This is a genomic window from Mesorhizobium sp. L-2-11 (genome assembly GCF_016756595.1).
Lineage (GTDB): Bacteria > Pseudomonadota > Alphaproteobacteria > Rhizobiales > Rhizobiaceae > Mesorhizobium.
Genome location: NZ_AP023257.1, coordinates 2,489,798 through 2,605,140, shown reverse-complemented (window position 1 = coordinate 2,605,140; position 115,343 = coordinate 2,489,798). Strand labels below are relative to the sequence as shown.

The 115,343-nt window shown below is 62.5% G+C and carries 98 protein-coding genes and 5 pseudogenes (2 of these 103 running past the window's edge); 49 read left to right on the top strand and 54 right to left on the bottom strand.

The annotated features are described in order from the left end of the window. From JG739_RS12440 to JG739_RS12430, 3 genes are all read left to right on the top strand, one after another. A protein-coding gene (locus JG739_RS12440) for a sensor histidine kinase (protein WP_244749846.1) crosses the window boundary here: on the top strand, window positions 1–1,630 show its 3' portion. Its footprint begins 245 nt before the window's first position; only the last 1,630 of its 1,875 coding nucleotides appear in the window; the start codon falls outside the window, past its left edge; it ends in the stop codon at window positions 1,628–1,630. A gap of 13 nt (window positions 1,631–1,643) precedes the next feature. Beyond that, window positions 1,644–2,999, top strand: a complete 1,356-nt coding sequence (locus JG739_RS12435; RefSeq protein WP_202366708.1) for a sigma-54-dependent transcriptional regulator — start codon at window positions 1,644–1,646, stop codon at window positions 2,997–2,999. A gap of 440 nt (window positions 3,000–3,439) precedes the next feature. Then, window positions 3,440–4,165, top strand: coding sequence for a 3-keto-5-aminohexanoate cleavage protein (locus JG739_RS12430; RefSeq protein ID WP_202366707.1), 726 nt, complete (start codon window positions 3,440–3,442; stop codon window positions 4,163–4,165). 50 nt (window positions 4,166–4,215) lie between these two features. Here the strand turns inward: JG739_RS12430 and JG739_RS12425 are convergent, their stop codons facing one another. After that, complete coding sequence (locus tag JG739_RS12425) at window positions 4,216–5,046, bottom strand: NAD(P)H-dependent oxidoreductase (protein ID WP_202366706.1); 831 nt, start codon at window positions 5,044–5,046, stop codon at window positions 4,216–4,218. 93 nt (window positions 5,047–5,139) lie between these two features. Between JG739_RS12425 and JG739_RS12420 the strand changes: the two are divergent. The 9 genes and pseudogenes from JG739_RS12420 to JG739_RS12385 all read left to right on the top strand — a co-directional run bounded on the left by JG739_RS12420 (window position 5,140) and on the right by JG739_RS12385 (window position 13,296). Continuing rightward, window positions 5,140–6,064: pseudogene (locus tag JG739_RS12420) on the top strand (LysR family transcriptional regulator). A gap of 159 nt (window positions 6,065–6,223) precedes the next feature. Further along, a pseudogene (locus JG739_RS12415) lies at window positions 6,224–6,421 on the top strand (ATP-binding cassette domain-containing protein); the annotation flags it as partial. 410 nt (window positions 6,422–6,831) lie between these two features. Further along, entirely contained in the window at window positions 6,832–8,277 is a 1,446-nt protein-coding gene (locus JG739_RS12410; protein ID WP_244749844.1) for an adenylate/guanylate cyclase domain-containing protein, read from the top strand. 62 nt (window positions 8,278–8,339) lie between these two features. After that, complete coding sequence (locus tag JG739_RS35310) at window positions 8,340–8,564, top strand: hypothetical protein (RefSeq protein WP_244749842.1); 225 nt, start codon at window positions 8,340–8,342, stop codon at window positions 8,562–8,564. A gap of 470 nt (window positions 8,565–9,034) precedes the next feature. Beyond that, on the top strand, window positions 9,035–9,493 hold the full coding sequence (locus tag JG739_RS12405) for an NUDIX hydrolase (RefSeq protein ID WP_342216453.1): 459 nt from the start codon (window positions 9,035–9,037) through the stop codon (window positions 9,491–9,493). Between the two features lie 17 nt (window positions 9,494–9,510). Then, a complete protein-coding gene (locus tag JG739_RS12400) occupies window positions 9,511–10,155 on the top strand; it encodes a DUF47 domain-containing protein (RefSeq protein WP_202367439.1) in 645 nt (214 codons plus the stop codon). A gap of 4 nt (window positions 10,156–10,159) precedes the next feature. Further along, window positions 10,160–11,164, top strand: coding sequence for an inorganic phosphate transporter (locus JG739_RS12395; protein ID WP_202366704.1), 1,005 nt, complete (start codon window positions 10,160–10,162; stop codon window positions 11,162–11,164). 314 nt (window positions 11,165–11,478) lie between these two features. Then, complete coding sequence (locus JG739_RS12390) at window positions 11,479–12,039, top strand: nucleotidyltransferase domain-containing protein (RefSeq protein ID WP_244749840.1); 561 nt, start codon at window positions 11,479–11,481, stop codon at window positions 12,037–12,039. Between the two features lie 474 nt (window positions 12,040–12,513). Beyond that, entirely contained in the window at window positions 12,514–13,296 is a 783-nt protein-coding gene (locus JG739_RS12385) for an SDR family oxidoreductase (protein ID WP_202366703.1), read from the top strand. Window positions 13,297–13,534: 238 nt separating this feature from the next. Here the strand turns inward: JG739_RS12385 and JG739_RS12380 are convergent, their stop codons facing one another. The 7 genes from JG739_RS12380 to JG739_RS12350 form a co-directional block, all read right to left on the bottom strand. After that, window positions 13,535–14,581, bottom strand: a complete 1,047-nt coding sequence (locus tag JG739_RS12380) for a glutathione synthetase (protein ID WP_202366702.1) — start codon at window positions 14,579–14,581, stop codon at window positions 13,535–13,537. Window positions 14,582–14,595: 14 nt separating this feature from the next. Then, entirely contained in the window at window positions 14,596–16,464 is a 1,869-nt protein-coding gene (locus JG739_RS12375; RefSeq protein ID WP_202366701.1) for a flavohemoglobin expression-modulating QEGLA motif protein, read from the bottom strand. Continuing rightward, window positions 16,461–17,273, bottom strand: coding sequence for an N-formylglutamate amidohydrolase (locus JG739_RS12370; protein ID WP_202366700.1), 813 nt, complete (start codon window positions 17,271–17,273; stop codon window positions 16,461–16,463). Before JG739_RS12370 ends, JG739_RS12375 begins: the two co-directional genes overlap by 4 nt. Before the next feature lie 230 nt (window positions 17,274–17,503). After that, the gene (locus tag JG739_RS12365; protein WP_202366699.1) at window positions 17,504–18,562 is read right to left on the bottom strand and encodes a Gfo/Idh/MocA family protein; all 1,059 of its coding nucleotides are present in this window, start codon (window positions 18,560–18,562) and stop codon (window positions 17,504–17,506) included. 78 nt (window positions 18,563–18,640) lie between these two features. Further along, window positions 18,641–19,426: a ThuA domain-containing protein gene (locus tag JG739_RS12360; RefSeq protein WP_202366698.1), complete on the bottom strand. Its 786-nt coding sequence runs from the start codon at window positions 19,424–19,426 to the stop codon at window positions 18,641–18,643. Window positions 19,427–19,672: 246 nt separating this feature from the next. Next, a complete protein-coding gene (locus JG739_RS12355) occupies window positions 19,673–21,139 on the bottom strand; it encodes a tlde1 domain-containing protein (protein ID WP_202366697.1) in 1,467 nt (488 codons plus the stop codon). 447 nt (window positions 21,140–21,586) lie between these two features. Then, window positions 21,587–23,026, bottom strand: a complete 1,440-nt coding sequence (locus JG739_RS12350) for an FAD-binding oxidoreductase (protein ID WP_202366696.1) — start codon at window positions 23,024–23,026, stop codon at window positions 21,587–21,589. Window positions 23,027–23,292: 266 nt separating this feature from the next. Here JG739_RS12350 and JG739_RS12345 point away from each other — a divergent pair, with 266 nt between their 5' ends. The 3 genes from JG739_RS12345 to JG739_RS12335 all read left to right on the top strand — a co-directional run bounded on the left by JG739_RS12345 (window position 23,293) and on the right by JG739_RS12335 (window position 25,819). Further along, entirely contained in the window at window positions 23,293–23,556 is a 264-nt protein-coding gene (locus JG739_RS12345; protein WP_202366695.1) for a hypothetical protein, read from the top strand. Between the two features lie 162 nt (window positions 23,557–23,718). Then, entirely contained in the window at window positions 23,719–24,879 is a 1,161-nt protein-coding gene (locus tag JG739_RS12340) for an IS4 family transposase (RefSeq protein ID WP_202366694.1), read from the top strand. A 631-nt stretch (window positions 24,880–25,510) separates the two neighbouring features. Continuing rightward, complete coding sequence (locus JG739_RS12335) at window positions 25,511–25,819, top strand: hypothetical protein (RefSeq protein WP_202366693.1); 309 nt, start codon at window positions 25,511–25,513, stop codon at window positions 25,817–25,819. Window positions 25,820–25,877: 58 nt separating this feature from the next. Here the strand turns inward: JG739_RS12335 and JG739_RS12330 are convergent, their stop codons facing one another. Genes JG739_RS12330 through JG739_RS12320 form a run of 3 tightly spaced genes read right to left on the bottom strand, consistent with a single transcriptional unit; the run spans window position 25,878 to window position 28,887 of the window. Beyond that, window positions 25,878–27,113: an NAD(P)/FAD-dependent oxidoreductase gene (locus JG739_RS12330; RefSeq protein ID WP_202366692.1), complete on the bottom strand. Its 1,236-nt coding sequence runs from the start codon at window positions 27,111–27,113 to the stop codon at window positions 25,878–25,880. Beyond that, window positions 27,110–27,823, bottom strand: coding sequence for a methyltransferase domain-containing protein (locus JG739_RS12325; RefSeq protein ID WP_202366691.1), 714 nt, complete (start codon window positions 27,821–27,823; stop codon window positions 27,110–27,112). Before JG739_RS12325 ends, JG739_RS12330 begins: the two co-directional genes overlap by 4 nt. Continuing rightward, window positions 27,820–28,887: a type III polyketide synthase gene (locus tag JG739_RS12320; protein WP_202366690.1), complete on the bottom strand. Its 1,068-nt coding sequence runs from the start codon at window positions 28,885–28,887 to the stop codon at window positions 27,820–27,822. The genes JG739_RS12325 and JG739_RS12320 overlap by 4 nt, the downstream gene beginning before the upstream one ends. A gap of 452 nt (window positions 28,888–29,339) precedes the next feature. Here JG739_RS12320 and JG739_RS12315 point away from each other — a divergent pair, with 452 nt between their 5' ends. Next, window positions 29,340–29,564, top strand: coding sequence for a hypothetical protein (locus JG739_RS12315; protein WP_202366689.1), 225 nt, complete (start codon window positions 29,340–29,342; stop codon window positions 29,562–29,564). 159 nt (window positions 29,565–29,723) lie between these two features. Here JG739_RS12315 and doeB read toward each other — a convergent pair whose 3' ends face one another. The 11 genes from doeB to ehuR form a co-directional block, all read right to left on the bottom strand. Continuing rightward, on the bottom strand, window positions 29,724–30,725 hold the full coding sequence (gene doeB, locus JG739_RS12310) for a N(2)-acetyl-L-2,4-diaminobutanoate deacetylase DoeB (RefSeq protein ID WP_202366688.1): 1,002 nt from the start codon (window positions 30,723–30,725) through the stop codon (window positions 29,724–29,726). 5 nt (window positions 30,726–30,730) lie between these two features. Further along, window positions 30,731–31,921 (bottom strand): ectoine hydrolase DoeA, encoded by a 1,191-nt coding sequence (doeA, locus tag JG739_RS12305; RefSeq protein WP_202366687.1) that lies wholly within the window; start codon window positions 31,919–31,921, stop codon window positions 30,731–30,733. 38 nt (window positions 31,922–31,959) lie between these two features. After that, window positions 31,960–32,952 carry an ectoine utilization protein EutC gene (gene eutC / locus JG739_RS12300; RefSeq protein ID WP_202366686.1) on the bottom strand — a complete coding sequence of 331 codons (993 nt, stop codon included), beginning with the start codon at window positions 32,950–32,952 and terminating at the stop codon, window positions 31,960–31,962. Continuing rightward, on the bottom strand, window positions 32,949–33,941 hold the full coding sequence (gene eutB / locus JG739_RS12295; RefSeq protein WP_202366685.1) for a hydroxyectoine utilization dehydratase EutB: 993 nt from the start codon (window positions 33,939–33,941) through the stop codon (window positions 32,949–32,951). The genes eutC and eutB overlap by 4 nt, the downstream gene beginning before the upstream one ends. Window positions 33,942–33,945: 4 nt before the next feature. Next, on the bottom strand, window positions 33,946–34,716 hold the full coding sequence (gene eutA, locus JG739_RS12290) for an ectoine utilization protein EutA (RefSeq protein WP_202366684.1): 771 nt from the start codon (window positions 34,714–34,716) through the stop codon (window positions 33,946–33,948). 235 nt (window positions 34,717–34,951) lie between these two features. After that, complete coding sequence (gene ehuD, locus JG739_RS12285) at window positions 34,952–35,611, bottom strand: ectoine/hydroxyectoine ABC transporter permease subunit EhuD (RefSeq protein ID WP_091600368.1); 660 nt, start codon at window positions 35,609–35,611, stop codon at window positions 34,952–34,954. 16 nt (window positions 35,612–35,627) lie between these two features. Beyond that, window positions 35,628–36,287 carry an ectoine/hydroxyectoine ABC transporter permease subunit EhuC gene (gene ehuC, locus JG739_RS12280; RefSeq protein WP_202366683.1) on the bottom strand — a complete coding sequence of 220 codons (660 nt, stop codon included), beginning with the start codon at window positions 36,285–36,287 and terminating at the stop codon, window positions 35,628–35,630. A gap of 89 nt (window positions 36,288–36,376) precedes the next feature. Continuing rightward, window positions 36,377–37,540, bottom strand: coding sequence for an IS4 family transposase (locus JG739_RS12275; RefSeq protein ID WP_202365813.1), 1,164 nt, complete (start codon window positions 37,538–37,540; stop codon window positions 36,377–36,379). Between the two features lie 242 nt (window positions 37,541–37,782). Continuing rightward, window positions 37,783–38,634 (bottom strand): ectoine/hydroxyectoine ABC transporter substrate-binding protein EhuB, encoded by an 852-nt coding sequence (gene ehuB / locus JG739_RS12270; RefSeq protein ID WP_202366682.1) that lies wholly within the window; start codon window positions 38,632–38,634, stop codon window positions 37,783–37,785. 93 nt (window positions 38,635–38,727) lie between these two features. Then, the gene (gene ehuA / locus JG739_RS12265) at window positions 38,728–39,513 is read right to left on the bottom strand and encodes an ectoine/hydroxyectoine ABC transporter ATP-binding protein EhuA (protein ID WP_202366681.1); all 786 of its coding nucleotides are present in this window, start codon (window positions 39,511–39,513) and stop codon (window positions 38,728–38,730) included. A 121-nt stretch (window positions 39,514–39,634) separates the two neighbouring features. Beyond that, a complete protein-coding gene (gene ehuR, locus JG739_RS12260) occupies window positions 39,635–41,020 on the bottom strand; it encodes a MocR-like ectoine utilization transcription factor EhuR (protein ID WP_202366680.1) in 1,386 nt (461 codons plus the stop codon). A gap of 83 nt (window positions 41,021–41,103) precedes the next feature. On the opposite strand from ehuR, the gene JG739_RS12255 reads away from it, so the two are divergent. The 4 genes from JG739_RS12255 to JG739_RS12240 all read left to right on the top strand — a co-directional run bounded on the left by JG739_RS12255 (window position 41,104) and on the right by JG739_RS12240 (window position 46,209). Next, complete coding sequence (locus tag JG739_RS12255) at window positions 41,104–41,595, top strand: Lrp/AsnC family transcriptional regulator (protein ID WP_202366679.1); 492 nt, start codon at window positions 41,104–41,106, stop codon at window positions 41,593–41,595. Window positions 41,596–41,921: 326 nt separating this feature from the next. Then, window positions 41,922–43,415 carry an NAD-dependent succinate-semialdehyde dehydrogenase gene (locus JG739_RS12250; protein ID WP_202366678.1) on the top strand — a complete coding sequence of 498 codons (1,494 nt, stop codon included), beginning with the start codon at window positions 41,922–41,924 and terminating at the stop codon, window positions 43,413–43,415. Window positions 43,416–43,591: 176 nt separating this feature from the next. Further along, entirely contained in the window at window positions 43,592–44,971 is a 1,380-nt protein-coding gene (locus tag JG739_RS12245; RefSeq protein ID WP_202366677.1) for an aspartate aminotransferase family protein, read from the top strand. Window positions 44,972–45,111: 140 nt separating this feature from the next. Continuing rightward, window positions 45,112–46,209, top strand: a complete 1,098-nt coding sequence (locus JG739_RS12240) for an alcohol dehydrogenase family protein (protein WP_244749837.1) — start codon at window positions 45,112–45,114, stop codon at window positions 46,207–46,209. A 166-nt stretch (window positions 46,210–46,375) separates the two neighbouring features. Here the strand turns inward: JG739_RS12240 and JG739_RS12235 are convergent. Continuing rightward, window positions 46,376–47,319, bottom strand: a protein-coding gene (locus JG739_RS12235; RefSeq protein WP_446720497.1) for an IS630 family transposase whose coding sequence is annotated in 2 segments (ribosomal slippage) — window positions 46,376–46,983 and window positions 46,983–47,319 — 945 coding nt in all. Because the reading frame shifts where the segments join, the coding sequence is not laid out codon by codon here. Between the two features lie 488 nt (window positions 47,320–47,807). Here JG739_RS12235 and JG739_RS12230 point away from each other — a divergent pair. After that, entirely contained in the window at window positions 47,808–48,917 is a 1,110-nt protein-coding gene (locus JG739_RS12230; RefSeq protein ID WP_202366676.1) for a nucleotidyltransferase family protein, read from the top strand. Here JG739_RS12230 and JG739_RS12225 read toward each other — a convergent pair. Then, entirely contained in the window at window positions 48,883–50,268 is a 1,386-nt protein-coding gene (locus JG739_RS12225) for an aspartate aminotransferase family protein (RefSeq protein WP_202366675.1), read from the bottom strand. The genes JG739_RS12230 and JG739_RS12225 overlap by 35 nt on opposite strands. 141 nt (window positions 50,269–50,409) lie before the next feature. Between JG739_RS12225 and JG739_RS36025 the strand changes: the two genes are divergently transcribed. The 5 genes from JG739_RS36025 (at window position 50,410) to JG739_RS12205 (ending at window position 53,950) form a co-directional block, all read left to right on the top strand. After that, window positions 50,410–50,535: a hypothetical protein gene (locus tag JG739_RS36025; protein ID WP_274609453.1), complete on the top strand. Its 126-nt coding sequence runs from the start codon at window positions 50,410–50,412 to the stop codon at window positions 50,533–50,535. A gap of 2 nt (window positions 50,536–50,537) precedes the next feature. Then, on the top strand, window positions 50,538–51,674 hold the full coding sequence (locus JG739_RS12220) for an NAD(P)/FAD-dependent oxidoreductase (RefSeq protein WP_202366674.1): 1,137 nt from the start codon (window positions 50,538–50,540) through the stop codon (window positions 51,672–51,674). A gap of 116 nt (window positions 51,675–51,790) precedes the next feature. After that, entirely contained in the window at window positions 51,791–52,015 is a 225-nt protein-coding gene (locus tag JG739_RS12215; protein WP_202366673.1) for a hypothetical protein, read from the top strand. Between the two features lie 161 nt (window positions 52,016–52,176). Beyond that, the gene (locus JG739_RS12210; RefSeq protein ID WP_202366672.1) at window positions 52,177–52,617 is read left to right on the top strand and encodes a hypothetical protein; all 441 of its coding nucleotides are present in this window, start codon (window positions 52,177–52,179) and stop codon (window positions 52,615–52,617) included. Window positions 52,618–52,759: 142 nt separating this feature from the next. Further along, window positions 52,760–53,950, top strand: coding sequence for an NADH-quinone oxidoreductase subunit D (locus tag JG739_RS12205; RefSeq protein WP_202366671.1), 1,191 nt, complete (start codon window positions 52,760–52,762; stop codon window positions 53,948–53,950). Window positions 53,951–53,966: 16 nt separating this feature from the next. On the opposite strand, the gene JG739_RS12200 is transcribed toward JG739_RS12205, so the two are convergent. Together JG739_RS12200 and JG739_RS12195 are read right to left on the bottom strand one after the other, a co-directional pair. Beyond that, window positions 53,967–54,719 (bottom strand): metallophosphoesterase family protein, encoded by a 753-nt coding sequence (locus JG739_RS12200; RefSeq protein ID WP_244749835.1) that lies wholly within the window; start codon window positions 54,717–54,719, stop codon window positions 53,967–53,969. Next, window positions 54,712–55,524, bottom strand: coding sequence for a hypothetical protein (locus JG739_RS12195; protein ID WP_202366670.1), 813 nt, complete (start codon window positions 55,522–55,524; stop codon window positions 54,712–54,714). The genes JG739_RS12200 and JG739_RS12195 overlap by 8 nt, the downstream gene beginning before the upstream one ends. 164 nt (window positions 55,525–55,688) lie before the next feature. Here JG739_RS12195 and JG739_RS12190 point away from each other — a divergent pair, with 164 nt between their 5' ends. Continuing rightward, a complete protein-coding gene (locus tag JG739_RS12190) occupies window positions 55,689–55,973 on the top strand; it encodes an acylphosphatase (protein WP_202366669.1) in 285 nt (94 codons plus the stop codon). Window positions 55,974–56,336: 363 nt separating this feature from the next. On the opposite strand, the gene JG739_RS12185 is transcribed toward JG739_RS12190, so the two are convergent. Then, entirely contained in the window at window positions 56,337–56,771 is a 435-nt protein-coding gene (locus tag JG739_RS12185) for a hypothetical protein (RefSeq protein WP_202366668.1), read from the bottom strand. Between the two features lie 296 nt (window positions 56,772–57,067). Here JG739_RS12185 and JG739_RS12180 point away from each other — a divergent pair, with 296 nt between their 5' ends. Then, window positions 57,068–57,247, top strand: a complete 180-nt coding sequence (locus JG739_RS12180) for a hypothetical protein (protein ID WP_202366667.1) — start codon at window positions 57,068–57,070, stop codon at window positions 57,245–57,247. Between the two features lie 205 nt (window positions 57,248–57,452). Here JG739_RS12180 and JG739_RS12175 read toward each other — a convergent pair whose 3' ends face one another. After that, the gene (locus JG739_RS12175) at window positions 57,453–58,385 is read right to left on the bottom strand and encodes a GntR family transcriptional regulator (RefSeq protein ID WP_202366666.1); all 933 of its coding nucleotides are present in this window, start codon (window positions 58,383–58,385) and stop codon (window positions 57,453–57,455) included. Between the two features lie 139 nt (window positions 58,386–58,524). On the opposite strand from JG739_RS12175, the gene JG739_RS12170 reads away from it, so the two are divergent. The 5 genes from JG739_RS12170 to JG739_RS12150 are packed head-to-tail and all read left to right on the top strand — an operon-like array spanning window position 58,525 to window position 63,901. Further along, a complete protein-coding gene (locus JG739_RS12170; RefSeq protein WP_202366665.1) occupies window positions 58,525–59,721 on the top strand; it encodes a C45 family autoproteolytic acyltransferase/hydolase in 1,197 nt (398 codons plus the stop codon). After that, window positions 59,703–60,644 carry an ABC transporter permease gene (locus JG739_RS12165; RefSeq protein ID WP_202366664.1) on the top strand — a complete coding sequence of 314 codons (942 nt, stop codon included), beginning with the start codon at window positions 59,703–59,705 and terminating at the stop codon, window positions 60,642–60,644. Before JG739_RS12170 ends, JG739_RS12165 begins: the two co-directional genes overlap by 19 nt. Then, on the top strand, window positions 60,641–61,468 hold the full coding sequence (locus tag JG739_RS12160) for an ABC transporter permease (protein WP_202366663.1): 828 nt from the start codon (window positions 60,641–60,643) through the stop codon (window positions 61,466–61,468). Before JG739_RS12165 ends, JG739_RS12160 begins: the two co-directional genes overlap by 4 nt. Before the next feature lie 41 nt (window positions 61,469–61,509). Next, complete coding sequence (locus JG739_RS12155) at window positions 61,510–63,141, top strand: ABC transporter ATP-binding protein (RefSeq protein ID WP_446720562.1); 1,632 nt, start codon at window positions 61,510–61,512, stop codon at window positions 63,139–63,141. A 7-nt stretch (window positions 63,142–63,148) separates the two neighbouring features. Next, window positions 63,149–63,901 (top strand): MOSC domain-containing protein, encoded by a 753-nt coding sequence (locus JG739_RS12150; RefSeq protein ID WP_202366661.1) that lies wholly within the window; start codon window positions 63,149–63,151, stop codon window positions 63,899–63,901. Between the two features lie 1,053 nt (window positions 63,902–64,954). On the opposite strand, the gene JG739_RS12145 is transcribed toward JG739_RS12150, so the two are convergent. The 3 genes from JG739_RS12145 to JG739_RS12135 all read right to left on the bottom strand — a co-directional run bounded on the left by JG739_RS12145 (window position 64,955) and on the right by JG739_RS12135 (window position 69,126). Next, a complete protein-coding gene (locus JG739_RS12145) occupies window positions 64,955–66,121 on the bottom strand; it encodes a hypothetical protein (protein WP_244749834.1) in 1,167 nt (388 codons plus the stop codon). A 1,269-nt stretch (window positions 66,122–67,390) separates the two neighbouring features. Then, the gene (locus tag JG739_RS12140) at window positions 67,391–68,413 is read right to left on the bottom strand and encodes a hypothetical protein (RefSeq protein WP_202366660.1); all 1,023 of its coding nucleotides are present in this window, start codon (window positions 68,411–68,413) and stop codon (window positions 67,391–67,393) included. Further along, on the bottom strand, window positions 68,410–69,126 hold the full coding sequence (locus JG739_RS12135; protein WP_202366659.1) for a hypothetical protein: 717 nt from the start codon (window positions 69,124–69,126) through the stop codon (window positions 68,410–68,412). Before JG739_RS12135 ends, JG739_RS12140 begins: the two co-directional genes overlap by 4 nt. Before the next feature lie 94 nt (window positions 69,127–69,220). On the opposite strand from JG739_RS12135, the gene JG739_RS12130 reads away from it, so the two are divergent. Next, window positions 69,221–70,315, top strand: a complete 1,095-nt coding sequence (locus JG739_RS12130; RefSeq protein ID WP_202366658.1) for a hypothetical protein — start codon at window positions 69,221–69,223, stop codon at window positions 70,313–70,315. Between the two features lie 4 nt (window positions 70,316–70,319). Here the strand turns inward: JG739_RS12130 and JG739_RS12125 are convergent, their stop codons facing one another. From JG739_RS12125 to JG739_RS12115, 3 genes are all read right to left on the bottom strand, one after another. After that, window positions 70,320–70,946, bottom strand: coding sequence for a hypothetical protein (locus JG739_RS12125; protein ID WP_202366657.1), 627 nt, complete (start codon window positions 70,944–70,946; stop codon window positions 70,320–70,322). A 138-nt stretch (window positions 70,947–71,084) separates the two neighbouring features. Continuing rightward, entirely contained in the window at window positions 71,085–71,864 is a 780-nt protein-coding gene (locus JG739_RS12120; protein ID WP_202366656.1) for a hypothetical protein, read from the bottom strand. A 166-nt stretch (window positions 71,865–72,030) separates the two neighbouring features. Next, window positions 72,031–76,128, bottom strand: a complete 4,098-nt coding sequence (locus JG739_RS12115; protein WP_202366655.1) for a peptidoglycan-binding protein — start codon at window positions 76,126–76,128, stop codon at window positions 72,031–72,033. A gap of 412 nt (window positions 76,129–76,540) precedes the next feature. On the opposite strand from JG739_RS12115, the gene JG739_RS12110 reads away from it, so the two are divergent. Continuing rightward, window positions 76,541–77,215: a LuxR C-terminal-related transcriptional regulator gene (locus tag JG739_RS12110; RefSeq protein WP_202366654.1), complete on the top strand. Its 675-nt coding sequence runs from the start codon at window positions 76,541–76,543 to the stop codon at window positions 77,213–77,215. Window positions 77,216–77,268: 53 nt separating this feature from the next. Then, window positions 77,269–77,771 (top strand): annotated as a pseudogene (locus tag JG739_RS35305) (IS5/IS1182 family transposase); the annotation flags it as partial. Window positions 77,772–77,825: 54 nt separating this feature from the next. On the opposite strand, the gene JG739_RS36020 reads toward JG739_RS35305, so the two are convergent. From JG739_RS36020 to JG739_RS12100, 3 genes are read right to left on the bottom strand one after another with little or no spacing between them, the layout of a single operon-like run. Beyond that, window positions 77,826–78,677, bottom strand: a complete 852-nt coding sequence (locus JG739_RS36020; protein WP_274609450.1) for an ABC transporter substrate-binding protein — start codon at window positions 78,675–78,677, stop codon at window positions 77,826–77,828. Beyond that, on the bottom strand, window positions 78,566–79,411 hold the full coding sequence (locus JG739_RS36015) for an ABC transporter substrate-binding protein (RefSeq protein WP_274609449.1): 846 nt from the start codon (window positions 79,409–79,411) through the stop codon (window positions 78,566–78,568). The genes JG739_RS36020 and JG739_RS36015 overlap by 112 nt, the downstream gene beginning before the upstream one ends. Window positions 79,412–79,440: 29 nt before the next feature. Beyond that, window positions 79,441–80,286: an alpha/beta hydrolase gene (locus JG739_RS12100; protein ID WP_202366653.1), complete on the bottom strand. Its 846-nt coding sequence runs from the start codon at window positions 80,284–80,286 to the stop codon at window positions 79,441–79,443. Window positions 80,287–80,523: 237 nt separating this feature from the next. Here JG739_RS12100 and JG739_RS12095 point away from each other — a divergent pair, with 237 nt between their 5' ends. Beyond that, window positions 80,524–81,024: a hypothetical protein gene (locus JG739_RS12095; protein WP_202366652.1), complete on the top strand. Its 501-nt coding sequence runs from the start codon at window positions 80,524–80,526 to the stop codon at window positions 81,022–81,024. Between the two features lie 23 nt (window positions 81,025–81,047). Here JG739_RS12095 and JG739_RS35300 read toward each other — a convergent pair whose 3' ends face one another. Beyond that, window positions 81,048–81,395: a hypothetical protein gene (locus tag JG739_RS35300; RefSeq protein WP_244750008.1), complete on the bottom strand. Its 348-nt coding sequence runs from the start codon at window positions 81,393–81,395 to the stop codon at window positions 81,048–81,050. Between JG739_RS35300 and JG739_RS12090 the strand changes: the two genes are divergently transcribed. Together JG739_RS12090 and JG739_RS12085 are read left to right on the top strand one after the other, a co-directional pair. Beyond that, window positions 81,328–82,146, top strand: a complete 819-nt coding sequence (locus JG739_RS12090; RefSeq protein ID WP_244749942.1) for an aldo/keto reductase — start codon at window positions 81,328–81,330, stop codon at window positions 82,144–82,146. The genes JG739_RS35300 and JG739_RS12090 overlap by 68 nt on opposite strands. Before the next feature lie 117 nt (window positions 82,147–82,263). After that, window positions 82,264–82,926, top strand: coding sequence for a DUF6064 family protein (locus JG739_RS12085; protein ID WP_202366650.1), 663 nt, complete (start codon window positions 82,264–82,266; stop codon window positions 82,924–82,926). 36 nt (window positions 82,927–82,962) lie between these two features. Here JG739_RS12085 and JG739_RS12080 read toward each other — a convergent pair whose 3' ends face one another. The 4 genes from JG739_RS12080 to JG739_RS12065 are packed head-to-tail and all read right to left on the bottom strand — an operon-like array spanning window position 82,963 to window position 85,877. Continuing rightward, complete coding sequence (locus tag JG739_RS12080) at window positions 82,963–83,604, bottom strand: ThuA domain-containing protein (protein WP_202366649.1); 642 nt, start codon at window positions 83,602–83,604, stop codon at window positions 82,963–82,965. 40 nt (window positions 83,605–83,644) lie between these two features. Then, the gene (locus JG739_RS12075) at window positions 83,645–84,286 is read right to left on the bottom strand and encodes a LysE family translocator (RefSeq protein ID WP_202366648.1); all 642 of its coding nucleotides are present in this window, start codon (window positions 84,284–84,286) and stop codon (window positions 83,645–83,647) included. 23 nt (window positions 84,287–84,309) lie between these two features. Next, entirely contained in the window at window positions 84,310–85,230 is a 921-nt protein-coding gene (locus JG739_RS12070; RefSeq protein ID WP_202366647.1) for a dihydrodipicolinate synthase family protein, read from the bottom strand. Window positions 85,231–85,241: 11 nt separating this feature from the next. Further along, complete coding sequence (locus tag JG739_RS12065) at window positions 85,242–85,877, bottom strand: LysE family translocator (protein WP_202366646.1); 636 nt, start codon at window positions 85,875–85,877, stop codon at window positions 85,242–85,244. Window positions 85,878–86,046: 169 nt separating this feature from the next. On the opposite strand from JG739_RS12065, the gene pdxR reads away from it, so the two are divergent. After that, a complete protein-coding gene (gene pdxR, locus JG739_RS12060; RefSeq protein ID WP_202366645.1) occupies window positions 86,047–87,558 on the top strand; it encodes a MocR-like pyridoxine biosynthesis transcription factor PdxR in 1,512 nt (503 codons plus the stop codon). An 88-nt stretch (window positions 87,559–87,646) separates the two neighbouring features. Here pdxR and JG739_RS12055 read toward each other — a convergent pair. The 4 genes from JG739_RS12055 to JG739_RS12040 form a co-directional block, all read right to left on the bottom strand. Then, window positions 87,647–88,590 (bottom strand): IS630 family transposase gene (locus JG739_RS12055; protein WP_446720497.1). Its coding sequence is split into 2 segments (ribosomal slippage): window positions 87,647–88,254 and window positions 88,254–88,590, totalling 945 coding nucleotides; the frame shifts between segments, so codons are not numbered across the junction. Window positions 88,591–88,727: 137 nt separating this feature from the next. Next, the gene (locus tag JG739_RS12050; RefSeq protein WP_202366644.1) at window positions 88,728–89,063 is read right to left on the bottom strand and encodes a hypothetical protein; all 336 of its coding nucleotides are present in this window, start codon (window positions 89,061–89,063) and stop codon (window positions 88,728–88,730) included. Between the two features lie 102 nt (window positions 89,064–89,165). Beyond that, entirely contained in the window at window positions 89,166–90,338 is a 1,173-nt protein-coding gene (locus JG739_RS12045; RefSeq protein WP_202366643.1) for an acetate/propionate family kinase, read from the bottom strand. Beyond that, complete coding sequence (locus JG739_RS12040) at window positions 90,338–92,764, bottom strand: phosphoketolase family protein (protein ID WP_202366642.1); 2,427 nt, start codon at window positions 92,762–92,764, stop codon at window positions 90,338–90,340. Before JG739_RS12040 ends, JG739_RS12045 begins: the two co-directional genes overlap by 1 nt. A gap of 270 nt (window positions 92,765–93,034) precedes the next feature. Here JG739_RS12040 and JG739_RS12035 point away from each other — a divergent pair. Further along, window positions 93,035–95,029, top strand: a pseudogene (locus JG739_RS12035) (protein-L-isoaspartate(D-aspartate) O-methyltransferase). Window positions 95,030–95,127: 98 nt separating this feature from the next. Beyond that, the gene (locus tag JG739_RS12030; RefSeq protein WP_202366641.1) at window positions 95,128–95,334 is read left to right on the top strand and encodes a hypothetical protein; all 207 of its coding nucleotides are present in this window, start codon (window positions 95,128–95,130) and stop codon (window positions 95,332–95,334) included. Between the two features lie 25 nt (window positions 95,335–95,359). On the opposite strand, the gene JG739_RS12025 is transcribed toward JG739_RS12030, so the two are convergent. From JG739_RS12025 to JG739_RS12005, 5 genes are all read right to left on the bottom strand, one after another. Then, the gene (locus JG739_RS12025; protein ID WP_202366640.1) at window positions 95,360–95,854 is read right to left on the bottom strand and encodes a DUF1772 domain-containing protein; all 495 of its coding nucleotides are present in this window, start codon (window positions 95,852–95,854) and stop codon (window positions 95,360–95,362) included. Window positions 95,855–96,395: 541 nt separating this feature from the next. Further along, window positions 96,396–98,072 (bottom strand): SpoVR family protein, encoded by a 1,677-nt coding sequence (locus JG739_RS12020; protein WP_244749832.1) that lies wholly within the window; start codon window positions 98,070–98,072, stop codon window positions 96,396–96,398. A gap of 9 nt (window positions 98,073–98,081) precedes the next feature. Beyond that, complete coding sequence (locus tag JG739_RS12015) at window positions 98,082–99,392, bottom strand: YeaH/YhbH family protein (RefSeq protein WP_202366639.1); 1,311 nt, start codon at window positions 99,390–99,392, stop codon at window positions 98,082–98,084. Window positions 99,393–99,411: 19 nt separating this feature from the next. Beyond that, window positions 99,412–101,361, bottom strand: coding sequence for a PrkA family serine protein kinase (locus JG739_RS12010; protein ID WP_202366638.1), 1,950 nt, complete (start codon window positions 101,359–101,361; stop codon window positions 99,412–99,414). 615 nt (window positions 101,362–101,976) lie between these two features. Beyond that, window positions 101,977–102,414: a DUF2267 domain-containing protein gene (locus JG739_RS12005; RefSeq protein ID WP_202366637.1), complete on the bottom strand. Its 438-nt coding sequence runs from the start codon at window positions 102,412–102,414 to the stop codon at window positions 101,977–101,979. Between the two features lie 336 nt (window positions 102,415–102,750). Between JG739_RS12005 and coxB the strand changes: the two genes are divergently transcribed. The 6 genes and pseudogenes from coxB to JG739_RS11975 all read left to right on the top strand — a co-directional run bounded on the left by coxB (window position 102,751) and on the right by JG739_RS11975 (window position 109,728). Further along, the gene (gene coxB, locus JG739_RS12000; RefSeq protein ID WP_202366636.1) at window positions 102,751–103,740 is read left to right on the top strand and encodes a cytochrome c oxidase subunit II; all 990 of its coding nucleotides are present in this window, start codon (window positions 102,751–102,753) and stop codon (window positions 103,738–103,740) included. Beyond that, complete coding sequence (gene ctaD / locus JG739_RS11995) at window positions 103,737–106,253, top strand: cytochrome c oxidase subunit I (protein WP_202366635.1); 2,517 nt, start codon at window positions 103,737–103,739, stop codon at window positions 106,251–106,253. Before coxB ends, ctaD begins: the two co-directional genes overlap by 4 nt. Window positions 106,254–106,260: 7 nt before the next feature. Beyond that, window positions 106,261–106,641, top strand: coding sequence for a hypothetical protein (locus tag JG739_RS11990; RefSeq protein ID WP_202366634.1), 381 nt, complete (start codon window positions 106,261–106,263; stop codon window positions 106,639–106,641). Then, window positions 106,638–107,261, top strand: a complete 624-nt coding sequence (locus JG739_RS11985) for a cytochrome c oxidase assembly protein (protein WP_202366633.1) — start codon at window positions 106,638–106,640, stop codon at window positions 107,259–107,261. The genes JG739_RS11990 and JG739_RS11985 overlap by 4 nt, the downstream gene beginning before the upstream one ends. After that, entirely contained in the window at window positions 107,261–108,346 is a 1,086-nt protein-coding gene (locus JG739_RS11980) for a c-type cytochrome (protein WP_202366632.1), read from the top strand. The genes JG739_RS11985 and JG739_RS11980 overlap by 1 nt, the downstream gene beginning before the upstream one ends. A 108-nt stretch (window positions 108,347–108,454) precedes the next feature. After that, window positions 108,455–109,728: pseudogene (locus tag JG739_RS11975) on the top strand (PQQ-dependent sugar dehydrogenase). Between the two features lie 91 nt (window positions 109,729–109,819). Here JG739_RS11975 and JG739_RS11970 read toward each other — a convergent pair. The 3 genes from JG739_RS11970 to JG739_RS11960 form a co-directional block, all read right to left on the bottom strand. Further along, a complete protein-coding gene (locus JG739_RS11970; RefSeq protein WP_202366631.1) occupies window positions 109,820–110,950 on the bottom strand; it encodes a GNAT family N-acetyltransferase in 1,131 nt (376 codons plus the stop codon). After that, complete coding sequence (locus JG739_RS11965) at window positions 110,947–111,936, bottom strand: sterol desaturase family protein (RefSeq protein WP_202366630.1); 990 nt, start codon at window positions 111,934–111,936, stop codon at window positions 110,947–110,949. The genes JG739_RS11970 and JG739_RS11965 overlap by 4 nt, the downstream gene beginning before the upstream one ends. Before the next feature lie 239 nt (window positions 111,937–112,175). After that, complete coding sequence (locus JG739_RS11960; RefSeq protein ID WP_202366629.1) at window positions 112,176–114,098, bottom strand: heparinase II/III family protein; 1,923 nt, start codon at window positions 114,096–114,098, stop codon at window positions 112,176–112,178. Between the two features lie 117 nt (window positions 114,099–114,215). On the opposite strand from JG739_RS11960, the gene JG739_RS11955 reads away from it, so the two are divergent. Further along, window positions 114,216–115,343, top strand: the 5' portion of a protein-coding gene (locus tag JG739_RS11955) for a glycoside hydrolase family 5 protein (protein ID WP_244749830.1). It continues 117 nt past the right edge of the window; 1,128 of the gene's 1,245 nt are visible here — the first part of the coding sequence; it begins with the start codon at window positions 114,216–114,218; its stop codon lies beyond the right edge, outside the window.

Sequence of the window (115,343 nt, the reverse complement as noted above, 5' to 3'; positions counted from 1 at the left end):
CGCCCTGCCCCTGCTTTTGTCGGAAGACCAGCAGGTGCGCGACGCGCTGGCGCAGAAAAGCGCTGCTGCAATCGATGTGCTGAATCGTAAGCTTGAAGGGCTGGTCTCCGGCACCAAGGCCTCGGTGCTCTATGTCATCGGCACCGACGGGCTGGCGATCGCCTCCAGCAACTGGCGCGACCCGATCAGCTTTGTCGGCAACGACTACCGGTTCCGCGACTATTTCTCCGCGGCGATGCAATCCGGAACCGCCGAATATTTCGCGCTCGGCAATGTCAGCAAACGCCCAGGCCTCTACATCTCGCGACGCGTCGGCGATGCTGCCGCACCGCTCGGCGTCGTCGTCGTCAAGGCGGAGTTCGATCAGCTCGAGGCCGACTGGCACGAGGTGAACCGCCCGGCCTATGTCAGCGACGAGCGTGGTATCGTCCTGATCACCAGCGTGCGGTCCTGGCGCTTCATGACGACGGCGCCGCTTGCCGCGTCTGATCTTGCCGCCATCCAGAACAGCCAGCAGTTCGGCGATGCACCGCTGATGCCGTTGCCGATCACGCGCCCGCAGGCGCTCAGCCCGGACACATCCATCGTCCATGCGGTGACGCCCGGCGGCAGCGACGCGGAATATCTTCGGCTTTCAGCCCCGGTTCCTTCGACCCCCTGGCGGCTCGACTATCTCGTTCCGGCCGAGGCGCCGATCGCCGCCGCGGCCCGTGAAATGCGGCTCCTTGCGCTCGGCGTCTTGGCCCCGTTGCTCGGCCTTGCCGCGTATCTGTTGTGGCGCCGGCAATCGGGACAAATGCGGATCGCCGCCGAACAGGCGGCGCGCATCGAACTCGAGCGCCGCGTCATCGAGCGGACCGAGGATCTGAGTCGTGCCCGCGATCGGCTGCAGGCGGAGATATCAGACCATCGCAGCACGGAAGCCAAGCTGCAGGTGGTGCAGCAGGATCTGGTCCAGGCCAACCGCCTCGCCATCCTCGGCCAGATCGCCGCCGGCGTCGCCCATGAGATCAACCAGCCGGTTGCCACCATACGCGCCTATGCCGACAACGCCCGCGTCTTCCTCGACAGGAAGCAGACCGCGCCCGCCGAGGAAAACCTCGGCGCCATTGCAGCCCTGACCGAGCGCATCGGCACCATCACCGAAGAATTGAAAGCCTTTGCCCGCAAGGGCCGCACCGCCGCCGAGCCTGTCGAATTGCGCGGTGTCGTCGAGGGCGCCGTCGTGCTGTTGAGAAGCCGCTTTGCCGGCCGGCTCGACGCACTGGCGATCGACCTGCCATCGCCGAGCCTCAAGGTCATGGGCAACCGGGTCCGGCTCGAACAGGTGCTGATCAACCTCTTCCAGAACGCTCTCGAAGCGCTGGAAGGCCGCAACGACGCTCATGTTCGGGTTTCGGTCGAGGAGACCTCGGACGGCGTGACGGTCGGGGTGTCCGATAACGGACCTGGCATTCCGCCAGGGATTCTCAAATCGCTGTTCACGCCGTTCAACACGTCCAAGGAAAAAGGCCTCGGTCTTGGCCTTGTCATCTCGAAGGATATCGTCGCCGACTACGGCGGACGCATCGAGGTTTCGAGCGGCGGCAGCGGCACCCGCTTCGTCATCCATCTCTTGAAAGCAGCATAGTGGCCAAGGCAGCATGACGAACGACGACGCAGCGCCGGTGATCCTGGTCGATGACGACAGCGATCTCCTCAGGGCTACCGCGCAGACGCTGGAGCTTGCCGGATTTTCGGTCTCGCCTTTTTCGGTGGCGGCCGAGGCGCTGGCCAGGCTCGACACCGGTTTTGCCGGCGTGGTTGTTTCGGATATCCGCATGCCTGAGATTGACGGCCTGCAGCTTTTCGACCGCATCCTGCGGCTGGACGCGGACATTCCGGTCATCCTCGTCACCGGGCATGGCGACATCGCGGTTGCCGTCAAGGCGATCAAGGACGGCGCCTACGACTTCATCACAAAACCCTTCGCCGCCGACCGGCTGGTGCAGAGCGTGCGCCGCGCCGCGGAAAAGCGCCGTCTGGTGATGGAGAACCGCGCCTTGCGCGAGGCGGCCGGAGAGGCGCAGGACGGCCTGCCGCTGATCGGCCAGACGCCGGCGATGGAAAGGCTGCGCCGCACGCTGCGCCAGATCGCCGACACCGATGTCGACGTGCTGGTGACGGGCGAAACCGGCTCCGGCAAGGAAGTGGTGGCCAGCCTTTTGCATCGCTGGAGTCGCCGCGCCAAGGGCAATTTCGTTGCGCTGAACTGCGGCACGCTGCCCGAAACGGTCATCGAGAGCGAATTGTTCGGCCACGAGGCCGGCGCCTTCACCGGGGCGCAGAAGAAGCGGATCGGCCGTATCGAGCACGCCAGCGGCGGCACGCTGTTCCTCGACGAGATCGAAAGCATGCCGGTCTCGACACAGGTGCAGATGCTGCGCGTACTGGAAATGCGCGAGGTCACCCCGCTCGGCACCAACGAAATGCGGCCGGTCGACCTGCGCGTCGTTGCCGCCGCCAAGGTCGATCTCGGCGATCCGCGCCAGCGCGGCGCTTTCCGCGAGGATCTTTATTACCGGCTCAACGTGGTGACGATCTCCATTCCGCCGCTGCGCGAGCGCCGCGACGACGTCGCCCTGCTGTTCTTCTACTTCGCCGAGCGCGCCGCCGCCCGCTTCCGGCGTCCGCTGCCGGCGGTGCCGGCCGCGGTGCACCGCCATCTGAGCGACCATGACTGGCCGGGCAATGTACGCGAGCTCGCGCATTTCGCCGAACGCTTTGTGCTTGGACTGGAGGAAGACGCTGGAGCGCCATCCCCTGCCCCAGCCCAACCGGACGCCGCCATGAAGCTGCCGGAGCGGCTGGAGCGCTACGAGGCCGACATCATCCGCGAGACGCTTAACCGCAACCAGGGCGACGTCAGGCGCACCATCGAAGCGCTGGGGATTCCGCGCAAGACCTTTTACGACAAGCTGCAGCGCCACGGCATCGTGCGCAGCGAGTTTTCGAGGTAACGGCCGGCAGGCTAGGGCTGCCCTCATCAGCCCTGGCTTCCAGCGCTGGTGGTTGGCGAAAGCCGAAGCGGCATCCAATCTCCCCCCTTGCGGGGGAGATGTCCGGCAGGACAGAGGGGGGTGGGAAGGATCGCCAACTTCGACTTCAGCCATTCTCAACCGGAAACAGCCTAAGGGCGTGGCTGTAATTTGGTTGACAGGTCGGAGGGACAGCACCCCCCTCTGCCTTGCCAGGCATCTCCCCCGCAAGGGGGGAGATCGGCAGCTTCGCCGATGGCACTACGCTGAAAGCTTTAAAGTAAGGCTGCAGCAGGGCAATGAGGGGCAGCATCAGCGTCTGCGAACATCCTTCCACCGCAGCAGCTCTCCTGACAATCACCCGATTCCGGTATCCGCCATCCTGCGCTACACTTGGTCCACTTCAACCAGGCGCCACCTCCATGATCGTCCAGACCTGCATCAATGGCGCGCGCAGCGCCGATTTCCATCCGCAGCTACCGCTTGATCCCGAAGCCATGGCGCGAGACGGCGCCGTCTGCGTGGCCGCCGGTGCGGCCGAGCTGCATGTCCATGCACGCGGGCTCGACGGCCGCGAAAGCCTCGCTGCGGCGACGATGGACCGGACCGTGCTGGCGCTGCGCCGCGCCTGCCCGGGAACGCTGATCGGCGTATCGACCGGCGCCTGGATCGAGAATGATGACGAGCGCACACTTGCCGCGATCACCGGCTGGAGCGAATTACCTGATTACGCGTCGGTCAATCTGAGCGAAAAAGCCGCGCCCGAGATCATGCAAAGCCTGCGGCAGCGCGGCATCGGCATCGAGGCCGGGCTTGCCTCCATCGCTGACGCAGAGCGCCTGGTGAGCCTCGACCGTGGCAGCCAGGTGCTGCGCATCCTGATCGAGATTTCCGAGCAAGAGTTGGACGCTGCATGGGAAGTCTGCGACGGCATCGAAGCCGTGCTCGACCGGGCCGGGATGCATCGCGCCATCCTGCTGCACGGCGCCGACGCCACGGTCTGGCCGTTCGTCAAGCGGGCGGCGGAGCGCCACTGGTCGACGCGCGTCGGCCTGGAAGACGGCAGGCAGCTTCCGGACGGCACCACTGCATCAGGCAATGCAGCGCTGACGGCTGCTGCGGCAGCGATCTTTCGGGCCGGTCGCTGATTCATCCCACAGGTTTCGGGCGACTTGCCCGATCTTTTCGGGATGCTGCGTCAGGCCACGTCCCGCAAAGTCGAACGCGGCGTCGCCGATTTCGCGGTTGCGCGGTCCTCGTGAAGCGCGAAGCCCGTCGCGCCCGGGTCGCCCAGTTCGGGACGGAGCTGCATGCTCGGGATGTGGTAGTCGCCGCCATTCTGCTGCCGATAGGGAATCGGCCGGGTTGTCTCGAGCGTCCGCATCCTTTCGCGCAGGCGCTCCGCGACGGGTTCGAAATCGGCCTCGCCAAAACGATCCACTCTGTAGACGACGAACGGCGGCAGCACGTCGTAGCCCGGATAGTAAAGGATCCCGTGATTGATCGGGAACAGCAGGTCGTCGATCGGGCCGTTGACGCCACGGGCGGAATAATGCCCCTCCCAGCCGCCGGTGGTCACGATCAGCATCGCGCGCTTGCCGGCGAGCGTTCCCTCGCCAAAGCGGTCACCCCATCGCTTGTCGCTGTGCTCGCCGACGCCATAGGCGAAGCCGTAGGCGTACACCCGGTCGACCCAGCCCTTGAGGATCGCCGGCATGGCGTACCACCATAGCGGGAACTGGAGGATCAGCGTGTCTGCCCACAGCAGCTTGTCGATCTCTGCTTTAACATCGTCGGTCAGCCTGTTGGTCGCAAATGCTTTTTTAGAGGCCCCAGCCGGCAGGAAGCGTGCCTCGGGCGGCCACGACGGAAAGTCGGCACGGTCCACCTCGGGTTTCCAGCCATCGGCATAGAGGTCAGTCACCCGCACCTCGTGGCCCTGGGCCTCGAGTTCCCTGATGGCGACGTTACGCAGTGCGCCGTTGAGCGAACGCGGTTCAGGATGAGCGAAGACAAGCAGGACTTTCATGGGTCAACTCCGAAGAAGGACAATGAACGCAGAAGGTAGCCAGCTCCAGGGTGATCCGCTATATCTAGGCAATGCATATGATTATGCTGAATAATGGATAGATCTGACGTCACGCTCGAGCGCATGCGCACCTTCGTTCGCGTCGCCGAGCGCGGCAACCTGTCGGCGGTGGCGCGCGAGCTCGGAGTTGGGCAGTCGACGGTGACGCGGCATTTGCGCGAGCTCGAGGACGCCGTGGGCGTGCCCCTGCTCAGCAGGACCACCCGGCGTGTCGCGATGACCGATGAAGGCAGCCGTTACTATGCCGACTGCGTCCAGATCCTGCGCCTTGTTGAGCAGGCCGGCGACGAGGCACGCGGCACGCGCGGCGCTTCGGCCGGCACGATCCGGATATCCTGCACGGCAGCACTTGGGGTCTTGCACATCAGCCGGCTGATCTTCGCCTTTCAGGACCGCTACCCCGACATCGGTGTCGATCTCAGCCTCACCGACGAGCGCATCGACCTTGTACGGGAGGGCGTCGACATCGCGCTTCGCCTCGGTCCGCTCACCGACAGCTCGATGAAACTGCGGGCGCTCGGCCAGTCCCGGCGCCTGCTGGTGGCGGCGCCCGCCTATCTGGCGGCGCGGGGCAGACCGGCTGTCCCGCAGGATCTGCCTGGCCACGAAGGCATCCGGATGTCGAAATATCGCGGGAAGCGATACGCTCGTCCTGCAAGGGCCGGGCGGTGCACGCGTCTCGGTGCCTTTTGGCGGCCGATTTCGGGTCGACCATGGGCTTGCCGCGCGCGAAGCCCTCGTCGCCGGGCGCGGTATCGGACCTGCCCATTACTGGCTTGTCGACGATCTCCTCGCAGCCGGCCGGCTGGAAGTGATCCTGCCGGACTACGCCCCGCCTCCCATTCCGCTGAACATGCTGATCGTCCCGGAGCGCGCCGGCATTGCCAGGGTCCGGCTGCTGGTCGACTTTCTCGCCGAGCGGATCGGCGGCATTCCGGGGATCGAAAAACCGCGTTAGTCGGCATGCCCTCGGTCGGTCGCGGCACCGGCAAAGATCACGACATCTCCGTTTCCGGGATCCGGCCGATCTTCTGGTCGCCGACATGACGCCCACGCTGAGACGGGCGATGAAGGTTGCCTTCACCAAGCCCTCTACAAATGGTTCGGCGCGCTCAATGTGCTCAAGGGTATCACGCTCAGCGTCGAGCCGCGCGAAGTGGTCGTCGTCTGCGGGCCGAGCGGTTCGGGCAAGAGCACCTTGATCCGCTGCATCAACGGACTGGAGACGATCCGCGACGGCGACCTGACGGTCGACGGCCAGCGCCTCGGCGACCCCGCCACCAACATGACGCGGCTGCGCACCGAGATCGGCTTCGGCAAGATCCTGCGGCATTAGGGCCTAGACTCAATCAGCTGGCCGCCGCCAAAGGCCGAGGGAAACGGACATTCGAAGCCGGTCGTCCAAAAAGGCCGCTGCGCGCCATTTCGCGACATTCATGGCGCTTCTCAAAAGCTGCCCTTCACGCAGCGGCTTGAATCGACCCCTTGCGGACTATCCCTGATGGGAGGTCAAGGGAACGTCGTGACCCTGAGCAGACTTCCTGGAACCGTCTGCCTTCCCGAAAGCAGACCTTCACCGGAACCGGCACGAATAACGGGCTCGACCCATCGCAGACCTATGTCGTCGGCCCCTGAGCAATGTTCGGGATGGTGCCATAGCAGCCAATGGACATCGTGGCACAGCACAAATACCATCGGCAGAGACTGCCCTAAGGCATCATCTAAATGGCCGACGAACGCGCCAAACGCCGCCTTGCCGCCATCGCCGTCGCCGACGTCGTCGGCTACTCGCGCCTCATGGAGGCCGACGAGACGGGAACGCTGGCGGCGCTGAGGGAACGGCGGAAGACCGTCCTGGAGCCGATTGTGCGGGACCATGAGGGGCGCATTGTCAAGGTCATGGGCGACGGCGCGCTGGTGGAGTTCGCCAGTGCGGTCAATGCAGTTAAGGCGGCGCTGGAATTGCAGGAGAAAATGGCCGAGGCCAACACGCTTTTGAGTGAGGATAGACGCATCGTTCTGCGTATCGGCATCAATCTTGGCGACATCATTGGCGAGGGATCCGATGTCTACGGCGAAGGCGTCAACATAGCCGCGCGGCTGGAGGCGCTAGCGGAGCCGGGCGGGATCTGCGTTTCGGCAAAAGTGCGCGATGAGACCCATGGCCGACTCGAGCTTGCTTTCGAAGACATGGGTGAGCAACAGTTGAAGAACATCGCCAATCCTGTGCGTGTATTTAGGGTTGCGACTTGTGCGGTATCTTCTGCAGCCGTCGGTCCCTCGTTGTCCCTTCCCGACAAACCTTCCATTGCCGTCCTGCCGTTCACCAACATGAGCGGCGATCCTGAACAGCAGTATTTTTCCGACGGCATCACCGAGGATATCATCACCGAACTGTCGCGCTCGCGTTCGCTGTTCGTCATTGCCCGGAACTCGTCGTTTCAATATCGCGACAAAGGCGTCGATGTGCGCCGGGTCGCGCGCGATCTTGGCGTTCGCTACGTCGTCGAGGGCAGCGTCCGCAAGATGGGCAGCCGGATTCGCATTACGGCGCAGCTGATCGACGCCGTTCCAGGCAACCATCTGTGGAGCGAGCGTTTCGATCGCGGCATCGAAGAGCTTTTCGACGTTCAGGACGAGTTGACACAGACCATCGTCGCCACTGTGGCTGGCCGTCTGGAGGACGCCGAAATCAGGATGGCCGCAAACAAGCGGACCGACAGCCTACCGGCCTATGACTGCCTGCTGCGCGGTATCCAGCATTTGCGCGGCTATGGTCCGGACGATAACCATCTCGCTCGCGAATTGTTCGAGCAGGCCGTTGCTCTCGATCCGCGATATGCGCTGGCCCATGCCTACTTGGCCCTAGCGCTGCTGGTCGAGAACCATTATGGCGGCGCGTCCGATTCCATCAAACAACGTGCATTGGACATTGCCACGGCTGCAGTCCGATTGGACCCGCGCGACAGCCGATGTCACACGTTCCTCGGACAGGTCTACCGATTTCGTGACGAGTACGATCTGGCAGATCGCATCTCGAGCGCGGTGTGGCGCTCAACCCCAACGACGCCATCGGCATTGTTCATTTGGCCGGAGTGCTGGGCGTCTCCGGTCGTGCCGAAGAAGGCATCGAACTCCTCCACCGGGCCATCAGGCTCGATCCCTATTTGAACTTTTTTTGGGGCACTCTTGCCCTATGCCTGTATGCGTTAAGGCGTTACGAAGAGGCCTTGGTGGCGAGCCAGAACATCGGGCCCACCAAGTCTCCGTGGCAGATGGCGCGCGAAGCAGCCTGCCTGGCACAGCTTGGACGTCTCGACGAAGCTCGCGCCAAGGCTGCCGAAGTGCTCCGGCGCAAGCCGGGTTTCAGCGTGCGGGCGGAGATGCCGCACTACAGATATCCGGCCGATGCGGAGCACCTGCGCAAAGGCTTGCTGAAGGCAGGTCTTCCCGAATGAGGTGAACGTCCGCCTTGCGTCGCCTCCAGTCGCAGCGTGAACAGCCGCTATTGAGAAACCCTGGAATGACTGGTTGTGGCGCTGCCTGCGCGTTCCGATCGGCGACACGGAAGGCAGAAAACCACCCGAGTCAGTCCTTCGACGCCTATTTCGTGGTTTCTGCGGCTCAGGTGTTCGAACCAACGGGACGCGCCATAACCTGTCATTCGCGGCGCTTCTCCAAACCTGCCCTTCGTGCAACGGCCCAAGCCGACCCCAAGCGGAAGTTTCGCTCGCCATCGGCTGAACTCACGCCCATGACCCTGAGCTGCCCTTCATGAGGATGTTTCGCTCCCTGATAGCTGACATTCACAGCAAGCAGCACTATTGACTCAACGAAGATCCTTCACGTCTTAATTGGCTTTCGCAAAAAATTTAGCCAGCTACCGACAATACGGGCTAAGGTCTCAGCGAAATGGATGGCCGGGCCTTTGAAGACAAAGAAACTGGGGAAGCGAGCGCGCCGTGGTAAGCCCATCGCACAGGTTGCCGCTTTGCCTTATCGCCGCACCGCAGACGGAGACGCTGAAATCTTGCTGCTAACGTCTCGGCAAACGGGCCGCTTCATCTTGCCCAAGGGGTGGCCGATGAAGGGTCGACCAGACCGCGAGGCTGCAGCTCAAGAGGCGGGTGAGGAAGCCGGAGTATTGGGCGCTTTGCATGAGCAAGCCGTTGGCAGCTTCCATTATTGGAAGCGATTGAAGGACATGTTTGTCCCGATAACCGTTAAAGTATACCCGCTTCACGTGCAGCAGGAGCTGGATGAATGGAAGGAGCAGAAGTATCGAAGACGGGCCTGGCTTAAGCCGGATCAAGCAGCACTCCTGGTCGATGAACCTGAGTTGGCTGCCCTACTAGAATCCATAGCGCCTGAACTGGCTCATTTCTGAACGCTACAGGATAAAACCTGCTCAATTGGTTTCGTGCGCTTCTGCCTCGCGAGGACAAGTTCTTCGACCTGTTCGAGCGGCATTCCCGCATCCTCGTCGCCGGCGCCGAGGCGCTGCAGAAGCTGCTCGATGGCGGCGAGAACGTCGAGCGCCATTGCCGTGAGCTCGTCGAGCTCGAGGACCAGGCCGACGTGGTCACCCGCGAGGTGCTGCTCGCCGTGCGCAAGAGCTTCATCACCCCTTTTGACCGTGGCGACATCAAGGACCTGATCCAGTCGATGGATGACGCCATCGACATGATGCACAAGGTGGTCAAGATGGTGAGGCTGTTTGAGCAAACGAGCTTCGAGCCGCGTATGCGCGAGATGGGCGCCGTCATCGTCGAGGCCGCACATCTGACCGCCGAGGCGATCTCGCTGCTGGAAAAAGTCGGTGCCAACGTCACACGGCTCGGCGCCCTTGCCGAGGAGATCACCAAGATCGAGGAGCGCGCCGACGGGCTGCACGACGCAGGCCTGAAGGAACTGTTCCAGAGGCACGGCAGGACCGACGCCATGGCGTGGATCGTCGGCAGCGAGCTCTATGGCCAGCTGGAAAAGGTGGTCGACCGCTTCGAAGACGTCGCCAACGAGATCAGCGGCATCGTGATCGAGAACGTTTGAGCGGATGGACCCCACTCTCGCCTTTCCGCTTCTCGTCGGCCTTATCGGCGTCGCTCTATTCTTCGATTTCCTGAACGGCCTGCATGACGCCGCGAACTCCATCGCCACCATTGTCTCGACGCGTGTGCTGCGCCCGCAATATGCGGTCTTCTGGGCTGCCTTCTTCAATTTTATAGCCTTCATGTTCTTCGGTCTCCACGTCGCCGAGACCATCGGCAGGGGCATCGTCAGCGCCGATATCGTGACGCCGCAGGTCGTGTTCGCGGCGCTCGTCGGCGCAATCGCCTGGAACATCATCACCTGGCTCTACGGCATACCCTCATCGAGTTCGCATGCGCTGATCGGCGGGCTGGTCGGCGGGGCTGTCGCCAAGGCGGGAAGCGTCGCCATCGTCTGGTCGGGGCTGCTGAAGACGGTCGCGGCCATCGTGCTGTCGCCGCTCACCGGCTTCGTGCTGGCTCTGGTGCTGATACTCACCGTCTCCTGGATTTTCGTGCGCCAGACGCCGTTCGCGGTCGACAATACCTTCCGCACCCTGCAATTCGTCTCAGCCTCGCTCTATTCGCTCGGCCATGGCGGCAATGATGCGCAGAAAACGATGGGCATCATCGCGGTGCTGCTCTACTCGCAGGGCATGCTCGGGGGCGAGTTCTACGTGCCCTTCTGGGTGGTGATCACCTGCCAGGCAATGCTGGCGCTAGGCACGCTGTTTGGCGGCTGGCGCATCGTCCACACGATGGGCTCGAAGATCACCCGGCTCAATCCGATGCAGGGTTTCTGCGCAGAGACCGGCGGCGCGATCACGCTGTTCGGCGCGACCTGGCTCGGCATCCCGGTCTCCACCACGCACACCATCACCGGCGCGATCGTCGGCGTCGGCGCGGCACGGCGCATCTCTGCCGTCCGCTGGGGCATAGCCGGCTCGATCGTGATCGCCTGGGTCATCACCATGCCCTCTACGGCGCTGATTGATGCTTGCTGTTATGGAATCGTGGCACTCTTCAGCTAATGCAGAGCCCGGAAGTTTGACTGACGATCGCGAAGGTCGACTGCTGCCGTTGCGCGAAGATCAGCTTTGGAGAGGCGGCCAGAATGTCGCGAAATGGCGCTCGTTGCGCGTTCCAATGAACGAGACGTACGACAGGAAACCACCCCAGCCAGTCTTTCGATGCTCGATTCCGGCGTTTTGCGAGTCAGGTATTTGAACCAGCGGGACGCGCCATTTCGCGACATTCATGGCCCTTCTCAAAAAGCTGCCCTTCGCGCAACGGCTCGAGTCGACCCCTTTGTGGACGTTTCCAACCCGCGTTAGTCTGTCTCCACATGAAGACGCCCATCACAAAAGACGACCTCGAAAAGGCGAGAAACGACCTTCTCGCGACCGCACTTGGTTGCTTCAAGGCAGACCCCGATGTTCTAGGTATCTTCCTGGGCGGGTCGATGGCAGCCAGGAGCGCCGATGCCTATTCCGATATTGACCTGCGCATCGTCGTAATGCCCGAGCGGCACTCGCGCTTCGTGCGGCAGCGTCGCCAAATGCCAAAGCAGTGGCCGGGCTTCCTCTTCAACGAATGGATTCCGAACGCGCAGCACTGTGTGTCGCATTTTCAGCCGTTCGGGAAGATTGACATATTCTACTACAATGCGGCCGCGCTGACGCCCTCGCCGTGGTATCGGCTGCCGATCAAGATCTTCCACGACCCCAAGGGCATCGTTGCCGATCTTGTGCAGCGATCGCAAGGATTGCACTTCACGGTTGGCGAAGACGATGTAGACTTTTCAATCAGCAAAGGGTTGGCGGCAGCCCATGAGACGTATCGGCGGGCAATGCCGGTGAGCTATTCTACGCGCAGACGCTCCTTGACGAACTGCGCCACCACGTGATGCAGGCCGACGACTGGCTGCATGATCGAACCCCTGAAACGGCTGTCATGGCAAAGTTCGACAGGCGGGCGAGTGGCGATGTTCTCACTGCCCTCAGGTCTTCTTACTGTCCATGCGAGGGCGATGCCATCTTGGCGGCCTTACGCTCGCTCCTGCAACTCTATCGGAACCAGGTGCTGGCACTGCATGCGAAGTTCCAGCTTTCCCGGCCTATCGAAAACGACCTCGCAGCCTTGGAAGCAATCGAGTAGCTGCGTCTGATTCCCACCCGACCCGGCCCTTTGACGCTCCCATCGGCAGGTGAGCAGCTTACGCGCGCATTGCCTCGACAGCGCCATTTCCCGACGTTGGCAGTCAGCGTCGCGGGTGTCGCGATCCGACCCATAGCCGTCACTCGCAAGACCCTTCTGCGGCAGTGCCAATGGCTTTTCCAGCCTACAAAGGTATATTGCTCGAAACTGGCGGGGTGGTGTGATGTCGACCATACTTGTGACTGGGGCAACAGGTGGGATCGGGCAAGCAATTTGCGAACGCCTTGCGGCCAGTGGCACTCGGCTGATGCTAGCGGCCCGTAATCAGGTACGACTTGAGTCGCTGGTTTCGAGCCTGCCTGCACCAGACGAGGGTTCGCATAAAGCTATACCGGTTGATATGGCATCCGATGCCGCATTGGTCGAGTTTGATCGACACCTTGCCACCTCCGGCCTCAAGCTTGATGGGGTGGTTCTTATGCCGCCCCAACCGCATTCGTCCGCTGACCCTATGCCCGAGCCAGAGGTCTGGCGAACGCTGTTTCAGACAAGCTTCGTTGGGCCGTTGTCCCTGTTGAAGTCGGCAATCGCTCGGATGGAACCGGCCCCTGAAGCAGGTCGTCGCTGCAAGGTCGTAATCATTTCCGGCATTTCTTCGGCTCAGGTTCTTAGCCACTACGCCACCGCCAACGTCATCCGCACCGCTTGGCTTGGAGAAGCGAAGACGCTTGCCTTTGCGCTGGGCGAAAGAGGTATTCATGTGAACACTCTTTCACTCGGCGGCACGCTGTCGCCCTGGTATCGGGATGCAATTGGCAAGCGTGCGCTAGAGGCCGGCGTGACCTTTGAACAAAGGATTGCGGTCGAGACCGAGAATATCCCGCTCAAAAAGTATGGGACGCCGTCTGAAGTTGCCGTCGTCGTCGAGAGCTTGTTGTCGCCCCTCACTGATCACATGACAGGTTTGAACATTCTACACGATGGCGGCTTCACTCGGGCATATTGAGGACGCCCTGAGCGCGATTGCGGGCTGAACCTTCCATCTTGTCCGTGGTTGCCATTGCTGACGTTGAGCGCAACGGAGCTGAAGGTCGTTTTTGGGTCAAAGCGGTGAGTTCCGCAGAAGGTCCGCTAACTGGGGAGAAAACTTGGTCCTGAAGTGTCCGACTAGGGTCAGATCGCGTCATGCGACGCTCGCAATTGAACGACCGCAGAGGGATCAGATCGCGTCATGCCTGCGTTCCTCAGAGCGTCGCCAGCCGCGAATTTGTCAGGGTCTTTCCATAAGCTTGACGCAGCGTCCGCTTCTCCTCCAGCGCAACGATGACACTCATGGCAAAATCCGTCTTGTACATGACGGCGAGCCGTGTCAGCCCGCCTGGCGTGAAGACGTTGATCTCCAGAAGTTTGTCCCCGACGATGTCGAGCCCAACCAGAAACATGCCGTCGCTGATTAACTTGGGGCGCACCATCTCGGCAATGCCCAACATCGTGCCCGTTACCTTGACCTTGCGGGCTGTTCCGGCGGCATGGATATTGGACCGGACGTCGCCCTTGGCTGGAACGCGGCGAAAGGCTGCGTAATTGCCGTCGCGCGCCAGCGGCAGGCCGTTCATCAGGAAAAGACGCACGTCACCAGCCTTGGCCTCCGGAATGTAGACCTGCGCGATGAGATAGCCGGCGCCGCTGGCCGCTTCGAAAATCTGGTTGAGGTTGGAATCGGTAGGCTTTGCGATATGGAATACGTTCTTGCCACCCGACCCTTGCAGCGGTTTGACGATGCAGCCCTTCGCGTGTTTGTCGATAAATGCGCGGATCTCGGTGATATTGCGCGATATCAGGGTAGCCGGCCTGACCGCCTCGGGAAAAGATTGAAGGTAGAGCTTGCTCTGTGCCTGCCCCAGGCCGTCCGGATCGTTGACGACGATCACGCCGCGTTCCGCTGCGAGCCGCCCGAACATAATGCCTGCGTTAGCGGCCCATGGTCGATCGGTGGCGTCCAGCGACGGGTCGTTACGCAGAAACACAATGTCGATATCGCTTATCGCGAAGGTCTTTTTCTGCTTCGCGGCATCCTTCAGGGCAGCATGCAGCTTGTCGGGCGTCTTGTAGGAAGCATCCGGCAGAACCGCGACGCTGATAGCCAGACCGTCATCCGGACGCAGTATGAAGTCGCCTGGTTCAACATAGACAACAGAATGGCCGCGCTGGACCGCAGCCAGCGCCAACGCTGTTGTCGTATAGCCAGGTGTCTCGCTCTCAATGGAATTGACAAAGAACGCAATGCGCATTGAGGAGACCCCGCTCAAGCTTCAACCATATCGATCGGATCGATTCCCGCCATCGCTTTCTTGAGGCGTGGACGGGCCGAGTCGGAAGAGAGAAACGCAGGTTCGAGGCGCGGCGCGCGCAGCAGGCCGCGCGCGTTGAGTTCCTGGATCGGGCCAAAATGCGCGGCAGAAATCTTGCCGATCCAGAAGGGAGTGAGGCTGCCGCCATTCTTGAGATGATCGAGGATCTGCGCCAGGCCGCGCAGATAGATGGCATCCTTTGCGAGGCCACCGCCTCGATAGACACGCAGAACGACGTTGAAGGCGCTGTGATCGTCGAGGCCGAAATCCCTGTGGAGAATGCGGAAGGCTTCCTCGAACGTTGCGGCGTCGAGCATCGCCTGACACGCGATAACCCTGGCCGCGATCAGCCTCAAGCGTGCTGCGGTCATGCCGCCGACCAGATATTCCGCCAGCACGGCCAGTCCCTCCTGCATGCCCTCGTAGCCGGCGAGCCCGTTGCGGAAGATGGCGAGCCCCTGCGCATCACCGTTGAAATAGGTCAGCAGATGAACACCGATCTCGTGACTGAGCAGCGCAGTCAGACGCTCCGATGGAAGGTTGGTATCGCGCGAAACCAGCAGTCGGTTTCGCGAGACCAGGAGGCCGGCCGGCAGGTCGCCGCGGATCTCCACGGAAGCATCGAAATCGGGGTAGGCGGCCCGGTATCCGGCGATCATGTCTCGCGCGGCCGCGGCAACGGCGTCAGCATCAAGGCCCTTCTGCCGGGCCGCTGAAGCAACTCGCGGTAGCCTTTCGAGAATGGTGCATGCCCTCGCCGCCAGGCTCGGCTCGACGCTGCCATAGAGCGCGCGACCGAGTTCGACGAAGCGGGGCGTTTCGCGTGCCGCGAGCATCGACAGCTGGAGATCGAGTTCCTGCTGCTTTTCGGAGAGCAGCTTGGTCAGGAGCGGATCTTCCAGGTGATCGAGCGAGACCGAATAGAGCGTCCGCTTCTGGGCGGCGACCTCGAACTCGAGTGGCCTGTAGAGCAGCGCGGGCACACGCTCGAAGCCGCCTGCCCGGAATTCAAGCCAGGCCGGTTCGGCATTGATCGGTGTGACAGCAAGCAGGAAGTCGAACGCCGACGCGACGTTGTCGATCGCCCGATCAGCGCGCACGACGGCGTCGATATAGGCGCGCCGCCCCAGTGACCGATGGGTTGCCGGCTGTTCCAGCCTTGACGCCTTCAGGAAGGCGCTGACGGCCTGAAGTGCGGAATCGACCATGTTGGCGACGATGAGGTCGTGGAGTTCAGGGTAGACGCGCTTGGTGCCCGGCACCCGGTAGATCGGTGCGAAGCGTACCGTCAGGCACGCCGCATCACCGAGATCATCCAGCAGCCGTGCTTCGGCGCGTGTCGTTGGGTTGAGTTCTTCGACGCGGGGCGTGCGGTATTTTGCTTCGCGTGCGGACGCAGCGGTGGCGAAGCACTTCAGTGCCGCCTTCTCCGCCGCCGTGTCGCCGCAGGCCAGCGCAATCTCGAAGGGCGGCAGGAACGGAACATCCTCGGTCAGGAACCGGTCTTCGGCCAACTCGCCGATGTCCAGCATGAGGACGGCGCCGCAGTGATCGCGCAGCCTTCGCACCACCAGCCGCGCGGCCTCGCGGGCGAGGCCGATGTCGGCCGCGATCAGATAGGACGCGTTGGCGGAGACGGCATGGAATGCCGCATCCTGATGCGACCCAACATGGACACACAGAAAGGGCAGCGGCCGATCCATGTGCAAACGGTTGCCATTGCCGAAATCGCAGCGGATTGGCTTGCCGTCCCGCAAAAGCGCGTCCAGGTCCGATTCGATTTGCGCCAACGGCGCCGCGGGCTCAACGAGCTTGGGCTTCATCGCATGGCCCGCAGCGCCGACTCCAGGACGAGCACCGTAGACGCCAGCATGGCGCGCAGCCGCTCGATTGTTCCCCAGTCGGGTTCGCCACTCCATTCGTCCATGAAAATCTTCTTGAACTCGACGGCGATGGCACAGCCGGTTTCTGGAAAATTGGCATGGACGAAACGGGTCTGTTCGCCCTTGCCCTGGAAGGACACATTCTCGCGCACGTCGATCGGCTCGCCGTTGAGGCGCTGGCCGCGAAGCGTCTCGATGAAAGCATCGACGACCGGCGCCCAGCGCTCGCGGTCCATGGAAGACGTACCAATGTTGATGTCGGGCGCGACGTCGCGAGACGTAGGCATGGCCTCCGGCCCCCCGCGCCGGTGATTGTAGCTATGGACGTCGACAAGAACGAACTTGCCATAGCGCTTCTCGATATCGGCGAGGACACGGTTCAGCTCACGGTAGAAGGCATCGTGAAAGGAAAGAGACTCTTTTACGATGTCCTCATCCAACTGCCCTCGCCAGACCTTCAGACCCCAGGACTGATCCGGCGACCGGTAGACCGAGGCGTCGCGCGCGCGGTTCAGATCTCCCTGGAAGCGCGATCGATGAACGACGATCTGGGTCGGAAAATCGGCGATGAAGCGCTCGGTGAACGGGTCCTCTTCTCGACGCCGGTCAGGATCGGAGAGACACATGGCCGATCGACAAGCCCCGCCTACGTCGGTGCCGCTGTGGATAGCTGTACCGACTACAGGAGATTCTCCGAGCTTGATTGTCCAGCCTGCCGGTGATCCGCCCGGATCGTTGTTGGAAATCATCCTGTTCATAGTCCATCGAATGCGCGGAGAGTACGGACGGTTCCGACTCATCGAACAAGCGATCGTTAGCTCCGCCCTGAATCAGCAGGCTGCGCCCCGCTGCGGCCAGCCGATCTCCCCCCTTGCGGGGGGAGATTGCGCTTTCACATCGTCCCGACCCCATCTCCTACTTGAAGGACAAGGTGCGGCCAGCCGATCTCCCTAGTTTCGCGAGGGCGAAGAACCCACGCTTATTGCGTGTCGGCATGGGCCCTGAGTTCTGCCCGCTTCTCGTCCGACACAATGGCAAGGTCGAGAACCTTCTGCAATTCGGCCGCGTGGCGGAACGACGGCTCGGCCTGGACGCGGTTGCGCACCGCATCGACAAAGCGCTGGTAGTTGGTCGGCACCGTTCCGGCATCGAGAACCTGCCATTTTGCGTCCTCGATGTCCTCGCCCATGCACGCTTTCAGCTCCGAGCTCTTCAGGTTGTGCACGACCTCGATACCACCCTTGTCGCCATAGATGCGCAGCCGCAATTCGTTTAGATGACCGGTTGCCCAGCGGCTGGCATGAACGACGCCGAATGCGCCGTTGCTGAAATCCAGCGCCATGGTGAAACTGTCGTTGGCATCGAGTTCGTACTCGCCGATCCGGTTGCCGGGCGCCTTGTCGAAGGACCTGAGGCGGCAGAACACATGATCGATGTCGAGCGCCGCGCCATAGCTGGCGAAATCGAGGATATGGATGCCGACATCGCCCAGCACGCCATTGGAGCCATGGCCGCGTGACAGCCGCCACAGCCATTTCGGATCAGTGCGCCAGTCGCCCCAGAATTTGGAAACCAGCCAGCTCTGCAGATAGGACGCTTCGACGTGCCTGACCGTGCCGATGTCGCCGGCAAGCACCATGGCGCGCGCCTGCTGCAGCGGCGCGACGTTGCGATAGGTCAGGTTGACCATGTTGATGATGCCGGCTTGCTCGGCGGCATCGGCCATTTCACTGGCCCGTTGGTAATTTTCGGCCAGCGGTTTTTCGCACAGCACCGGCTTGCCCGCCGCGATCAGCATCATGGTGGTGGGATGGTGGATGCGGTCTGGCGTCACGTTAGCCACCGCGTCGAACTTGTCCCATGCGAGCGCGTCTTCCAGCGACGCGAAGCGGTTGGGGATTGCGTAGCTGTCCGAAAACTTGTCGACACGCGCGCGGTCGAGATCGACGGCGCCGACCAGTTCGACGCCTTCGATCCTGCTGAACTGCCTGGCATGCTCTTCCGCCATCCAGCCGGTGCCGAGTATCAAAAGACGCATGATTCTTATCCTTAGGATGAGAGCTTATCTGCTTGTTCGATCATGGATTTTTTAGAACCGAAGCTTCGCGACAGCGGTCTAGCGAAACCCGGCTTCGCCCGCGGCATGGAGTTTTGCACCGCGCTCGACGATCGGCTCGAGCGCCTTTTCCACCGGCACGTTCGGCGCATCGAGGATGGCTGGATGTGCGCCCTGGGGGTTGTGCGCCCATTTCACCGCATTGCGCAGCACCTTTTGGACATTCGCGTCGTGATAGGTCGGATAGGTCTCGTGACCTGGCCTGAAATAGAAGATGTTGCCGGCGCCGCGGCGCCAGGTCAGCCCCGACCGGAACACTTCGCCGCCCTGGAACCAGGAGATGAACACCGTTTCCAGCGGTTCCGGCACGGCGAACTGCTCGCCATACATCTCCTCGTTCTCGAGCTCGAAATACTCGCCTATCCCGGCAGCGATCGGGTGGTTGGGGCTCGTCACCCAGAGCCGCTCGCGCTCGCCGGCCTCGCGCCATTTCAGCGTGCAGGGCGTGCCCATCAGCTGCTTGAAGATCTTCGAGAAATGGCCGGAATGAAGCACGATCAGCCCCATGCCTTGCCAGACGCGGCGCGCCACGCGCTCGACGACTTCGTCGGCGACGGCGCCATGGTCCTTGTGTCCCCACCACACGAGCACATCGGTTTGCGCCAAACGGTCGGCCGACAGGCCATGCTCCGGTTGCTCAAGCGTCGCCCACGATACGGAAATTTCGGGGTCGACCTTCAGCGCGCCGGCGATCGTTGCGTGCATGCCCTCGGGGTAGATCCCAGCCACCACGTCATTGGTCCGCTCATGGATATTCTCGCCCCAAACGACAGCGCGTATCGTCATGACATCCTCTCGATCGGTTGAAGCCGCCGCCCCGGTCCGGTCAGTCATAGTATCCTCGGCCGGGAATGGAAACGGTTTCGAGGCTGGCTGCTGACAATTGGGTGGAATTCCGGCGAGGTCGCCGAGACAGCGCCCCGCTCTGTCCGGCAGGACAAAGGGGGGCGCGAAAGATCGCTACAGAACGGCTTTTCTATGCTGCAGATGGTCAGGCGCGCCCTTCCGATGCCACCTGCATCAGCGACTTTGCTAGCTGCGCACGACGAGGCGTTTGATCTTGCCCTTCTTGAAGGCGGCGAGAAAGCGGGCATAGTCCTTGAAGACGACACAGCCATTCGACTCGGCGCGGCCGCCGCGCAGCAGATAGGTGTGCGCAAGAAAGCCGTCGCGGCCATATTTGTTTTTGCCGTCGATGGGAGTGAGACGCAGCGCCTCGACGCCATGGAAGCGCGATTCGCGCAGCCTCAGATCGTAGGTGTGGGGCGGGGTCGGGCCGCCATTCTTGCGATTGACGTAGCGCGGCTGGTCGACCATCGAGCCCAGTCCCGAGTGCGCCTCGAGCCGCGAGCCGTCCGGCATATAGACGGTTTTCGCCGAGATGTCGTAGACGGCGACGCCGTTGCCGGGCTTGCTGAACAGGTTGCCGAAGACCCCGCCGCCGCCGGCCGGGCTGTCGGGCTTGGCATAGGCCAGCATGTCCTGGGCCTTCGACCGCTTGGCCGGTTTGTTTTGCGAGCCCTGGCTGGCCTGCAGGCTTGGCACGGCCGTGGTCGACGAACTCCTCGGCGATAGGGTCCTTTGCGTCGGCTCGACCGAAGGGACCTCGCCGGTCTTCGGTGCGTCGGCCTTGGCTGTCCGGGCTGCCTGGGTCCTGGAAGGCTTGATCGATGGGACCTTGGGCGCTTGAACATTCGGCGCTTCGGCTGGCCGATCGATTTCCGCCTGCGGGCGCCAGGTCGGCAGCGGAATGCTGTCGGGCATCTCGTCTTGCGGCGGCAGCGAGGTCAATTGGACCTCAGCCTGTTGCGGCTCCTGCGGAGCAGGAGACTCGCTCGCCGCAATGGCTGGCGGCAGCACGTCGATCATCGCTTCCGGCAATGCAAGCGCCAGCGCCAGACGGGAGGATCGTTCGATTTCCGCAATCTCGGGCCCGAAGCGCACGGACGCGGGACCATGGTGATCGGCCAGACGCACCGGTTCCGCAAAGTGCTGGCCGCCCGTCGGCAGACTGACGACCGCAAACGGCGCGACCCCATCCGAGGCGTGGGCAAAGGCAGCAGCAATCTTTTGCGGCGATAGCGCCGCTTTCGCCACCACGCTGTCGAAGCGCGATTGCGGTGAGATTTCGGCGACAAGCCGCGCAGTATCCGGCCGCGCTGATGGCTTGAGACGCGCTACCTTGCCTTCATGCACGAAGCTCGCAGCGGCCTGCGCGCAGCCGGCATTGCATCGGCTGAGCAGCGACGCCTGGCGCTGCCGGCTTGCCAGTGACGGCGCCCACGAACTGGCCCGTGGATTGGCCCGTGAATCGACAAATGTGTGTCGGGGATCGGCGAGCGCCATGGAGCGCGGCGCGAGCAGGTTTTGCGGAAGACTGTTGGAGGCGGCGGTGAGCGAAGTTCCCACCGAATGGAGGCCGGCCACGGTCGCAGCCGACCACAGAGCGATCGCAGCGCCAGCAACGGGAATCGCGACCCAGCGCAGGCCTGGCCTCATCCCGGGCCTCATCGAAGTCAATCCACTATCAGGATTGTCACCCCGGTTATTCAAACGCATCAACGCCATACAACCAAACCTCAATCGGCCTTGCGGCATGCGGGCTCGCAGCCGTCACAATCACAGTCGCCTGGTGCCCCCCGGCACGCTTCACGTCTGTTGCCGATTGAATCAAAAGATGGACAAACTTGGTTAACCAATCCCTCTACCGATCGCCGATTAGGCGAAGGTCTATGTCAAAAAAGGCTCCCTCCAAAACGATGAGAATAGCGGAAATGCCCTCCATGCCAGGCTTTGCTGCCCGTTTTTGCAGGCCGAGTCAACAAAGCGAAAGAACTAGACCGTGCCTTGGGCGGCGTCAGCTAAAGGTTGACACCCGCCAGCGCATGACCCGAAACGAGGCCCGCGTCCTCCGTTGGAGGCGCGGGCTTGTCATGCCTGCGCAGCCTATGCGGCGCGCTGCGCTTCCGCCGGCCGCAAATTCTGGTTCATGCGGAACAGGTTCAGCGGATCATATCGCTGCTTGATTTCCAACAGCCGCCGATAGTTGCCGCCATAGGCCGCTTCGACCCTGTCGACCTCGTCCCCGGGCATGAAGTTCACATAGGCCGTGCCGGCGGCATAGGGCTTGGCTGCTTCAAAGAGACCCCGCGCCCAGTCGATGCAGGCGCGGTCCATTTCCGGTTCACGCCAGCGGGCGTGGACATTCATGACGTAGTGCGCGCTGCGCTGCGGAAACGCCGTTGCATCCGCTGTCACCCGGCCCGCGGCACCGCCGACATGGGCGAAGAATATCTCGCATTCCGGCCCCGGAAGCCCGGGTATCGCGGCCGTGACGACCTCGATGGCGCTGTCGGAAAGCTCGGTGAAGTCATGGCTCTTCCAGTAGTTGCGGGCGCCGGACGTCAGCAACGGATCAAATGCCTGCTCCCAGCCGGTGAACGGGTTGGCGCCGACCACGTCTGCAATCGGTGTGCCGATGGCGCGAAGCCTCTGTGTCGCCTTCTCACCCTCCTGAAGGTCGCCGCAATAGCACATGGCCAGGACCAGCACCTCCTTGCCATGCCATTCGGCCGGCAGGAACGGCAGCGGCGGCGCCTGCCGCATGACCACCCAGCAGGTCAGCTCATTGGGCGCTGCTTCGAGCGCCGCTCGGTATTCCCGCAACACGTTTTCGGCATCGGCGAAGGGATGAACGACGAGCCCCGACAGCACCTGCGGACCGACTTGATGGAGCTTGAACTCGAAAGCCGTGACGATGCCGAAATTGCCGCCGCCACCGCGCAGCGCCCAGAACAGGTCCGGGTTTTCGGTTTGGCTGGCGCGCAGCAGCTTGCCGTCTGCAGTAACCACATCGGCGCAGAGAAGATTGTCGATGGTCAGGCCGAATTTCCGCGTGATCCAGCCGAAGCCGCCGCCCAGGGTCAGGCCCGAAATGCCGGTGGTCGAGTTGATGCCGGTCGGCACCGCCAGTCTGAAGGCCTGTGTCTCCGCGTCGACGTCGGCGAGTGTCGCGCCAGGTTCCACCCATGCCCGCCGCGTCGCCGGATCGACCCGCACCGACTTCATCGCCGACAGATCGATCATCAGACCGCCGTCGCAGACGGCGCTGCCGGCGATGTTGTGGCCGCCGCCGCGAACCGCGACAAGCAGCCTGTTTTCCCTGGCGAAATTGACGGCGGCGATAACGTCGGCGGCACCGGCGCAGCGCACGATCAGCCCGGGCCGCCGGTCGATCATGGCGTTCCAGATGCTGCGTGCCTCGTCATAGGCGGCGTCGCCTTCCCTTAGCACGGTGCCGCGCAATTGTACCGAAAGCGCCTCCAGGGCCGCGGCATCGACCGTCTTCTTGCCGCCTTCAAGCGTGGTGAGGCTCATGCTGTCCATGGCTTTCCTCCCGATGTTTTTGAGCCGTTTTCCCTCCACCCGTTTCCAAGTCTGCCTTTATATTAGAAGTCGCGCAAGTTCATGATCGCTCCCTGGCCGGCATTGCACAACCCGTATAACGGTCAGCTCTTATTGAGATAAAAAGCCCCGCCGGCAGGCCAAGCGGGATAGGGTCGACGTAGGACGATCTCACCGGTCCGATCGAGGAACTGCGCAGCGGTCCACGGAGTTAGGCGTATGAGCAACCAATGCAGAGGAGAGCTCTGATGGCACCACGCAGAAAACTCGACGTTTCGCCCGAAGGCCCGACCATCGAAAAGCAGGATTGGGACGCGATCAAGGGCAGTAAAATTCTACCGGACAGCGTGCCGGGAAACGGCGACATCCGTTACGACCTCGATAAGGAGGCTGAACTGCCCGAGGAAGACGACGACAATCCGTACCAGGAGAGCGACGAGGCGTTGCCGGACGACGAAGAGGAACGCGCCCTCTCGCGCAACCCCTCGAAGCAGGATATCGACGAGCCGTGAACGGGGCCGATCTGGAGCGACCAGAGCTGCCAATCTCCCCCCAAGTGGCAGGGCTGTCCGGGGAAAGTTTTGAGTGAATCGAAATGCCACATGTGCATGCCCCGTAAAACGGGGTTTGTCCGTCTTTTCTCTGGTTGTCGAGACTCAGAAAAGGAACGGGGCATGCGCTTTGCACCTAGCATCTTCGGGCAGCTTCTTGAACCCATCGATCGGCGTCAATTCCAAGCAATTGTGGATCGCCACGACGGGGATGCGTACGACAAATCGTTCAGAAGCTGGGATCATCTGGTGGCGCTGATCTATGCCCAGTTCTGCGGCAGCAGCAGCTTGCGTGGCCTGGAAGCCGGCTGGAACGCCAACAGCCAGCATCATTATCACCTGGGCAGCGGTCCGTTGATGCGTTCGACCTTGTCGGATGCCAACAGACGGCGTCCGGTCGCCATCTTTGCCGAGGCGTTCGGTCTGGTGGCGAACCTGCTCGACAGGCAAATGCGGCGCGAGGGCGAAGCGATGCTGCGGCTGATCGACTCGACCCCCATTCCGCTCGGCAAACTGTGCGATTGGGCCAAGTCGAACGGGCGCATCCGCGGCATGAAGGTGCATGTCGTCTATGACCCGAAGACCGACTGTCCGCGCATCCTCGACATCACCGACGCCAACGTCAACGACGCCCAGGTCGGTCGCCAGATCACGATCGAAGCTGGAGCGACCTACGTGTTCGACAAGGGCTACTGCCATTATGGCTGGTGGACGGCGATCGCCGAAGCCGGATCGATCTTCGTGACGCGGCCCAAATCCAACATGAGGCTGGCGCTGCTGCGTGATCGCCCTATAGCCGAGCCGCAGGGCGACGGCTTCCTGGTTGTGGAAGACAGTGAGGTAAGCCTGGTCAGCAAGGCTGCTTGCAAGCTGCCGATGCGGCTGCGTCGCCTGCGCGTTCAGCGCGAAACGGGCGACACCATCACGCTTTTGACCAACGATCTGGAGCGCTCCGCCGTCGAGATTGGACGGCTCTACAAAGGCCGCTGGCACATCGAGCTTCTGTTCCGATGGATCAAGCAGCACCTCAAGATCCGCAAGTTCCTCGGCAACAACGGCAATGCAATCCGCCTGCAACTCTTTGCCGCAATGATCGCCTTTGCGCTGCTGCGCATTGTCGCGCGCACCCGCCGCGTCACTATTCCTATCTTGAGGTTCACAGAACTGGTCGCTCAATACTTGTTCGGGCGGCGGAAACTGCACACCATCGACAAGCCGCCACCGATCAATCCAAGCCGACCAAGAGACCGAGCCGCTCCCAATCAGATGGCCTTCAATATATGAATAACTTTCCCCGGACAGCCCTGCCCAAGTGGGGGGAGATGCCAAGTTTTGACAAAGAGGGGCAGGACCGAGGGGGGCGCGAAGGATCACTACAGATCAGCATTTATCCTGAGCCGTTGCATTCTTCGGTTGGCGTAACGGCATGGATCCCAGGGTTTCCGCGACGTCGCTTCGCTCCTGCTCCGCGCTGGGATGACGAAGTGGAGGGGTTTCGGCCAATCCTGGAGGTTTGCGATTGCCACTGAGATTCGCTGCTGAAAGCGCTGTGGACCTTCGCTGCCCGGCCGGTCGGGCAGCCAAATCTCCAACGCTGGCGATTGGCATAAACCACCACGACTTCGTCATCCTAGGGCGAAGCAAGGAGCGAAGCGACGCGGCGCAGACCCTGGGATCCATACCGTTACACCAGCCGAAGAATGCAACGGCAGAACGGCGCTTCCATCGCAACGGTGCTCGGCCGGCTATGCCATTAGAAGCGCGACGGCGCTCGTTCGCTGCTTCGCCAGCATTGCTGCTGGATTGCCATCGGCCCCGACCCGTCGATCACAATTTTTGTCTGACGGAACAACTCCAAAAAAAGCTCGTTGGATAATCATCGCAACCAGCGACGCAACTCCAATGGAGAGCCACCATGATGAAGAAAATTCTTTCGGCAACCGTACTCAGTATCGCACTCGCCACTTCGGCGATGGCGCAATCGAACGGCACAGGATCCGGCACCAGCGATCCGGGAGCGGGGACTGGGACTGGGACTGGGACCGGCACCGGAACCACAACCGGCACGAATAATCCAACTCCTGCCGATCCGAACGTAACCGGGTCAACAGACACTGGCACCGACGGCATGGATGATCGGTGCAAGGAAATCGCAGGCGCCGATGCGAATACCAACTCCGCCAGTGGCACTGCAACTTCGGACATGGAGAATTGCCCCAAGTGAGTTAGCCCTTTCGAGGTCGCTAGTGCCCTTGGTGCGCATGAACGCGTCGCCCCACCCGTCAGACAAAGCCGGGAACCGGCTTTGTCTTGCCGCTCAGTTGCGCGCCTAAGGTTAGCGCCTGCGGGAAGTTCCGGACAATCGCCGCCATCAAGGCGGCGCTGCCGGGACTAAGGGCAATCCCGGCAAGTGCGGCGGCGGCGTAGACCCGTGTTGAAAACAGACTTTTCCAAGCCGCTTCGTAACGTCTGCCTGCCGTCTCGCGCCCCGCACGGCCGCCTGGCGCGCATAAGAGTTCGCAAGCCAGCAGCCAGCCGGACTGAAGCGCCATCGAAATGCCCTCGGCGATGACCGGATGGGACTCGCCGGCTGCGTTGCCGACGCGAAAGATGCCGCGTTCGTAGCAGGAGCGAATTCCCGGCCGGATCGGACCTGCGGCAAGCCACGGCCCGTCGGCCTCAGCTGACTCCAGCGCATCCCTCACTCCGCGACATGATTCCATCAGATGACGGGAGACCGCCTCGGCGGCCGATAAATGGCTCTGGTGGCGGGGATGTTTGCGCAACTGTGCGAGCATGTCGCGCCGAATGCAGCACGAGATCGACAGCCGGCCATGATCCGCCCAAACCATGCCGCCATAACCGCCAGGAAATACCAGCAGGGGCATCAAATCAGGTGCCAGGGACGACCCGGTGAAATGCGCCTTAAAGCCGAACAGGTCCGAACGGCGGTTGGTCTTTCCGACCTGGCTGGGTAGCGGTCCTGGCTCCCAGGAGCCGTGCGCGGCGACAATCACCGGCGCGCGCAACATCGTCGTTTCGTTTCCGGCTTGAATTCGCACCAATTGCGCCTCGCCATCCGGGTCGATGGCGACGGCGCGGCAAGGCTGAAAGATTTCGACGCCCGCCGATCGCGCCGCCTGCAAAAGCAGACAGTCGAAAATATCCCGGCCGAGCGCGCGGCCGAAACCGTCTTTTTTCGCGCGGCGCCCATCTTTTGCTTGAAGCGCACCCTTTGCATGAGGCATGGGCGCCTCGGCGCAGGTCTCGCCGGAAAACAAGCCGACACGGCGGATTTCGGGGCCGGCATTGGCACGCCAGGCATCGGCGATCTCCAACTGGTCCAGAAGCGCAAGATTGCTTGCCGATATATATTCGCCGCAGACCTTGCGGCGCGGGAACACACTCTTTTCCACAATAGCCACGGCCCATCCGCGCCGGGCCAGCGTCAGCGCGACGGACGTGCCCGCCGGGCCGGCGCCTATGACGATCGCGTCATGGGTCGACAATCGCGTCATAGGTCATGACCGGCGCGGGCGCCGACGAAAATGTGGGAAAAAAGGCCGGCGCGCCGTTCCTCGACCGGTTTGCCGTTTGCCGCGAGCCAGAGACCGGAAAGCTCGTTGTCACGAAAGCCGGCACGCACACTTTGAGCCGCGTCGTTTCGCGTGACGTCATTGGCGCCGATTGCCGGGAGAAGACGGGTCGCGGCCAGCGTCAGTTTCGTCCGCAACGGCTCTGTCGCCAACAGGAACGGGGCCATCGGCGCCATCAGCGCAAACAGGCGCACGAGCTCGGCATCGTCGAAATGATGCAGAAACAGATTGACGGTGATCGCGTCGAACCGCGTGCCCTCATTGTTTCTCGCCCAGTCGAAGACATCGGCGGTGACGGCTTCGACCGTCCATCCCAGCCTGTCGAAATCACCACGCAATTGCGTGGTGATGAGGTCGATGCGGTCGAGCATCACCAGGTCGACCCCAGGCCAATGCCCGGCCATGCGTCGTGCTACCGCCAGCATGAATGAGCCGTCGCCGGCGCCGATCTCCAGAATCCGGCGCGGCGGCCCTGGCACAAATTTCTGCAGCAGCGACGCCATGATCCTGGCCTGCAACATCAGCGCGTTGATGCGACGGAGGTCGCGACGCGCCGCAAGCGCTCGTGGATCGTCGGCCGCAAGTCCATCGAGGATTTCCGGCGCAAGCTGGCGGTGCTCCAGGCTGCTCATGACCCCGTTCGGAAAAGCATGGTTTCGGCCGCCAGCCCGGGTCCGAACGACATGCCGCAGCCAAGCATGCCTGGTGGCGCCTTCAACATCTCTTTCATCACGAACATGACGGTCGCGGACGACATGTTTCCATATCGGCGCAACACCTCGCGCGATGGCTCCAGCGCGGTGGGCGCGAGTTCCAGGGCCCGTTCGACGGCGTCGAGCACCGAACGTCCCCCCGGGTGCACGGCCCAGAGGTCGATCGCCTCGGTCGGCCGACCGCCGAGGATGGCGTGGTGATTGCTCCGCAACGCTTCATGGATTGCTGCCGGGACCTGGCCGGAAAGAACCATTTCGAAGCCGTGGTCACTAATGCTCCAGCTCATCAGATCCCGCCGCTCGTCCGCCACGATGCCGTAAAAGCTTTCGAGCTCGATGCCGTGCGGCTCGGCGGTGATGAGCGCAGCCGCACAGCCATCGCCCCAGAGGCAGAACGACAGCAGCTTTTCCAGTTCGCTGGTTTCCCGCAGATGCATCGTGCAGAGTTCGATATTGACCAGCAGGACCCTGGCCTGCGGGTCGGAGCGGACGATGTGGCGGGCAAGCTTGAGGCCGTTGATCGCCGCGTAGCAGCCCATGAAACCGATCATCGTGCGTTCGACCCTGTCCGGCAGGCCGCATCGCGCAACCAGCTCCAGGTCGATACCTGGCGCTGAAAAACCGGTGCAGGTGGTGACGATGAGATGGGTGATGCAAGAAGCGCCGCCGCCAAGCGCCAATCCGTCGACGCCTTTTTGCGCCAGAACAGGTGCGGCATCACAGAACATTGCCATTCTCTCGGCCGTTCCAGGAAAGGCGCCCCGGATGAACCTCCCGTCAAGATCTGCTGATGGTCCTTCGGGGTCGCCGGCAGGTGCAAAGCAGGAATAGCGGTGCTCGATGCCGGCAACGTCAACCATGCGTTTGAAAATTCTTCGGCGATCGGCCGCAAGCATTGAGGCCGCGAATTGCAGATAGAATTGATGAACCTCGTGCTCCGGCACCGCTGTCGCGATCCGGTTAATAAACGCTTTGGCCGGCATATTCGGTCTCCTCGGCGTCGCGCACGGTATTTTTCAGGACCACCGCCGGAGGTTTTTTGGTCATCGGCACCAGGTGTCGGGCAGCAGGCATTGAGTGTTGTTGATGAACGTTTCTGAGAACTGATTTCATCCCACCTGTGCTGTTGCCAGGCGATGCTGCGGTTCGCCGGTATTAGGAACATAGGCTCCATTACCGAGGTGTCCACCGAAGTGCCCGCGCTTCGGGCCGCGGCGCCATTGCTTCCGGCCCTCGGTAGGCGTGGTATTTCTCTGAGCGATGGGAACATTAGCGCATACTAACGATTGTAGGGTGACAGCGAATATCTCCCGGATGTTGGCTGCCGGACCGGGGGCCCCGGTCGGCCCGCGCTCCTCCAGAGGCGCGGGCCTTCGATTGACGTTGCGGTGGCTTTTCTTCATTCTCCTGTTGCTGCCTGCTCCGAGATTCAGCAATGAAGCGCAGTCTCGCTTTCGGTGTGATTGTGATCGCCGTCTTCGGCGTGCCAGGCGGCGCCGCACTTTTGATTGCCGGCCAGCCCAGAGTTTCGCAAGACGCGATCCAGACGTCGGTTACCCGCACCGCTGAATTGATCGACAGCGCCTGGAAGCTGCCCGTGGCTGCCACATTCAATGCCGACGCTGCCCCTCATCCGCCTGCCGGCACCTTCTCCCAGTAAAACGGGAGAAGTCCGATGGGCGTAGCCCTTGGCGCGTCTTCTGCAACGAAATCATCGAAGAGCGTCCTTCTCCCCGTCACTATACAGTCACTATACGGGGAGAAGTGCCCGGCAGGGCGATGAGGGGCAGCGCCGACGACCTGAAGCGATTGCCCTGCTTCAATCGACCAGCACGGCGACCATGGCGGTGCAGTCGCCCGCCTTGACCAGTCCGGGGAAATGCCGCGCTGCCAGCATGCCGCCCATCCTTGCCCTGATCTCCTGAGGTGCGGCACCGGTGCGGCCGATCGAGTGGATGCGCGCCAGGACCTGGCCCTCTTCGACAGGCTCGCCGAGATCGATCATGGTTTCGATCATCCCGTCGTCCTCGGCGAAGGAGAAGCAATCGCCCGACGGCATGTCCAGCCAGCGGGTCGGCTGCATCTCGACCGCACCGGCGACGATGCCGGCATGGCGCAGCACGTTGAGCACGCCGCGCCGGGCGATCCGCACCGTCTCTGCGCGGGCAGTCCCACCGCCGCCGAGCTCCGTGGTGATGAACAGCTTGCCCATCTCTTCGGCGGCAGTGTCGAACATGCCGACCGCATCGATCTCCAGCATCTTCATCGACCACGGCGCCGAGAACGCTTCCACCGCGGCAAAACCCTTCGCCTCCAACTCCTTGTCGGGGCGGATATGGGCGGCACAGAACGGCACGAAGTCGAGCGTCTTGCCGCCGGAATGGAAGTCGAGCGCGATGTCTGTGCGGGGGAGCAACTCACGTTGAAAATAATCGGCGATCTTCTCGGTCACCGTGCCGTCGGGCTTGCCGGGAAAGCTGCGGTTCAAATTGCCCTTGTCGATCGGCGAGGTGCGGGTGCCGGCGCGGAACGCCGGATAGTTCATCGCCGGCACGATGATCACCGTGCCGCTGACTTGCTTGGGATCGAGCGTGCGGGCGAGATCGTAGAGCGCCAGCGGCCCCTCATATTCGTCGCCATGATTGCCGCCGGTGAGCAATGCGCTCGGCCCTCTGCCGTTGCGGATCACGCAGATCGGGATCATCACCGATCCCCAGGCCGAATCGTCACGGCTGTAAGGCAGCCGCAGGAAGCCGTGCTGCACGCCGTCGCGGTCGAAATCGACGGTCGGCGTGATCGGTGATGGGCGAAGGCTGGACATCGGGCTCAATTCTTAACCACCAGCTTGCGTGGCACATTGGCCAGGCACTCGACCCCGGTCTCGGTGATCAGGATGGATTCGGTGATTTCGAGCCCCATCGTCTCCAGCCACAGGCCGGTCATGAAATGGAAGGTCATGCCGGGCTTCAGCTCGGTGCGGTCGCCGGGGCGCAGGCTCATCGTGCGCTCGCCCCAATCCGGCGGATAGGAAAGCCCGATCGGATAACCGGTGCGGTTGTCCTTGACGATGCCGTAACGCTTCAGCACCGCGAAGAAGGCATTGGCGATGTCTTCGCATGTATTGCCAGGCTTCGCAGCGGCCAGCCCCGCCTCCATGCCTTCCAGCGTCGCCTTTTCGGCATCGAGGAATTCCTGCGTCGGTTTACCAAGGAACACAGTCCGCGAAAGCGGACAATGGTAGCGGTTGTAGCAGCCGGCGATCTCGAAGAAGGTGCCCTCGCCCGATTTCATCGGCCGGTCGTCCCAGGTCAGATGCGGCGCCGACGCATCGGCGCCCGACGGCAGCAGCGGCACGATCGCCGGGTAGTCGCCGCCAATCTTTCCCTCCGGCCCGTCGACGCCGCGCGTGCCGGCATCATAGATCTCGGCGACCAGATCGCATTTGCGCATGCCGACTTCGATCTTGTCGACGATGCGCTGGTGCATCGCTTCGACGATGCGGGCGGCCTTGCGCATGTAATCGATTTCGGTCGGGCTCTTCACTGCGCGCTGCCAGTTGACGAGTGCCGTGGCGTCGACGAAGCGGGCATTTGGCAGATGTTTCTGCAGCGATGTGAAGGCAGCGGCCGAGAACCAGTAATTGTCCATCTCGACGCCGATGCTGAGCTTGCCCCAGCCGCGGTCGGCCAGCACCTGCGAGAGAAAATCCATCGGGTGGCGTTCGGTCGACTGCACATAATGGTCGGCATAGCCAACGATGTTGTCGTGCGCGAGATAGGCGGTGCGCTTGGCGCCGTTGGCGTCCTGGCCGCGCCCATACCACACCGGTTCGCCCGACGGCGGCACGATGACGGCCTGGTGCACATAGAACGACCAGCCGTCATAGCCGGTCAGCCAGGCCATATTGGACGGGTCGCTGACAACGAGCAGATCGACGCCCTTGGCCTCCATGGCCTTCCGGGTCTTGGCGAGGCGATCCGCATATTCGCCGCGCGAGAATTTCAAATTGGGCTGCATTGTTCTTGGTCCTCGTTTGTTGGGCCTTGCGGCCGGTATCAGCTTTCGAAAATTGTCCCGGTGCTGGCCGCCTCGGCACGGTCGCGGGCGAGCGTGGCGATCGCGGTGTCCTGCACGCCGGTGCCGGTGAGGTCGACGATGGTGATGTCGCTGTCCGAACGGCGGCCATGCCTATCGCCGGCGATGATCTGGCCGAGCTCTGTGATCTCGGCATCGGCTGCCATCACCCCTGTCGCGATGGCATGATGCAATTCGCCCAGCAGCCGCGTCTGCTTCGCGCTATCGGCGACGTAGAGATCGGCCATGCGCAGGATCGCCGGCGCGATCTCATTTTTGTGCTCGGCGTCCGAACCCATTGCGGTGATGTGCTGGCCGGCCGAGACGAAGCCGGCCTTGATCAGCGGTTCGGTCGACGGCGTCGTGGTGACGATGATGTCGGCGCCGGCCGCCGCCGTGGCCGCGTCGGGCTCGGCGCGCACGACGATGCCCAGTCTTTCGCGCAATGCATCCGCCGCGGCTTCGGCCCTGGCGGCGTCCTTGGCCCAGATGCGGGCCTGGGTGATCGGCCGCACCAGCATAAGCGCCTCGAGCTGCAGTCCGGCCTGGACGCCGGCGCCGAAGATCGCGGCAACAGTGGAGTCGGCTCGCGAAAGATGTTTCGCCGCGACCGCTCCAGCCGCCGCCGTGCGGATGTCGGTCAAATAGCCATTGTCGAGCAGCAGCGCCTCGACCAGCCCGGTTTTTGATGACAGCAGCACCATCATGCCGTTGACGCTGGGCAGGCCGAGCTTCGGATTGTCGAAGAAACCGGGACTGATCTTGATGGCAAAACCGTCGATGCCTGGCACATAGGCGGTCTTGACGTCGACCTCGCCGCGATGCTCGGGAATGTCGAGCCGCAGGATCGGCGGCATCGCCACCGGCAGGGTGGCAAGCGCTCGGAACGCGTTCTCGACGCAGGCGACGGCATCGAGATCGAGCTTCACGATCGCGCGCAGTTCGGCTTCGGTGAGTATCGTCATCCGGCTCATGCGGCGCTCTCCTCAAATGCTTGGCCACAAACGACTTTCCTGTGCAGCGTCATGTCGATGTTGCGGCCCGACAGAATGAGCACTGTGGGGCCGCTCGCCCCGACCTTGCCGGCAAGCACGGCGGCGATGCAAACCGCGCCGGCGCCTTCGACGATCTCGCGCTCCTGATCATAGGCATGGCGGATGCCGGCGGCGATCTCGTCCTCGCTGAGCAGGATCACGTCGTCGAGCAGGTCGCGGCACATCGAGAAGGTCAGCCGATTGTCGAGGCCGATACCGCCGCCGAGCGAATCCGCCAGCGTCGGCAGTTCCTCGACCAAGACCGGATGTCCGGCATCGAGGCTTGCCTTCATCGCCGCACCCCGCGCCATCGAAACGCCGATGACCTTCGTGCCGGGGCTGACACCCTTCACGGCAGCGGCGACACCCGCCGCCAGCCCGCCGCCTGACAGCGGCACCAGCACCAGGGCGGCGTCTGCAACCTGCTCGATGATTTCCAGCCCAAGCGTACCTTGCCCGGCGATGATATCGGGATGGTCGAAGGGCGGCAGCATGATCAGCCCATCTTCCGCGACCAGCCGGTCGACCTCCTGCTGCGCATCGTCCTGGCTGTTGCCGACGATGCGGATCTCGGCGCCGAGCCGGCCGATTTCGTCGAGCTTGTTCTGCGGCACCAGTCGCGACATGCAGATCGTCGCACGCATGCCTTCAAGCTTTGCCGCATGAGCCAGCGCCCGGCCGTGATTGCCGGTCGACGCGGCGACCACGCCGCGCGCCTTCTCCTCGGCGTTCAGCGACGCGATGGCGTTCGAGGCGCCGCGCAACTTGAAGCTGCCGGTAGTCTGCCGATGCTCGAGCTTGAGATAAACAGGCGCGCCCAAGTGCCCGGAAAGACTCGGGGAAGGCACAGCCGGCGTGCGCTCGACCTTGCCGGCGATGCGCTCGCGGGCGGCGCGAATGTCCGAGAAGGTGATGGGCGCAAATGTCATCGCCTCATTGTCCCAAAGGCAGCGTCATCAGACGGCCGAATTCGGCGCGCGGCTCGTCGTCGCCGCAAAGCCGCAGGCAGCTCCAGGCCGTTGCCTGGTTGCTGGTCACCACCGGACGGCCGATCGCCTCCTCCATGCCGACGACGGCAAGTGCTGCCCGCAGCGCCGTGCAGGAGACGAACAGTGCGTCCGCCTGCGCATCGGTCGCCTCGCGCGCCAGATCGACCAGCGTGGCCGGTGCAATCCGCGCCATCTCGCGGTCGTCGTCGAGGCCGAGACAGGTGAAGCTGGCGATCTCGAAACCGTGCGCCGCGAAATAGGCCACCATCGGACGGCTGGTCTCGACCGTGTAGGGAGTAAGAATACTGATCGTTCCAGCGCCCAGCGCCTTCAAGCCGCGCACCCCTGCCATCGGCGGCGTAACCACGGGTACGCCAGGCTTGGCCGCCTGCACCGCCGCCTCGATCTCGGCATCGCCGATGACCACGGAGGCCGAGGTGCAGGAATAGCAGACCGCGTCGAGCGGCTCATCGGGCAGGATGAGCGCGGCGCCCGCCGTAAGCGACGGCTGCATCTTGCGCAAATTCTCCGGCGTCGTCGGATTGGCGTAGGGGATGCGCGCGACATAGACGCCGATCCGGTTGCTTGCCACCATGCGGCGAAAATCCGGTTCGGTCGTATGGTCGGTGGCAAGGACGATCAGGCCGATGCGCTTTTCCAGCGGACGCGCTTCGAGCGCCGGCCGTGTCGAATGCAAGCGGATGTCAACGGTCATCAGGCTCTCCTTGCCAACCGTCTGCACTCTACGGCGCCCCCCTCTGTCCTACCGGACATCTCCCCCTCAAGGGGGGAGATTGGCAGCTTCGACCTCGTCGCAAATCTTTCAACATTGAAGATTGGCGAAAGCAGGGGTGACAGCCGATCTCCCAAGTGGGGGAGATGCCAAGTGGTGGCAAAGAGGGCAGGACAGAGGGGGGCGCCATAAAGCAAAGGCATCGCAGGAACCACTGTCATTTTTCAATTCGCCCATACCTGCGCTCCAGCCAGCGCAGCAGCACGACCGAGAATAGGCTGATGACGAGGAAGAAGGCGCCGACCAGGGTCATCGGCTCGACATAGCGGTAGTAGGTATTGGCGACGCTCTTGGCCTGGTTCATCAGTTCCAGCACGGTGATCGCCGACAGCAGCGGCGTCTCCTTGAACATCGCGATGAAGTAGTTGGCAAGCGCCGGGATCATCGGCGGGATAGCCTGCGGCATGATGATGTGGGTCCAGGTCTGCCTGGCGTTGAGATTGCAGGCCTTGGCGGCTTCCCACTGGCCGCGCGGCACATTGTCGATGCCGGCGCGATAGACTTCGGCCGTGTAGGTGCCGTAGTGCAGCCCGAGGCCGATGACGCCCGCCACCAGTGGCGGCAGCAGGATACCGATATCCGGCAGCACGTAGAAGATGAAATACAGCTGCACCAGTAGCGGCGTGCCGCGAATGAACTCGGCGAGGAAGCCGACGCTGCGCGACAAGCCCTTGTTCGGCGAGCGCCGCGCCAGCGCGATAGCAAGGCCGACGATAGCAGCCAGGACCGAGCCGAGCAGCGTCGCCAGGATGGTGATCTTCACGCCCTCGATCAGGGTCGGCATGATCTCCCAGACGAAATTCCAATCCCACTCCATTACGAGGCCCGATCCATCAGACGCGCACCCCGTCAAGGCCGCGCGCCATGCGCCTTTCAAGTGATCGGACACCCCAGGAAATGATCAGCGCAAGGGCGAAATAGATGACGAGGATGGTGGTGAACGGCACCAGCGTGTTGCCGGTCTGCGAGCGCACCACCTGGGCCTGGAAGGTCAGGTCGGTGAGCGAGATCAGCGAAACCACGGCGGTGGCCTTGAGCAATTCGATGGCGTTGTTGCCGAAGGTTGGCAGCATGACCAGCAGCGCCTGCGGCAGGATGACATGGCGCATGGCTTGCCAGCGGCCGAGATTGACCGCGGTACAGGCCTCGTACTGTTCGCGGCCGATCGACTGGATGGCGCCGCGCACCACCTCCGCGCCATAGGCGCCGACATTGAGGCCAAGCGCCAGCACGCCGGCCTGCAGCGGCGTCAGCGAAATGCCGATGAAGGGCAGCACGAAATAGGCCCAGAACAGCTGCACGAAGATCGAGGTGCCGCGGAAGAATTCGATATAGGCGGTGGCCAGCGCCCGAATGACGAAAAAACGCGACAGCCGCCCCAGCCCGGCGAGAAAGGCCATGAAGAGGGCAAGCACCGACCCCATCAGCGTCAGCTCGATGGTAACCAGCGCTCCCTGCAATATCAGGCCGAAATAGCCGGACCATTGGGTCATTGCGATTCGAAATTCCTATCGTTTGCGGTCATGCGAAACTGCCGCGACAGCCCCTTCTCCCCGTTCACGGCAGGGCTGTCCGGGGAAAGTTATTCATATATGAAGGCCATCTGATTGGGGGAGGCTCGGTCCTTTGGTCGGCTTGGATTGACCGGTGGCGGCTTGTCGATGGTGTGCAGTTTCCGCCGCCCGAACAAGTATTGAGCGACCAGTTCTGTGAACCTCAAGATAGGAATAGTGACGCGGCGGGTGCGCGCGACAATGCGCAGCAGCGCAAAGGCGATCATTGCGGCAAAGAGTTGCAGGCGGATTGCATTGCCGTTGTTGCCGAGGAACTTGCGGATCTTGAGGTGCTGCTTGATCCATCGGAACAGAAGCTCGATGTGCCAGCGGCCTTTGTAAAGCCGTCCAATCTCGACGGCGGAGCGCTCCAGATCGTTGGTCAAAAGCGTGATGGTGTCGCCCGTTTCGCGCTGAACGCGCAGGCGACGCAGCCGCATCGGCAGCTTGCAAGCAGCCTTGCTGACCAAGCTTACCTCACTGTCTTCCACAACCAGGAAGCCGTCGCCCTGCGGCTCGGCTACAGGGCGATCACGCAGCAGCGCCAGCCTCATGTTGGATTTGGGCCGCGTCACGAAGATCGATCCGGCTTCGGCGATCGCCGTCCACCAGCCATAATGGCAGTAGCCCTTGTCGAACACGTAGGTCGCTCCAGCTTCGATCGTGATCTGGCGACCGACCTGGGCGTCGTTGACGTTGGCGTCGGTGATGTCGAGGATGCGCGGACAGTCGGTCTTCGGGTCATAGACGACATGCACCTTCATGCCGCGAATGCGCCCGTTCGACTTGGCCCAATCGCACAGTTTGCCGAGCGGAATGGGGGTCGAGTCGATCAGCCGCAGCATCGCTTCGCCCTCGCGCCGCATTTGCCTGTCGAGCAGGTTCGCCACCAGACCGAACGCCTCGGCAAAGATGGCGACCGGACGCCGTCTGTTGGCATCCGACAAGGTCGAACGCATCAACGGACCGCTGCCCAGGTGATAATGATGCTGGCTGTTGGCGTTCCAGCCGGCTTCCAGGCCACGCAAGCTGCTGCTGCCGCAGAACTGGGCATAGATCAGCGCCACCAGATGATCCCAGCTTCTGAACGATTTGTCGTACGCATCCCCGTCGTGGCGATCCACAATTGCTTGGAATTGACGCCGATCGATGGGTTCAAGAAGCTGCCCGAAGATGCTAGGTGCAAAGCGCATGCCCCGTTCCTTTTCTGAGTCTCGACAACCAGAGAAAAGACGGACAAACCCCGTTTTACGGGGCATGCACATGTGGCATTTCGGTTCACTCAAAACTTTCCCCGGACAGCCCTGCGTTCACGGGGAGAAGATGCCGGCAGGCAGATGAGGGGCAGAGCCAACGAGGCAGAAGCTGGCGCTGCCCCTCATCCGTCACTTCGTGACACGTTCTCCCCGTAAACGGGGAGAAGGGAAAAGGGCGTCTACTTTGCCGAGCAGAGCTTGTCGCGGCTCGTCGACATCGCCGCCGCGGCCGAAAAACCGTAGGGCTCGATGATCTTGGCGAATTCGCCGGACTTCTTCAGCTTGGCCAATTCGACGTCATAGGCGTCGCGCAGCGCCTCATCGCCCTTCTTGAAGGCGGCGCCGTCACAATAGACCGGCGCGCCGACCACCGGGGCGACGACTTCGAGATTCGGATCGTTGGCCTTCTTGACCAGATCGTTGATCGACAGCACCGGCAGCGAATAGGCGTCGATGCGGCCGTCCTGCAGCATCTTCAGGCCGCTCTGGCCGTCCGGCACGACGATGACGCGGTCACGCGGCACGCCGGCGGTGAGCGCCAGCTTCTCCTCGGTGCCGCCGCCCGGCGCCCCGATCGTCGCGGTGGCATCCTTGGCGACATCCTCATAGCTCTTGAAGCCCTTCGGGTTGCCCTTCTTGACCAGCATCGCCTCGGCGTCGCACAGCACCGGCTCCGAATAGGCGACCGCCGCGCAGCGCTCCGGTTTCATGAACAGGCCGGCGGTGACGACATCGAAACGGCCGGCCTGCAGGCCGGGGATCATCGCGCCATATTCCGAAATCGAGGCGACGATGTCGTTGACACCAAGACGCTTGAAGATTTCGCGGGCCACATCGGGCGCCGCACCCGAAACCTTGCCGTCGGCCGCAACCGCCGTATAGGGCGGCTCGTTGGCGATGGCGACACGGGCGAAGCCCTGTGCCTTGAGCTCTTCGAGCTTGCTGTCGTCGGCCGATCCCGCGGTCGAAGCAGCAAGAATTGCGGTCAGCGCAACACCGGCGACGCCGGCCAGAATGCCAAGTTTCTTCATTGTTCCCAACTCCTCGTTTCTCTTTTGGTTTGGTCGTTCTACGGGACGGCTTCGCCGCCCTGTAAGGACGGCTTGGCCGCCTTGGCATGGCAGTCAGACGCGATGTCCGGCCGCGATGATCTTCTTCAGGAAAGCTTGCGTACGCTCCTGCTTGGGGTTGCGGAAAATCTCGTCGGGCTTGCCTTCCTCGACGATCTTGCCGCGGTCGAAGAACAGAACCCGATCGGCGAAATCATGGGCAAAGCCCATCTCGTGGGTGACCAGCAGCATGGTCATGTCGGTCTCGGAGCAGAGCCGCCACAACACGTTCAGCACCTCCTCGACCAGTTCCGGATCGAGCGCCGATGTCACCTCGTCGAACAGCATGATCCTGGGCTGCAGCGCCAGTGCCCGGGCGATCGCCACACGCTGCTTCTGCCCGCCGGAAAGCTGCGCCGGCATCGCTTTCGCCTTGTCGGCCATGCCGACCATGTCGAGCAGTTCCATCGCCCGTTTTTCGGCGGCGGCGCGCGGCATGCCCTTGGTCAGAATCGGCGCCAGCGTGACGTTGTCGATGACGCTCTTGTGCGGAAACAGGTTGAACAGCTGGAAGACCATGCCGATCTTCTGGCGCATTCTTGCCAGATGCCGTTCGTCGGCGGGCAGCAACTGGCCGTTGCGCTCCATGTGGTAAAGCTGCTCGCCGTCGATCTGGATGTGGCCGCTGTCGATCCGCTCCAGCGTCATCAGGATGCGCAGGATCGTCGTCTTGCCGGAGCCGGATGGGCCGATCAGCGCCAGTTTCTCGCGCGGCATGACTTGCATCGACAGTTCGTCCAGCACCTTGAAGGTACCGAAGCTTTTCGAAATGGCGTCGATCTTGATGATGGGCGCGGACAATGAATTCCCCGTGCTGGAGAAGCTGTGCCTTAACGATGCGAAACGCGCCAAATCATGTCAATCAGGAAAATAAACTCATGACAATGTTTCTGACTCCGCAGAATTTCGCGGCAATGTCTACCTAGATCGCCAGCAGGAGATGCTCCGGGTCGCCGAGCAGAAGCTTGGTGACAACACTGAGGCCGGCGCGCAGTTCCGCCTCGGTTGTCGAGCCCAGAGAGATGCGCACTGCCGGTTGCCAGGGCGCCGCCGAGATGCGGAACGATGTGCCTGGTGCGATCGCCACGCCCTGCAGGCGGGCCTGTGAGACGAAGCCCTCCTCGGCGCGGTCGCCGGGCAGTTCCAGCCACAGATGCAGTCCGTCGCGATGGACGCGGTAGTCGACCCCGGCAAGCACCTGGGCGGCAATCTCCTGCCGCCGCCGCAGCGCCGACCGTTGCCAGCGGACGAGTTCCATCGCCGTGCCGTCGGTCACCCATTTTGTCGCGATCTCCGCCACCATCGGCGTCGCCATCCAGTTGGAGACGAGATGCCGGTTGGCGACGGCAGCGACATAGCGGTCGGGCGCCGCGAGATAACCGATGCGCAGGCCTGGCAGCACGATCTTGGTGAAGGAGGTGACGTAGAGCGTGCGCTCGGGCGCGAAGGCGGCGACCGGCGGCGGACGGCCCTCGACCAGCGGCCCGAGCACGTCGTTCTCGATGATGGCGATGTTGTGCCGGCGCGCCACCGCAGCGATCTGCTCGCGCCGCGCGGCATTCATCAATGTTGCAGTCGGATTGATCACCGAGGGCTGCACGAATACGGCGCGGATGTCGGAAAGCCGGCACGCCTCGTCGAGCGCCTCCGGGATCAGGCCGTTGTCGTCGATCGGCAGGCCCTCGAGGTTGAAGCCGAGATAGCGCGCCAGCGGGATCAGCGTGTGGTGGCCGATCGCCTCGGTGGCGACGGTCGAACCCGGCGGCGCCACGCTCATCAGCGCCACCGTCATGCCGGCCGTGGCGCCGTTGGTCAGGCTGACATTCTGCGCCGACACGTCGAGACCGCACAGCCGCAGCCATTCGACCGCCACTGCACGGTGGCGCGGAAACACCATGTTCGGCCGGAACGACAGCGCCGAGGTCGACGGCAGGTTCTCGGCGAGCCAGCCCAGCGCCTGCTTCAGCCGCTCCAAATGCATCGGCTCGCAGACCGGCTTCAGGATCGACAGGTCGATGACCTCGCCAAGGCGCTCCGGCAGATAGGGCGGCTCCGGCTCGCGGCGCTGCGCCTGCACGAAGCTGCCGCGGCCGATCTCGCCGGAGACCAGGCCCCGGCGGATCAGTTCCTCATAGGCGCGGCTGACTGTCTGCACCGAAAGCTTCAAATCGTCGGCCAGCCGGCGATGCGTCGGCAGCCGCGCGCCGTTGGCCAGCCGCCCGTCATGAATGGCGCGCGCGAACTGGTCGGCGAGCGATTGATAGGCCGGCCGCCGGATAAGCGCGGGATCTGGACGCCACAATGTCATGACATATTAGAGATCGAAATCAGTGCAATTGACAATCGAAATAATGCGCCGTCATGGTGTCGCGGACGAAAAAGTGGACGCTCATGGCCGCACCGAAACTCGATCAGATCGACCTCAAAATCCTCGACGCGGTCCAGCGCGACGGGCGCATTACCAAGCTGGCGCTCGCCGACAAGGTCGGCCTGTCACCGACGCCATGCTGGATGCGGCTACGCAAGCTGGAAAAGGCCGGCATCGTCGCCGGCTATCACGCCAGGGTTGCAATGCGCGCCGTCGCGCCGGTGGCCACCGTCCTGATGGAGGTAACGCTGGCCAGCCATCGCCAGGCCGATTTCGACCGTTTCGAGCGGGTCATCCGCGACGTCCCCGAAATCGTCGCCTGCTGGTCGGTGGGCGGCGGCGTAGACTATCTGCTGAAAGTGATGGCACGCGACATCGACGCCTACCAGCGGTTGGTCGACGCCCTGCTCGAACGCGAGATCGGCATCGACCGTTATTTCACCTACATCGTCACCAAAACGGTGAAGGAGGAGGTCGCCTTGCCGGTGGCCGATCTGTTGCCGGTGCCGTCGTGAGGTCTGAGCGAAGCGCAAAGAGCCCCCTCATCCGGCCGCTTCGCGGCCACCTTCTCCCCGGTGGGGAGAAGAGGCTGGCGCCGGCGCTGGCTCTTCTCCCCTCGGGGAGAGGTCGGATTGCCCCGAATTGCCCTTTGCAATTCGGTTGGCAATCCGGGTGAGGGCACTTTCCCCTAGATGCGATAGCCAGCCAGAAGCGGAGAGATTGTCCGTTCCGACAGCCCAATAGAGACAATCTCTCTAGGCGCAGGTGCGCAAACAGCCTCTCTGTCTGCGCGGCGCGCATAGTCTTCCCGTATCACTCGAAAACCGGGAGACTTCAAAAAATGTCCGCGCATTTTGCCCGCCCGCACCGCCACGAAGCGCTTGACCGGCTCGCCGACCGGCGGCTGCTGCGGCAACTCGCCTATGTCGACGGCCACTGGACGGCGAGTGACGCCGCCGAGAGTTTTGGGGTGACCGACCCTGCCACGGGCACCACTGTTGCCTGGGTTGCCGCGCTCGATGCCAGGCAGACGAGCAGGGCGATCGACGCGGCGTCGCGCGCCTTTCCCGCCTGGCGCGCGGCTCTCCCACAGGAGCGCGCAAGAATCCTGCGAAAATGGTTCGATCTGATCACCGCTGCCAAGGACGACCTGGCACTGTTGATGACGCTCGAACAGGGCAAGCCGCTTAGGGAATCGCTTGGCGAGATCGACTACGCCGCCTCCTTCGTCGAATGGTACGCCGAGGAGGCAAAGCGCCTCAACGCCGAAAGCGTCACCAGCCATTTGCCGAAGGCCGAGATGATGGTGCGGCGCGAACCGCTCGGCGTCGTCGGCGTCGTCACGCCGTGGAATTTTCCTGCAGCCATGCTGACCCGCAAGGCGGCGGCCGCGCTTGCCGCCGGCTGCACCATCGTCGCGCATCCTTCCTCGGAAACGCCGTTGTCGGCACTGGCGCTGGCCGAGCTCGGCGAACGCGCCGGCCTGCCGGCTGGCGTCTTCAACGTACTCACCGGCAAGGCTTCGACCATCGTTGGGCGGATGTGCGAAGATCCGCGCGTCCGCGCCATGAGCTTCACCGGCTCGACCGAAATCGGCAGGCTTATCGCCGCGCAAAGCGCGCCGACGATGAAGCGGCTGATCATGGAGCTTGGCGGCCACGCGCCGCTGATCGTCTTCGCCGATGCCGATCTCGACAAGGCCGTGACCATCGCCGTCGACGCCAAATTCGCCACTTCCGGCCAGGATTGCCTTGCCGCCAACCGCATCTATGTCCAGCGTCCGATTTATGATCGTTTCTGCGCCGCCTTCGCCAGGCGCATCGAGGCGCTGCGGACCGGCAATGGCCTGGCCGGTGACACCGACATCGGGCCTCTGATGCACGAGCGCGGCGTCAAGAAGGTCGAGGAGCAGGTCGCCGATGCGCTTGCTCATGGCGCGCGCTGCCTTGCCGGTGGCGGCAGACATCCGGCCGGCCCGCTGTTCTACCGGCCAACCCTGCTCGCCGATGTCACCGACGACGCGCTGATCATGCGCGAGGAAACCTTTGGTCCGGTCGCCGCGGTGACGCCCTTCGACAGCGAAGACGAGGTCATCGCCCGCGCCAACGCCACCGAATACGGGCTCGTCGCTTACGTCGTCACCGAGAACGGCAGCCGCCAATTGCGCATAGGCCGCGCGCTCGACTACGGTATGGTCGCCGTCAACCGCGTCAAGATCACCGGCGCGCCGATCCCGTTCGGCGGCGTCAAACAGTCCGGCATCGGTCGCGAGGGCTCGCGCCACGGGCTCGAAGCCTTTACCGATCTCAGATATCTCTGCCTGGACGTGGCGTAAGGTGTATCGGCATTCAGCCGGTCTGCAAATGGCGGCGTCCTGCGCTTCCGGTGTTCACGTACGAAAAGTACGCTCCGCTCCGGTTCTCGGATGCCGCCATCTTCGACTCGGCCTGACCTGAATCTCGACACACCTTAGGCCGCGTCGGGACTATCTTTCTCCAAGGAGTCAAAAAAATGCTCGACCAGTCCAACGAACTCGCCGCCTGGGACCGCGACCACTTCTTCCATCCCTCGACCCATATGGGCACGCATGCGCGGGGTGAATCGCCGACCCGCGTGATCGCCGGCGGCGAAGGCGTCACCATCTGGGACAATAACGGCCGCAAGAGCATCGATGCCTTTGCCGGGCTCTATTGCGTCAATGTCGGCTATGGGCGCCAGAAGATATCAGACGCCATCGCCGCCCAGGCCAGGAATCTTGCCTATTACCACGCCTATGTCGGCCACGGCACCGAGGCGTCGATCACCCTTTCCAAGATGATCATCGACCGCGCCCCGCAAGGCATGTCGAGGGTCTATTTCGGCCTCTCCGGCTCCGACGCCAACGAAACCAACATCAAGCTGATCTGGTACTACAACAACGTGCTCGGCCGTCCCGAGAAGAAGAAGATCATCTCACGCTGGCGCGGCTATCACGGCTCCGGCGTGATGACCGGATCGCTAACCGGGCTCGACCTGTTCCACAACGCCTTCGACCTGCCGCGTGCGCCGATCCTGCACACCGAGGCGCCCTACTATTTCCGCCGCGCCGACCGCTCGCTGAGCGAGGAGCAGTTTTCCCAACACTGCGCCGACAAGCTCGAAGAGATGATCCTGGCCGAGGGCCCGGACACGGTCGCCGCCTTCATCGGCGAGCCGATCCTCGGCACCGGCGGCATCGTGCCGCCGCCCGCTCTGTACTGGGAAAAGATCCAGGCGGTGCTGAACAAATACGATGTGCTGCTGGTCGCAGACGAAGTGGTCACCGGCTTCGGCCGGCTGGGCACCATGTTCGGCTCCGACCATTACGGCATCAAGCCCGACCTGATCACCATCGCCAAGGGCCTGACCTCGGCCTATGCGCCGCTGTCGGGCGTCATCGTCTCGGACAAGGTCTGGCAGGTGCTAGTCCAGGGTTCCGACAAACTCGGCAGCATAGGCCATGGCTGGACCTATTCGGCGCATCCGATCTGCGTCGCCGCCGGTGTCGCCAACCTGGAACTGATCGACGAGATGGACCTGGTGACCAACGCCGGCGAGACCGGCGCCTATTTCCGTGCCGAACTGGCGAAAGCCGTCGGCGGCCACAAAAATGTCGGCGAGGTGCGCGGCGACGGCATGCTGGCGGCAATCGAATTCGTCGCTGACCGGGACGATCGCGTGTTCTTTGATGCCGCGCAAAAAATCGGGCCGCAGGTGGCGACCGCGCTTGCCGAGCGCGGCGTCATCGGCCGCGCCATGCCGCAGGGCGACATCCTCGGCTTCGCGCCGCCGCTCTGCCTGACACGCGAAGAGGCCGACATCGTCGTATCGAAGACTGCCGATGCGGTGAAGGGCGTGTTTGCCAATCTCTGATTTGTCGACCTTGGCGCCGCCCCTCATCCGCCTGCCGGCACCTCTCCCCGCGAGGACGGGGAGAAGCGTCAAGCACTCAGCGCCGGCTGCCCCCCTCTCCCCGTTTTGGGCGACCTTGCAAATATCTGGAAGCAACATCGATGACCGCAAAACCCTCCCTCCCCGCCAGCATGGCAGCCGTGCTTCTGACCGGCCACGGCGGGCCGGAAAAGCTTGTCTATCGCACCGATGTGAAAGTGCCCTCGCCCGCCGCGGGCGAGGTTCTGGTCAAGGTCACGGCGTGCGGCATGAACAACACCGATGTCTGGGTGCGCCAGGGCGCCTATGGCACGGAAGAAGATGCTGCCGCCGTATCGACCTGGCGGCGTCAGGGCAATACGCTGACCTTCCCGCGTATCCAGGGCACCGACACGGTTGGCAACATCGTTGCCGTCGGCGCGGGTGTTTCTTCGGCCCGCATCGGCGAGCGGGTGATGGTCGATTTCTCGATCTACAACCGCGACGATGATTCACTCGCCGACATCGACTATATGGGCCACGGCCGCGACGGCGGCTATGCCGAGTACCAGACCGTGCCGGCCGAGAATGCCCATGTCGTCGCCACCGACCTGACCGACGTCGAACTCGCCACTTTCTGCTGCGCTTACCTCACCGGCGAACAGATGCTGGAACGCGCCGCATTGATGGCCGGCGAGCGCGTGCTGGTCACCGGCGGCTCGGGCGGCGTCGGCTCCGGCATCGTGCAATTGGCGCGGGCGCGCGGCGCCATTCCCTACGCCGTCGCCGGCAAGGGCAAGGAACAGGCAGTGCTCGACATCGGCGCCGAGGCGGTGATCACCCGTGGCGTCGTCGATCTGCCCGCCGCTGTCAACGACGCGACCGGCGGCCAGCCGATCGACGTGGTTGCCGACCTCGTCGGCGGCGCGATCTTCAACGACGTGCTGCGCATCCTTCGGCCCGAAGGCCGCTACACCACCGCCGGCGCGATTGCCGGTCCGGTCGTGCAGCTCGATCTGCGCACCATGTATCTCAAGCAATTGCAGCTGCACGGCTCCAGCCAGGGCACGCGGCACGATTTCCGCCGTATCGTCCGCTACATCGAGGACAAGAAAATCCGGCCGCTGGTCGGCGGTGTCTACAAGCTGTCCGATTTCCACCGCGCCCAGGCGGATTTCATCGCCAAGGATTTTGTCGGCAAGCTGGTGGTGGTTCCGGACGCCGTTGCGGATCGCCGATAAGATGAAGGAACCTAGTCCTGAAGCGACTGTGGACGGTCGCTGTCGGGCCGGCCTCCAGCCGCCATCTCCAACGCTGGCGATTAGCCGTAAGCCCCCTGCGCCTTCGTCTTCCTAGGGCGAAGCAAGGAGCGAAGCGACGCGGCGCAGACCCTAGAGCGGGATGAGATTACCTGCGGTCATAGCCTGAGTTTGCGAAGTAATTTGAGCACTCGAGCGGTGTGACGCGGTTGAGAATCTGGCCGATGGCGTTGCAGACCGTTTCAACGGTGCGCTTTGCGGCCTTTCGCAGCCAGTGCTTGAGCTTGGCGAAGAGCTGTTCGATCGGATTGAGGTCAGGCGAGTATTTCGGCAGGAAGAAGAGCCTCGCGCCGGCCTTTCGGATGGCGCGACGCACGGCCTTGCCTTTGTGGCTGCCGAGATTGTCCATCACAACGATGTCGCCCGGCTGGAGAGTGGGCACGAGAACCTTCTCGACATAGAGGAGGAACCTCTCGCCGTTGATCGGCCCGTCGATGAGCCAGGGCGCTTCGACGCGATCATGACGCAGCGCAGCCAGAAAGGTCATTGTCTTCCAGTGGCCATTGGGAACTTTGGCCTTGATCCGCTGTCCGACCGGTGCCCAACCCCTGAGCGGGGCCATGTTGGTCTTGGTCCAGGTCTCGTCGATGAACACCAGGCGGGCGGGGTCGATCCGGTCCTGATACAGAACCCATTGCCTCCGTCGGCGCGCAACATCGGGACGATCTTGCTCGGCGGCGATCAGCGTCTTTTTTTGTGAGACAGCTTCTCGGCGTGCACGAACTCCCACACCGAGCGGTAGTCAACCTTCAGGCCACGCTCGCCAAGTTCGGCCACAAGCCCGCGCAAGGTGAAGTCCTTCTCCCGGCAGCGCTCGACAAGCCAGTCGCGCCACGCTCCCGATATCTTCTTCGGCTTGTAGCCGCCCACTTGGCGGGGCGCCACGCTCCCCGTCTGTTCCACCCGCTTCAGCCACTCGATCGCCGCGCTGTAGCTGACGCCAAATCGAGCAGCCGCCGCGCGCCGCGAAAGCCCTTCAACCTTGACCGCCGCAACAACCCGTTCGCGCAGGTCCATTGAATATCCAACCATCAATGCTGGCCTCCTGCCCAGCAGCAAGGTTGAATCAGATCATCGCTGATTTGGGAATCCCACGACTCCCATAAATCTCATCCCGCTCTAGGATCCATGCCGTTACCAAGCCGAAGAATGCAGCGGCCCAGAATAAAAGCGCTCTGTAGCGATCCTTCGCGCCCCCCTCTGTCCTGCCCTCTTTGCCAAGACTCGGCATCTCCCCCACTTGGGGGGAGATCGGCAGCTTCGCGGACAGCGTCCTATTTGCAAGGTTGGTGGTTGGCGCTTCGGACCGATCGTGGCGCCGCCTCCGAAGCTGCCGATCTCCCCCTGCGGAAGCTGGATGCCGCAGCAAAACCATTCTGATTTGGCTGGAAACAATTTTTTCTGATCCTCTCCTGCGGCATTATAAGTTTTTCGCAATTTTCTTATAACTGCGCTTGCGTCGCTCGGGATCATGCCGTTATAAGAGAACCGCATTTTTCTTATAACCGGAGCCGCCTGGCATGAAGACGGTCGACCTCGTTTACCGCACGATGTATGCGGAACTCGTCCAGCGATCCTTGGACGCAGCCTTCGAAACGGATTTCCCGACGACGGGCAACTTCGTCAAGGTGCCGGTCAAGGACAAGGTCTACTGGTATTTCGAGGAAACGCAGCCGACGAAGACGCGACGGTATGTCGGGCCTGACAGTGATCCCGAGATTGCAAAACGCGTCAAATCCTTCCGTCAGATCAAGGACGATCTCCGCGCCCGCAGGAAGCTGGTATCCACGCTCGTGCGCGAGGCAGGGCTGACAGAACCCGAAAAGTTTACCGGGGATGTCGTCGAGGCGCTGGGGAAGGCTGGCATCTTCCGGTTGCGCGGCGTCCTGGTCGGCACGGTCGCCTTTCAATCATACGCGGGCTATCTGGGCGTGAAGCTGCCCGGTACAGCGTTGCAGACGGGCGATGCAGACTTCGCCCAATTTCATTCGGTGTCGGCTGCGGTCGAGGACAGCCTGCCACCCATCCTAGAAATCTTGAGGGAGATCGACCCAACCTTCAGGCAAATCCCGCACAGATCGGATCCCGGACACGCGACGCAATTCGAGAACGCGGTCCGATACAAGGTCGAGTTCCTTACGCCGAACACGGGCAGCGATGACTACGCCGATCATGCAACCCCAATGCCGTCTTTGGGCGGTGCATCCGCGCAGCCTCTTCGATTTCTCGATTTTCTGATCCACCAACCAATCAGAACCGTGCTGCTGCATCGATCGGGGGTGCCTGTCGTGGTCCCGTCTCCCGAGCGATATGCGGTTCACAAGCTGATCGTCGCCTCGCGCCGACAGAACGACGCAAACGGCGTGGCCAAGCGGGAAAAGGATGTCTACCAGGCCGCACTCCTGGTCGAGGCGCTAGAAGCCACGCGTCGCCAGGACGATCTCGCCAGCGCGTTTTCGGATGCGTGGGCCAGAGGGAAACATTGGCGTGAAGCGATACAAAAAGGACTTGGTTTGATACCCCAGAAACAGCGTGGCGACGTCGAGGCGACGATCGTCAACGCACTTTCAGGAATCGGCGAGGAACTGGAAGGATTCAGCGGCTCATCTGCGAAAACGGGACCTGCTTGACCGCGGCTTCGAGCGATCTTTCGAACGCGTCGATTATCTCATCGACCTGTGGCTCAGTGATGATCAGCGGCGGGCAGAAAGCCATCGCGTCGCCCATGTTGCGCGAGATGACGCCGTTCTGCTGCATGAAACCGTTGACGAGCCCGCCCAGCGCGCCGGCCGTCTCCCACGGCGTCTTGTTCGCCTTGTCGCCGACCAGTTCGACCGCCGCGATCAGGCCGACGCCGCGCACCTCGCCGACAAGCGGGTGCGACGCGAGGCTGCGCAGCCGCTTCTGCATATGCGCCCCGACCGTGCGCGCATTGCCGACCAGATCGCGCTCCTCGATCAGCTTCAGGTTCTCCAGCGCGACCGCGGCCGCAACGGGATGGCCGCCGCCGGTAAAACCGTGGCCGAAAGTACCGATGCGATTGCTTTCGTCGGCAATCGGCTCGAAAACCTTCTCGTTGATCAGCAAAGCCGAGATCGGCAGGTAGGATGAAGAGATCTGCTTCGACAGCACCATGATGTCGGGCCTGATGCCGAAGGTCTGCGAGCCGAACATTTCGCCGGTTCGGCCAAAGCCGCAGATCACCTCGTCGGCGACGAGCAGGATGTCGTATTTCGCCAGCACCGCCTGGATCTTCTCCCAGTAGCCGGCCGGCGGCACGATGACGCCGCCGGCGCCCATGATCGGCTCTCCGAAGAAGGCCGCGATGGTTTCCGGTCCTTCGGCCAGGATCAGCTTTTCCAGATCGTCGGCAAGCCGGCTCGAAAACTCTGCTTCGCTCTCATCTGGCAGCGCTTCGCGCCAATGGTGCGGCGTCGAGGTGTGCAGCACATTGGCGATCGGCAGGTCGAAGGAAGTGTGGTTGTTGGGCAGCCCGGTCAGGCTTGCCGAGGCAATGGTGACGCCGTGATAGCCGCGAATGCGGCTGATGATCTTCTTGCGCGCCGGCTGGCCGAGCGCATTCGACCGGTACCAGATCATCTTCATGGCCGTATCGTTGGCCTCGGAGCCGGAATTGGTGAAATACGCCTTGCTCATCGGCACCGGCGCCATCTGCACCAGCTTCTCGGCGAGGTCGATCAGCGGCGAATGCGATTTGGAGCCGAAGTCGTGATAGTAAGGCAACTTGGACATCTGGTGCACCGCCGCGTCGACCAGCCGCTTCTCGGAGAAGCCGACCGCGACGCTCCAAAGCCCCGACATCGCCTCGATATAGCGGTTGCCGGCGAGATCCTCGACATAGATGCCGTCGCCTTTCTCGATGACGAGCGGCCCTGCCTCTTCATGCTTGCGGGCATTGGTGTAGCCGTGCATGTGGTAGCTGATATCGCGCGCTTCGGGAGAATTCGGTCGAGCGTCCATGATGGTTCCTGTCCTGCATGCCGGGACGTGCGTCCTGTGCCGTTCGACGCGCATCGGCCTCTGGATTAATGCTGTTTGCTGCATCCGTTTCTTGTAAGGGTGTCAAGCCCTTTCGGAAGGCTGGCGGATGGACGGAAAGACATGCAGAATTTCAACTTCGAGGCTGCTAAACGCCGGAACCTGCGCCAAGCCGGCTGTGCGTACGGCCAAGGCTTGATCCCCGAACGGGTCGCCAGCAGGCACAACAACAAGGCTGAGGTGGCCTGATCGTGGACCATGTCGACTGCATCGTCGCCGGGGCCGGCGTCATTGGCCTCGCGATCGCGCGAGAGATGGCGCGCCGCGGCATGGATACCCTGGTCCTCGAGGCCGAGAACGCCATCGGCACCGGGACCAGTTCGCGCAATTCCGAGGTCATCCATGCCGGCATCTACTATCCGGCCGGATCACTGAAGGCCCGGCTCTGCGTGGCAGGCCGCGAAAAGCTCTACCGCTATTGCCAGGAACGGGCGGTGCCGCATGCGCGCTGCGGCAAGCTCATCGTCGCCACGAATACCGAACAGGAGCCGGTGCTCGCTTCGATCCTGGCCAATGCCGTTGCTTGCGGCGCGGGCGATCTGGTGCCGTTGAACGAAGCTGAGGCGCGCAGGCTGGAGCCGAAGCTGCGCTGCACGGCGGCGCTGCAGTCTCCCGCCACCGGCATCATTGACAGCCACGCCCTGATGCTGGCGCTGCTGGGCGACGCCGAGGAGCACGGCGCGGTGCTCAGCCTCAACACCCGCATCGTCTCTGGCCGGATCGAGGGGGGCCGGATCGAGGGCGGGCGCATCGTGCTCGACACGATCGACAGCACCAGCGGCGAGCGTTTTGAAATCGCCGCCGCGCGCTTCGTCAACGCCGCCGGGCTTGGCGCCACGGCACTTGCCGGCTCGCTTGACGGGTTCGACCGGCAATTCGTGCCAAGACTTCGCTATGCCAAGGGCAATTATTTTTCGGTCGCCGGCCGGGCGCCGTTCTCGCGGCTGGTCTATCCCGTGCCCGAACCCGGCGGGCTCGGCGTCCATCTGACGCTCGATCTCGACGGCGTCGCCCGCTTCGGGCCTGACGTCGAATGGACCGATCAACTCGACTATAGGGTCGAGCCAACGCGTGGCGAGCGCTTCTACGAACAGATCCGCAAATACTGGCCGGACCTGGCCGATGGCAGCCTGCAGCCGGCCTATAGCGGCATCCGGCCGAAGCTCTCCGGTCCCGGCGAAGCCAATGCCGACTTCGTCATCCAGGACGCGGCGGTGCACGGCGTCGAGAACCTGGTAAATCTGTTCGGCATCGAGAGCCCCGGCCTGACCTCAAGCCTGGCGATCGCCGACCATGTCGCGCAGCGCCTCGCGCCCAACGCAAGCTAGCCGAGGGCGACCCGCGCTAGCGCGCCCGCTGCCAAAAGCATAATCCCAAACGCCCGTAAGCCATCCATAAGCCGGGATCGCGGAACCTTGGTCCGTCGATCACCGGAACCATCGATATGACGATCCGTTTCGAAGCCGTACCGAACCCAAGCTGCCGGTTCGAGATCTGGGACAATGAGACCGGCGAGCCCGTCGTCCATCACGATCGGCTGCTGACTTTCGCCTCGGCAAAGTCGGCGGCAAGGATCGCCGACTTTCTCAACGGAGGCCGCAGCCACCGGCGCCGCGCCCTCGCCGCCGAACGGCGCGTTGCGGATCGCGATCTCGGCTGGGGAGGATGATTGCCAGGCTGCTCCACCTCGCGGTGGCGGAGCTTCGTCGGCGACCTTTCCAATCCCACGACGGCCATCTCCATGACGGACGGGAACCATAACCCGGCACGATGGTTGAGTGGTCACCAAGTGATCCTCCTCGAGCAAACCGGAAAACGGAAGGAATGATCATGCGCATGTTGACGACAATTGCCGCCCTTTCGGGGTTGGCCCTGGCGCAGCCGATCCACGCGCAATCCACCGACCCGCAGCTTCCCCAAATCGCACCCCCGGCCCCGGAAGCCCTGCCCGATCCAACCCTGCCTGACCAAACGCCGCCTGACCAAGCCGTGCCGGATCAAGCCTTGCCGGATCAGGGTTTCACCGACCAGAATTTTACTGGCATTGCGATTGTCGCCCTCGAGGATTTGCCGCCGGAACTCAAGACGCAAGCCGAGGCCGTGATCACCCAGACCAGCGTTGAAGATCTGCTTACCCTGCAGAGCTCGATCGATGCCTCGCCACAGGCAGCATCGGCGCTGGCGGCGAACGGGCTGGATTCCTCCCAGGTCGTCGCTGCCAACATCGATGGCGACGGCACGCTGACGCTGATCATCCAGACAACCACTTGATTGGCGGGGCACTTGATTGGCGGGGCACGTGATTGGCGGGCACGTAATTGGCGGTGATTGGCGGGACCTGATCGGTGGTCCGGGCGTGGCGGGCCGGAGCACTCGGGCTTCGCCCTGAAACCCGGTACAGCGGAGCAGCGTCATGGTCGAAGCCGCAGTTCGCAACTTCACCCTCAACTTCGGGCCGCAGCATCCCTCTGCTCACGGCGTCCTGCGCCTGGTGCTCGAACTGGACGGCGAGATCGTCGACCGCGCCGATCCCCATATCGGGTTGCTCCACCGCGGCACCGAAAAACTCATCGAGTACAAGAACTATCTGCAGGCCCTGCCCTATTTCGACCGGCTCGACTATGTCGCGCCGATGAACCAGGAGCATGCGTTCTGCCTCGCCGCCGAGAAGTTGTTGGAAATCTCAGTTCCGAAGCGCGGACAGCTCATCCGTGTCCTGTTTTGCGAAATCGGCCGGCTCTTGTCGCATCTCCTCAACGTCACGACGCAGGCCATGGATATCGGCGCGCTGACGCCGCCGCTCTGGGGTTTCGCCGAGCGCGAGAAGCTGATGGTGTTTTACGAGCGCGCCTCCGGCGCCCGTATGCATGCGAATTATTTCCGGGTCGGCGGCGTGCACCAGGACCTGCCTCCGAAACTCTTGGACGATATCTGGAATTTCTGCGATCCGTTCCTCAAGGTTTGCGGCAACCTCGACGAATTGCTCACCGAAAACCGCATCTTCAAGCAGCGCAATGTCGATATCGGTGTGATCGGCCTCGATGACGCCTGGGCCTGGGGCTTCTCGGGCCCCATGCTGCGCGGCTCGGGCGCAGCATGGGATTTGCGCAAGGCGCAGCCCTATGAATGCTACCCGGAGATGGATTTCGACATTCCCGTCGGCAAGAACGGCGACTGCTATGACCGCTATCTCGTCCGCATGGAGGAAATGCGCCAGTCGGTACGGATCATGAAGCAGTGCCTGGAGAAATTGCGATCGCCCGAAGGCCAAGGGCCGGTGGCAATTCCGAACCACAAGATCACGCCGCCGCCGCGGGCGACCATGAAACGCTCGATGGAAGCGACGATCCACCATTTCAAACTCTACACGGAGGGTGTTCGCGTGCCCGTCGGAGAGGTCTATGCCGCCGTGGAGGCGCCGAAGGGCGAATTCGGCGTCTATCTGGTTTCGAACGGCAGCAATACTCCCTATCGGTGCAAGATCCGCGCGCCGTCCTTTGCCCATCTGCAGGCGATGGATTTTCTGTCGCGCGGGCACATGATCGCCGACGTCGCTGCGATCATCGGGTCGCTCGATATCGTGTTCGGCGAGATCGATCGCTGACCAGGCGCGGGGTGTTTCAGATTTCAAGCAGTGCGTAGGGACGGCCGGTCGGCTTCGCCACGTGCATGGCGACGTTATAGACCGGGGCACCGCCGGGCGTGCGACCTTCATAGACGCCGCGATGCGCGTGGCCATGCACCACCGCGCTGACCTTGAACCGGTCGATCGTCTCCGCCAGCCGCGACGAGCCCAGGAACGGAAAAATCTCCAGTGGTTCGCCGGCCACCGTCTCGACCACCGGAGCGTAGTGCAAGACGACAAGCGTGCGCTCGGTGCGAACCTGCCGCATTGCGTTTTCGAGCCGCATCGATTCGTTGACGCTTTCGGCGACCATCGCCTTGATCGCCGGCTCGCCGAAGGAGCCGAGCATGCGTGATCCAAAACCGCCAACGAAACCCTTCACACCAACAAAGCCGACCTGCTTGATTTCCGTCGTCTGGCCGTCAAGAAGATGGACGCCCGCCTGCCGAAGGATGTGGGCGACGTCCTCGACCGCACCGGATTCATAGTCGTGGTTGCCGAGCACGGCGACGACCGGGATCGTGCAGGCGCGTAAATCCTCCGCGAGGATTTCGGCTTCGCGCGGTTTGCCGAGATTGGTGAGATCGCCGGTGAGCACGAGAACGTCTGCTTCGCGCGAAACTTCGCGGAACAGATCACGACAGGAAGCCTGGGCGTCTTCCTGCACGTGCAGGTCGCCGACAGCCGCAATCCTGACTGTGCGGTCTGTCTCGGTCGTTGCCATGTCAGCTTTGTTCCTTTCAGCCATCGCGAAATTCTCCTGTTCCGCCGACGCCGGCAAAGCCCCATTCCTTGACGTCGATCTCGTAGTCGGTCGGCGAAAGCAGGCGCCCGCGGCAGATCTTCATTCGGGGCGTAGGCAACTCCCTCTGCTTGGCGAGCCGGTCAAGCAATTCGTCGAGCAGCCAGGCGGGAATGTGATCGCGCTCGCTTGGATAGATCCATCGAAAATTCAGAAGCTGCATCAACAACACCTCCCAGTGAACTTCGAGGTAGGAAAGCAGCCGGTGCCAGTCGATCTGATCCTGAGCCTTGAGGATGGTATGAGCGATGTCGGCGCCGTCATGGCGGCCTCTGTCCTGAATGAAGCATTTGGACCAGATAAGCTCCGTCGGACCGACGATCCGCACCCGGCTGCCCAGCAAATCGATTTGCCTCGCGTGCTCCAGCCACTCGTCGCTGACAGGCATGGTTCCGTTCGCCGATGCGAATATGACGTCAAAGAAATGCGTGCCCTTGAAGACCTTGCCGAGCCAGCGGTCATCCAATATCTCGACCGCATAACCGGCCTGCTTGAAATGGGCGAGGATGCGGGCGTAGTCGCCGGCCTTACAGAAAATGTCGAGATCCTTGGTTTGGCGGGTGACGCCGGTGTAGGCGCTCACCGCATAGGTGCCGGCGACAAGAAAGGGAATGTCCGTCACGCTGAGTTCGCGAATCGCCTCGGTGTAGAAAACCTCGGCGTCGGCGTAGCGAAGCGTCGGCTCCGCTTTTGCGTCGATCGTCGGAACGGACGCGGGGATGGCGCCTCCCTTTGGAGAATCGTTGGTCATGAAAATCGCGGCTCCGAAGCCCAGCAACCTGCAGCTGTCCGTCTTTAAACAAAGCCGCCGCCGCATGGTTCCGTTGCCGACATCATGCGTAAAATGTAATGGCGGAGCCTTTTTCGCCGCTGGTGAGTTGAAGGTGTGAACAAACCAGTTGCACGGAGGTGACCATGGAGGACGGGCGCAAAGCGGTACGGGTCAGACTGAGGGGAAGGGTGCAAGGCGTCTCGTTTCGCGTGTGGACACGGACCGAGGCCGAGAGGCTCGGTCTTTCGGGATGGGTTCGCAATGAGGAGGATGGATCCGTAACGGCACTGATCGTCGGAGCCGAAGGCGCGATTTCGACCATGATGGACCGGCTCTGGAAAGGTCCGACCGGAGCGTCGGTCGCCAGCGTGACATCACAATACGTCGATGCCGGCCTGGAGCCGAACGGATTCAGGATCATCGGCTAGAGGTGTGTACCGGCTTGAGGAAACCGAGGCTCAATCGAAGGCCAGGCCACCTTGCCTTGCGCGGGGAACAATCGACAGCCAGCGGTTCCGCAACCAGGTCAAGGACAAGGCTTGCGGAGGCAGCGGCTGCCATCGAGGATGACGGTAGTCTCGATCATCGCCGCCACACGGCGCCCGCCGACTGGCGCATCCCTGTGATATCGAGCCTATTGTTCAAGCTTCGCCGATGGCGGATCGCCGCCGAAACGGCCTATCCGCTCATCAACGACCACTGATGCGAGGCGTGGAAATCACTTCGCCGCCCCCATCACCCGAACATGCCGGCGCCCGGCATAAATGCCGGCAGCGTGAATGCCCGTAGCGTCAGTGCATGAATATTCCTCGCAGCCAGGCGAAGAAACCAAACCTCTCGGACATTGCCGCACGGACGCGAGAGGCTGCCCATCGCGCTCGTATCGTGGCGCCGACATGGCAATGGCAGACGATTTCGTGCAGCTGCCAGTCGGTCAGCTCGAAGAAGCGCCTGGCTTCGCCGTAGGTGTCATCTTTCAAGCCTTGCGCGCGAAAGATCGGGTCCTCGAAGGCAACCGTGAGAGGCGAGTCGTTGTAACGCATTTTCTCGCGTATCTCAGGGGACTTGTATTCGGTGCCCGTCAACGCTTCGAGACGTCGATCGGGATTTTTCTCCAGCAGTTTCGCCCAACGTTCGAGACGCTGGCTTCGGGTCGCTACGAGGTCTGTTGCGTCAGCGTGAACGTCGGCAACGGTATGCAGTTGGTCAAGTGTTTGGTGCTTCACGGCCGCCTCCTATTCAGCAGGTGAGTTCGTCCCACCCTGAAATGGAAATTATGGCGCTCCACGACGCCGGCAAGGCCCTCATGCGCGGACCATTCGATCACTTTTCTGACGGCCCCGTCCGGCCAGGAATGCCGATGCCTGCGGGATCATCGCAGGCTCGCGTCGGAACCATAGGCATGCGTGGTCGTTCTGCGTGCGCAGCCCGATCGAAAACCGATCGATACGGGTGGCTTCAAAAAACCCAGCCGATGTCGGCAACCCGCCAAGGCAGAGCGCGAGCGGAAGGAAATCACAGCATGGCCATTCTTCCCACTCCCGAACCAACGCCCACTCCCGCGCCCACACCGCCGCCGTTTCCTGAGCCGAAGCCCGTGCGTGAGCCGGACCCGGACAGACTTCCCGACGAAGCTCCTGTTCCCAATCCGGATGAAAATGATGCGCCGCTGAAAATCGCTCCCAAAAATCCCGACATTTGACGGAGCGGAGACGCTCGTTCGCCCAGTCCGTCATACCAAGTCCGTCATGCCAGTCCGTCATGGATGCCGAATGGTGTCGGCGCGTTGGCTCACTGAGTGGCCAGCATGCGGGCTGCGGTCGCCGTCGTCTCGGTGCTGTCAGTGGTGATCAGGCGGCGCGGAAAATGACGACGGAAAATGCTCATCGTCGCTGATATCGCAGGCATCAGATCGAGCGCTGCGGCGAAGCGAACTCGGATGCCTGCCTTAGATGCTGGCGCAGCAGCGCCTCGGCCCATTCGATCTCGCCCGCCTCGACGGCATCGAGGATGGCCAGATGTTCCCGGCAGGACTGCTCGATGCGTTCCGCCGGCAGTTCCTCGAAACCCGCCGATTCCTGCAACCGGCGCAGATTGTTCTGCTGGCGCACCGCATCTGCCAGGAACCGGTTGCCGGAACAGGCCGCAAGCCCTTCGTGAAAGGACGCGTTGATCCGGAACCATTCGTCGCCGCCGATCAGCGTCTTGCCCGTCGATACGATCGCCAGGATGCGCTCGTGAGCGCGGCGGACCGGCGCCAGCTGCTGAGGATCCGCTTTGAACATGGGCGATCGCAGCGCCGCGCATTCGACGGCCGTCCGGAATTCATAGCTCTCCCGGTAGGCGTCCTCGCCGACCAGTGTGTCGGCGAAACGCCAGCCATGCCCCGGCAGGCGCTGCACCAGCCCTTCGGCGGCAAAGCGGAGCAAAAGCTTGCGCACGACGCCGCGCGACACCTGATAGCGCGGCATCAGTTCCGCCTCGGATACCTCCTGCGGCAGCTGACCGAGCGCGCGCTCGCGCATCATCCTGCGGTAAAGCTCCTCGAGCGGTGAACTGGGCAGGATATCCTCAGGGTCGAGGTCGGCGACCTCGCGCGCCAATTGCAGCCCCCTCGTCTCGAACGGGCACAAGATGCCCTGGGCGACCAGCAACTCCAACGCCGCGCTGATGGGAGAACGCGAGACGCCGAAGGTGCGGGCAAGGTCGGGCACCGAGACGCGGGTTCCAACCGCCCAGCCCGAATCCCTGATCCGCTCCAGGATCCGCCGCGCCAGATCGATCTGCAGCGGACTGGCCGCCTCGCCGCGCGCCGGCCGGTCGATGATCGTTTCATTCATAGGCACTTCCTCAGGCGTTCGCATTTTCGCATTATAGATATGCGCCACGCAGTTCGAACTGGCAATCTATCGAATTTTCCTGCTTTTCATTCAATCAAAATGCATTAGTATCCGAACTCAACGAGTTGAGGCTTCCTTGATGACAACAGTCGCACCTTTTCCGCTTGTCGAGATCGATGGGGCGCCGAGAGCGCGCGGCATGGCCTATGGCGAACAGGCGCGCGGGCGCATCGGCGCATCGGTGGCGCTCTATGCCGGCCAGCTCGACCGGTTCGGCTTCAGGCGGGACGATGTCGCGCGGTTCTCCCAAATCTTCCTGCCTCGCTTACGGCAATGGGCGCCCGATCTCGTTGAGGAAATGGAAGGGATCGCGTCAGGCGCCAATCTCGACCTGTCCTCGATCGTCCTGGTCAACGCGCGTACCGAAATCCTGCAGCTGGCCCGGCGCGAGAAAGGCATTTCCGACGACGAGCCCGACGGCTGCACCGGCGCTGTGATTTTGCCGGAGGCAACCCGAAACGGCAGGCTCATCCATGGCCAGAACTGGGACTGGAAGGCCGAATGCGCCGAGACCTCGGTGGTGCTGCGCATCCGGCGAACGGACGGGCCGGACCTCCTGACCTTCACCGAAGCCGGCGGACTGGCGCGCAGCGGCTTCAACGCGGCCGGCATCGGCATCACCGCGAACTATCTCGAATCGGACCGCGACTATCGCGAGATCGGAATTCCGCTGCCCTTCATCCGGCGCCGGGCGCTTGAAGCGCAGCATTTCGCCGACGCCATCAAGGTGGTGGCGACGACACCGAAATCCGGCTCCAACAACATGATACTGAGCACCGCCGAGGGCTTCACGGTCGATTTCGAATGCGCGCCGGACGAGGCCTTCGCTATCTATCCGGACGACGACATGATCGTCCACGCCAATCACTGGCAGAGCCCCGTGGCGTTGTCGAAGCTGCGCGAAACCGGGCTTCGCGACGTGCCGGACAGTCTTTATCGCGACCAGCGCGTGCGCCGTCGCCTGTCGGCGCGGCATGGGGACGTCACGATCGACGATTTGAAGGAAGCCCTGTTCGACGATTTCGCTTCGCCGTTCAGCGTCTGTCGTCCGCGGATCAGGAAGAAAGGCGGCAATCTCTCGGCGACGGTCGCGATGATCGTCTTCGAACCAGCCGCCGGCGTCATGGAGATCGCACCGTTGCCGGCCGAGAACCGCGAATTCACCCGCTACGAACTCACCCTCGACGACGAGGTCCGCGAGCGCGCCGAGAAGGCGATGCCGGCACGGGAGAAACCTTCGATTTCACAGGAGAAACGATGGTCCGCTTTGTCCTGACCCGGATCGCCAGCGCCATACCGACACTCGTCCTGGTGTCGGTTGCAGTCTTCGTGATGATGCGCTTCATCCCGGGTGATCCTGCGACGCTGATGCTGGGAGACCTCGCACAGCCCGGACAGGTCGATGCGATGCGGCATCAGATGGGGCTCGACCAGCCTGTGGTGGTGCAATATCTGATCTGGGCCGGCAACGTCCTTTCAGGCGATTTCGGACGCTCGATCGGCAGCGGGCAGGAGGTGCTGCCGCTGATCCTCGACCGTTTCGCCGTCTCCTCGATCATCGTCCTCCTGGCCGTGCTTGTCGCCTCCGCCATCGCCGTGCCGGCCGGCATGCTGGCCGCCTGGAGACAGGACAGTTTTGGCGACATCACCGTCGTCGCCACCTCGACCATCCTGCTTTCGATCCCCAGTTTCTGGCTGGGGTTGATGCTGATGCTGATCTTCGGCCTCTATCTCGGCTGGCTGCCGATCGTCGGCTACGTGCCCTTCAGCCGCGACTTCGCGCAAGCCGCTCTGTATGTGATCCTGCCCGTGGTCACGCTGGTGCTCGTCGAGTCCGGCCCGATCGCGCGCATGGCCAGGGCCAGCACGATCGAGGTGGCGCGGCTGGAATACATCACCCATGCGCGGGCAAAGGGACTTTCCGAAAGCGCTGTGATGTGGCGCCATGCTTTCAAGAACGCCTTCGCGCCCACCTTGACCCTGATCGGCTTGGTGCTCGGCAGCCTGCTTTCCAGCATCGTCGTCATCGAGACCGTCTTCACCATTCCCGGCCTCGGCCGGCTGCTGGTCGATGCCATCTATGCCCGCGACTATCCGCTGATCCAGGGAACGATGCTGTTCGTCGCCTTCATCTATGTCGTGGTCAACCTTCTCGTCGACCTCGTCTATCCGCTGCTCGATCCGAGGGTCGCCGCATGATCGCCCGTGCGCTCGGCCGGCCAGGCCTGAAATTCAATGCGACCTTCGGGATCGCCGTCACCGGGGCATTGATCCTTCTGGCTGTGTTCGGCCCGTGGATCGCGCCCTACGATCCGCTCAAGCTTGATCTACCGTCGCGGCTCAGCGGGCCGTCGCCTCAGCACCTGCTCGGCGCCGACGAGTTCGGGCGCGACGTGCTCAGCCGCCTCGCCAGCGGCGCCCGGACCAGCGCCTGGATCGCTTGTGCGACAGTCGCCTTCGCCTTGATCCTCGGCATTGTGTTCGGCGTTCTCGCCGGTTTCCTGCGCGGCTGGGTCGATCGCGTCGTCATGATGGTCAACGACGCCTTCCTCGCGTTCCCCGGCCTGCTTCTGGCGCTCGGCCTGATGGCGGTGATCGGCGCCAGCCGCGAGGGTATCATCGTTGCGCTCGGCCTTGCCTACATGCCGATCGTGGTGCGCGTGGTGCGGGCCTCGGTGATGTCCATTCGCGAGCGGGAATATGTCGAGGCCTCGCGGGTGATGGGCAACAGCGAGATCATCACCATGGCGCGGCACGTGCTGCCCAACTGCGTTGCCCCGATCATCGTGCTCGCCACCACCATGTTCGGCTGGATCATCCTGTCGGAAAGTGCGCTGAGCTTTCTTGGACTGGGCGTCCCGCCTCCGGCGCCGAGCTGGGGCAACATGCTGTCGACAGCTCGGCCCTATGTCGGCCAGGCGCCGCATCTGATCATCCTGCCGGGTCTCTGCATCTCGATCACGCTGCTCGGCATCAACATGCTGGGCGACGCGGTGCGCGACTGGCTCGACCCGAAAATATAGGTCCTGGAAACATGCTCGTGCCGACCGCGGACAACAACACGATGCTTTCAGTGCGCAACCTGTCGATCTCGGTCGGGCCATCGGGAAAGCGGATCGTCGACGGGCTGAATTTCGACCTCGCCCCCAGCGACATGCTGGCGCTGGTCGGCGAATCCGGTTCGGGCAAGACGATGGCGGCCCGCTCGATCGTGAGCCTGCTCCCTGCCCCGCTGGTCACGACGCCCGACAGCAGCATCCACTTCGAAGGACAACAGCTCACCGGCCTCGCCGCAAAGGCGCTGCGCCAGATACGCGGTGCCCGGATCGGCATGGTTTTCCAGGAGCCGATGGTCTCGCTCAATCCCGCCGTCACCATCGGCGAGCAGATGGCGGAGGGTCTGCGCCTGCATCGCGCCATGTCGCGCGCCGAGATAAAGGACCGCTCGCTGGCAATGCTGGAGAGGATCCAGATCAAGGACCCCGGCAAATGCCTTGCGGCCTATCCGCACGAATTCTCCGGCGGCATGCGCCAACGCATCATGCTCGCATCGGTCATGCTGCTCAAGCCGCGCCTGCTGATTGCCGACGAGCCGACCACCGCGCTCGACACGCTGGTGCAGCGCGACGTGCTTGACCTGATGGTCGAGCTGACGCGGGAGAACGGAACCGCCGTCCTGCTGATCAGCCACGACCTCGGCATGGTGTCCCACTATGTGAACAACGTGACGGTGATGTGCGAAGGCAAGGCAGTCGAACAGGGAAACAGCACTCAGGTGCTTCACGCACCGCAGCACGATTACACGAAGCGGCTGGTGGATGCGCTTCCCAAGCGCAGCGCCGACGGATCGAGAAAAACCGTCGACGGCCCGCCCCTGGTCGAGATCAGCAATGTCGTCATCGACTATCCGGGCCGTCCCAGGCTGTTTAGGCGCGCGCCGCCGAAGCGCGCCGTCGACGGCGTCGACCTGACCATCCGGCGCGGCGAAACCCTGGCGCTGGTCGGCGCGTCGGGCTCCGGCAAGACGACGCTCGGGCGCGCCATTGTCGGTCTCGTCAGGCCGGCCAGTGGTACGATCTCGTTTCTTGGCACGGCGATTGCAAACGATCGATCCGCTGACGCGCGTGCGCAGCGTCGTGAAATGCAGATCGTCTTCCAGGACCCCTATTCGTCGCTCGACCCTCGTCAGTCGATTGCCGAGATCGTCACCGAGCCGCTGAAGCTCGACACCGAATTGGACCGCAAGCGGCGGACCGCGCGCAGGGACGAGGTCATCGAGGAAGTGGGGCTGACGCGCGACCTTCTCGAGCGTTTCCCGCATCAGCTTTCGGGTGGCCAGCGCCAGCGCGTCGCGATCGCTCGGGCGATCGTCAGGCGACCGGCCTTCGTCGTCGCCGACGAGCCGGTCTCGGCGCTCGACATGACGGTGCAGAAACAGATTCTGCTTCTGATCCGGTCGTTGCAGGAACGCTACGGGTTCGCCTGCCTGTTCGTCTCGCATGATCTGGGCGCGGTGGAGCAGGTTGCCGATCGGGTCGCCGTCATGCAGGATGGAAGGATTGTCGAGATCGGCGACCGCGACGACGTCTTCGATCGACCGCGCCACGCCTACACACGCGCCCTCCTCGATGCCGCGATGCTGATCGATCGCCATTTCGCCGATGGCGCAGGCGCACGCAAGGCAGTGGCGCGATGAGGACGGCATGGCTCGTTGCCGCATCATGACAGCGTTTGGCCGTATCAAGGAGATCTGGCGATACCCCATCAGTTCGATGGGCGGCGAACGGCTGGACGGGACTGAGCTTGCGGAGGGCGGGATCCCGGGCGATCGGATCTGGGGCATCATCGACCGGCGCGACGGCACTGTTGCCGCGCCGGAGAAGCGAAAACACTGGCGACCGCTGCCCAACCTTCTTGCAAGGTTGAAGGGTGACTGGCCGGAAATCGGCTTGGACGGCTCCTGGATCGATGCCGGCTCCAGCCTCGCAGGCGAGCTGGTTTCGGCCTTCCTCGATTTCCCGGCGGCGCTGCACCCACATGTCCCCTTCGGCTCGGAAGCCCGGGATCATATCGCGCAACGCTATCAGCGCGCCGACATCCACATCGTCACGTCAGCCTCGATGAACAGGCTTGCCGGCCTGCTTGAAGATCCTTCGCAAGTGGATTCCAGGCGGTTCCGGCCCAACATCGTGATCGAAACCGACGCTTCGCGGCAGGGTTTCGTCGAGCAGCAGATCATCGGGAAAGTGCTGTCGATCGGGAAGGCGCGGATGGTGATCTCGGAACCGTGCACGCGCTGCGCCTTTACGGCGCTGGCGCAAGGCGATCTCGCCTTCGAACCGGCAGTGCTGCAAACCATAGCGCGCCATGGCGAAGGCGGCTTCGGCGCGCTCTGCCAGGTCGTGCAGCCAGGCAAGATCAGGCTGGGCGACCACGTCACCTTGACCGAAACCTGACCTTTATCCAGCTTTCGACGCCGGACGGCGGCACGTCATTGCGCTAGCGGCCAAACCCTGACGCTTGTACCCGAAACGAATACCGGCGAGGCCCCCACCCGGTACTCGCGTCCTTGATACGCCGGATTCATCCCCTAGTTACCTCCCGTGGCCGCCTTGGTCGCGAGTTTGCCTGGGGCGGCGGCGGTTGCACCGTCCTAGCCGCATGCCGCGGAAGGACGGTTCGACCGACGCACTTTGTGGAGGTGGTCGTGCGTCAATCCCGTGAATCCGGCTGGGCTTATTTCGCATTCGTTTGCTCGATCGCGGTAGCTTGCGCAGGAGCTGCTGCCGGCGGCGAGCGCGGCGGAGGCAATAGCGGTGGCAACCATGGTGGCGGACGCAATAGCGCTGGCAGCCACGATGGCGGAGGCAATAGCGCTGGCAGCCATCACGGCGAAGGCCGCAAGGGCGGCACGCACAAAGGACCAGGCGGCTCCAGCAGCAGGTCATCGGTGAAGGACGATGGGACCAGCACCACTGCCACGGCGGCAGTGACAGCAACTACGGCCGCCACTGCCGTCAGTGTCGCCCGGTCCGCAGGGACCGGACGGTCGCTCGACCTTCCGTCCAGCCTCCAGCCTCCAGGTGACGTCGACAGTCCATCAACGGTCAGTCCAATCAAAGCGCTGCCGGGCGTCCCGGATGAAGTCGTTCGCGCCTGTCGTGATGCAATCGAGTCGGCCGCCGCCCCGTTTGGCGCGACCAGTGTGCGCGTCAGCAGCGCAGGTTCCATACGTCGGTTGAGCCCGGATACGATCTCAGCTCCCATCGAGGTCAGCATCGACTATGGACGGCAAGGCAAGGTGGAGACGCGGCAGGCGCCGATCAGATGCGAATTGAACGCCACTGGCGGCGTGATCGGGCTGACATAGCACATCGCGCAGATTCCTCGCCGACGAGAGCAGGATGAACTCGAACGGGTGATGCATCCGCGGCGTCGTGAGAGGGTGCGAGAATGCCTCCCAAAGGCCATGGGCCTTCGATAGGAGGACCGCACAGTCGTTTTCGAAATCACTCCAACGTCGCTTGTCTTGGCCTGAGGGGATAGGGAAGTGTGAGAGAACGCACCCGGGCAATCCGCGACGGGTTGCGAACCTTGCTGCGTGCAGTCTTCTGGCTGACAGCCTTCAACCCGCCGGCAGCGGCTGCTGCGCGGCCAGCGCGCGGCTTCAGCGGCGGCTCAATCTGGGCATTGCGACGCTCAGCCCTGAGCCTGTCATTGTCCGCGCGCGCGGCGGCCAGGTCGCGGGCAAGAGAAGCAGTGACTTCACGTTGCTTGTCCAGAGCCTCCTTCAGCCTGGCGACCCCTACCAAGGCGGCGTCGCGTTCGAGGCGAACTTTATCGAGGTCCTCATGGGTCGAGACTGCCGCAGCGCGTTCTCGTGCCAGAGCCTGCGCCGTCTCGGTTGCAGTCTGCTCGGCACGCTTTCTCGCTGAGACTGCACCGGTCCGTTCCTGCTCAGCCGCGTCGGCGCGCTCCATGAGCGCGGCATTGGATAGTTTCACTTTGGCTAGGTCGCCACGAAGCTCCTCTGACTTCCGGTGTTCGTCGCCGAGCATTCCGGTCGCTTGCGCCAGCGAAGCCTTGGCCTTGGCGCGATCCTCGGCGGCCTCGGCCTCAAGCTGTTCAATTTTCGCCCGCGCTCGCGATAAATCGCGCGCCACCCATCCGGCTCGTTGACGCTCCAGGTGAGCAGCGGGCATCTCCGTAAAGACATAGTTGGTGGCCTCGCGCAGCATTGTGCGGGCATCTCCCGCTATGCGCCGCAATGCGTCAAATGTGCGGGCTGCCGCGAGCTCGTTGCGCAATTGCTCCTGGCGTTCGCTATCGGCGGCTGCCATGCTTGTCCTCAGCGCGTCGATCTCCTTGCGCGACTCGAGCAGCGCTCGCTGCAGAGCGGCGCTCCTGGCGCGCTCGCCTTCCGCCGCCTGGTGCTCCTGGCCGGCCAATTCCCTCGCTGCGGCTGCCTGAGCAGCAGCTGCTCCGACTTGCGCCCGGGCAGCCGTGAGATCCGGGCTAAGCGATTCGACACTCGTGCGCTCGTCTCCCTGGGCTGGCCTACGCACATCCAATGCAGCACTCGCCGGAAGCTCGAAGGATCGCGAAAGGTCCGGATTGGCGTTGCCCTGGACCCGCGAAATGGCGGGAGCGCTTTCGACCCAGTTTTGTCTCGTCATCGCATAGCCAAGCGGCACGGCCAGACAGATTGCGGCGAGGCCAAAGCGGGGCACAAGACCGATCGGCCTGCGAACGTGAGGAGGTGAGGCCGTTGCTGTGGTGGGGTCGGAATCCTCCGCGAGGGCGAGTTGTGTCGGCACACGATTCAGAGCCCTCAATACTGGACTGGTTAGGGCGGCAACATTAGCCGCCACCTGCCTATGAACATAGCCAGCGATTTCTCCGATCGATGTCGCAAGCCGGCCGGATTGCGCTATGTTCGTCGCGGAAGCGAAAGTGTTGGTCTGGGTCACAGACGAGCTCTCGCAAGCTTCGGAGATCACGTCGAAATACTCGATTGGCACCCCGAACCGAAGGCAATTGGCATCCTGACGCCGAATATCCAGGTCTGCCGTGTCTGAGGGCACGGCAACCTGAGAAGAAGAAACAGGCTCGGTTGCAAGGTCGACCGGGCTTTCCCAATCCCAAGCAACCTCCTCCTCGGGGAGGTCGGATCCGCCTTCGCTCACATCTGATTTGAGGCGACGCCGTTGCACCGCGATAAGGATACGGCGGATCACAAGATAAAGGCCCACCGAGGCAAATGCTGCGCCCAGGATGGCGAGATCTGCGTCGCTTGCGTTAATTTCGGCAAGAGGATTTGACATTGCCGTGCCTGTGCGGTCTTGGGTGTATTCTCAAGTTCGTGAAGCGGTGTTTGGCCCCTCGTCTTGGTGCTGGCTAAAGCCTCTGATCGCTTTCGAAGCTGTCACTTGCTCCGAGCAGTGTCCCTCCGACACTTGCTTCGATGTCCCTCCAGTGCTCGAATTGTTGTTACATGGCGGAGCGCCGGTCGCGCGCTGATGGATACGCCGTCGCGGATGGCTTTGGTTTGAAATGAAACTTGAAGACGCCGTGGCCGCCGATTATCGGCCGCCAAGGGCGCACAGGCTCTGAAAGTCGACTTGAACCTCCGCATCTCAACGTCCGAAAGTCCGCCTGAGCTTTAAGCTAGTCACAAAGCTAGGTCACAGACCTCCACGGACAACCGTCACCTCGTACTAAACGTCAGGTGCTCAAACGAAAGACCGGAGGCGACACGCCTCCGATCTTTCGAGCGACAGACCAACCGCCAGCTCCTATTCGCTTTTCCAGACACCCCATACATGGGGGTTTGCCGCCGGCCATACCGAATAGCCCTTAAAAAGACGGCCCTTGTGAAATATCACACACAGATCAGTCGGTGACATGCAAAGTGTTCTCTGATCGGTTTTCGACTCCTTCAACTATTAGGGCCCCCGCTTCCTCTCCCTGACTTTGCGCGCAGCGCTTACCTTCTTACGGGATGGCGGAGGCGCGACCTCGGCATGCCGCCTATCCCTCGGCACCAAGTCGACGATGGTGGCCACGATTTGGGCGAAGGCCGCCGCCATGGTGAGAACCGCCGCCAGGCCCAGCGCGATCGGGTCCTTGATCGCACGGTGCGCCCAGTTCGGCTCGATATCCGACGGCTCGGTGCCCTGCCTGTTGATCCGCATGAAGATTCCGGCCATCGTCGGCGAGTATCCCACCACCTGAAACCACGTGGCGTCTTCTTCAGGCGGCGGGGAGACGAATCCAGTCAAAGGTGTCTTCACGAGCGCCCCGTCCTTCGGTCTGAGGAAGGTAACCTCGTCGCCGGGAAAGAACTTGCCCTCAAGAACCGTTACCGCCGGCCTGTGGGAGGGCCGAAACGAGTAGGAGGGCAGAACCTCGCGGACCTGATAGCTGCCCGACTCGAGGTGGTCGCGAAGTCCCGAACTGACCTCGGATCCGATTCGGGTAAAGCCGCTAAACGTCAGGTTGCCCGCGCCAGACCACCCCTCCTCCGGCAAGATCAGCCGCATTCCTGGCGTAAGTTCCTCGGCGCCAATTGTCGTTCGCAATGGCCTCGATGCTTCGGCGCTCTTTCCCGATCCCGGGAGATCGGACTCCGGTGGCTCAGACTCCAGGATAAGAATTTCGAGTCCGGCGGCCGTCGCCGGGCGCAGTGCGACAGTGGTGCCGTCCTGCCACTCGAGCAGCCTCTCGTCGGCTGTCAGGACGCGGCATCCTCGCTGACAGAGCATAGTTTCCTCCGGAAGAAGCCACTGCTTCGACTTGCTTGCGAAGAATTTGATCTCCAAGCCATGCGTCCGTGCCTCGATGACGTAACTCCGCGCGTCGACCGACAGATGGCGCCAGGCAATCCAAAGTAACAACAGGATGACCGCGGCGAAGATGAACTGCAGTACCTGGATCCTGCCCGGCGCCCTCAATTCGTCCCCGATCATTCCGCCGGGATCGGCTCGATGGTTATTACAGCCGTGGCATCCGGGGTCCCGCGCCTGATCTGGTTCACCTCAAGCGCCAGCGCCTCGCCCGCGGCCAGCAGGTCCTGCGGAATCGGGCACTCGGCGTCAAACGCTGTTCGCGCCCCTTCGCGCAGACGCGCACATGAATAATCCTTGCCGGTTTTCTGGTCGACGAAGTAGACCTCATCGGCACGCAGCGAATTGACCAGCAACCGGACCGGGTGGTTTCCTTCCTCTTCAACATTCCAGGCCGCTATCGCAAACGTGGAGGGTTTCTGCCCACATGGCTCCCGGCTAACCCTCACCGCCATGTCGCCCGCTTCATAGCCCCTCAGTATTTCAGTATAGCCGGTTTCCTGCGGCCAGGAGAGGAGCCGGTCCTTCCACTTCTTGCCGAGCTGATGGCGCTGCTCAAAGACATAGCGGCCGTCGGCCGACATCAAGCGGACGCAAATTTCTTCGTTGCTCCAGCTTGAGGGAATGTAGGCGGACAGTACGGGATGCTTGGGCGATTGCGCGCCTCCGAACTGAATACCGGATACAGGAGTAGCGGACACATGCGCGGCATCGACATAGGCTTCGGCAGGGGTATCGATCGCCTGGATAGGAATTTCCTGCGCCGCAACTTCCAGACCGCAGGAGACAATAGTCGCGGCGGCTACCGCCGCCGAGGTTCTTGAGAGTTGCTTCAAGTCCTCGCCCTCCGAACCGTCCGGCTTGTGAAACCGGACACCTGATGGTTCAATCACTTTCAGCGGAAGTATTCTTGCACATACTGAGGCGGATATGAAGCAGAAGAAGAAGAGGTCGTGGGCGGCCGCGCTTTTTGCCTGCGCCGCGCTGCCTTGTGCGTCCTTTGCGGAACCCGTGTCGGTCAACAATGGCGAGGGCAACGGTTTCCTTTTTTCCTACCGGGGCAATTGCTACCTGTTCCTGCCGCAGCACGTGCACGGCCGGAGCCTGAATGTGACGATAGCGACAGCTGCTCCGCCGGCGATCGGGGACGCCGTTGTGTTCCAGCGCTTCATGCCGGGAGCCGACCTGTCGATTGCCTATGTGAAGCCAGGCATGGAACAACGATGTCGTGACGGTTGGAGCGACCTTCCAGACCGCGCGGACGAGGTTCTGGATCAATCCGGTTCGGCCACTCTGATCCGGGTATTTCCGAGCGGACTCGTCGAACGGTCGCCTATGGAGATCACGTTCCGCAGCTATGACCACCTCGACGCGAGACCGGTGGAAGGCGAGGTTTATCAAGGCGTCAGCGGAAGCATTCTGGAGGCCGGCGGAGTCGTCGTCGGAATGGCCGTAAGATCCAAAAGTGTCGACCACGCAGAGTTCCTGAGGGTCGACGAGATAAAGAGCCGCATCTTCCGGCTGCTCGACGCGCGCTCCGCCGGAGCAGAATATGCCCGCTCCAGCGAAGCGCCCGCAAGTCAGCCTTCATCCTCCTGCGCAGCCGGTTCCTCACTGCCGATACTTTCGGTCACCTGCAGCCATGAGCCGATTTCCCCGGACTACGCCTGCAGCAATCTCGCCAAGGGCGGCGCGGCGCGGTTTCCGGCTCTGGACAAGCCGCTCGATATTTACCTGGAATTGGAAACGGACGCCGCCGTGCCGCTGTCCTCGGTCGTTCTCGGCAAGAATCCGGAGGCTTTGGACGCGGCTTCCCCGAAGGCCATCCGCATCGAGATCGATGCGTCCTCAGGGCAGTCGCGCCGGTGGAGGCGTTTCGCGAGCGGCGACATGACGCCCCTGGGAGAATTTGCGGGCCGTAACGGCTCGAAACCTTTCGCGCGCAGGATCAAGGTGTCGGTGGACACTTCCTGGGACCCGACTTTGCCGCTCCAGGTGGACTGCCTCGCCGCAACCGGCCCGTGACGCGTTATTCCGCGAGGGGAATATAAGCGGGCACCGGGACGCTCTTTGGCGAGCCGGTGTTCCTGAAGGTTCCGGAAAGCCGCCCGTCTCCGCCAAGCTGGAACGATCCCGAGGCATTGTACCAATCGCGTATGGAGGCTGTGGTCCCGGAAAGATAGATCGCGCAAGTGTTGTTCTCGGGAAATTTCCAGCATTGCGCTTTAGCGTCGAATGGCGCGGTCCTGAACACGAACTCCGCCAGCGAAGTTTCCGGGTTCCAAATCAGCTGGTTGGACCAAGCCTTGACCAGGTGTTCTTCATCGTCTTTGCCGGAGAGATCGAGGACCAGGCGGAAGGGTCCGCCACTATCGAACACCGCATTCAGGGCGGCCTGCTGCATTTCGGGGTCCGAACTGAACAGGCCGGTCTCCTTGGCGCGCTTCACGAAGATGGGATTTCCCGAGCGCAACAGGAGTTCCATCGCGGCAATCCTGTGGTTTTTGTCGGCGTGCGCCAGAAGCTGGTCCACCTCCTCAAGCTCGGAGGTCTTTCCTGCGAGCTTCTCCTTGATATCGGAAAGCGAGTCCTGGGAAAAAGCAGGCTGCGATCCGATCGCAAATATCGCGGCTGCGAAAAGCGCACGGATGAACATATCTTTCTCCTCCAGTTGATGGCGTCCGGGGTCGCCCTGCGAGCCAGCCAATTTAGCAGCCCCCTGCCCTCGGGGAACTACAAAGTTCCATCGGGAGCTTACGCGCCCACAAGGCGGCAGGCGTGAACAACGAAAGCCCTACTGGCAGTCTATTGCGAACGATGCATCGAAGTGGTCATTGATGGCACCGGTGGCGGCTTTCATCTGTGCTGCGCCGATATCGGTTCCGGCGGGTACCTGCCCCGGGAAAGCGACATACTGCAACGTCTGGGAAGTCGTACGCAGGTAGAACTCTCCGTCGCTCAATAGAGTGTTCGACATGCCGGCCCCGATATTCCACCAACCATAGCGGCCCGAACCGAGAACCGGGTCCTTGATCTCGACCGCCACAAAATGTGGCTCCGAACAGTTGTTGATGACGACCAGCCGATGCCCGACGCCTCGGGAGAGAGCCTCGATCTCGCCCTGCAAACCTTGCATTTCAGATGACAGTTTCTGGATGTCCAGGGTCAAGGCCTCGCATTCGCTGTAGTTGAACAGGCAGTATCCCACTCCGAATGCCGCTACGCCGATGGCCACGTTCCGCTCGGTGTCCGATAATCCCTCACTGAAAGCGCCGACCGCGCCGCCACCGGCTGCCACCAAAGCCGCGGCTGCCATCTTGTTTTGCGCCAAACGCCGCAATCCCCGGCTCTTGACTTCGGAAAGCCTTGCCGCCAGCCGAGCCCGCTCCGTCTCGTAGCCCAGAATCCGGCTCTCGTCCGCCCGCATCCTCTCCAGTCTTACCTGTTGTGCCCGTTCCGCCTCCCGCTGGGCGACGATCTTGACGTCGTCCTCGCAACCGGACACCAACAGAACGGCTAACGCAAATAACCCGGCCATACGTGTATGCAGATTTCCGGTCGTCATCGCTGCCATCCAGACTCGTCTGATCCACTCCCGATCACTGCATCAGAAAAATCAATACGAATACTAAGCGGTTACTTGAGAAGAGCGCCCGCGCGCTCTACTCATTTGATTTGAAGCAGGCTACACGGGGCCAACTGGTTCGATATTCCTATATCCAAATCCTGCGCCCGGTTTCTCAGAACCTGATCTTGGGCATTGCCTTTGCCGGCGCAGCGGGCTGCATCGATGCGTCCCTCCGGCTTTCGAAGAATAGCTTGGCGTAGCTGCGCTGGTCGTTGAGCCAGGTCATGATCTCGTCGGCCATGCTTTCCGATGCGGCCCGCTTCGCTTCCATCTCTTCAGCGACCTTGGCGACCTGTTCTGCCCACTGCTTGTTCTGTGGGACCCGCAGATCGACGCCGGTCGCGATCTGGCCGGCCATGCCGCCCGACCCCGGCAACACTGGATAGGTCGCGTACCAGACCCCAAGGATCGGAGGACAGAAGGTTGAAAGAGGTCTGTCCGCTCCTTGAGGCGTAGGCTCGAAATCGCGTGCGCTGCCGAAAACCGGATAATGCCTGAGGAACGACGGCTGCGGGGCGGGTGCTCCAGCCTCTTCGCGCCACCAACGACCACTCTCCTCGTGCTGGTAGGGCATCCCGCAATCCTGTCTTTCGTGCTTGACGTCACGCCAGAGAAAGGCGACGCCCTTGTCATTTGCACCAGTCGGAAAGACCTCTTCGGTCGCATCCGGGGCGCCGTAGCGCTCCGTCAGCGTCGCCTTGAGCCCTGTCGGGTCTATCGAACCCTTGGGAAGGCGGAGTCTTCTCCACATACCCAGGACCACCCCAGGCGCCGCCGGCGGCTCGTCGAAAATGGCGATCGCTTCATTCTCGGCCCTGGAGACGAAGAGGCGTCCGGAACTGTAGGGTTCGATCTTTCCACTTGCCAGGCCGATCTGTCCCGTGCGCTCCGCTTTGAACACCCGACCGACCTCCATATGCTCACGAATGAGCCGCTCGGCTTCCTCGAAGGTCATGCCAAGCTTTATACCCAGGACGTCGAGATTCCGAACCTTCGAGGCCGACGTTTCCAGAAACGAGTCAGGCAGCGGGGCGGGCGCGGCGAGCGCCAGCTCGACTAGCGTTTCGCCGGTTTCGGCGTTCACCACGCGCGCGGCCAGGGCCTTCGCCTCGAAAATGAGCGCCGGGCCGGCAAGCTTCCTTTCGTCCGGTTCGATGGTCAGCCGCAGCCCATGCTCCTCGTCGAAAGGGCGGGCGCGGCGGTTCGCATTGTTCCATGTGCTGTCGGGCCAGGCCGCGGTCGGCTTTACCCCGATGGGAGCGACATCGATCTCCAGGACAAGCTCGCCCTCCAGTTTCCTGGTTGCTTCGTCGAGAACCGGAAGCCGGTCGAGCCGAATGAGATCATAAGGGGGTGGCAGGCCAAGGTCCTTGCGCACATTAGAGTAATAGTTCGCATATTCAGGACAGTATCGCTCGCCACCGCAGTCGTAGCGGGGACCGACGCCGCCGGAATCCGAAACATGCTCTTTGTAATAGAGCAGCGGCTCAGGTGCCCTCCAGGCCGCTTTGAGATAAGCGCACAGTTTCGCAGCCATGGCTTCTTTTTCGGTCGCCGATCCTTGCGATACCGCGGCTTCCGAACCCTGGCAGGCGCTGTCGCGCGGACTTTCGCCCATATGTTCGAACGGCGCCTCACCATTGCGCAGTTCGAGACTGACCGTCATCGTTTCGGGCAACGAATTGGCGCGCCCTTTCGACCATTCCCGGAATTCAGCCAACCGGTTTACCTGTTCGGCCTCGTCGAGCGGCTTTGCGAGATCGCGGAAGAACCATCCGCCGAGCGGCGTTTCGCCGAGCTTGGCCATGTCCTGCTCATAGTCATGGCGCGCGATCATCATCAGCCTTATCCTGAGGTCATCGACCGTCTCCGGCTGATGGCGAAGCTGGAGCAGGTCCATCGTCTCGGCCGCGAGGGGAATAGCACCTTTCAAGGTCCCTGAGGATGTAATGACTGCCTCAGCGCCCGTGGCGGCGTCCGGCGTCGCCGCGTCGGGATGCCTGATGTCAAAGACGGCCGAGGCTACCTCGGCCCCGCCGAACTCTCGAGCGGTGACTTGCGCCTTAACCGGTTCGACGTACAGCACCACCAATGGAGGCTGATTTTCCATCCGGTCGATACGCACGTCGCGCACCCTGACATCGACGGTAACATCGAGATTGTCTCTGCCAGCCTTGGCATTCGGGTCGATCTTGAGTGTGAATTCTTCCCGTGCCGCCGGAAGCACGAGAGCGACTTGCGCCCGCCCCAGGCCAGGGAGTTCGCCCGAGACATCGTTGTTGTTCGGCTCGAACAATTGCGTCGCCGCAACACCCAGCCGCGGTACGATTGCGGCGAACGCGGAGTTTTGGGAAGGCTCCCTGAACACCCGCGCACCGCCGGGTAGAGCTTCGCGCTGCAACCATTCGAGCGTAGCATTCTGCGTTTGGAGGGTCAGCGTCTCGGGCAACGCTCTCGCGCGGGCCCGATTCCATTCCCCAAAGTTGGCGAGCAATTGCGCTTCAGGCCGGCCGCCGGATGCCAGATCGTCCGCGACCTGCTCCCGAAAGAACGGCGTCCATGGTCCCGGATGGCCAGACGCTTCGCTGTGGGCGCGCCGACTCGCCCAATCGCTGTATTCGACGTCGCTGAAATCCATCGCATGGCGGGCGAGCAGCAGCAGACTTGCCGTATCGGCATTCAGCGGCACCGGCCCGGTTGGCCTAGCCTCGATCGTGTCGACCGAAGGGGTCGGGATGAGCGGAAGCTTCTGGAAGGGCTGCGACAGCTCATCGTGCCGGAAGAGCAGCGCCCCCTCGACTTCGACACCGAAGGCGAAATGACGCTCCTGCTTGTTATAGGGGTTCGGCGAACTTTCCACTATGCTAGTGAGTTGCGCTTCGAGCCCGAGCATCGGCTCGACATATGTTCCCGGCCCCATGATCCTCTGCTTGTAATCACGTGCCTGTTCCAGCGGCACGGGCACACGATCGGGCAGATAGGCAGTTGCGATCGGGGCCCCGATAGATACTCTGCCCAAGCCTGCACTGAGATAGATCGAATTGCATTGCCCGACCTTGCCGATCGGGAACTGCTGCCGATCAAAATCGTATTCGTCGATCGATACGCTGCAGAGGACGAGCACGGGAATCGGAAAATCGGGCGCCAAGGTGGCGGCGATGGGAGGAAGCGCCGCCCTGATGCTTTTCAGGAGAGCCCGCGCCTCGAATTCGTCCAGGCGGTGCCTGTAATGCACCCCCGCGCCGACGACCTTCTGAGGGTCGATTCCCGCTGCCGAGACAATGCTCCGTTGCGACTGATCATCGAGGTAGGACAGCGCGACGAACGCCGCGTCTTCATCCTCGAGAATGTCGGGGAACCGCTCGAGCGCGATATGGACCGCAAGGCGTCCCAACTGTGCGACAGCGTCGTCGGAGACAGCGGCTGGATATCCTGAGGGCCCACGGGCCAGAAGACGTCCGTTCAACGTGGGAATGCCGCCCTTCACTCCCGTTTCGGCAGCGGGGCCGCCGCCGTGGGATGCCACTGCGCCTGCCTTGATGCCCGACACGGCGCCGGCGAAACGCGCCTGTTGCAGCACCTTGTCCTTGAGGATACAGACGCGGGGCCGCTCGTTGTACGTGAATGCCCGGCATTGGCCGTCCTGGGCACAGAGTTGCTGGCATTCGGTGGTCGAAACACCCTTGAGGCGGGGATCGGTCACGCCTGACCGGTAGTCACCATTGGGGAGATCATAGCCTGGAAGGATGGTGAATTCGGCCGGAGCACCCGTCTGCGGCCAATCATTGCCTACAGTCGTGTTGAAGGCGTCGGGAAGGCCACTCGGCCTTACCGGCGCCTTAGCGAGGCCTGCTTGTGCCTGCGCCGAATGCAACGCCCCAAGGAGGGCACTATCGGGCCTGCCCGTCTGCCGAAGACCTGTGTTGTGCTGAAAATTGATGATCGCCCGTCTCGTCTGGGAGCCCATTTCGCCATCGACCGACCCGGCGCTATAGCCGAGCTCGTTCAATATCCGCTGGGCCTCGGCAACTTTGCCGGGATCATACAAATTGTGGCCGGATGATGGAGCTTGCGGCCGTCTCTGAGGGGTAGTGGATCTGCGGTTTTGTGCGGGCGGCGGCCTTTCGCGCGAAGCGTTGCCGAGAATCTCGGTGCCAAGCCGCAGCAAATCCTCGGGGCTGAACTGCGCCAATGCCGGGGGAGCACTCAATATTGCAGCCTGAAACGCTGTTACGCTGGCAAGCAGCATTCTGCGCATGACACAGGCTATTGACCGTGCCCCACGGAACACCCTTCATCCCTCCGTCGCGCTGAAGGTGTAAGACCAAGCCTAAAGGCTAACGCCTAAAATGCAGGTGAGATAGCTAGGGAATTCCCTAAAACGCCCACACGAGTTCGTACGGGATTGGGAGTTAGGCTGGGCGGGCCAGACTGGAGTGAGAAGCGTCGGCTGAGGCGAACGGACGATAGGACAATGATCTGTTGCGGGATTCTGATCGCCTTCTGCTCCAACTTTTTGCGCGCTGGCAAACAATGGGTGTATTCTGCTACCTCAAAAGCGTAATTGCCCTGTGTGACGCTAATCCCTAAAATGCTGGCAATATAAGCTAGGGAATTCCCTAATGCTCCCGCAGGTGCGCGTAGAATCAATCGGCGATAACATCGACGCCGATTGCCGGCCGGCGTTGGCGGTAGCGCGCAGTTTTGACCTTGCCCGTCCCGTCGAAAGCCTACTAGGCTGCATGCAGTTCGCAGACACCGCATTTGTGCTTGAATTCACGGGAGAGAACCCGCGCGGCTGGTCCTACCGGGCGCAGGCCGGCATCGAGCACCTAAAGGGCGCGGCAGGCTACGTGAATTGCCTTGGCGAACAGCCAGATCAGCGATTTGCGCTCGGCGTGCTCGTTCCAAGCTATCTGGACGTAGTCACGGCGGATCAGCCGGTCGTGCATCGGATTGCCGCTGTTGCAAACAATACATTCCTTTCCTACCGTAGACTAACGATTCCGATCCATGCAGCCCCAGGTACAGGGCGCCCGAGTCATATCCTGGCATTGACGCAGGTTGAGTTCGCAATACCGCAACTCAGTTCGGGCTCAGGAGCTATTTCGTTTCGGGAACGGCAATGCTTGTCGATGGCTGCGAGCGGACTGGTGACCAAGAAGATCGCCGCCGAAATGGGAATCTCGGAAAAAACGGTCGAATTGCATCTCGCGCGAGCCCGGCACAAGCTTGGCGCGAGGACGACGACCCAGGCCGTCGCAATCAGCCTGGCAGCGGCGCTGGTGGCAGGGTGAAGGCATTGGTAATCTGAAAGATTAATCGGCGATCTGCGATCGACGCATCCCGCTCGGTTCTGGCCGACCGTAGCTACTACAGTGGCGACGAGGTGCTGGCCTGCGGGGGGACCGGAGTTCCGCCCTGCATTCCCAAGACACAGACATCCGGCAACGCCAAGCGCGGCCCCTTCACCGTGGCCGATTTTCATCTACGACGCCAAGAATGATCGCTACACCTGACCAGAAGAAAGGTGCGTTCGGAACACTGGGACAATATGGATCACTACCGCAACCTCACGGCCCGTTCGTCCTGCGCACTCAAATCCAGATGCATGCCCGACAAGGCACAAGCGCCTGAAGCGCTGGGAGAATGAGGGTGTCTTCGATAAGATACAGGATAGGCTCGATCGCATGCCGGACGCCATGACCATCCGCCGCCAGACCGGCGAGCATCCGTTCGGAATCGTCTAGGCGTGGATGGGCAGTACCCATTTCCTGACCAAGACGTTCGAAGGGTCAGTACGAAAATGAGCTTGCGGGTGCTCGCCTGTACATGAAGCGCATGATCAACATAAAGATCGGAGGCAACACGCCTCCGATCTTTCGAGCGACAGACAACCGCCAGCTCCTATTCGCTTTTCCAGACACCCCATACATGGGGGTTTGCCGCCGGCCATACCGAATAGCCCTTTACTTTCGGCGACACGGCATCGACGGACGGCTCATAATAGAGGCCAAGGATCGGCACATCCTTTGCCATGAGTGCATGGAGCTGCTTGAACAGTGCCTTGCGTTGCCCGGCGTCGGTCGTGGCCATCGATTTCGTGTAGAGATCGAGCGCCTCGTTGCTGTCCCACTGCGCCGTCGGGTCGGTCGCCTTGTCGCCAAGGATGACGCCATACATCAGCGACGGATCGAGACGAGCCGAATAGCCAAAGGACTGGATCTGGAATTTGCCGACACGGTAGTTGTCGAGCTGTGCCGCCCAATCCAGCACTTCGAGCTGGGCGTTGAAGCCCGCGGCCGTCAGCATCGCCTGCAGCAGCACGGCGTTCTCATACATGCCCTGGTAGCGGGTGTTGGTCTGGATCTTGATCGGCTCGCCCTTATAACCGGCTTCGTCCAGCAGGGCCTTGGCCTTGACCGGGTCGTATTCCGGCCATTTGAGGAAATCGTCGTCGAAGAACGAGCTCGCCTGGGCGACGGCCGAGGGACCTCCCGTGGCGGCACCGCTGGTGCTGGCGGCGGCGATCTGGTTGATGTCGGCGGCATGCGCCAGCGCCTCGCGTATTTTGACGTTCGACAGCAGCGGGTCCTTGGTCTGCAGCAGGATCACCGTCCACGACAGGCCTTGCGTCGACAGCACTGTCATGCCGCGCGACTTGGCTTCCTCGGCACGCGATGATTCAAGATCGGGCAGGACATCGAGTTCGCCGGCAAACAGCGCGGTTTCCGCCGCCGCCGTGTCGGGGATGACCATGAAGCGCACCTCGTGACATAGGCCTCACGGCTGCCGGCAAAGCCGCTCGGCGCCTCCTTCACCGGCTTATAGTCGGCAAAGCGCTCGAGCGCCAAATACTGGCCCTTGACCCATTCCTTCAGCGTGAACGGGCCGCTGCCGATGGCGGAATCGGCGAGCCACTTGCCGTCGGCGCCGACATTCTTCGGGCTGGCGACCCAGCCATTGCACTGGACACTGGCGAGTTGCGCCAGAAAGAGCGCATTCGGCGCCTTGAGCGTGAAGACCACGGTGCGTGGATCAGGCGTTGCCACTTGCTCGACCTTGAGCCCCTGGCTGCCGTCGAAGAACGGAATGCAGAACCACTGATTGGCCGGGTCCATGCGGCGGTCCCAGTTCCATTTGACGTCGGATGAGGTCACGGCGTCGCCATTGTGGAAAACCGCGCCGTCGCGCAACGTGAAGGCATAGGTCTTGCCGTCGTCCGAAACTGTCCAGGATTCGGCCAATGCCGGGCCCACCGTGAGATCGGCGCGATATGCCACCAGCGTCTCAAAGATATGGTGCAGCACAGTGTCGGTGTTTGCGTCGCGATTGAGACCATCGGTGGCGCGGATGTCTGCGTTGATGCGGACCTTGAGCGTGCCGCCAGTTTTCGGTTGCTCCTGCGCCATCGCCGGCAGTGCACATGTCATCACCGCGATTGTCGCCAGCACCTGGAGCAATCGTCTTCCCATCATCAATCCTGTTCCCATTTCTTAATCTCCAGTTTGACCGCAGTTTTTCAGGCGGGCGCGGCATTCAATGTCCGCGCAAAGAACTCCTTGACCTTGGCGATGAGCGCGCCGTCGTTGTGGGCGATGCCAGGCACGACATCCAACTGCACCTCGACGCCATGTCTCTCCAGGCTGCCCTTCAACGACCTGATCCGGTCGTTGCGGGTCGCGCCGGCGAGATCGGCGCCGGGCATCCACCAGTCATCCTCCGGCTTGATGGTGATCTCCCAGGTTTGGAGATCGTCGCCACCGATCACCATCTGCACGGCGACCTTGCGCATGGCGTCGAGGTCGATGGCCTTGCCGAACACTTTCTCGAAGTCGCGCACCCCGACCCAGAAATCGTGATCGAAGTCGAGCAGGGTCACGACGCCCGGCGCACCGATCGATGCCGCCAGCAGACGTTCGGGATGGAGGAACAGGAAACGATGGGTGAAATGGCCGCCGCCGGAGAAGCCGTACATCAGCACGCGGTCGCCGCGGATGCGATAGCGCTCGCGCATCTCCTCGACCATGTCGAGCAGCACGACATCGTAATGGAGGTCGCCCCGGCGCAGCATCTTGTAAGAGGAAAGATCGCCCGGAAAACAGATATTCGCCGGGAACAGCGGGGCGAGCACGATCACGCCGTTCTGTTCGGCGAAGTCGGCGAAGGCGTCCCGGTAGGCGAGCATGCCGCGCTCGGTGCCATGCACGATCACCGCCAGCGGATAGGTCTTGTCGCCGTCCTCGTCATAGTCGTCGGGCACATAGGCGCAATAGGGGAAGCGCTGGTCGAAGCGGGAGGCGTACACCGTCGTGTGCCCGAAATCGTAGTAGGACAGGCGCTTGCCATGTCCGCTGACGTTGCGCATCGAATTTTCCCCGATCTCAATTTCATTGTTTCATCATTTTGTGTGACTGAAAAGCATTTGTTTATCCATAGTGTCAGGAAAGTACGTATTTTACATCGCGTAACGCCTGACATCATCGGCAAGCATGAGCAGCTATCCCGGGCCGTCGCGCGTCAGGTCCAGCCGAGTCGCCGACAAACGACATCGTGAAGTTGTGCAGGTTGACTCGGCCGTCTGCTCGCCTAACTTCGGGGTCACATGATATTTTCCCGCATCCGCAGGCTTGTCCCTCTTGTTCTCCTGGCCGGCAGTTCGATCGTGTCCTCCTGCGTCGCCCCTGACGACACGTCGAACCTCCCGAAGGAAGACGCCACAACGGCGGCAGCCCGCAAGGAGATGGTCGGACTCAGCGAGGCGGACGTTCGAATGTGCGCCGGCTTTCCGACTGCCACCGCTGATGCGGAAAGAGGCCAGATCTGGACCTATCAGCGTACCGTTCAACGCGGCAACCTCAACGTCGTGATTCCAACCTTGGCCGTGGGTGCTATCCCGACGGTTGGAGGATCGCTCAATGTCGATCCTGGCGGCTATTGCAACACGCAAGTCCGAATGGTCGACGGCCGTGTTGCCGAGGTTGCCTACGCCGGCGACAACAACACGCCGAACCACCGCGATGCGCTCTGCGTCAGCACGGTAGACGGCTGCGTGGCCTATGCCCGCCAGCGCCATCAAGTCAGGACAGGGGCCGGTCCCAGGTAATCGGCGAGCTAATCGGGTTCCAGCTAATCGGTCTGGCTGGCGCAACCGAGGCCCTGCAGCATTCGTTCCTGTTTCAGGCAGACGTCGATATCTGAACCGTCGCCAGAGACGACCGCCGCCGATCGGCCTTGCGAAAAGCGGTCGGCCGGAACCATTGCTGGGGGTCGGGAGTACAAGAGGTCGAGAGGACAGGGATGGCAGACGATGATCATCACCCGCAGGACATTCGTTAAGGCTGCCGCCGCTTCCAGCGCGACGCTGATATTGCCGGCAGCCGCGCCCGGCGCGCCGCCCGCGCCGGCGATGCGAACTGTCCCCTCCTCAGGAGAGATGCTTCCCGCAGTAGGACTGGGCACCTGGATCACCTTCAATGTCGGCGACGATCCGGTGCTGCGCGACGAGTGCGCCGAGGTGATGGCGGCCTTCTTCGCGGCAGGCGGCCGCATGATCGATTCCTCGCCGATGTACGGCTCCTCGCAGCCGGTGATCGGCTACGGCCTCGAAAAGCTCGGCCGGCCCGAAGCGCTGTTTTCCGCCGAGAAGGTCTGGACCTCCTCCGCCGCCGATGGACCCGCGCAGATCGAGCAGTCGCGTCGCTTCTGGGGTGTGCCGCGCTTCGATCTGGTGCAGGTCCACAACCTCGTCGCCTGGGAGACGCATCTCGAAACCCTGTTCGCCATGAAGGCGGACGGGCGGATCCGCTATGTCGGCATCACGACGTCCGAAGGACGGCGGCACGATTTGTTCGAACAGATCATGCGCGCGCATCCGCTCGACTTCGTGCAGCTCACCTATAACGTCGTCGACCGCGAAGCGGAGGAACGGCTGCTGCCGCTGGCGACCGAGCGCGGCATGGGTGTCATCGTCAACCGGCCGTTTCGGCAAGGCGAGCTGACGCGTCAGCTCCAAGGCGAGACGCTGCCGGACTGGGCGGCCGGGATCGGTGCCAAGACCTGGGCGCAGTTCATACTGAAATTCATCGTTTCGCATCCCTCCGTCACCATTGCCATCCCCGCCACCACCCGCGTCGACCACGTGCGCGAGAACCTGATGGCGGCGACCGGTCCCCTGCCCGACACTGCCATGCGCGAGCGAATGGCGGCTTACGTCCGGGACCTCTAGGCTGGCATTCGTGGGCTGGCCCCAAAATGCCTGCTTAGATTCTGATGTCTGCTTGGATTCTGTGTTTGTCGCAGGTTCTTGTCGCAAAACCGTGCGACACTTTTGCGGAACCTTTGGATGTCTGAATGGTGGACCTACCGGCTGGAGGATTTCCTGCTCTTCTCGCCGCGCGTCTATTGGCGCATGTTCGAGTTGGCCAATGCCGCGTTCTGGCCGCTGCAACTCCTGACGCTCGCCGCCGGCCTCGCCATCGTCCTGCTCGTGCTTAGGCGGCCGCGTCGCCATGGTCTGTGGATTGCGCTGGTACTGGCCGGGCTCTTTGCCTTCGTCGGCTGGTCGTTGCTGTGGAGCCGCTATGCCGCGATCAACTGGGCGATCGCCTATGTCGCGCCGGCCTTCGGCCTGCAGGCGCTGCTGCTGGTGTTCGGTGCCGCTCGAGGCGGCCTCGCCTTCGACCGCCGGGATCTCGCAGCACGGCTCGGGCTGCTGATCGCGGTCGTCGGCCTCGTCGTTTATCCCCTCCTGCCGCCGCTCTTCGGGCGGCCATGGACAAGCGCCGAGGTCTTCGGCATCGCGCCGGATCCGACGGCGATCGCAGCGCTCGGCGTCCTGCTTGCCGCGAGCGGCGGGCTTGTGCCGCTGCTGTTGGCGATCCCGCTGCTGTGGCTGCTGCTCAGCGGCCTGACGCTCCATGCCATGGCCGATCCACAAGCCTGGCTGCCGCTCCTGGCAGCGGCCACCACTGTCGCTGCCTCGACCCTGCGCCGCATCGCCCGGTAATGCGACGGCGCGTTCGGGCATTTGCTCCGGTAAGGCTCAGCGCGCCGCCCACAGCAGGCCGCGACGAAATATCGTTCGCATCTGCGGCACCGCGAACTCCTTGGCGGCGTGGCCGAGCGCCGAATAGAACACCTTTCCCTTGCCGTGCCGGCGCTTCCAGACGACCGGCATGACCACGCCCTCTATCCAGGACGCGTGCTCGCCGGAAAAGGTGGTGGTCGCCAGCACCTCGTTCGATGGATCGACATGCATGTAGTACTGCTCGGAACGGTACGAGAAATCATCGATGCCGTTCATAATCGGATCGTCTCGCCTGGTGATGTCGACCCGGTAGTCGATGATGTTGCCCGGGTGAGCCACCCACTGGCCGCCACACATGAACTGGTATTCCGTGGCTTGACGAAAGGCATCGCACATGCCGCCGTGATAGCCGCCAAGGCCGACACCGCCTTCGACCGCCTTTGTCAGGTTGAGCTCCTCGTTCTTCGCAAGCTTGGCCATCGTGTAGATCGGGACAATCAGGCTCAGATCGGCGATCGCAGGGTCGGCGAATATCTCGGTCGTGGTTTCGACGCGCACCCCAAACCCTTCCTCTTCGAGCATCGCCTTGACGACGCGCGCACCTTCTTCTGGCTCGTGTCCATCCCATCCGCCCCATACAATCAACGCTTGCCGCATATTCTTCTCCGTCAGTTGGTTGTATCGCCGGCCGATCCGGTCATACAACCGGGCGCTTTGCCAGCAGCAGCCCACATCCAAGCATGATCATGGCGCCGCCCGAGCCTTCACGAAGACGGCGAACGAGATTCGCACGGGACGCCGCACCATCGCGGAGTCTTCCGGCTGCAAACGCCACGACAATATCGGCGAGCGTGTTAAGGGCAACCGAGATGGCGCCGAGGGCCAGGAACTGCAGAACAACGTGATCCGACGCTGTATCGACAAACTGGGGAATGAAGGCGAGGAAGAATGCGGCCGTCTTCGGGTTCATCACTTCGACAAGAACGCCATCCCTGAAGGCCCGCATCGTGCCGACGGGCGGCTCCGAATGAGCCAGCGACTTGTAGTCGAGCCTGGCATGGCGAATGGTTCGGTATCCCATCCAGACCAGATAGAGCGCGCCGACCACCTTGAGTGCCGTGAACAATTCGGCGCTTGCCAGCACGATCGCCGAGACGCCAAGGCCGCCGGCTACAACATGAAACAGCCCACCAAAACCATTGCCAAGGCTCGAAGCGATTCCTTCCGAGCGACCGCCGGAAAGGGTTCGCGCGGCGACGTAGAAAATCCCCGGACCCGGAGTAATCGCCAGCAGGAATGCCGTGAACAGGTAGACGGTGAAGGCGTTGGAATCCAGCATGAAAATATCCCGATGAAGACTGACTATCGAGGTTGCATGCAACCAGCGGAGAAAACCGCATCGAGATGGTCGAGAGCGGCGGCGACGCGCTGCCGTGCCTCGTCCTTCAGCGCGAGGACGGGGCGTGGCGGATCGACGTCGCAGAGGTTCAGCAGCCTGGCGACGACATACATCACCCTAAAACTGCCGAATTCCTTGAACAGCGCCCAAAGCGGTCCGAAGGCGGCGTCAAATCGCTCGACGGTCGCGGCGTCCCCGGCTTGCGCAGCTCGCGTCAGGGCCAGGGCCTGTGACGGCAGAAGTCCTGCGACGACGGAATACCAGGCGTCGCCCCCGGCGAGCAGCGCAGGCGCGCCGCCCCAGTCGCCGCTGTAGCCGATCTTGAATGCCGGCCCGGTCGCAGACCGAAGGGAAGCCAGTTCGGACGCGAAGTCACCACCGGACGGCAAAGGCATTTTTACGGCTTCGATGCTCGCCACCTTCGACAAGCGGGAAATGAGGTCCAGGCTGAAGGTGAACCTGGTTGTGCCGGGATTGTTGTAGATGCAAAGCGGGAGTTGCCCCGCGTCTGCGACTGCGGCGAAGTGTTCGAAGACCTCGTCGTCGAAGAGCGGCGTATAGGAAACCGGAGCCAGGAGCAGGCCGTCGGCGCCCGCAGCCTTCGCGTCACGGGCAAGGTCCACCGCATCGCTGGTCCGGATCGCTCCGACGCCGACGATAACCGGGATTTTGCCGCCGACCGAGTCCATTGCCGTTTCGACCGCGCGTCGACGCTCTTGTCGCGTGAGGAAAGCGTAGCCGCCGGTACTTCCGAGCAATCCGATGGAGTCCGCTCTCGCCTCCTCGATGTTCTTTAGCAGGCGCGCGAGGGCGGCGGTGTCGAGCCTGCCGGAAGCGTCCGCCGGGGTGATCGGGAAGGCTGAAAGGCCTTGGAAGAGTGACATGAAGGAACCTTTCAGATGCGGGTCAGGAGAAGTTTTAGCCCGGCAAATCCGAAGAATACCGCCAGCGTGCCTTCGATCCAGCGCCGCGCCCGCCGATACAGGGCGATCATGGGAGCGGTCGAAAAGACGATCGCGTAGCCGCAGAAGATGGTGACGCTCAGCACCGCGCAGCCCGCGAGGATCACGAGAACCGTATGCGACGACGACCCGGGCCCGAGTCCCAGCGTCATCAGCGCGATCCATGCCAGGATCGATTTCGGATTGGTGAGATGCATTAGCAGTCCGCGCTTGTAGAGAGTGGCCGCGGTCGCCTTCCGTTCGTTGGTCGGGTGAAGCCGATCCTTGTCCGAAGAAAGCGCAGCCTTGCCCGCTGTGAAGGCGAGATAGAGAAGATACAGAAGATACAGGCCTCCGAGCAGCTGCAGGACCACGAGAGCCTGAGCGTATCGGCTGAGGATCGCCGAGACCCCTGTCGCCGCCATCAGGCCCCAAAAGATCGAGCCGCTGACGACGCCAGAGGCGATTGCCAGCGCCGCCCCGCGGCCGTCGTTCATGGCGACGGCCATGATGCGCATATTGCTCGGCCCGGGACTGCCGGCAGCGATGACGTAGGCGGTAAAGACGATGATGAATTGGTCGGCCAGCATTTTACTTCTCGGCAGGTGCAAACTGGCGTCATAGATACACGCATAACTGGCCCTGGGCTAGAACCAGTTCTTGATAAAAAGTGGTGGTCCAGTTGCCATCGAGGGTTTGCCTGGCTGATTTTCAAGGTAATGTCTGGTTCAACGAAATGTCTTCATTTGGGTAATCGCGATGGTCCAGTTATCGCCCCGCAAGCAGAATTCGCCGTTGGGAAATTCGTCATCGAAAAATTCGTCCTCGGGACTGGGCGCGCGCGGGATCTATGAGAGCCTGCGGGAACAGATCGTGGCAGAGGTCTACTGCCGCGGAGACGTGCTTCCGTCGGCTCGTGCACTGGCGGTCGAGCTTGGCGTCTCGCGAACGACTGTGACGTCCGCTTACGAACAGCTCGCCGCCGAGGGGTTCGTGGTAATTCGCCATGGCGCTCGGCCACGGGTGGCCATCAAGATCGCGCACAGCGAGCCGGGAGACCTCGTTCATACAGCCGCAGAACCACACGGCCTCTCCGCTTTCGCAGAAAGGCTTCGATCCCGAGCCATCCCGATGCGGGTTGCGTCGGAGAAGCTCGTCGCCGACTTCCGTTATGGCGACATGTCGGCCTCTGACTTCCCGACCCTTGCCTGGCGAAGGGCCATGAACGACGCTGCGCTGGGACGGCCGCAAAAACTGTCCTATGGCGACCCCTGTGGCTCGATCCGCCTGCGTGCGGCCCTGCAGGGCTATCTATGGCGAGCGCGCAGCATCAGGTGCGAGGTCGGCGAGATCGTCGTCGTCAACGGCTCTCAGCAGGGACTGGATCTCTGCGCCCGCCTGCTTCTCGATGAGGGCGACGGCTTCGCCATCGAAGAGCCCTGCTACCCGATGGCACGAAGCGTCTTCGAGATGACAGGAGCCATCGCCACCCCGGTGGAGGTCGACGCCGAAGGCATCAGGGCGGACCTGTTGGCGGATGTCGGCGCGCGGCTGGCCTACGTCACGCCTTCACATCAGTTTCCTTTGGGCAGCGTAATGTCGATGGGGCGACGCCAGCAACTGCTAGGATGGGCGAAAGAGGAGCGGGCATACATCGTCGAGGACGACTACGACAGCGAATATCGATTCGACATGAACCCGATACCGCCGCTTCGCGCGCTGGGAGGCGCGTCGAACGTCATCTATATCGGTACGGTTTCGAAGACACTGTCGCCGTTGCTGCGGATCGGCTACGTCGTCGTTCCGCGTGAGTTGCAGGAGGTTTTCGCCCACGCCAAGCGCCTGACGGACAGGCATGCCCCCAGCCTCGAACAGGAGGCGCTCGCGACCCTGGTGGAGTCCGGCGCCTACGAAGCTCACGTGCGCAAGGCCCGGCGTCAAAATGCCCGCCGACGTGCAGCGCTCCTCGACGCTCTGCAGGCTGAATTCCGCGATCTCGTTCGGGTCGAAGGCGCTGAGGCCGGTCTGCACGTCGTCGCCTGGTTCGCCGACATGCCGCCCGCTATGGCGGCATCATTCATCGAGAAAGCCGGCGCGCTCGGAGTTGGCATCTACTCCATATCGCCTCATTACTTTGATCCGGCATTGGATCGGAGTTGCTTCGGCCTGGTGATGGGATACGCAAGTCTGACCGAGAGCCAGATTCACAGAGGGATAAAGCTCCTTCGAGGCGCTTACGAGGAGGCAACTAGCTGCGGCGGCGTATCGTAGGTGCTTTACGGCCTGCCTGAGGGAACATGCGCGGGACCTGATCGCCGGCGCAGCCGGCGACCTCCTGGACCACTAGAGCGGGATGAGATTACCTGCGGTCATAGCCTGAGTTTGCGAAGTAATTTGAGCACTCGAGCGGTGTGACGCGGTTGAGAATCTGGCCGATGGCGTTGCAGACCGTTTCAACGGTGCGCTTTGCGGCCTTTCGCAGCCAGTGCTTGAGCTTGGCGAAGAGCTGTTCGATCGGATTGAGGTCAGGCGAGTATTTCGGCAGGAAGAAGAGCCTCGCGCCGGCCTTTCGGATGGCGCGACGCACGGCCTTGCCTTTGTGGCTGCCGAGATTGTCCATCACAACGATGTCGCCCGGCTGGAGAGTGGGCACGAGAACCTTCTCGACATAGAGGAGGAACCTCTCGCCGTTGATCGGCCCGTCGATGAGCCAGGGCGCTTCGACGCGATCATGACGCAGCGCAGCCAGAAAGGTCATTGTCTTCCAGTGGCCATTGGGAACTTTGGCCTTGATCCGCTGTCCGACCGGTGCCCAACCCCTGAGCGGGGCCATGTTGGTCTTGGTCCAGGTCTCGTCGATGAACACCAGGCGGGCGGGGTCGATCCGGTCCTGATACAGAACCCATTGCCTCCGTCGGCGCGCAACATCGGGACGATCTTGCTCGGCGGCGATCAGCGTCTTTTTTTGTGAGACAGCTTCTCGGCGTGCACGAACTCCCACACCGAGCGGTAGTCAACCTTCAGGCCACGCTCGCCAAGTTCGGCCACAAGCCCGCGCAAGGTGAAGTCCTTCTCCCGGCAGCGCTCGACAAGCCAGTCGCGCCACGCTCCCGATATCTTCTTCGGCTTGTAGCCGCCCACTTGGCGGGGCGCCACGCTCCCCGTCTGTTCCACCCGCTTCAGCCACTCGATCGCCGCGCTGTAGCTGACGCCAAATCGAGCAGCCGCCGCGCGCCGCGAAAGCCCTTCAACCTTGACCGCCGCAACAACCCGTTCGCGCAGGTCCATTGAATATCCAACCATCAATGCTGGCCTCCTGCCCAGCAGCAAGGTTGAATCAGATCATCGCTGATTTGGGAATCCCACGACTCCCATAAATCTCATCCCGCTCTAGCTCGATGCCGAAGTCGGCCTCGGCACCGCCAGGTGGTGATCTGCCCCTAGAACCACCGCCGTTCAGGCTCGGAGCTCTTTGCGATGACAATTCCCAAGAGAACGCCGAGCACGCCGCCAAGCATCATCGCCGTAGAGATCGTGCCAGGGTTCTGCTGGACGGTTTCAGTCACGGTGTGTGCCTGGCTACGCAATTGCTGGGCTGCGCGCGACGCCCGTTCGGCGGCGCTCTCGTACCAGCCCTGTGCCTCCTCGGCGCGGTCGGAAAGGGTCCGATTTATTTTGGTGATTTCGCGACGAAGTTCAGCGATCTGTTTCTTCATCGCCTCCTGCGCGTCGTTTGCCGCCTTTGAGGCGCCTGCGGTGTTCGCGGTTTCGGCCATTGGATCTCTCCTTTTAATATCAGAGACAGGGCTTTAGAAACAGGGAACGGTCGCGGCCGCGCAGGGTTCCTTCCCATGGAAAACGCGCCGTTGATTGCTTTATCAAGCATTCCCTTGCATGCGCGTGTGGCGGGCGATGATGCTCTCCTCGTCGGTCGCGACGACGCGTATTTCGACCTTGCTGTTCGGTCGGCTTATGATCTCGGCATGGGCGGCATTGGCTGGCTCGTCGATCGCCACGCCAAGCCAATCAAGCCTTTCGCATATTGCCTTGCGGACCGGCGCCGAGCGCTCGCCGATGCCGGCGGTGAACACCAGGCATTCGAGGCCGCCCAGCGTATTGGCGAGCGCGGCAGCTTCCCGTGCCGCCCTGAAGGCAAAAAGCTCTACTGCTTCGCGGGCGTGGGGGCTGTCGCTCGCTTCCAGCGTACGCATGTCGCCCGATATGCCGGATATTCCAAGCAGCCCGGATTCCTCATAAAGCATGTGCTGCAGAGCCTCTCCAGCGATGCCTCTTTCCAGGACGAAGTACAAAAGCACGCCCGGATCGATGGCGCCGCAACGCGTGCCCATGACCAGCCCGTCGAGCGCGGAAAAGCCCATTGTCGTGTCGAAGCTCCTCCCGTCGCGCATGGCGCACAGGCTCGCCCCGTTGCCGAGATGGGCGACGATCGTCCGCTTCGCTGCAAGCGCCGGCGACATCGCCTTGAGCCGCCCGGCGATGTACTCGTAGGAAAGACCGTGAAACCCGTAGCGGCGGATCCCTTGCGCATCGTATTTGCGCGGTAGCGCGAAGCGGCTGACGATCGGATCGATCGTCTGATGGAAGGCTGTGTCGAAGCAGCCGACCTGCGGCAGATCCGGCCGCAGCGCGGCAAGTGTGCGGATCGGCGCGAGACTGCGGGGCTGGTGCAGCGGCGCAAGCGGCGTCAGCCTGTCCAACGCCGCGATCACATCCGGCGTCAGGCGGACGGGTTCGACGAACTCGCGCCCGCCATGCACGATGCGGTGACCGGCGGCGACCAGTTTCCTGCCACCAAGCTCGCTCTCGATCCAGCGAAGCAAATCGCCGATGCCCGTATCGCCTGCGTCTGCGGCAAGCCGCCGATCACACTGCACTGTTCCGTCGGCCGCCTTCGCGCTGAGCCTCGGCGCATCGCCCAGATCCAGCGCGCCACGCGAGACGAGTTGCAGTTCGGCGGACGGCTCAAGGTCGTATAGTCCGAACTTGATGCTGGAGGAGCCGGCGTTCAGTGCAAGGATTGCCTGTCGCATCAATCGCCAGCCTTCGTCGCGCTGTTCTCGGGCCAGTTCCAGTTCTGGATCTCGGGCATGTCTTCGCCGTGCTCGCGGACGTAAGCCTTGTGTTCGGCAAGCTTCCCGTGAAGTTCGGCGGCAAGATTTTTCGCCCGTTCGGCGAGCCGCCCTTCGATGAGCCCAGGCACGTGTTTGATGGCGGCGAGCACCAGGTGGTAACGGTCGAGCTCATTGAGCACGACCATGTCGAACGGCGTCGTCGTGGTGCCTTCCTCGCGAAAGCCGTGCACGTGCATGTTGTCATGGTTGGCGCGTCGGCAGGTCAGGCGGTGGATGAGATAGGGATAGCCGTGATAGGCGAAGATGACCGGCCTGGCCTTCGTGAACAGCGCATCGAAATCATCGTCCGCCAGGCCATGCGGATGCTCTGAATTCGACTGCAGCGTCATCAGGTCGACGACGTTGACGACGCGAACCTTCAGGTCAGGAAGCGCCGAACGCAGAATGTCGGCGGCAGCGAGCGTCTCCAGTGTCGGCACGTCGCCGGCGCAGGCCATGACCACATCCGAATCCTCGCCCTTGGCAACCGTCCCGGCCCACTCCCAGGTCCCCGCCCCCGCCCTGCAGTGCGCTTCTGCGTCTTCGACGGACAGCCATTGCGGCGCCGGCTGCTTGCCGGCGGTGATGACGTTGATGCGGTTGTAGGTTTTCAGGCAATGGTCGGTGATCCACAGCAGCGTGTTGGTATCCGGCGGGAAATAGAGCCTGACCGTGTCGGCCTTCTTATTGGCGACAAAATCGGCAAAGCCAGGATCCTGATGACTGAAGCCGTTGTGATCCTGCCGCCAGACATGCGAGGTCAGCAGGTAATTGAGTGAAGCGATCGGCTCGCGCCAGGCAAGCTCGCGGGATGTCTTCAGCCATTTCGCATGCTGGTTGACCATGGAATCGACGATGTGGATGAACGCCTCGTAACAGGAGAACAGGCCATGGCGGCCGGTCAGCAGATAGCCCTCCAGCCATCCCTGGCAGAGATGCTCGCTGAGCACTTCCATGACGCGGCCGTCCCGGGAGAGGTCGACGTCATAGGGCTCGATCCGCTGCATCCAGACCCGGTCCGTTACCTCGAAGACCTCGTCCAGGCGGTTGGAGGATGTCTCGTCCGGTCCCATCAGCCGGAAATTCCCGGCCTGCGCATTCAGGCTTATGACGTCGCGGAGATAGCTTCCGAGAATCCGCGTCGCCTCGGCTTTGGCACCTCCTGGACGCGGCACATCGAGCGTCAGGCTTTTCCAGTCGGGAAGCACGAGGTCGCGCTTCAGCAGTCCGCCATTGGCATAGGGGGTTGCGCCCATGCGCTTGGATCCGGTCGGCGCAAGCGCCGCCAGCTCTGGAAGAAGACGCCCGCTGTCGTCGAACAGCTTTTCCGGTTCGTAGCTCCGCATCCAGTCTTCGAGGATCTTGCGGTGTCCCGCGTTGCTGCGGGCGTTCGACACCGGCACTTGATGCGAGCGCCAGAAATCCTCGACCTTCTTGCCATCGACCTCCTTCGGCCCGGTCCACCCCTTCGGGCTGCGCAGCACGATCATCGGCCACAGCGGACGCTCTCCTTGCCAGAACGGCGTACGGGCGCGCTCCTGGATCGAGCGGATTCTGTCGAGCACGGTGTCCAGCTTGGCCGCCATCAACCGATGCATGGGAACCGGCTCGTGACCTTCGACGAAAAAAGGTTCGTAGCCATAGCCGGCGAACAGGGCGCGCAATTCCACGTCATCCATGCGGGCAAGGATCGTCGGGTTGGCGATCTTGTAGCCGTTGAGATGCAGGATCGGCAGGACAGCGCCGTCGGATGCCGGGTTGAGGAACTTGTTGGAGTGCCATGCCGCCGCGAGCGGACCGGTTTCCGCTTCGCCGTCGCCGACGACGCAGGCGACCACCAGATCGGGATTGTCGAAGGCCGCGCCGAAAGCATGGACCAGCGCATATCCCAGTTCTCCGCCTTCATGGATCGAGCCGGGCGTTTCCGGAGCAGCGTGGCTCGGCACGCCGCCGGGGAAGGAGAATTGCCGAAAAAGTTCCCTCAACCCGTCTTCGCCCTCGCCGATTTCGGGATAGATCTCGCTGTAGCTGCCCTCGAGCCAGGTGTTCGCGACCATCGCCGGGCCGCCATGACCCGGGCCGCAGATAAACAGAACGTCGAGACCGCGTTGACGGATGACGCGGTTCAGGTGGACGTAGATGAAGTTGAGGCCAGGCGTCGTGCCCCAATGGCCGAGCAGCCGCGGCTTGACGTGTTCGGCCTTCAGCGGCTCGCGCAGCAGCGGATTGTCCATCAGATAGATCTGGCCAACCGAAATGTAGTTCGCGGCCCGCCAATAGCGGTCCATGAGATCGACCCGATAACGACCTGCTGTGGTCGCAGTTTTCTGAGCCTCGTCGTTCATGGAAACGTCTCCAGAATGCGTTCGCCCGTCGATATCTGGAGTGGCATCGCCCTGGAGAAAGGATTTTTTCGGAAATAAGTTCGGCTGGAGCCGTTGTTGCGCCCGCCAATCGCTCTTTTGCAGGAACCTGAAAGCTCGCCAACGATTAAGGAGACGAGCCGCCGAAAATGAGAGCACGCGCTGCCGAGCGCACGCCGATCAATAGCTGTCGCCGGGGGGCCGTTGGCCACGATTGGCGCGGACCCGTCAGCTCGCCAGAGGAGCAAAAAGATGCTCGATCTTTCCCACGCACGCGACCGAATGGTCGAGGTCCACCTCAGCCGCCGTGGCATTCGTGACCGCGAGGTGCTGAAAGCAATGCGCGAGGTTCCGCGCGAGGCATTCGTCGCACCCGGCTTTGAAGAATTCGCCTATGAGGATGGGCCGTTGCCGATTGCCGAGGGTCAGACGATATCGCAGCCCTACATCGTCGCTTTGATGATCGAGATGGCGGAAATCGGACCGGGCGACCATGTCCTGGAGGTTGGCACCGGCTCCGGCTACGCGGCTGCCGTGATGAGCCGGATCGTCGAACGCGTCTACACGATCGAGCGCCACGCCGGGTTGGCCGAAACGGCGAGACAGCGGTTCGAAGAGCTTGGCTACGACAATATCGAAGTCCGCACCGGCGATGGCACCAAAGGCTGGCCCGACGCGGCGCCCTTCGACGCCATTCTGGTCGCCGCCGGCGGACCCGGTGCGCCGCTCGCGCTTCAGGAACAGCTCGACGTCGGCGGCAGGCTCGTCATCCCGGTCGGCGACGATCCGCATGATCAGCGCCTTCTCAAGGTCACCCGAACCGGCGCTGCAACTTACAGCGAGGAGGATTTCGGCGGCGTGCGGTTTGTTCCCCTCATCGGCGAGCAGGGCTGGCCCGAGAGCGGCAACCGTATCGCGAATGATCGTCCGTCCGGACACGCACGCACGCGCAGCCTGCCGGAGATGATCGCGGTGGCGGCCGAACCGCTGCCGGACTTCGACGATCCGGCGTTCGGCGAATTGTTCGACCGGTTTGGCGACCGGCGCGTCGTGCTGCTCGGTGAGGCGAGCCACGGCACGTCGGAGTTCTACCGGGCTCGCGCCGCGATCACCCGCAGGCTCATCGAGAAGCACGGCTTCACCATCGTCGCGGTCGAGGCCGACTGGCCTGATGCAGCGGCGATCGATCGCTAGGTCCGCCACCGGCCGCCACGCGCCAATGCCGATCCGCCGTTCCAGCGATTTCCCACCTGGATGTGGCGCAACACCGACGTTGCGGCATTCGTCGACTGGATGCGGCATCACAATGAGCGCATCAGGCTATCGTCCCGGCTGGCCGGGTTCTATGGCCTCGACATCTACAATATGAGCGGATCGATCGCCGCGGTTCTACAATATCTCGACCGGGTCGATCCGCAGGCAGCAAAGATCGCGCGCGAACGCTATGGCTGCCTGACGCCCTGGCAACATGAACCATCGACCTACGGCCGTGTCGCGCTCACCTCGGGTTACAGGAAATGCGAGCAGGCCGTGCTTGAACAATGCCGCGAGCTGCTTGCCAGGCAGCTCGACTATGCCCAGCAGGACGGCGTCGATTTCCTGGACGCGGCCCAGAATGCCCGGCTGATCGCTTCCGCCGAACGCTACTACCGGATCATGTATTATGGCGGCGCGCAGTCCTGGAATTTACGCGACACCCATATGTTCGAGACGCTCGAGCATCTGCTCGAGGCTCGCGGGCCGAACGCCAAGGCGGTCGTGTGGGCGCATAATTCCCATATCGGCGACGCCCGCTACACCGAAATGGGGATTGTCAGGGACGAAGTGAATATCGGCCAGTTCTGCCGCCAGCGCTTCGGCAACGAGGCAGCCTTGATCGGGCTCAGCACGCATTCCGGGACAGTCGCCGCGGCCTCTGACTGGGACAGCGAGATGGAGATCAAGCGGGTGCGGCCTTCCCATAGCGACAGCTACGAGCGGCTTTGCCATGATAGCGGCGTCTCGCGTTTCCTGCTCGATATCAAGCGCGACGACACGTTGCGCGAGCGGCTTCTGGAGCGTCGGCTGGAGCGCTTCATCGGCGTGATCTATCGGCCGGAAACCGAACTGCGCAGCCATTACGCGGATGCCTCTCTTTCCCAGCAGTTTGACGCGTTCGTCTGGTTTGACGAAACCGTCGCGGTGACGCCGCTTGGGCCGGAGCATGTCGGAACCGGCGTTCCCGACACCTATCCGTTCGGGCTTTAGCCGCCTCGCGGACAATGCCGCGGCAAGGTGAGTTTCGGCGGAACATTCATCGCGCCCTGCTGTTTCTAGAACAGGACCCTTTTCGAAGGAGTTTTGCCATGAGCGGAACCAAACATCCAAAGTGGAAAAAACCGAGCGATGCCGATCTGAGGAACAATCCCGGCATCGGGACTTCCAAGGGCACGATCAAGGAAGGCGACGAAGACTTGCTCGAAGGCGAAAATACAATCGAAGGCGATGTCGAGAACGACACCAACGCCCTTGGCGGAATCAATCCAAGGCAAAAGATGCGGACGAACAAGTAGCGCCGCTGCGCATCCTCCGCGCCATTCACTCCCCAGCAAAAAACGTCGCGGCGACAGCAATTGAGATCAGGCTCAGCATCGCCAGGCCTGCCCTGGCGATGTGCGAGGCTTCCCAAACGTCGCGCAGGTCTGTCCAGTCGCCGCTTTGCTTCCGACGGAGCATTGAAAAAAACCTCGCGGCTGGTTTGGAGACAGCGACATCCTGCACCCAGAAATTGTTGACGGGATGCGTGACCAGCCAATAGACCGCATGTTCCGCCACCAGGAAGACAAGGGCTGCCAAGGTCCACCAGAATCGAGCGCCTGGATAAGGCGTGAGGTAAAGCAGGATGGCGAGTGCAACGATGCCGCCGATCTCGGCAAACCCGCCGATGGTGAAACCGGGATAGTAGATCGTCTGCACGGATTTGTAGGTGGCCTCCTTGAGGCGCAACTTGCCGGGCAACTCCAACGCGTGCGCAAGCGAGAGCGCCATCGTGATTGCGACCAGAAGAAGGGTGACAATCATGAACGCGCGCATGCTTCTATTCCCTGAGCAATGCCTATGCCCGGCGTAGATAGCGTGCCCGCCGGCCCGGTAAAGGCGCCGAAGGTGGAGGCGCTGCCCCATTCCCGCCGCCGCTGGCATTGAGCACTGGAGAGGGAACCATCGTTCGGCATGATGGTTGTCATCCCGATGATCCTCCTCGGCGAACGAGGAGATATGCTGCAAACGGCCCGCATCTACGCCGGGTCGACCACAACCCGTTTGGGGTGTCCCGTGCCTGATCCTGATCCGAACAATCCCGTGCCGATACCGGATAATCCCAATCCCGAGCCTGCCCGGCCGCCTGCTCCGCCGGAAACCCCGCCGGGTGAGCCTCCGGGCGTGCCTCCGCCTTCGCCCGATCCCGTTCCAAGCCCGGAAAGGCAGCCCGAAATTCCTCCCGATATACCTCCGGAGATTCCTAAGGAACCGACCTTCCCTGGTCCGACGGCCAGAGCATTGGACCCAAGAGCGGAAACCCGGCTGTAGAACGACGCCGTCGCCAGCCATTCCGGTTTTGGCACTCCGGTTTAGGTCATTCCCCGATCTGGCTGGTCGAACGTTCGTTGAGCGTTGCGCCCGTTTGCGCGTCGATCGCCGCCAGGCTGACCTCATAGCCCCACAGGGTCCGGATATGGCGCAGCGTGGCGTCGCGACTGGCCTCCTCCAGCATGATGCCGTTCTTCACCTTGTGCTCCAATCGCAACTGCCGGTCGCCGAGCAGATCGACATCCACCACCTGGATGTCCGGCCGGCTGGCGCCGATGTCGTAGCTCTGGGCGAGCCCGGCGCGTATCTTTTCGTAGCCACGCTCATTGTGTATCGACGCGACTTCGTAATGCGGCTCGCTGGCGGCGTCGGCGAGGATAAAGAACCGCCATTTCCGCATCAGGGCGGGGCTCAGATACTGGCGGATGAAAGATTCGTCGCGATGGTTCGCCCACGCGTCGAGCAGGGTTTCGCGCCAATTGCCGTTGCCGGCTATATCGGGGAACCAGTCACGATCCTCGGCGGTCGGCTCGGTCGATATGCGCTGGATGTCCTGCATCATGTCGAGACCCAACGCATAGGGATTGATGCCGGAAAACCGCGGGTCGTCGAAGCCCGGCTGAAAGATCACGTTCGAATGGTTGCGCAGGATTTCCAGCATCGCGCCTTCGCTGATCAGGCCACGATCGAACAGCATGTTCATGAGCGTGTAGTGCACGAAGGTGGCGCAGCCTTCGTTCATCACCTGCGTTTGCCGCTGCGGATAAAAATATTGCGCGACGACGCGGACGATCCTGACGATTTCACGCTGCCAGGGTTCCAGGACCAGGCTGTTTTTTTCCAGGAAGTAAAGCAGGTTCTCCTCGGGCAGCTTGAGCGTTTTCTTTCGCTCGGCGATGTTGGAATCCTTTTCCCCAACATTGCCTCCGCCCTTCGAAGGCGGCAGCGTGCGCCACAGATCGTTGTAAGAACGCTCTTCGTACTCCAGGCGATCACGAACGCCTTCACGCTGCCGCTCCGACGACAGTTTCGGCGGCCGGCGATATCTGAACACCCCCTGTTCCATCAGCGCGTGGGCCGCATCGAGGATCGCCTCCACCGCGGCGACGCCGTGCCGCTCCTCGCAACGGGCAATGTAACCCTTGGCAAAGTCCAGATAGCTCAGGATCGCGCTGGCGTCCGTCCATTGCCGGAACAGATGATTGTTCTTGAAAAAATGATTATGGCCAAGCGCTGCATGAGCTGTCACCAGAGCCTGCAGGGCCATGGTGTTTTCCTCCATCAGGTAGACGATGCAAGGATTGGAATTGATCACCAGCTCATAGGCGAGTCCCCGCCCGCCTTTGCGATAGAGCAATTCCTGGTAGAGAAAATGCTTGCCGAAGGACCAGTGGCGATACATCAGCGGCATACCGACCGAGGAATAGGCGTCGAGCATCTGCTGGGACGAGATGATCTCCATCTGCACCGGATAGATGTCGAGATGAAGCTCTTCGATCGCGATCGCCTCGATCGCTTCGTAGGCGCGCGACAGTCTCTTGAAATCCCAGTCGGACCCCGAAAACAGCAAACCTGATTTGCTGGTTTGGCCTGATTTGCCGGTTGGGCCCGACTTGCTGGTTTGGCCCGAATTGCTGGTCTGGCCGGATTTGCTGGTCTGGCCCGAATTGCTGGTCTGGCCCGAATTGCTGGTCTGGCCCGAATTGCTGGTCTGGTTTGCCATCGGCTCCCCTCAAGCGCTTTTCTGCAAGACCGGCTGCCTGGCAAAGAGCTGGCGGAAGACCGGATAGATGTCGGCTGCGCTGGCGATACGGCTCATCTGGAAATTCGGCCATCGCTGGTTGACAACGCTGTAGGCGCGCCAGAGCGAGGTCCCATTGTCGGTGCTGCCGAAAATATGGCTCTCGCGTTCGTCGATGATCTCGACATAGGCGAAATACTGGCACAGGCGCATGATCTGACCGTCCATCAGGCCGATGCAGCGCTCGGAATCAGTGACGAAATTGTCGCCGTCCGACGCCTGGGCGGCATAGATGTTCCACTCGTTGCTGGGATAGCGTTGCGCGATGATGCGGTGCATTTCCTCGAGTGCCGTGGAAACGACCGTGCCGCCGCTTTGCGTATTGTAGAAGAAGGTTTCCTCGTCCACCTCCTGCGCCTCGTGCGTATGGCGAATGAAGACGATTTCGGTGCGGTCGTAGCGCCGTTTCAGGAACAGGTGCAGCAGCACGAAGAAGCGCTTGGCCAGATCCTTCTCGCGTTCGCCCATCGAGCCGGATACGTCCATGAGACAGAACATGACCGCATTGGCGTTCGGCACGGGCTGGGCGTCGAAACGGTTGAAGCGGATGTCGACGGGATCGACATAGGCGATCCGCTTGCGGCGACGCTCAAGTCGCTCAAGCTCCTCCCGCAATGCCGCAATGCGCTGGCGTGCCGGCGCCGCGCTCTGCGGCTCGGCCTCCAGGACTGCGAGTTGCTCCGCAATCGCATCGAGCTCCTCCTGCTTGGGGCGCCTTAGTGCAATCCGGCGACCATGGCTGTTTCGCATCGTGCGCCCGACATTGATGTTGGTCGGCGAACCGGTCGCCGCGAATCCGGCGCGGCGCGGTTTGAAGGCAAGTATCTCCTTGAGGTTGAGCTTGACCATGTCGGGAAGTTCGAGATCCTCAAAAAAAAGGTCGAGCACCTCCTCGCGCGAGAGCACGAAGCGAAAATCGTCCTCCGAGGCCGTTTTCCCGGGAGACGAGCCGCCGCCGCCCTGGCTGGGCTTGGGAACCCGGTCGCCCGGCGCGAAATGCTTGTTGCCCGGCAGGATGTGCTGCCGCCTGCCACTGTCCTTCGCATCGCTGAAGCTCGGCTCGCCTGTGCCCCTCGCCGGCATCGAGACGGCGTGCTCGCTGTCGACATCGGCGATCTTGCCGGTACGGATCCGATCCCGGATGCTTCGCTTCAGCTCTTCGCGCGCACGCTTCAGGAAGCGCTGGCGGTTGCCGAGGCTCTTGTCCTTCGGGTTCAGTCGGCGATCGACAAAGATCGGCATGGAACCATCCTGGCCGGACTCAGCCCGCCTTGTTCACCCGCATGTACCAGTCCACCAGCCGGCGGACCTGGCGCTCAGTGTAACCGCGTTCGACCATCCGATGCACGAACTCGGTATGCCGCTTCTCCGTTACGCTGTCCTGCTTGGAGCCGAAGCTGATCACCGGGAGCAGATCCTCGACCTGGCCGAACATCCGCTTCTCGATGACTTCGCGCAGCTTTTCATAGCTCGTCCAGGACGGGTTGCGGCCATGGTTCCTCGCCCGGGCACGCAACGTGAACTTCACGACCTCGTTGCGGAAGTCCTTGGGGTTGGCAATGCCGGCCGGCTTTTCGACTTGCGACAGTTCGTTGTCCAGCACCTCGCGATTGAGGATCTGGCCGGTGTCGGGGTCCTTGTAGTCCTGGTCCTCGATCCAGGCATCGGCATAGGCGATGTAGCGGTCGAACAGGTTTTGGCCGTATTCGCTGTAGGATTCCAGATAGGCCTTCTGAATTTCATGGCCGATGAACTCGGCATAACGCGTGGCCAGTTCCGACTTTATGAAGTCGAGATAGGCGGCTTCCGTTTCCTTCGGGAATTGCTCGCGCTTGATCGCCTCCTCCAGAATGTACATCAGATGCACGGGATCGGCGGCCACTTCCTTGGTGTCGTAGTTGAAGGTCTGCGAAAGAATCTTGAAGGCAAAGCGCGTGCTGACGCCGGTCATGCCTTCATCGACGCCGGCGGCATCGCGGTATTCCTGAACCGACTTCGCCTTGGGATCTATGTCCTTGAGGTTCTCGCCGTCGTAAACCCGCATCTTGGTGTAGAGCGGCGAATTGTCGTGCTCGGCCAGACGGGTCGAGACGGTGAACCGGCTGAGAATGTCAAGAACCTCCGGTGCACAGGAACTGGAGGCCAGTTCGCTTTCGCGCAGCAGCTTTTCGTAAATCTGCCTTTCTTCGGTGACCCGCAGGCAATACGGCACCTTGACCACCAGGATACGGTCGAGGAACGCCTCGTTGTTCTTGTTGTTCTTGAACTGCAGCCATTCCGATTCGTTGGAATGGGCTACGACGATGCCCTGGTACGGGAAAGATCCGAAGTTTTCCGTACCGTTGTAGCTGCCTTCCTGGGTGGCGGTCAGCAACGGATGGAGAACCTTGATCGGCGCTTTGAACATCTCGACGAACTCGAGCAGCCCCTGCGTGGTCCGGTTCAGGCCGCCGCTGTAGGAATAGGCATCCGGATCGGATTGGCTGAAATGCTCGAGCTGTCTTATGTCGACCTTGCCGACCAGGGCCGAAACGTCCTGGTTGTTCTCATCGCCTGGCTCGGTCTTGGCGATGCCGATCTGGCGGAGCCGCGAAGGCATCAGCTTGACGACGCTGAATTTGGAGATGTCGCCGGACAGTTCGTCGAGGCGCTTGGCCGCCCATGGCGAGATAAGACCATTCAGCCGGCGCCGCGCGATGCCGTATTTGTCCTCCAAAAGGTCGCCCATGCGGTCAGGATTGAATAGCCCGAGCGGCGATTCGAAAACCGGGCTGATCTGGTCGCCCACCTTCAGCGTGTAGATCGGACGCTCCTCCATCAGCTTCTTCAGCCGTTCGGCGAGCGAGGACTTGCCGCCGCCGACAGGGCCAAGCAGATAGAGAATCTGCTTGCGCTCCTCGAGCCCCTGCGAGGCATAGCGGAAATAGCCGGCTATGCGCTCGATCGTGTCCTCCATGCCATAAAATTCGGAGAAAGTCGGATAGACCTTGATTGTCCTGTTCGAGAAAATGCGGCCGAGCCGCTCATCCATGCTGGTGTCGATCAGGGTGGGCTCGCCGATCGCCTCGACCATCCGCTCGGGCGCCGAGGCATACATCGATTTGTCCTCGCGGCAGGCAAGGAGATATTGCTGGATGCTTATCTCCTCCTGCGCCGCATTGGTGTAAATCTCCGAAAACAGATCGAAGACGTCGGAGTGGTTCTCGCGCATGGTATTCCTCGCCCCGGCCGGTCTGGTTGCTGTCGCCTCTTCATTCAACTGTCGGAAAGCCTTTGTGGTTCCCTACTACACGTAGTGCGTCTGCGACCGGATGTTAGGGGTCGAGACAGATATCGTGAACGCCTGGAAGTCAGCCAGCGAATGGCTCGCACAATGGAACGTTTCCGAGGGATGTCCATTCTTCCACCAGTGCTTGCCGAGTGCAACAGCCCGCTGGGTACAAGCTGCCTTTCTGAAGGAATAAACCGCCCGCGATCAGCAGTTGCCCGCGCTCAGCAGTGAATGGCGACGCACAGGCCTTTCGGCGAACAAAGCTGCACTGCGGCGTCCAAGCCCGCACCGGGAGCAACGGTTTGGCTCCTGCTCGGTAACTTGGGAAAGGAGATGTTCCATGTTCGAGAACAGTATGTGGTTGATCGTCGTTGCTGGCGCCCGCTACTGCTGGCGATCCTGCTCGCCTACGCACTCCTGACGTGGCGACGTCGTGGGCCTGCAGAGCGCAGAGAAAGCGATCGGGCCACCGAGCGACTGTATCGCGAGGAAAACGACCGCCCGGGCGGAGGCGGTTGAGGACCGCATCGGCAGGCCCGACCGTTGGTCTTGCTGCTAGACTCCAACACTTTCGGGCCAAAGCGACCGGATCTGCTTCGGCAACGCGTCCCGCACCTTGGCCGACTGGCCGAGGTCGACATGCCTGGCGATCACCTTGAACACGGATCTCGTCGCATCTTCGGGATTCACCGGTCGCGTGGATTTCATCTCCTCGGCCACCCGCTGCAAAAAATCCTCCAACGAACGGCTGCTCGTGGGCAGATCACGCGGCCGATACCGATCATAGTAGGCGCCGCGCACCAGAAGCGGCAGTTCCGCCCCCAAATTCGCAGCCAGTTCGATCTGCAGCCAATCCCGCAAGGTGCGTAGAACGGCTCCCAGCATATGCCAGGCCAGGCGCCTGTCGGGCCCGTGATCGGCCATGATCTCGTCCAGCCAGATGTTTGTCGTCTGCAGGGTTTTGTCAAAAACTTCCAAGCCGGTTGCGCTCATCATCGCCTCCTCTGGGCATAGCCCGCCCCAACTCTCGCTACGACGGGCAAACGGAGATCGAGCGCGATTGTTTCGTCACGCGTTGAATTTACCCGAAGGGCGGCGGCGAAAAAGGAGTGAAGCGACGCGGCGCAGACCCTGGGATCCATTCCGTGACATCAGCCGAAGAATGCAGCGGTTCAGGATAAATGGTGATCCGTTGCGATCCTTCGCGCCCCCTCTGTCCGGCAGGACAGAGGGGGCGCCTCGCTCCGCCATCAAAGGTTCTGCACCGTCGAAAGCTCAGTGCCCGGAACCTTCCGCCCCTCGAGCCGGTTTACCGCGGAGGGGTTGCAAATGGGTAGATATTTCAGCCTGTCAGCTGCGTCATTGTTGCTCGCGAGCGGCTCTGCCGACACCCAGTCGAGCACTCAGTCGGCACTTGAGCCCGCGGGAGCGGAAGCGCAGCAGATACAAATGCTGTTTTGGGTCATGCTAAGCGGCGGCGCCGTCATCTGGCTGGGCGTGGTCGGCCTGCTTCTTCATTCAGCCCTGGTCAATCGCCGCAGGCTGGCCGAAAAATCTGCCAGCAACATCATCCTTTGGGGCGGCGTAGTCTTCCCCTCGGTCACGCTTTGTGCCCTGCTCGCCTATGCGCTGTGGCTGATGCCTGGCCTTCGGCCCTTCGCCCAGGCGAGTTCCGCCGCCCTGCGGATCGAAGTCACCGGCAGGCAGTTCTGGTGGGAAGTTGTCTATCACCCTCCTCAGGGACCGCCGGTCGCGTCCGCCAACGAGATCAGGCTGCCGGTCGGCGAGCGGGTCGAATTGACCCTGAAAAGCGCCGATGTGATCCATTCCTTCTGGATCCCACCGCTTGGCGGCAAGATGGACATGATTCCCGGCCGCACCAACAGGCTTTCGATCATGGCCACCAAACCTGGTACATTCCGCGGGCCGTGCGCGGAATATTGCGGCACGTCGCACGCGTTAATGGCGTTCTCGGCCGTGGCTATGGCGCCCGAAGCATTCCGGTCCTGGCTTGCCGCCCAGGCAATTCCCGCAGAAGGGGCCGGCGCAAGCGGCGGCGCGCTATTCTTGCGCCATGGCTGCGGGTCCTGCCATTTCGTCGCCGGCACCGAAGCGCGCGGCCTGATCGGCCCGGATCTTTCGCATGTCGGTTCCCGCGCCACCGTCGCAGCCGGAATCCTGCCCAACACCGAAGACGCCGTCACCCGCTTCATCGCCCGGCCCGACCTGATCAAGCCTGGTTCCAGGATGCCGGCCTTCGAAATGTTGCCACCGGACGACATTCGCGCCATAGCCGCCTGGCTGAGGGGCCTGCGATGAGCGCTGCGGTCAAGGCTCGTTCGCCGCAAGAATACAAGGCGCAGGAAGAACGGCTGCGCGCCGTGTGGGCCAATCCGGCCGGCTGGCGCTACTGGACCTCGGTGAACAATTACCAGATCGGCCTCTGGTACGGCTCGGCCGCCTTCGCCTTCATGCTCTTTGCCGGCGTGCTCGCGCTGCTGATGCGGCTGCAGCTCGCCGTGCCAGACAACGATTTTCTCTCGGCCGACTTCTTCAACCAGGCTTTCACCCTGCACGGCACGGTGATGATGTTCCTGTTCGCGGTGCCAATCTTCGAGGCGGTCGCGATCTTCCTGCTGCCGCCGATGCTGGGTGCCCGCGAGATGCCGTTCCCGCGCCTCGGCGCCTTCAGTTTCTGGAGCTTTTTGCTCGGCGGCATCTTCGTCTGCGGCTCGATCTTCTTCAATGCGGCGCCGTCGGCAGGCTGGTTTATGTATCCGCCGCTCGCCACCGACAAGGAGTTCTCCGGCATTGGCGCCGACATCTGGCTGCTCGGCCTTTCCTTCATCGAAGTCGCGTCGATCGCGGCCGCCGTCGAGCTCATCGTCGGCATCATGAAATGCCGCGCGCCGGGCATGCGCATCAACCTTATGCCGCTCTTCGCCTGGTACCTGCTGATCGTTGCCGGAATGATCCTGTTCGCCTTCCCGCCGCTGATCGCCGGCGACCTCCTGTTCGAGATGGAAAGAATGTTCGACTGGCCGTTCTTCGATGCAGCGCGCGGCGGCGACCCGCTGCTGTGGCAGCACCTGTTCTGGATATTCGGCCATCCCGAGGTCTACATCATCTTCCTGCCGGCCATCGCGCTGATGGCCATGATCGTTCCGACTTTTTCGCAGCGTCCGATCGTTGGTTATTCCTGGATCGTGCTCGCGGCAGTTGGGACGGGGTTCCTCTCCTTCGGCCTGTGGGTACACCACATGTTTGCGACTGGCCTGCCGCAGATCTCTCTGGCTTTCTTCTCGGCGGCCTCCGAGGCGGTGGCGATCCCGACCGGCGTGCAGATCTTCGTCTTCATCGCCACCATGCTGGCCGGCCGGGTGATCTTCTCGACCCCCATGCTGTTCGGCACCGGAGGGCTTGCCATCTTCGTCATCGGCGGACTGACCGGCGTCATGGTGGCGCTCGCACCCTTCGACTGGCAGGCGCATGACACGTATTTTGTCGTTGCGCATCTCCATTATGTGCTGATCGGCGGCATGCTTTTCCCGGTCGTGGCCGGGCTCTATTACTACTATCCGCTGATCGACGCGAAGAAGCTCTCCGACCGGTTGGGGCGGATTGCCTTCTGGCTGATGTTCTGCGGCTTCAACATCGCCTTTTTCCCCATGCATCTGAGCGGCTTGCGCGGCATGCCCCGCCGCGTCTTCACCTATCCAGCCGAAATCGGCTGGGACTGGCTGAACCTGATCTCGACGGCCGGGGCCTTCATTTTCGCCGCGGGCGTGCTGGTCGTCGTCTTCGACGTGCTCAGGCCGAAGCACCGGCAGCCGCGCGGCGAATTCAACCCTTGGAATGCCGGCACGCTGGAATGGATTTCCGAGCCGGAGGAGAACTGGGGCGTCCGCTCGATACCCATCGTGTGCAGTCGCTACCCCCTTTGGGACCAGAAAGACCTTGCCCGCAAGGTCAATGAAGGCCGCTATTACCTGCCCGACGCGGAAGAGGGATGGCGCGAGGGACTGGTCACCTCCGTGCTCGACGCCGAACCCGTCCAGGTGCTGCGCGTCGGCGGCACCTCCCAAGTCACCATCGTCTCGGCCCTCTCGCTCGGGGCCGCTTTCATCGCGCTTACCTTCCACTGGTGGATCGCCACGGCGCTGGCCGCAATCATCTGCTTTTGCGCCGTCATCTACTGGCTCTGGACGGGCACTGGCGAAATCCCCGAGAAGCCGGAAAAGGATGTCGGCCTCGGCCTCAGCCTGCCGCTTTATGCCTCCGGCTCCGATTCCGTGGGCTGGTGGGCGATGTTCATCACCATGGTGGGCGACGGCACGGCATTCGCCAGCCTCGTCTTCGGCTATTTCTTCTACTGGACGATCCATGCCGACTTCACCGCGGGGATTGCCGGGCCCGATGCGGTCTGGTCACTGGTCGCTGCCAGCCTGTTCGCTGCGGCGTGGGGCCTGATGGTGGCGGCACGCACGGTCAACAGGCGCGGCGCTACGGCCACTATGCGCGGCTTGCTGGTGCTGTCCCTGCTGACGACCGTTGCCGCATCCGCCACAGGTCTGGCCGCGCCGTGGTTTCCAGGCATGGACCCGACGCGTCACGTCTATCCCGCAATCGTGTGGATCCTGGTGATCTGGGTACTCGCCCATGCGGCGCTCGGCACGGTCATGCAGGCCTATTGCCTGGCCCGCTCGCTGGCCGGCCGACTGACGCCGAAGCATGACCTGGATCTTGGCAACGTGGTGCTCTACTGGCATTTCCTGCTGATTGCCGCCGTCATCACCTTCGCCATCATCGGCCTGTTTCCGGCAGCGATGTGAGGCGGCGATGCGGCTCGTCCCGAAACAGATCGAGACACTCTGGACGCTGTTCACCGCGCCGGTGGTGTGGGCTGCGCATTTCCTTGTTTGCTACGTCGGCGCGGCGATCTACTGCGCCAAGCCTGAACTTGTCGGGCTGAGTTTCAGCGCTGTGCGCGCCGGCATCGCCGTCGCCACTGTGGTCGCCCTGTCGCTGATCGCGCTGTCAGCATGGCTCGCCTGGCGGCAATGGGGCTTCGGCACAGACGATCCGCCGCATGACGATCCGACGAGACGCGACCGGACCCTGTTCCAGGGCTTTGCGACGCTGCTGCTCTCGGATCTTAGCTTCATCGCCGTGATCTTCACGGCGATGCCCGCATTGTTCCTGACGGAGTGTATCCGGTGAGACGCGCCTGCTTGATCCTCGGCATCCTCGTCCTCGCCCTGGTCTGGCTCGGGCCGCTGCTCGACGGCTGGCGGGATTCGTTTTCGGCGCACATGCTGGCGCATATGGGAGTGGTGGCGATCGCCGCGCCGCTGATGGCGATCGGGATCCCGCTCGGCCCGACACCAGATGCAAGCCGGGCGTTCACCCTCGCGCTGCCCGCCTCCCTCGTCGAACTCATGATCGTCTGGTCCTGGCACGCGCCGGCCTTGCGGGCTCTGGCGCAAAGCTCGCTGTTTGTCACCGCGGTCGAGCAGGTCACATTCCTCGCCGCCGGGCTGTTCCTGTGGCTGGCCTGCCTGCCGCGCCGCGGCTCGCACAACACAGGCAATGCCGCCGGCGCCTTCGCCCTGCTTCTGACGTCCATTCACATGACCTTGCTCGGCGCGCTGCTGGCGCTGACCCCGCGGCCGCTTTATGGGACCGGCGAGACAAGCTGCTTTGGCGTCGCGCTTTCCGCTCAGCAGGATCAGGAACTTGGCGGCGTGATCATGCTTCTGGTCGGCGCTGCGGTCTACCTGGCCGGCGGCATGACGCTTTTCGCGCGCATCCTCGCCACACCACCGCGGAAAACGATCTGATGCATATCAGCTGGAAGAAGCTCGCCATAGCGCTTGCCATTCTGCCCTTCGTCGTGGTGCTGGCGGCCTGGATCGGCTTTTTCAATGTCGGTGCCTCGAGCGGTCACTGGAAGATCACGGAATGGTTTCTCCATTTCGCCATGCGATCGGCTGTGCGCACCTATGCCCTGGCGGTCGAGGTTCCAGAGGCTCTGCCACGGCATGCGATTCAGCCGGCCGCCGGGCATTTCGCGCGCGGCTGCGCCATCTGTCACGGTGCGCCGGGCGAGCCGCGATCACCCGTCGTCATGAGAATGCTGCCGCAGCCGCCTGACCTTGCCGGGACCATCGGCGAATGGTCGGACGCGGAGCTTTTTCGTATCGTCAAGCACGGCGTGCGTTTCACCGGCATGCCGGCTTGGCCGACGCAAGAACGCGACGACGAGGTCTGGGCGATGGTCGCCTTCCTACGCGAACTGCCGTCGCTGGACGAAGCCACCTATCGTGATCTCGCCTATGGCCAAAGGCTTGCGCCTCCAGCAGGCGCTGCCGGAACCCTGCCGCAAGTGCTCGCAGATTGCGCCCGCTGCCACGGCGAGGACGGCCTTGGGCGCGGTCCGGCGATACCCGTTCTCGCCGGGCAGAGCGAGGCCTATCTGCTTGAAAGCCTGCGTGCCTATGCCGAGGAAGGCCGGGCAAGCGGGTTGATGAGCCTGCCCGCCATTGCGGCAGGGCCTCAGTCCTGGCCGGACCTGGCCAGGCATTTCGCCGCCCTGCCGGCGATGCACCCCGGCGGCGCGGGCGATCCAGCCCTTGTCCGGCGCGGCAGGCAAATCGCCGAGAGAGGCGTCAAGGAGGCCAACGTGCCCGCCTGCCTCGGCTGTCACGGAAGACAGGACCGCAGCCCGCTCTATCCCTCGATCGCCGGCCAGCCGGCGCGCTACATCGAGACGCAGCTTGGGCTGTTCAGGGCGGGAAAGCGTGGCGGAACGCGCTTCGGCCATCTCATGGCCAATGCGGCGAAGGGTCTGACGGACGACGACGTCCGCGCGCTTGCGGCCTATTTCTCCCGATCGGCGGCTGCGTCGGCAACCGCAACGCGATAGGTGCGTTTGGGTTCTTTCGACTTTTTCGAGGTTCTGGTGAAAAACTTGCTTACCGCTCTTCTCATCCTGATCGTTGTTTTCGTCGTTGCCGGAGGAGCGATCTTCTTCATGTCCCGCGAAGAGGCGACCGTTCCGATCGCGGAAACCTATGGCCCCAACCCGACCCTGCCAGAGCCCAATCCGACCTGGCTGCCGACGGTCCATGTCGCCAAGGCCACGCCGTGGCCGCAGGGCACCAAGCCGACGCGGCCCAGGGATTTGCAGTCAACGAGTTTGCCGGCGGGCTCGACCACCCGCGCTGGCTGTACGTGGCGCCAAACGGCGACGTGCTGGTGGCGGAGAGCGCTGCGCCGCCCAAGCCGGACGAGGGCTTCAGCATCCGCCGCTTCTTCGTCGACCTCTTCCAGAGCCAGGCCGGCGCGCAAACGCCTAGCGCCAATCGCATCTCGTTGCTGCGCGACCAGGACGGCGACGGGGTGGCGGAAACCAAGACCGCCTTTCTCGCCGGGCTGTTCTCGCCATTCGGCATGACCCTGCTCAACGGCAAGCTCTACGTCGCCAACGCCAATGCAATTGTGGCCTATCCCTACCAGGAGGGTGCGACCGAGATCACCGCACCGGCGGAGAAGATCGTCGACCTGCCTGCGGGGAGGAACCACCACTGGACCAAGGATGTGACCGCCTCGCAGGACGGCACGAAGCTCTATGCGACGGTCGGATCCAATTCCAATGTCGGCGAGAACGGCCTGGAGGAAGAGCAGAATCGCGCCGCCGTGCTGGAGATCGATCTCGCCTCGAAACAGACGCGTCTCTTCGCCTCCGACCTGCGCAATCCAAACGGCCTGTCGTGGCATCCGGAAAGCGGTGAGCTCTGGGTCGTCGTCAACGAGCGCGACGAGATCGGCAGCGACCTGGTGCCGGACTACATGACTTCGGTGAAGGATGGCGGCTTCTATGGCTGGCCTTACAGCTATTTTGGCCAGCATGTCGACGATCGCGTCAAGCCGCAGCGGCCCGACCTCGTCGCCCAGGCGATCAAGCCGGACTATGCGCTCGGGGCGCATACGGCTTCATTGGGACTGACCTTCAATACAGGCGACCTGTTCGGTCCTCAATACAGGAATGGCGCCTTCGTCGGGCAGCATGGCTCGTGGAACCGCAGGCCGCACAGCGGCTACAAGGTGATTTTCGTGCCGTTTACCGGCGGTAGGCCCTCTGGCCCGCCTCAGGACATCCTCACCGGCTTCCTGAGCGAGGACGACAAGGCCTTTGGCCGTCCTGTGGGCGTGGCGATAGACCGGCGCGGCGCCCTGCTGGTGGCGGATGATGTCGGCAGCAAGGTCTGGCGGGTCGTTCCAGCTCAGACGCAATCGGCACTGTGAGCGGTTCGTGCTGCCGGCGACCCGGAAGCGATATGGCACCGCCTGCCATTGCCGGTCGGACACAGCGTTCCGGCGCCGATCAAGCCGAAAATCAAGCTGTCGTTGCCAATCCGCGCCCGCGTGAATGCCGGACCCTCTGACGCATACGATCGGCAAGGGAAGCCAGCGAACCTTGCACCGTGCGCGTCCCAAGAACGGATTGCAGGACAACGCCCTGCGTTGCGAATTTATGCTTGAACGCCTCTGCGCCGCACAGGAAATCGACCGTGCTCAAGCCGTGATCGAACGACCACTGTATGTAGTCCATCATCAGGATCATGCCCGGCGACGCCTGGCTGAAATCCGGATCGAAGGTGGTCACGAACGCCAGCATGGTGTGGTGCTGGACGAAATTGATGGAAACCGCGACCATCGCACCATCGCATTCAAGTACGAAAATGTGCAGCACGCCGGCGCGCGCCAGCGCGTCGACGAGTGCGGCCAGTACCGGCGCTCCCTCTTCGAAAAGTTGGGATTCACGCTTGTGCTCGACCAGCCATCTGCGCTTCAGGGCAGAGAGCCGGTCCAGTACCGGCTGCAGTGGCTCGTCTGGCGCAAGCAGGCGAAATTTCGTTTCCCCGGCTTCTTTCAACGTCTTGACGCCGCGCCGATAATTCTGCCGGGTCTTTTTCGACTGCTCCGCGAACCACGCTCCTCCGCTGGCCCACTGTCCGGCGACGCGATAACTGACTTCCTCCCTGTGATTGGAGCGAAGCCTGATCCCGCTGGAGGTATCCGGAGTGAAAATCTTGCGGGCCGCCGCACCCGGCAAAAGACGATTGAGAAAGGCAATATCAAAGCCACCGGTCTCACAGATCCGGGCCCATGCGTCCTGCAGGGCCGATAGCGAGCATTCCGGAGCTACGAGAATATCGCCGTAATCGGTATAGCTGCTGGCCGCCCATTCGAGAAACCGCAGGCCTTTGCGTTTGCCGATCGCCATGGGGAAGACAGCAACGAGCCTGTCACCATTCCAGACCAGGCCAATCCGCAGCGCGCGATGGTCACGGTCCGCGACGGTATTCCACCAGGCCGAAATCCAGGCATGACTCTGAAAGACCAGTCCGTCGGTACGATGCCACAGCTGCATCCAATCGGCTTCGATCGCCGCCAGGCGATCCGCCGAACGGACAACTTCCAGGCGCTCTGCGCTCGAAGCGCCAATCGAAACAATGGTGTTCATGAAGGGGAACGATCCTGTGCGATGGCATCGGGACGCCTCTGGAACAGTTTGCGGACATGCCCTCCCATCTTCCTGAGCGGCAGGATGTAAAGCCCAAACAGTGATTGATAGTCGCGCACATCGCGATCGATCAGGCCAAATTTGAGGTCTTCATCCGGATCCGGGACAAACTGCGTCCCGAAGAGGCGATCCCAGAACGAAAACAGCAGGCCAAAATTCTTGTCGTAGTGGCGAGGGTCGATGCTGTGGTGCACCTGGTGCCAGTGCGGACACAAGATGATTTTGTTCAACGGGCCGAAGGAAATCTTGAAATGGGTATGACGAACAAAGTCCATCATCAGGATGTTGCGGATGACATAGACGTTGATGCCGAAGATGGCGATCTCTACTGGATCGAGCGCGATCAGGCTCCAGATGCCGAAGCAGACCCCCGGGATGACGCCATCCCAGATACGGTTCATCAGATCGTCCAGCGGGTGAACCCGATCCTTGGTGATTCCCACCATCACCTCGGCCGAATGATGCACTTTGTGCAATTCCCACAGGAACGGGAAGTGGTGCTGGGCGACGTGGTAGAGATAGTATGAAATGTCGTAGGCGATCAGCATGGTTGCGGTGAAGACGACGATCGTCACCGGGCCGGCCTCGCCATCGATGAGCGGCGCCTGAATATCGAGCAGCCAGCCGATTGCCTGGTGCGTCCCATAGCCGACGGCGGCAACGAAGGTGACGCCGGCAGGGATGAGCAGGAATGGCATTATCGCCCGTTTGGTGACCCAAAACAGGACATCCGCTCGCGCCGACGGGTGCAGGATGACTTCCGCCGGGAAAGCGAAATCGAAAAAGTCCCTGAGGGACTTATGCTCGACAGTCCGCCAGTAAGCGATCACCGCGCTCCCCAGTGCCGTGAAAAACAGGAGGCCGAGCGTCACCAGATCGACCTTCGAAAGCTTTTCCACAATCAACCCGGCGAATTCAGAAAACATCGTTGCGGTGGCTCCTGGGCCGTAAAATGGCCGTCCAGCGAATTGCAAAGCAAGAAACTTGCCAAACCCACTGCATGTTGCCGGCAACCAGGTGGCTATTGCGGCTACAACAAGCAAAAGCATGCCGGATTTGCGCCAGATTAGCAGTTCAACCGTAACAAAACGCTAAATGTCCTGACGTAATTAATCTCGAATATGGCCGGAACACCGGATAGGCCGCTCTGCTGCAGCGCAAGTCGCTATCGTAGCGGCCCCGATCGTAACGGCGGGGGGATTGCCGCGAGGTGTATCTCAATTCCGTCTTCGCCCACTTCGCCACGCCAGGCGATGCGTTCGGCCGGTTGCCTGGCGCCAAAACGCGGTGAAACCCAGCCGCCCTGCCCCGGTGCGTCGCCGCCGGCGCGGATGTCGATCGCAGCGTCCGGAAAGCGCATGGCTATCAGCCGCTCATCGCGGCGCAGTACCGTGACCGTGTTTCCGTCCCGGTCGGTGCCGAGACCGGCTGCGAGTTGAAAGACGACCTCGGCCACGCGCCTGCCACCGAGCAGTTGGTCGCTCACGACGATGCCGTCGGCCTGGTGCGTCACGGTGCGCTGATGCACAACGCCGAAGCGATTTTTATACCCGTCATGGCGGGCGCGCAGCTTCCAGTGCGTTCCCGGCTCGCTCTCGACCAACTCCGCAACCGCCTTGTGCGACCAGTTGAACATCCCGGCGATGATGCTTTGGCTTTTGCCCTCGATATTCAGCGTGTTATGCGCTGGTGTTGAGCGAAACCAGTCGCGCCAGACGCCTCCCGAACCGTAGAGCCAGGTGCCGGGGTCGACCAGCACCGGCCCGCCATCGATGCACAAGGTCAGCGACAGCGCGTCGGCATGGCCGTGAGCCGCTATCGAGAGATAGCCGAGCGGGCCGTGGTCGAATGTCAGATCGATGCTGCGGCCGTTCATCTCGCCGCGCCAGACGGAGAGCCCGCCTTGCGTGAACGTCTGCAGGCCACGCGACGTCGGTGCCGGCGCCGACGGCGTGCCAAAGACGAGCGCCCGAAAATCGTCGGCCTCAGCAGCGTTGCCCGGCATCTGTAGAAAGCCATGGACGGCGGCGGCGACGGATCGGACATAGTCCGGCTCGTCCCCGAGCGTCAGAACGCGACCTTCGTCATTGTCGCCAAAGCCGGCGGCTGGTGGCAGCCAGGCGACGAAATTGGCAAAAGCGGCCAGACGCGCTTCGACGGGCGAGGCAAACGGCGTTCCAGCCTGGCGTGCCGCAGCGGCGCACAGCAAGATGAGTTCGGCGGTGAAGGCCGCATATGTCGGGGTCTGCTCGGCACCGGCGCCATCGGCGAGAATCTGCTTGCGCGCCTCAGCCTGGAGGGCGCCGCGTGCAGCGTCGGGCGCGGCCGCCAACGCCAGGCCGATCAGATACTCACCAGCCAGTTCTGCGACGAGATGATTGTTGGCGGAGGAAAACCGGGAGGGGAACCGCGGCAGCCAATAGGCGCTTGCCGCCAGTATTTCGCCCACTTGCTGCCGTGTCGCCGCGCCTAATCGGTCGCCGACGAGGTCCATGATGACAATCAGGCTGATGGCGCGCAGCGCGACTTCGATGCCGGAGGCCCAGCCAACCCCCCGAAACGGCGGGTTGGCTGAATGCCAGCTATCGATCGCCGCCTCAATGGCCCTCCGGGACTGGTCGTCGCCGGCGAGGAGCAGGTGGGCGGCCAGTGGCAGCAACTGCTGCAACCGGTTGATCTCCCACACATATTTTACATCGCCGCGGCCGCCGCCATGGCGAAAATCGATATCGAAAGCATGGGCCTCGGCACCCGGCCAAAGCCTGCCGGTCACCGGATCAAGGCGCCAAAGCTCGGGAGGAAACAGCCGATCGGGATGGCGCCGCGGCCATGTCCGCCCAAGTGCGGAAAACTCGCCGCCAAGCGCCTTTTGCGCCGCCGCCGCTATGGCTTGCCGTTGTGCCGGTGTCGCAGCCAGCACAGCATCGCGCAGTCCGCGCAGCACCGGATGCAACCGGGGCGAAGCATAACGCTGCCAGCCGCCGTCGCGGCGGCGCGAAGCGATCCTTCGACGCTGCTCGCCCAGCCGGTGCAACACCTCAGCCGGCTCCATGCTGCGCAACCGATTGATGTACCAGCCGATTCTCATACCGCCCCGTCAGGGTTTCGATTCTTGTATACCATGCTGTCGAAAAGCCGCGCGACCGCAATCCTCTTTTCCGATCCTGCGGTTAATATCTCCGACCATGAAAAGGAAAGAGTGGCGATGATAAGGACGGCTTTTGTAGCAGCGTGGATGCTCGGCATGGCGATAGCCGCCAACGCTGCACCGATCCCGCTGCAGCGCGGCGTTGGCGTGCATGAATGGCTCAACTGGTCGCCGGTGGAGGACGATGGGTCCTATCGTTGGCCGCCCTATCGCAGCGAGCAGGAGTGGCGCGCTGGACATGGGCCGCTCACCGATTGGCCCGGCGACGCGTTTGCGCGCATTCGGTCGATGGGCTTCGACTTCGTCCGGCTGAGCGTCGACCCCGGCCCTCTGCTTGCCAGCCGGGGCGCCAAACGCCAGCAGGCGCTGGACATACTTGCCGCCGCGGTCGAGCGGGTCACGTCGGCGGGCCTCAAGGTAGTTTTCGACCTGCACGGCGTCACCCAGGTTCCAGCCTACAGCATGGAGATGATCTATGACGGTGCCGACAGCGAAGGCGTTGCCAGCTATCGCGAAATGGTTGTGGCGGTCGCCACCATGCTGGCCAGGGTTGGCGCCGACAAGGTAGCCCTCGAGCCTTACAACGAGCCGGCATACTACCCCTGTGATTCGAGCGGCAGCGATGACTGGCAGCGGATCATGGCAGACACGGTCCGCGATATTCGCGCAGTCAGCAGCGAACTGACCATCGTCGCAACAGGCGCCTGTGGCGGCAGCATTGCCGGACTGGTCAATCTCGCCCCCGGCTTTGACGATCCGAACATCTACTACAGCTTCCATATGTACGAGCCGCACAGTTTCACGCACCAGCGGTCCGAGGGGACAGGCGCTTTCGCCTCGGGGCTGCCCTGGCCGGCCGACAGCAGCACGCCCGAAAAGGTGACCGAAACCCTTAAGGCACAGATGGACGCCGCTGGCTTGAGCCCGGTCGAGCAAGTGATGAACATGGTCGCGGCGCGTGAAGCAATCGCCCGGTATTTCGAGCAGAATTGGGGGCCGAGCCAGCTCGAGGCGAGCTTCCGTCAGGCGGTTGACTGGGCCGAGGCGCATGGCATTCCAGGCCGGCGACTGTTCATGGGCGAATTCGGCGTCATCCTCATGTCTGCGGACGGCCGCATGGGCGCGTTCGACGCTGACCGTCTGCGCTATCTCGAGGCGGTGCGCCAGCAGGCGGAACGCTTGGCG

Bases quoted from the DNA above. Each gene is read 5' to 3' on its own strand.
- JG739_RS12320 (WP_202366690.1), bottom strand. From the start codon at position 28,887: ATGCCGGCCAAAGCGTTTATTAACCGGATCGCGACAGCGGTGCCGGAG.
- JG739_RS12315 (WP_202366689.1), top strand. From the start codon at position 29,340: ATGAAGCGCAGTCTCGCTTTCGGTGTGATTGTGATCGCCGTCTTCGGC.
- JG739_RS12100 (WP_202366653.1), bottom strand. From the start codon at position 80,286: ATGCGCAACGTCAGCGGACATGGCAAGCGCCTGTCCTACTACGATTTC.
- JG739_RS12240 (WP_244749837.1), top strand. From the start codon at position 45,112: ATGACCGCAAAACCCTCCCTCCCCGCCAGCATGGCAGCCGTGCTTCTG.
- JG739_RS12050 (WP_202366644.1), bottom strand. From the start codon at position 89,063: ATGGCCGAAACCGCGAACACCGCAGGCGCCTCAAAGGCGGCAAACGAC.
- JG739_RS12075 (WP_202366648.1), bottom strand. From the start codon at position 84,286: ATGCTGGATTCCAACGCCTTCACCGTCTACCTGTTCACGGCATTCCTG.
- JG739_RS36015 (WP_274609449.1), bottom strand. From the start codon at position 79,411: ATGGGAACAGGATTGATGATGGGAAGACGATTGCTCCAGGTGCTGGCG.
- JG739_RS11965 (WP_202366630.1), bottom strand. From the start codon at position 111,936: ATGTTTTCTGAATTCGCCGGGTTGATTGTGGAAAAGCTTTCGAAGGTC.
- JG739_RS12275 (WP_202365813.1), bottom strand. From the start codon at position 37,540: ATGCGCTTTGCACCTAGCATCTTCGGGCAGCTTCTTGAACCCATCGAT.
- JG739_RS12350 (WP_202366696.1), bottom strand. From the start codon at position 23,026: ATGGACAGCATGAGCCTCACCACGCTTGAAGGCGGCAAGAAGACGGTC.
- JG739_RS12425 (WP_202366706.1), bottom strand. From the start codon at position 5,046: ATGAAAGTCCTGCTTGTCTTCGCTCATCCTGAACCGCGTTCGCTCAAC.
- JG739_RS12025 (WP_202366640.1), bottom strand. From the start codon at position 95,854: ATGCGCGCGTTCATGATTGTCACCCTTCTTCTGGTCGCAATCACGATG.
- ehuD (WP_091600368.1), bottom strand. From the start codon at position 35,611: ATGGAGTGGGATTGGAATTTCGTCTGGGAGATCATGCCGACCCTGATC.
- JG739_RS12380 (WP_202366702.1), bottom strand. From the start codon at position 14,581: ATGCGCATTGCGTTCTTTGTCAATTCCATTGAGAGCGAGACACCTGGC.
- ehuC (WP_202366683.1), bottom strand. From the start codon at position 36,287: ATGACCCAATGGTCCGGCTATTTCGGCCTGATATTGCAGGGAGCGCTG.
- JG739_RS12390 (WP_244749840.1), top strand. From the start codon at position 11,479: ATGAAGACGCCCATCACAAAAGACGACCTCGAAAAGGCGAGAAACGAC.
- JG739_RS12410 (WP_244749844.1), top strand. From the start codon at position 6,832: ATGGCCGACGAACGCGCCAAACGCCGCCTTGCCGCCATCGCCGTCGCC.
- JG739_RS12245 (WP_202366677.1), top strand. From the start codon at position 43,592: ATGCTCGACCAGTCCAACGAACTCGCCGCCTGGGACCGCGACCACTTC.
- JG739_RS12210 (WP_202366672.1), top strand. From the start codon at position 52,177: ATGCGCATGTTGACGACAATTGCCGCCCTTTCGGGGTTGGCCCTGGCG.
- JG739_RS12010 (WP_202366638.1), bottom strand. From the start codon at position 101,361: ATGCGCGAGAACCACTCCGACGTCTTCGATCTGTTTTCGGAGATTTAC.
- JG739_RS12360 (WP_202366698.1), bottom strand. From the start codon at position 19,426: ATGACGATACGCGCTGTCGTTTGGGGCGAGAATATCCATGAGCGGACC.
- JG739_RS12150 (WP_202366661.1), top strand. From the start codon at position 63,149: ATGGCTCGTTGCCGCATCATGACAGCGTTTGGCCGTATCAAGGAGATC.
- JG739_RS12250 (WP_202366678.1), top strand. From the start codon at position 41,922: ATGTCCGCGCATTTTGCCCGCCCGCACCGCCACGAAGCGCTTGACCGG.
- JG739_RS12125 (WP_202366657.1), bottom strand. From the start codon at position 70,946: ATGTTCATCCGTGCGCTTTTCGCAGCCGCGATATTTGCGATCGGATCG.
- JG739_RS12375 (WP_202366701.1), bottom strand. From the start codon at position 16,464: ATGAAGCCCAAGCTCGTTGAGCCCGCGGCGCCGTTGGCGCAAATCGAA.
- JG739_RS12070 (WP_202366647.1), bottom strand. From the start codon at position 85,230: ATGTCACTCTTCCAAGGCCTTTCAGCCTTCCCGATCACCCCGGCGGAC.
- JG739_RS12155 (WP_446720562.1), top strand. From the start codon at position 61,510: ATGCTTTCAGTGCGCAACCTGTCGATCTCGGTCGGGCCATCGGGAAAG.
- JG739_RS12085 (WP_202366650.1), top strand. From the start codon at position 82,264: ATGTCTGAATGGTGGACCTACCGGCTGGAGGATTTCCTGCTCTTCTCG.
- JG739_RS12145 (WP_244749834.1), bottom strand. From the start codon at position 66,121: ATGACGAGACAAAACTGGGTCGAAAGCGCTCCCGCCATTTCGCGGGTC.
- JG739_RS12095 (WP_202366652.1), top strand. From the start codon at position 80,524: ATGATATTTTCCCGCATCCGCAGGCTTGTCCCTCTTGTTCTCCTGGCC.
- JG739_RS12345 (WP_202366695.1), top strand. From the start codon at position 23,293: ATGGCACCACGCAGAAAACTCGACGTTTCGCCCGAAGGCCCGACCATC.
- JG739_RS36025 (WP_274609453.1), top strand. From the start codon at position 50,410: ATGCAGAATTTCAACTTCGAGGCTGCTAAACGCCGGAACCTGCGCCAA.
- JG739_RS12395 (WP_202366704.1), top strand. From the start codon at position 10,160: ATGGACCCCACTCTCGCCTTTCCGCTTCTCGTCGGCCTTATCGGCGTC.
- JG739_RS12110 (WP_202366654.1), top strand. From the start codon at position 76,541: ATGCTCCCGCAGGTGCGCGTAGAATCAATCGGCGATAACATCGACGCC.
- coxB (WP_202366636.1), top strand. From the start codon at position 102,751: ATGGGTAGATATTTCAGCCTGTCAGCTGCGTCATTGTTGCTCGCGAGC.
- JG739_RS12385 (WP_202366703.1), top strand. From the start codon at position 12,514: ATGTCGACCATACTTGTGACTGGGGCAACAGGTGGGATCGGGCAAGCA.
- JG739_RS12330 (WP_202366692.1), bottom strand. From the start codon at position 27,113: ATGACGCGATTGTCGACCCATGACGCGATCGTCATAGGCGCCGGCCCG.
- pdxR (WP_202366645.1), top strand. From the start codon at position 86,047: ATGGTCCAGTTATCGCCCCGCAAGCAGAATTCGCCGTTGGGAAATTCG.
- JG739_RS12200 (WP_244749835.1), bottom strand. From the start codon at position 54,719: ATGGCTGAAAGGAACAAAGCTGACATGGCAACGACCGAGACAGACCGC.
- ehuB (WP_202366682.1), bottom strand. From the start codon at position 38,634: ATGAAGAAACTTGGCATTCTGGCCGGCGTCGCCGGTGTTGCGCTGACC.
- JG739_RS12080 (WP_202366649.1), bottom strand. From the start codon at position 83,604: ATGCGGCAAGCGTTGATTGTATGGGGCGGATGGGATGGACACGAGCCA.
- JG739_RS12325 (WP_202366691.1), bottom strand. From the start codon at position 27,823: ATGAGCAGCCTGGAGCACCGCCAGCTTGCGCCGGAAATCCTCGATGGA.
- JG739_RS12160 (WP_202366663.1), top strand. From the start codon at position 60,641: ATGATCGCCCGTGCGCTCGGCCGGCCAGGCCTGAAATTCAATGCGACC.
- doeA (WP_202366687.1), bottom strand. From the start codon at position 31,921: ATGCAGCCCAATTTGAAATTCTCGCGCGGCGAATATGCGGATCGCCTC.
- JG739_RS12365 (WP_202366699.1), bottom strand. From the start codon at position 18,562: ATGCGTCTTTTGATACTCGGCACCGGCTGGATGGCGGAAGAGCATGCC.
- JG739_RS12140 (WP_202366660.1), bottom strand. From the start codon at position 68,413: ATGATCGGGGACGAATTGAGGGCGCCGGGCAGGATCCAGGTACTGCAG.
- JG739_RS12255 (WP_202366679.1), top strand. From the start codon at position 41,104: ATGGCCGCACCGAAACTCGATCAGATCGACCTCAAAATCCTCGACGCG.
- JG739_RS12020 (WP_244749832.1), bottom strand. From the start codon at position 98,072: ATGGCAAACCAGACCAGCAATTCGGGCCAGACCAGCAATTCGGGCCAG.
- JG739_RS12370 (WP_202366700.1), bottom strand. From the start codon at position 17,273: ATGATTTCCAACAACGATCCGGGCGGATCACCGGCAGGCTGGACAATC.
- JG739_RS12225 (WP_202366675.1), bottom strand. From the start codon at position 50,268: ATGGACGCTCGACCGAATTCTCCCGAAGCGCGCGATATCAGCTACCAC.
- JG739_RS12355 (WP_202366697.1), bottom strand. From the start codon at position 21,139: ATGAGGCCAGGCCTGCGCTGGGTCGCGATTCCCGTTGCTGGCGCTGCG.
- JG739_RS12205 (WP_202366671.1), top strand. From the start codon at position 52,760: ATGGTCGAAGCCGCAGTTCGCAACTTCACCCTCAACTTCGGGCCGCAG.
- JG739_RS12215 (WP_202366673.1), top strand. From the start codon at position 51,791: ATGACGATCCGTTTCGAAGCCGTACCGAACCCAAGCTGCCGGTTCGAG.
- JG739_RS11970 (WP_202366631.1), bottom strand. From the start codon at position 110,950: ATGAACACCATTGTTTCGATTGGCGCTTCGAGCGCAGAGCGCCTGGAA.
- JG739_RS12040 (WP_202366642.1), bottom strand. From the start codon at position 92,764: ATGAACGACGAGGCTCAGAAAACTGCGACCACAGCAGGTCGTTATCGG.
- JG739_RS11960 (WP_202366629.1), bottom strand. From the start codon at position 114,098: ATGAGAATCGGCTGGTACATCAATCGGTTGCGCAGCATGGAGCCGGCT.
- JG739_RS12005 (WP_202366637.1), bottom strand. From the start codon at position 102,414: ATGAGCGCAACCGGCTTGGAAGTTTTTGACAAAACCCTGCAGACGACA.
- JG739_RS11980 (WP_202366632.1), top strand. From the start codon at position 107,261: ATGCATATCAGCTGGAAGAAGCTCGCCATAGCGCTTGCCATTCTGCCC.
- JG739_RS12195 (WP_202366670.1), bottom strand. From the start codon at position 55,524: ATGACCAACGATTCTCCAAAGGGAGGCGCCATCCCCGCGTCCGTTCCG.
- eutA (WP_202366684.1), bottom strand. From the start codon at position 34,716: ATGACCGTTGACATCCGCTTGCATTCGACACGGCCGGCGCTCGAAGCG.
- JG739_RS11990 (WP_202366634.1), top strand. From the start codon at position 106,261: ATGCGGCTCGTCCCGAAACAGATCGAGACACTCTGGACGCTGTTCACC.
- JG739_RS12190 (WP_202366669.1), top strand. From the start codon at position 55,689: ATGGAGGACGGGCGCAAAGCGGTACGGGTCAGACTGAGGGGAAGGGTG.
- JG739_RS12090 (WP_244749942.1), top strand. From the start codon at position 81,328: ATGCGAACTGTCCCCTCCTCAGGAGAGATGCTTCCCGCAGTAGGACTG.
- JG739_RS12170 (WP_202366665.1), top strand. From the start codon at position 58,525: ATGACAACAGTCGCACCTTTTCCGCTTGTCGAGATCGATGGGGCGCCG.
- eutC (WP_202366686.1), bottom strand. From the start codon at position 32,952: ATGAGCCGGATGACGATACTCACCGAAGCCGAACTGCGCGCGATCGTG.
- ehuR (WP_202366680.1), bottom strand. From the start codon at position 41,020: ATGACATTGTGGCGTCCAGATCCCGCGCTTATCCGGCGGCCGGCCTAT.
- JG739_RS12065 (WP_202366646.1), bottom strand. From the start codon at position 85,877: ATGCTGGCCGACCAATTCATCATCGTCTTTACCGCCTACGTCATCGCT.
- JG739_RS12120 (WP_202366656.1), bottom strand. From the start codon at position 71,864: ATGGCAGCGATGACGACCGGAAATCTGCATACACGTATGGCCGGGTTA.
- JG739_RS12165 (WP_202366664.1), top strand. From the start codon at position 59,703: ATGGTCCGCTTTGTCCTGACCCGGATCGCCAGCGCCATACCGACACTC.
- JG739_RS12430 (WP_202366707.1), top strand. From the start codon at position 3,440: ATGATCGTCCAGACCTGCATCAATGGCGCGCGCAGCGCCGATTTCCAT.
- ctaD (WP_202366635.1), top strand. From the start codon at position 103,737: ATGAGCGCTGCGGTCAAGGCTCGTTCGCCGCAAGAATACAAGGCGCAG.
- JG739_RS12340 (WP_202366694.1), top strand. From the start codon at position 23,719: ATGCGCTTTGCACCTAGCATCTTCGGGCAGCTTCTTGAACCCATCGAT.
- JG739_RS12175 (WP_202366666.1), bottom strand. From the start codon at position 58,385: ATGAATGAAACGATCATCGACCGGCCGGCGCGCGGCGAGGCGGCCAGT.
- JG739_RS12030 (WP_202366641.1), top strand. From the start codon at position 95,128: ATGAGCGGAACCAAACATCCAAAGTGGAAAAAACCGAGCGATGCCGAT.
- JG739_RS12335 (WP_202366693.1), top strand. From the start codon at position 25,511: ATGATGAAGAAAATTCTTTCGGCAACCGTACTCAGTATCGCACTCGCC.
- JG739_RS12435 (WP_202366708.1), top strand. From the start codon at position 1,644: ATGACGAACGACGACGCAGCGCCGGTGATCCTGGTCGATGACGACAGC.
- JG739_RS12180 (WP_202366667.1), top strand. From the start codon at position 57,068: ATGGCCATTCTTCCCACTCCCGAACCAACGCCCACTCCCGCGCCCACA.
- JG739_RS12015 (WP_202366639.1), bottom strand. From the start codon at position 99,392: ATGCCGATCTTTGTCGATCGCCGACTGAACCCGAAGGACAAGAGCCTC.
- eutB (WP_202366685.1), bottom strand. From the start codon at position 33,941: ATGACATTTGCGCCCATCACCTTCTCGGACATTCGCGCCGCCCGCGAG.
- doeB (WP_202366688.1), bottom strand. From the start codon at position 30,725: ATGTCCAGCCTTCGCCCATCACCGATCACGCCGACCGTCGATTTCGAC.
- JG739_RS12045 (WP_202366643.1), bottom strand. From the start codon at position 90,338: ATGCGACAGGCAATCCTTGCACTGAACGCCGGCTCCTCCAGCATCAAG.
- JG739_RS12130 (WP_202366658.1), top strand. From the start codon at position 69,221: ATGAAGCAGAAGAAGAAGAGGTCGTGGGCGGCCGCGCTTTTTGCCTGC.
- JG739_RS12230 (WP_202366676.1), top strand. From the start codon at position 47,808: ATGAAGACGGTCGACCTCGTTTACCGCACGATGTATGCGGAACTCGTC.
- JG739_RS36020 (WP_274609450.1), bottom strand. From the start codon at position 78,677: ATGGTCATCCCCGACACGGCGGCGGCGGAAACCGCGCTGTTTGCCGGC.